The 114,397-nt window shown below is 71.8% G+C and carries 100 protein-coding genes, 1 tRNA gene and 5 pseudogenes (1 of these 106 cut by a window edge); 58 read left to right on the forward strand and 48 right to left on the reverse strand.

Annotated elements, in window-relative coordinates:
• Positions 1-374, reverse strand: a pseudogene (locus ACWD12_RS19235) (phospholipid carrier-dependent glycosyltransferase); the annotation flags it as partial.
• Between the two features lie 58 nt (positions 375-432).
• Here ACWD12_RS19235 and rsmI point away from each other — a divergent pair.
• The 8 genes from rsmI (at position 433) to ACWD12_RS19275 (ending at position 9,596) form a co-directional block, all read left to right on the forward strand.
• Positions 433-1,290, forward strand: coding sequence for a 16S rRNA (cytidine(1402)-2'-O)-methyltransferase (gene rsmI / locus ACWD12_RS19240; RefSeq protein ID WP_450100525.1), 858 nt, complete (start codon positions 433-435; stop codon positions 1,288-1,290).
• Between the two features lie 226 nt (positions 1,291-1,516).
• Positions 1,517-1,816: a hypothetical protein gene (locus ACWD12_RS19245; RefSeq protein WP_358355458.1), complete on the forward strand. Its 300-nt coding sequence runs from the start codon at positions 1,517-1,519 to the stop codon at positions 1,814-1,816.
• 103 nt (positions 1,817-1,919) lie between these two features.
• Positions 1,920-3,569, forward strand: a complete 1,650-nt coding sequence (gene metG, locus ACWD12_RS19250) for a methionine--tRNA ligase (RefSeq protein WP_450100526.1) — start codon at positions 1,920-1,922, stop codon at positions 3,567-3,569.
• 4 nt (positions 3,570-3,573) lie between these two features.
• Positions 3,574-4,470, forward strand: a complete 897-nt coding sequence (locus ACWD12_RS19255; protein ID WP_450100527.1) for a TatD family hydrolase — start codon at positions 3,574-3,576, stop codon at positions 4,468-4,470.
• Positions 4,471-4,686: 216 nt separating this feature from the next.
• On the forward strand, positions 4,687-5,763 hold the full coding sequence (locus ACWD12_RS19260; protein WP_450100528.1) for a ubiquitin-like domain-containing protein: 1,077 nt from the start codon (positions 4,687-4,689) through the stop codon (positions 5,761-5,763).
• Entirely contained in the window at positions 5,760-6,650 is an 891-nt protein-coding gene (gene rsmA / locus ACWD12_RS19265; RefSeq protein ID WP_450100529.1) for a 16S rRNA (adenine(1518)-N(6)/adenine(1519)-N(6))-dimethyltransferase RsmA, read from the forward strand. Before ACWD12_RS19260 ends, rsmA begins: the two co-directional genes overlap by 4 nt.
• Before the next feature lie 64 nt (positions 6,651-6,714).
• A complete protein-coding gene (locus tag ACWD12_RS19270; protein ID WP_450100530.1) occupies positions 6,715-7,656 on the forward strand; it encodes a 4-(cytidine 5'-diphospho)-2-C-methyl-D-erythritol kinase in 942 nt (313 codons plus the stop codon).
• A gap of 203 nt (positions 7,657-7,859) precedes the next feature.
• Positions 7,860-9,596 (forward strand): ABC-F family ATP-binding cassette domain-containing protein, encoded by a 1,737-nt coding sequence (locus tag ACWD12_RS19275; RefSeq protein WP_450100697.1) that lies wholly within the window; start codon positions 7,860-7,862, stop codon positions 9,594-9,596.
• 198 nt (positions 9,597-9,794) lie between these two features.
• On the opposite strand, the gene ACWD12_RS19280 is transcribed toward ACWD12_RS19275, so the two are convergent.
• Positions 9,795-10,106 carry a hypothetical protein gene (locus tag ACWD12_RS19280; RefSeq protein ID WP_450100531.1) on the reverse strand — a complete coding sequence of 104 codons (312 nt, stop codon included), beginning with the start codon at positions 10,104-10,106 and terminating at the stop codon, positions 9,795-9,797.
• A gap of 346 nt (positions 10,107-10,452) precedes the next feature.
• Here ACWD12_RS19280 and ACWD12_RS19285 point away from each other — a divergent pair, with 346 nt between their 5' ends.
• A complete protein-coding gene (locus ACWD12_RS19285; RefSeq protein WP_450100532.1) occupies positions 10,453-12,021 on the forward strand; it encodes a polysaccharide biosynthesis protein in 1,569 nt (522 codons plus the stop codon).
• A 149-nt stretch (positions 12,022-12,170) separates the two neighbouring features.
• Positions 12,171-13,091 (forward strand): class I SAM-dependent methyltransferase, encoded by a 921-nt coding sequence (locus ACWD12_RS19290; protein WP_450100533.1) that lies wholly within the window; start codon positions 12,171-12,173, stop codon positions 13,089-13,091.
• On the opposite strand, the gene ACWD12_RS19295 is transcribed toward ACWD12_RS19290, so the two are convergent.
• Positions 12,988-13,926, reverse strand: coding sequence for an FkbM family methyltransferase (locus ACWD12_RS19295; RefSeq protein ID WP_450100534.1), 939 nt, complete (start codon positions 13,924-13,926; stop codon positions 12,988-12,990). The genes ACWD12_RS19290 and ACWD12_RS19295 overlap by 104 nt on opposite strands.
• Positions 13,927-14,251: 325 nt before the next feature.
• Between ACWD12_RS19295 and ACWD12_RS19300 the strand changes: the two genes are divergently transcribed.
• Together ACWD12_RS19300 and ACWD12_RS19305 are read left to right on the forward strand one after the other, a co-directional pair.
• On the forward strand, positions 14,252-15,367 hold the full coding sequence (locus tag ACWD12_RS19300; protein ID WP_450100535.1) for a glycosyltransferase family 4 protein: 1,116 nt from the start codon (positions 14,252-14,254) through the stop codon (positions 15,365-15,367).
• 67 nt (positions 15,368-15,434) lie between these two features.
• Positions 15,435-16,067 (forward strand): alpha-ketoglutarate-dependent dioxygenase AlkB, encoded by a 633-nt coding sequence (locus ACWD12_RS19305; RefSeq protein WP_450100536.1) that lies wholly within the window; start codon positions 15,435-15,437, stop codon positions 16,065-16,067.
• Between the two features lie 102 nt (positions 16,068-16,169).
• On the opposite strand, the gene ACWD12_RS19310 is transcribed toward ACWD12_RS19305, so the two are convergent.
• The gene (locus tag ACWD12_RS19310; RefSeq protein WP_358355478.1) at positions 16,170-16,976 is read right to left on the reverse strand and encodes a glycosyltransferase family 2 protein; all 807 of its coding nucleotides are present in this window, start codon (positions 16,974-16,976) and stop codon (positions 16,170-16,172) included.
• A 453-nt stretch (positions 16,977-17,429) separates the two neighbouring features.
• On the opposite strand from ACWD12_RS19310, the gene ACWD12_RS19315 reads away from it, so the two are divergent.
• The gene (locus ACWD12_RS19315; RefSeq protein WP_358355480.1) at positions 17,430-17,873 is read left to right on the forward strand and encodes a pyridoxamine 5'-phosphate oxidase family protein; all 444 of its coding nucleotides are present in this window, start codon (positions 17,430-17,432) and stop codon (positions 17,871-17,873) included.
• Between the two features lie 151 nt (positions 17,874-18,024).
• Here ACWD12_RS19315 and ACWD12_RS19320 read toward each other — a convergent pair whose 3' ends face one another.
• Positions 18,025-18,771, reverse strand: a complete 747-nt coding sequence (locus ACWD12_RS19320; RefSeq protein WP_450100537.1) for a TetR/AcrR family transcriptional regulator — start codon at positions 18,769-18,771, stop codon at positions 18,025-18,027.
• 383 nt (positions 18,772-19,154) lie between these two features.
• Between ACWD12_RS19320 and ACWD12_RS19325 the strand changes: the two genes are divergently transcribed.
• From ACWD12_RS19325 to ACWD12_RS19370, 10 genes are all read left to right on the forward strand, one after another.
• Positions 19,155-20,771, forward strand: a complete 1,617-nt coding sequence (locus ACWD12_RS19325) for an APC family permease (RefSeq protein ID WP_450100538.1) — start codon at positions 19,155-19,157, stop codon at positions 20,769-20,771.
• Positions 20,772-20,838: 67 nt separating this feature from the next.
• Complete coding sequence (locus ACWD12_RS19330) at positions 20,839-22,479, forward strand: amidohydrolase (protein ID WP_450100539.1); 1,641 nt, start codon at positions 20,839-20,841, stop codon at positions 22,477-22,479.
• Positions 22,480-22,714: 235 nt separating this feature from the next.
• Positions 22,715-24,001: a phosphopyruvate hydratase gene (gene eno, locus ACWD12_RS19335; RefSeq protein WP_450100540.1), complete on the forward strand. Its 1,287-nt coding sequence runs from the start codon at positions 22,715-22,717 to the stop codon at positions 23,999-24,001.
• A gap of 60 nt (positions 24,002-24,061) precedes the next feature.
• Complete coding sequence (locus ACWD12_RS19340; RefSeq protein ID WP_450100541.1) at positions 24,062-24,823, forward strand: FtsB family cell division protein; 762 nt, start codon at positions 24,062-24,064, stop codon at positions 24,821-24,823.
• Between the two features lie 221 nt (positions 24,824-25,044).
• A complete protein-coding gene (locus ACWD12_RS19345; RefSeq protein ID WP_450100542.1) occupies positions 25,045-25,635 on the forward strand; it encodes a DUF501 domain-containing protein in 591 nt (196 codons plus the stop codon).
• Positions 25,632-26,594 (forward strand): Ppx/GppA phosphatase family protein, encoded by a 963-nt coding sequence (locus ACWD12_RS19350; protein ID WP_450100543.1) that lies wholly within the window; start codon positions 25,632-25,634, stop codon positions 26,592-26,594. Before ACWD12_RS19345 ends, ACWD12_RS19350 begins: the two co-directional genes overlap by 4 nt.
• Positions 26,595-26,993: 399 nt before the next feature.
• The gene (locus ACWD12_RS19355) at positions 26,994-28,352 is read left to right on the forward strand and encodes an NAD(P)/FAD-dependent oxidoreductase (protein WP_358355493.1); all 1,359 of its coding nucleotides are present in this window, start codon (positions 26,994-26,996) and stop codon (positions 28,350-28,352) included.
• A 300-nt stretch (positions 28,353-28,652) separates the two neighbouring features.
• Positions 28,653-29,915 (forward strand): cyclopropane-fatty-acyl-phospholipid synthase family protein, encoded by a 1,263-nt coding sequence (locus tag ACWD12_RS19360; RefSeq protein ID WP_358355544.1) that lies wholly within the window; start codon positions 28,653-28,655, stop codon positions 29,913-29,915.
• Between the two features lie 72 nt (positions 29,916-29,987).
• Positions 29,988-30,069, forward strand: a tRNA-Leu gene (locus tag ACWD12_RS19365).
• 391 nt (positions 30,070-30,460) lie between these two features.
• Positions 30,461-31,348 (forward strand): Bax inhibitor-1/YccA family membrane protein, encoded by an 888-nt coding sequence (locus ACWD12_RS19370; RefSeq protein WP_358355495.1) that lies wholly within the window; start codon positions 30,461-30,463, stop codon positions 31,346-31,348.
• Between the two features lie 220 nt (positions 31,349-31,568).
• Here the strand turns inward: ACWD12_RS19370 and ACWD12_RS19375 are convergent, their stop codons facing one another.
• Positions 31,569-31,802, reverse strand: a complete 234-nt coding sequence (locus ACWD12_RS19375; RefSeq protein WP_358355496.1) for a DUF4287 domain-containing protein — start codon at positions 31,800-31,802, stop codon at positions 31,569-31,571.
• Between the two features lie 109 nt (positions 31,803-31,911).
• Here ACWD12_RS19375 and ACWD12_RS19380 point away from each other — a divergent pair, with 109 nt between their 5' ends.
• Positions 31,912-32,349 carry a hypothetical protein gene (locus ACWD12_RS19380; RefSeq protein WP_450100544.1) on the forward strand — a complete coding sequence of 146 codons (438 nt, stop codon included), beginning with the start codon at positions 31,912-31,914 and terminating at the stop codon, positions 32,347-32,349.
• A gap of 19 nt (positions 32,350-32,368) precedes the next feature.
• On the opposite strand, the gene ACWD12_RS19385 is transcribed toward ACWD12_RS19380, so the two are convergent.
• From ACWD12_RS19385 to ACWD12_RS19395, 3 genes are all read right to left on the reverse strand, one after another.
• Positions 32,369-33,049: a hypothetical protein gene (locus ACWD12_RS19385; RefSeq protein ID WP_450100545.1), complete on the reverse strand. Its 681-nt coding sequence runs from the start codon at positions 33,047-33,049 to the stop codon at positions 32,369-32,371.
• A 312-nt stretch (positions 33,050-33,361) separates the two neighbouring features.
• The gene (locus ACWD12_RS19390; protein ID WP_358355502.1) at positions 33,362-34,582 is read right to left on the reverse strand and encodes an acetyl-CoA C-acetyltransferase; all 1,221 of its coding nucleotides are present in this window, start codon (positions 34,580-34,582) and stop codon (positions 33,362-33,364) included.
• Between the two features lie 142 nt (positions 34,583-34,724).
• On the reverse strand, positions 34,725-35,909 hold the full coding sequence (locus ACWD12_RS19395) for an SGNH/GDSL hydrolase family protein (RefSeq protein ID WP_450100546.1): 1,185 nt from the start codon (positions 35,907-35,909) through the stop codon (positions 34,725-34,727).
• Positions 35,910-36,137: 228 nt separating this feature from the next.
• Here ACWD12_RS19395 and ACWD12_RS19400 point away from each other — a divergent pair, with 228 nt between their 5' ends.
• From ACWD12_RS19400 to ACWD12_RS19415, 4 genes are all read left to right on the forward strand, one after another.
• The gene (locus ACWD12_RS19400; RefSeq protein WP_450100547.1) at positions 36,138-37,517 is read left to right on the forward strand and encodes a cystathionine beta-synthase; all 1,380 of its coding nucleotides are present in this window, start codon (positions 36,138-36,140) and stop codon (positions 37,515-37,517) included.
• A gap of 236 nt (positions 37,518-37,753) precedes the next feature.
• Positions 37,754-38,812 (forward strand): GNAT family N-acetyltransferase, encoded by a 1,059-nt coding sequence (locus tag ACWD12_RS19405; RefSeq protein ID WP_450100548.1) that lies wholly within the window; start codon positions 37,754-37,756, stop codon positions 38,810-38,812.
• A 179-nt stretch (positions 38,813-38,991) separates the two neighbouring features.
• Positions 38,992-39,312, forward strand: a complete 321-nt coding sequence (locus ACWD12_RS19410; RefSeq protein ID WP_358355507.1) for a hypothetical protein — start codon at positions 38,992-38,994, stop codon at positions 39,310-39,312.
• Between the two features lie 267 nt (positions 39,313-39,579).
• A complete protein-coding gene (locus ACWD12_RS19415) occupies positions 39,580-39,822 on the forward strand; it encodes a chaplin (protein ID WP_358355509.1) in 243 nt (80 codons plus the stop codon).
• Between the two features lie 167 nt (positions 39,823-39,989).
• Here the strand turns inward: ACWD12_RS19415 and ACWD12_RS19420 are convergent, their stop codons facing one another.
• Complete coding sequence (locus ACWD12_RS19420; RefSeq protein ID WP_358355510.1) at positions 39,990-40,763, reverse strand: SDR family NAD(P)-dependent oxidoreductase; 774 nt, start codon at positions 40,761-40,763, stop codon at positions 39,990-39,992.
• A 295-nt stretch (positions 40,764-41,058) separates the two neighbouring features.
• Between ACWD12_RS19420 and ACWD12_RS19425 the strand changes: the two genes are divergently transcribed.
• Positions 41,059-41,535, forward strand: a complete 477-nt coding sequence (locus ACWD12_RS19425; RefSeq protein WP_358355512.1) for an Asp23/Gls24 family envelope stress response protein — start codon at positions 41,059-41,061, stop codon at positions 41,533-41,535.
• Positions 41,536-41,647: 112 nt separating this feature from the next.
• Here the strand turns inward: ACWD12_RS19425 and ACWD12_RS19430 are convergent, their stop codons facing one another.
• Positions 41,648-42,124, reverse strand: coding sequence for a cupin domain-containing protein (locus tag ACWD12_RS19430; protein ID WP_450100549.1), 477 nt, complete (start codon positions 42,122-42,124; stop codon positions 41,648-41,650).
• A 208-nt stretch (positions 42,125-42,332) separates the two neighbouring features.
• Between ACWD12_RS19430 and ACWD12_RS19435 the strand changes: the two genes are divergently transcribed.
• From ACWD12_RS19435 to ACWD12_RS19445, 3 genes are all read left to right on the forward strand, one after another.
• Complete coding sequence (locus ACWD12_RS19435; RefSeq protein ID WP_450100550.1) at positions 42,333-42,623, forward strand: hypothetical protein; 291 nt, start codon at positions 42,333-42,335, stop codon at positions 42,621-42,623.
• A gap of 71 nt (positions 42,624-42,694) precedes the next feature.
• A complete protein-coding gene (locus ACWD12_RS19440) occupies positions 42,695-42,925 on the forward strand; it encodes a hypothetical protein (RefSeq protein WP_450100551.1) in 231 nt (76 codons plus the stop codon).
• A 174-nt stretch (positions 42,926-43,099) separates the two neighbouring features.
• Positions 43,100-43,618, forward strand: a complete 519-nt coding sequence (locus tag ACWD12_RS19445; RefSeq protein ID WP_450100552.1) for a hypothetical protein — start codon at positions 43,100-43,102, stop codon at positions 43,616-43,618.
• Between the two features lie 31 nt (positions 43,619-43,649).
• Here the strand turns inward: ACWD12_RS19445 and ACWD12_RS19450 are convergent, their stop codons facing one another.
• From ACWD12_RS19450 to msrA, 7 genes and pseudogenes are all read right to left on the reverse strand, one after another.
• Positions 43,650-44,378, reverse strand: a complete 729-nt coding sequence (locus tag ACWD12_RS19450) for a hypothetical protein (RefSeq protein ID WP_450100553.1) — start codon at positions 44,376-44,378, stop codon at positions 43,650-43,652.
• 64 nt (positions 44,379-44,442) lie between these two features.
• Positions 44,443-44,532: pseudogene (locus ACWD12_RS19455) on the reverse strand (peptide-methionine (S)-S-oxide reductase MsrA); the annotation flags it as partial.
• Between the two features lie 98 nt (positions 44,533-44,630).
• Positions 44,631-45,593: a WD40 repeat domain-containing protein gene (locus ACWD12_RS19460; protein ID WP_450100554.1), complete on the reverse strand. Its 963-nt coding sequence runs from the start codon at positions 45,591-45,593 to the stop codon at positions 44,631-44,633.
• Positions 45,586-45,693, reverse strand: a pseudogene (locus ACWD12_RS19465) (peptide-methionine (S)-S-oxide reductase MsrA); the annotation flags it as partial. The gene ACWD12_RS19460 and the pseudogene ACWD12_RS19465, both read right to left, overlap by 8 nt.
• The gene (locus tag ACWD12_RS19470; RefSeq protein WP_450100555.1) at positions 45,689-46,054 is read right to left on the reverse strand and encodes a hypothetical protein; all 366 of its coding nucleotides are present in this window, start codon (positions 46,052-46,054) and stop codon (positions 45,689-45,691) included. The pseudogene ACWD12_RS19465 and the gene ACWD12_RS19470, both read right to left, overlap by 5 nt.
• Before the next feature lie 187 nt (positions 46,055-46,241).
• Complete coding sequence (locus tag ACWD12_RS19475) at positions 46,242-46,403, reverse strand: hypothetical protein (RefSeq protein WP_450100556.1); 162 nt, start codon at positions 46,401-46,403, stop codon at positions 46,242-46,244.
• Positions 46,396-47,034 carry a peptide-methionine (S)-S-oxide reductase MsrA gene (msrA, locus tag ACWD12_RS19480; RefSeq protein WP_450100698.1) on the reverse strand — a complete coding sequence of 213 codons (639 nt, stop codon included), beginning with the start codon at positions 47,032-47,034 and terminating at the stop codon, positions 46,396-46,398. The genes ACWD12_RS19475 and msrA overlap by 8 nt, the downstream gene beginning before the upstream one ends.
• A gap of 152 nt (positions 47,035-47,186) precedes the next feature.
• Here msrA and ACWD12_RS19485 point away from each other — a divergent pair, with 152 nt between their 5' ends.
• Both ACWD12_RS19485 and ACWD12_RS19490 read left to right on the forward strand, forming a co-directional pair.
• Positions 47,187-48,008, forward strand: a complete 822-nt coding sequence (locus ACWD12_RS19485; protein ID WP_450100557.1) for a hypothetical protein — start codon at positions 47,187-47,189, stop codon at positions 48,006-48,008.
• Between the two features lie 72 nt (positions 48,009-48,080).
• Positions 48,081-49,271, forward strand: coding sequence for a cystathionine gamma-synthase (locus ACWD12_RS19490; protein ID WP_450100558.1), 1,191 nt, complete (start codon positions 48,081-48,083; stop codon positions 49,269-49,271).
• 134 nt (positions 49,272-49,405) lie between these two features.
• On the opposite strand, the gene ACWD12_RS19495 is transcribed toward ACWD12_RS19490, so the two are convergent.
• Both ACWD12_RS19495 and ACWD12_RS19500 read right to left on the reverse strand, forming a co-directional pair.
• Positions 49,406-50,107 carry a hypothetical protein gene (locus ACWD12_RS19495; RefSeq protein WP_450100559.1) on the reverse strand — a complete coding sequence of 234 codons (702 nt, stop codon included), beginning with the start codon at positions 50,105-50,107 and terminating at the stop codon, positions 49,406-49,408.
• Positions 50,108-50,423: 316 nt separating this feature from the next.
• Complete coding sequence (locus tag ACWD12_RS19500) at positions 50,424-51,272, reverse strand: hypothetical protein (protein WP_450100560.1); 849 nt, start codon at positions 51,270-51,272, stop codon at positions 50,424-50,426.
• 298 nt (positions 51,273-51,570) lie between these two features.
• Here ACWD12_RS19500 and ACWD12_RS19505 point away from each other — a divergent pair, with 298 nt between their 5' ends.
• The 7 genes from ACWD12_RS19505 (at position 51,571) to ACWD12_RS19535 (ending at position 58,841) form a co-directional block, all read left to right on the forward strand.
• Positions 51,571-52,071: a MarR family winged helix-turn-helix transcriptional regulator gene (locus tag ACWD12_RS19505; RefSeq protein WP_450100561.1), complete on the forward strand. Its 501-nt coding sequence runs from the start codon at positions 51,571-51,573 to the stop codon at positions 52,069-52,071.
• A 478-nt stretch (positions 52,072-52,549) separates the two neighbouring features.
• Positions 52,550-53,011, forward strand: coding sequence for a response regulator (locus ACWD12_RS19510; protein ID WP_450100562.1), 462 nt, complete (start codon positions 52,550-52,552; stop codon positions 53,009-53,011).
• Positions 53,008-54,750 (forward strand): sensor histidine kinase, encoded by a 1,743-nt coding sequence (locus ACWD12_RS19515; protein ID WP_450100563.1) that lies wholly within the window; start codon positions 53,008-53,010, stop codon positions 54,748-54,750. Before ACWD12_RS19510 ends, ACWD12_RS19515 begins: the two co-directional genes overlap by 4 nt.
• Positions 54,738-55,397: a response regulator transcription factor gene (locus ACWD12_RS19520; RefSeq protein ID WP_358355535.1), complete on the forward strand. Its 660-nt coding sequence runs from the start codon at positions 54,738-54,740 to the stop codon at positions 55,395-55,397. Before ACWD12_RS19515 ends, ACWD12_RS19520 begins: the two co-directional genes overlap by 13 nt.
• 12 nt (positions 55,398-55,409) lie before the next feature.
• The gene (gene ilvA, locus ACWD12_RS19525) at positions 55,410-56,648 is read left to right on the forward strand and encodes a threonine ammonia-lyase (RefSeq protein WP_358355536.1); all 1,239 of its coding nucleotides are present in this window, start codon (positions 55,410-55,412) and stop codon (positions 56,646-56,648) included.
• A 289-nt stretch (positions 56,649-56,937) separates the two neighbouring features.
• A complete protein-coding gene (locus ACWD12_RS19530; protein WP_450100564.1) occupies positions 56,938-57,978 on the forward strand; it encodes an ATP-binding cassette domain-containing protein in 1,041 nt (346 codons plus the stop codon).
• Positions 57,975-58,841, forward strand: coding sequence for an ABC transporter permease (locus tag ACWD12_RS19535; RefSeq protein ID WP_358355540.1), 867 nt, complete (start codon positions 57,975-57,977; stop codon positions 58,839-58,841). The genes ACWD12_RS19530 and ACWD12_RS19535 overlap by 4 nt, the downstream gene beginning before the upstream one ends.
• Positions 58,842-59,032: 191 nt before the next feature.
• Here the strand turns inward: ACWD12_RS19535 and greA are convergent, their stop codons facing one another.
• Complete coding sequence (gene greA, locus ACWD12_RS19540; protein WP_358363807.1) at positions 59,033-59,530, reverse strand: transcription elongation factor GreA; 498 nt, start codon at positions 59,528-59,530, stop codon at positions 59,033-59,035.
• A 148-nt stretch (positions 59,531-59,678) separates the two neighbouring features.
• Positions 59,679-60,098 (reverse strand): DUF4307 domain-containing protein, encoded by a 420-nt coding sequence (locus ACWD12_RS19545; protein WP_358363805.1) that lies wholly within the window; start codon positions 60,096-60,098, stop codon positions 59,679-59,681.
• Between the two features lie 143 nt (positions 60,099-60,241).
• On the opposite strand from ACWD12_RS19545, the gene mca reads away from it, so the two are divergent.
• The 4 genes from mca (at position 60,242) to ACWD12_RS19565 (ending at position 65,050) form a co-directional block, all read left to right on the forward strand.
• On the forward strand, positions 60,242-61,117 hold the full coding sequence (gene mca, locus ACWD12_RS19550) for a mycothiol conjugate amidase Mca (protein ID WP_358363803.1): 876 nt from the start codon (positions 60,242-60,244) through the stop codon (positions 61,115-61,117).
• Between the two features lie 138 nt (positions 61,118-61,255).
• Positions 61,256-61,543, forward strand: coding sequence for a hypothetical protein (locus ACWD12_RS19555; protein ID WP_358363802.1), 288 nt, complete (start codon positions 61,256-61,258; stop codon positions 61,541-61,543).
• A 29-nt stretch (positions 61,544-61,572) separates the two neighbouring features.
• The gene (locus ACWD12_RS19560) at positions 61,573-63,723 is read left to right on the forward strand and encodes a thioredoxin domain-containing protein (RefSeq protein WP_450100565.1); all 2,151 of its coding nucleotides are present in this window, start codon (positions 61,573-61,575) and stop codon (positions 63,721-63,723) included.
• Between the two features lie 97 nt (positions 63,724-63,820).
• Positions 63,821-65,050: a glycosyltransferase 87 family protein gene (locus ACWD12_RS19565; RefSeq protein ID WP_450100566.1), complete on the forward strand. Its 1,230-nt coding sequence runs from the start codon at positions 63,821-63,823 to the stop codon at positions 65,048-65,050.
• Between the two features lie 96 nt (positions 65,051-65,146).
• Here the strand turns inward: ACWD12_RS19565 and ACWD12_RS19570 are convergent, their stop codons facing one another.
• The 3 genes from ACWD12_RS19570 to trhA form a co-directional block, all read right to left on the reverse strand.
• Entirely contained in the window at positions 65,147-65,779 is a 633-nt protein-coding gene (locus ACWD12_RS19570; RefSeq protein ID WP_358363797.1) for an acyl-CoA-like ligand-binding transcription factor, read from the reverse strand.
• A gap of 62 nt (positions 65,780-65,841) precedes the next feature.
• Positions 65,842-67,419 carry an MFS transporter gene (locus tag ACWD12_RS19575; protein ID WP_450100567.1) on the reverse strand — a complete coding sequence of 526 codons (1,578 nt, stop codon included), beginning with the start codon at positions 67,417-67,419 and terminating at the stop codon, positions 65,842-65,844.
• A gap of 282 nt (positions 67,420-67,701) precedes the next feature.
• A complete protein-coding gene (gene trhA / locus ACWD12_RS19580) occupies positions 67,702-68,367 on the reverse strand; it encodes a PAQR family membrane homeostasis protein TrhA (RefSeq protein WP_358363795.1) in 666 nt (221 codons plus the stop codon).
• A gap of 240 nt (positions 68,368-68,607) precedes the next feature.
• Between trhA and ACWD12_RS19585 the strand changes: the two genes are divergently transcribed.
• From ACWD12_RS19585 to ACWD12_RS19600, 4 genes are all read left to right on the forward strand, one after another.
• Positions 68,608-70,431: a phosphoenolpyruvate carboxykinase (GTP) gene (locus ACWD12_RS19585; RefSeq protein WP_435839210.1), complete on the forward strand. Its 1,824-nt coding sequence runs from the start codon at positions 68,608-68,610 to the stop codon at positions 70,429-70,431.
• Between the two features lie 260 nt (positions 70,432-70,691).
• Positions 70,692-71,453, forward strand: a complete 762-nt coding sequence (locus ACWD12_RS19590; protein ID WP_358363791.1) for an isoprenyl transferase — start codon at positions 70,692-70,694, stop codon at positions 71,451-71,453.
• Between the two features lie 324 nt (positions 71,454-71,777).
• On the forward strand, positions 71,778-73,094 hold the full coding sequence (locus ACWD12_RS19595; protein WP_358363789.1) for a PhoH family protein: 1,317 nt from the start codon (positions 71,778-71,780) through the stop codon (positions 73,092-73,094).
• 584 nt (positions 73,095-73,678) lie between these two features.
• Complete coding sequence (locus ACWD12_RS19600) at positions 73,679-74,401, forward strand: aggregation-promoting factor C-terminal-like domain-containing protein (protein ID WP_450100568.1); 723 nt, start codon at positions 73,679-73,681, stop codon at positions 74,399-74,401.
• Positions 74,402-74,903: 502 nt separating this feature from the next.
• Here the strand turns inward: ACWD12_RS19600 and ACWD12_RS19605 are convergent.
• Positions 74,904-76,064, reverse strand: a complete 1,161-nt coding sequence (locus tag ACWD12_RS19605) for a steroid 3-ketoacyl-CoA thiolase (protein ID WP_450100569.1) — start codon at positions 76,062-76,064, stop codon at positions 74,904-74,906.
• Between the two features lie 219 nt (positions 76,065-76,283).
• Between ACWD12_RS19605 and ACWD12_RS19610 the strand changes: the two genes are divergently transcribed.
• Positions 76,284-77,594 carry a TetR/AcrR family transcriptional regulator gene (locus ACWD12_RS19610; RefSeq protein WP_450100570.1) on the forward strand — a complete coding sequence of 437 codons (1,311 nt, stop codon included), beginning with the start codon at positions 76,284-76,286 and terminating at the stop codon, positions 77,592-77,594.
• A 167-nt stretch (positions 77,595-77,761) separates the two neighbouring features.
• On the opposite strand, the gene ACWD12_RS19615 is transcribed toward ACWD12_RS19610, so the two are convergent.
• Entirely contained in the window at positions 77,762-78,292 is a 531-nt protein-coding gene (locus ACWD12_RS19615; protein ID WP_358353508.1) for a carboxymuconolactone decarboxylase family protein, read from the reverse strand.
• Positions 78,293-78,295: 3 nt separating this feature from the next.
• Positions 78,296-78,847, reverse strand: a complete 552-nt coding sequence (locus tag ACWD12_RS19620) for a peroxiredoxin (RefSeq protein WP_358353510.1) — start codon at positions 78,845-78,847, stop codon at positions 78,296-78,298.
• Positions 78,848-79,526: 679 nt separating this feature from the next.
• Between ACWD12_RS19620 and ACWD12_RS19625 the strand changes: the two genes are divergently transcribed.
• Positions 79,527-80,432: a hydrogen peroxide-inducible genes activator gene (locus ACWD12_RS19625; protein ID WP_450100571.1), complete on the forward strand. Its 906-nt coding sequence runs from the start codon at positions 79,527-79,529 to the stop codon at positions 80,430-80,432.
• 66 nt (positions 80,433-80,498) lie between these two features.
• On the opposite strand, the gene ACWD12_RS19630 is transcribed toward ACWD12_RS19625, so the two are convergent.
• The 12 genes and pseudogenes from ACWD12_RS19630 to ACWD12_RS19685 all read right to left on the reverse strand — a co-directional run bounded on the left by ACWD12_RS19630 (position 80,499) and on the right by ACWD12_RS19685 (position 92,569).
• Complete coding sequence (locus ACWD12_RS19630) at positions 80,499-81,494, reverse strand: hypothetical protein (RefSeq protein WP_450100572.1); 996 nt, start codon at positions 81,492-81,494, stop codon at positions 80,499-80,501.
• Positions 81,495-81,547: 53 nt separating this feature from the next.
• Positions 81,548-82,057 carry a SigE family RNA polymerase sigma factor gene (locus ACWD12_RS19635; protein ID WP_358353516.1) on the reverse strand — a complete coding sequence of 170 codons (510 nt, stop codon included), beginning with the start codon at positions 82,055-82,057 and terminating at the stop codon, positions 81,548-81,550.
• 139 nt (positions 82,058-82,196) lie between these two features.
• The gene (locus ACWD12_RS19640) at positions 82,197-83,366 is read right to left on the reverse strand and encodes a MalY/PatB family protein (protein ID WP_450100573.1); all 1,170 of its coding nucleotides are present in this window, start codon (positions 83,364-83,366) and stop codon (positions 82,197-82,199) included.
• A gap of 65 nt (positions 83,367-83,431) precedes the next feature.
• Positions 83,432-84,103 carry a DUF402 domain-containing protein gene (locus tag ACWD12_RS19645; RefSeq protein ID WP_358353520.1) on the reverse strand — a complete coding sequence of 224 codons (672 nt, stop codon included), beginning with the start codon at positions 84,101-84,103 and terminating at the stop codon, positions 83,432-83,434.
• Positions 84,104-84,200: 97 nt separating this feature from the next.
• Complete coding sequence (locus tag ACWD12_RS19650) at positions 84,201-84,683, reverse strand: sensor histidine kinase (protein ID WP_450100574.1); 483 nt, start codon at positions 84,681-84,683, stop codon at positions 84,201-84,203.
• 49 nt (positions 84,684-84,732) lie between these two features.
• Positions 84,733-85,176 (reverse strand): annotated as a pseudogene (locus tag ACWD12_RS19655) (histidine kinase dimerization/phospho-acceptor domain-containing protein); the annotation flags it as partial.
• A 163-nt stretch (positions 85,177-85,339) separates the two neighbouring features.
• Positions 85,340-86,173, reverse strand: coding sequence for a hypothetical protein (locus tag ACWD12_RS19660; RefSeq protein ID WP_450100575.1), 834 nt, complete (start codon positions 86,171-86,173; stop codon positions 85,340-85,342).
• A gap of 57 nt (positions 86,174-86,230) precedes the next feature.
• Positions 86,231-87,694: an ABC transporter permease gene (locus ACWD12_RS19665; RefSeq protein WP_450100576.1), complete on the reverse strand. Its 1,464-nt coding sequence runs from the start codon at positions 87,692-87,694 to the stop codon at positions 86,231-86,233.
• 133 nt (positions 87,695-87,827) lie between these two features.
• On the reverse strand, positions 87,828-89,252 hold the full coding sequence (locus tag ACWD12_RS19670; protein WP_450100577.1) for a class II fumarate hydratase: 1,425 nt from the start codon (positions 89,250-89,252) through the stop codon (positions 87,828-87,830).
• 133 nt (positions 89,253-89,385) lie between these two features.
• Complete coding sequence (locus ACWD12_RS19675; RefSeq protein WP_450100578.1) at positions 89,386-90,174, reverse strand: LutC/YkgG family protein; 789 nt, start codon at positions 90,172-90,174, stop codon at positions 89,386-89,388.
• A complete protein-coding gene (locus ACWD12_RS19680) occupies positions 90,171-91,709 on the reverse strand; it encodes a LutB/LldF family L-lactate oxidation iron-sulfur protein (RefSeq protein WP_450100579.1) in 1,539 nt (512 codons plus the stop codon). Before ACWD12_RS19680 ends, ACWD12_RS19675 begins: the two co-directional genes overlap by 4 nt.
• On the reverse strand, positions 91,706-92,569 hold the full coding sequence (locus ACWD12_RS19685; protein WP_450100580.1) for a (Fe-S)-binding protein: 864 nt from the start codon (positions 92,567-92,569) through the stop codon (positions 91,706-91,708). The genes ACWD12_RS19680 and ACWD12_RS19685 overlap by 4 nt, the downstream gene beginning before the upstream one ends.
• Before the next feature lie 115 nt (positions 92,570-92,684).
• Here ACWD12_RS19685 and ACWD12_RS19690 point away from each other — a divergent pair, with 115 nt between their 5' ends.
• The 4 genes from ACWD12_RS19690 to ACWD12_RS19705 all read left to right on the forward strand — a co-directional run bounded on the left by ACWD12_RS19690 (position 92,685) and on the right by ACWD12_RS19705 (position 99,893).
• Positions 92,685-95,507 carry an alpha/beta fold hydrolase gene (locus ACWD12_RS19690; protein ID WP_450100581.1) on the forward strand — a complete coding sequence of 941 codons (2,823 nt, stop codon included), beginning with the start codon at positions 92,685-92,687 and terminating at the stop codon, positions 95,505-95,507.
• Positions 95,504-96,391 carry an ABC transporter permease subunit gene (locus tag ACWD12_RS19695; protein ID WP_358353544.1) on the forward strand — a complete coding sequence of 296 codons (888 nt, stop codon included), beginning with the start codon at positions 95,504-95,506 and terminating at the stop codon, positions 96,389-96,391. Before ACWD12_RS19690 ends, ACWD12_RS19695 begins: the two co-directional genes overlap by 4 nt.
• Before the next feature lie 204 nt (positions 96,392-96,595).
• Positions 96,596-98,518, forward strand: coding sequence for a ricin-type beta-trefoil lectin domain protein (locus tag ACWD12_RS19700; protein ID WP_450100699.1), 1,923 nt, complete (start codon positions 96,596-96,598; stop codon positions 98,516-98,518).
• A 202-nt stretch (positions 98,519-98,720) separates the two neighbouring features.
• Complete coding sequence (locus ACWD12_RS19705; protein ID WP_450100582.1) at positions 98,721-99,893, forward strand: glutamate ABC transporter substrate-binding protein; 1,173 nt, start codon at positions 98,721-98,723, stop codon at positions 99,891-99,893.
• Between the two features lie 69 nt (positions 99,894-99,962).
• Here ACWD12_RS19705 and ACWD12_RS19710 read toward each other — a convergent pair whose 3' ends face one another.
• The 3 genes from ACWD12_RS19710 to ACWD12_RS19720 form a co-directional block, all read right to left on the reverse strand.
• Positions 99,963-101,621 carry a fumarate hydratase gene (locus ACWD12_RS19710; RefSeq protein WP_358353549.1) on the reverse strand — a complete coding sequence of 553 codons (1,659 nt, stop codon included), beginning with the start codon at positions 101,619-101,621 and terminating at the stop codon, positions 99,963-99,965.
• A gap of 215 nt (positions 101,622-101,836) precedes the next feature.
• The gene (locus ACWD12_RS19715) at positions 101,837-103,705 is read right to left on the reverse strand and encodes a sigma-70 family RNA polymerase sigma factor (protein ID WP_450100583.1); all 1,869 of its coding nucleotides are present in this window, start codon (positions 103,703-103,705) and stop codon (positions 101,837-101,839) included.
• A gap of 35 nt (positions 103,706-103,740) precedes the next feature.
• Positions 103,741-104,706 carry a DMT family transporter gene (locus ACWD12_RS19720; RefSeq protein ID WP_450100584.1) on the reverse strand — a complete coding sequence of 322 codons (966 nt, stop codon included), beginning with the start codon at positions 104,704-104,706 and terminating at the stop codon, positions 103,741-103,743.
• Between the two features lie 85 nt (positions 104,707-104,791).
• On the opposite strand from ACWD12_RS19720, the gene pdxR reads away from it, so the two are divergent.
• The 3 genes from pdxR to ACWD12_RS19735 all read left to right on the forward strand — a co-directional run bounded on the left by pdxR (position 104,792) and on the right by ACWD12_RS19735 (position 107,476).
• The gene (gene pdxR / locus ACWD12_RS19725; RefSeq protein ID WP_450100585.1) at positions 104,792-106,189 is read left to right on the forward strand and encodes a MocR-like pyridoxine biosynthesis transcription factor PdxR; all 1,398 of its coding nucleotides are present in this window, start codon (positions 104,792-104,794) and stop codon (positions 106,187-106,189) included.
• A gap of 42 nt (positions 106,190-106,231) precedes the next feature.
• A complete protein-coding gene (locus ACWD12_RS19730) occupies positions 106,232-106,996 on the forward strand; it encodes a DUF1707 SHOCT-like domain-containing protein (RefSeq protein WP_450100586.1) in 765 nt (254 codons plus the stop codon).
• 141 nt (positions 106,997-107,137) lie between these two features.
• Positions 107,138-107,476, forward strand: coding sequence for a WhiB family transcriptional regulator (locus ACWD12_RS19735; protein WP_450100587.1), 339 nt, complete (start codon positions 107,138-107,140; stop codon positions 107,474-107,476).
• A 12-nt stretch (positions 107,477-107,488) separates the two neighbouring features.
• On the opposite strand, the gene ACWD12_RS19740 is transcribed toward ACWD12_RS19735, so the two are convergent.
• From ACWD12_RS19740 to ACWD12_RS19760, 5 genes and pseudogenes are all read right to left on the reverse strand, one after another.
• Positions 107,489-109,528: a DHA2 family efflux MFS transporter permease subunit gene (locus ACWD12_RS19740; protein ID WP_450100588.1), complete on the reverse strand. Its 2,040-nt coding sequence runs from the start codon at positions 109,526-109,528 to the stop codon at positions 107,489-107,491.
• Positions 109,529-109,791: 263 nt separating this feature from the next.
• Positions 109,792-110,823, reverse strand: a complete 1,032-nt coding sequence (gene glpX / locus ACWD12_RS19745) for a class II fructose-bisphosphatase (protein WP_358353563.1) — start codon at positions 110,821-110,823, stop codon at positions 109,792-109,794.
• A 261-nt stretch (positions 110,824-111,084) separates the two neighbouring features.
• Positions 111,085-112,985 (reverse strand): annotated as a pseudogene (locus ACWD12_RS19750) (ABC transporter permease).
• A 185-nt stretch (positions 112,986-113,170) separates the two neighbouring features.
• Positions 113,171-114,013 (reverse strand): molybdate ABC transporter substrate-binding protein, encoded by an 843-nt coding sequence (modA, locus tag ACWD12_RS19755; RefSeq protein ID WP_450100589.1) that lies wholly within the window; start codon positions 114,011-114,013, stop codon positions 113,171-113,173.
• On the reverse strand, positions 114,010-114,397 hold the 3' portion of the coding sequence (locus tag ACWD12_RS19760) for a TOBE domain-containing protein (RefSeq protein WP_450100590.1). The gene runs 17 nt beyond the window's last position; only the last 388 of its 405 coding nucleotides appear in the window; its start codon lies off the right edge, out of view; the stop codon is at positions 114,010-114,012. The genes modA and ACWD12_RS19760 overlap by 4 nt, the downstream gene beginning before the upstream one ends.

Here is a 114,397-nt window from a genome sequence, read left to right on the forward strand (position 1 = left end):
TTGGCCTTGTCCTGCTCGCTCAGGTCACGCCAGGTGCCCTCGTACCCGTAGTGGATGAGCGACCAGCCGTCCTTGGCGTAGTACGTCTCGTCGAATATCACCGCGTCGGGCTGCCCGAGCTTCCAGAACCGCAGGAATCCGGCCATCAGGGTGATCAGAATGCACGGCAGCCAGCCACCGCCGGTGTACGGGGTGGAGTCGGTGAAGTTGGGGACGAGGCGTTCGCGCAGGGAGATGCGGGGCCGGGGGCGGAACGAGAAACGCGCGAGTGTGCGCGACCACGCGTCCGCCTCCGGCGGTGCGGGCGCGGCCCCGCCGCCCCCTTCCGGGGTGCGCTTGCGGGTGGGTTTGTCGGTCGCCACGTCGCTCGTCACGCGGTCATCGTATTGACCGCGAGGCGGTGCGGTGCCCACCACGGGGGAGGATGGTGCCGTGGAACATGAACCCAGCGGTGTCCTCGTGCTTGCCGGTACTCCGATCGGCGAGGTCGGCGACGCGCCTCCCCGGCTGTCCGCGGAGCTCGCCGCCGCCGATGTCGTCGCGGCCGAGGACACCCGCCGTCTGCGCAGGCTCACGAACGCGCTGGGCGTCGAGGTCCCCGGGCGGGTGGTCTCCTATTTCGAGGGCAACGAGTCGGCGCGTACGCCCGAATTGGTGCGCGATCTGCTCGGCGGCGCGCGTGTCCTGCTGGTCACCGACGCCGGGATGCCGTCGGTCTCCGACCCCGGCTACCGCCTCGTCGAGGCCGCCGTGGCGGAAGGTGTGCGGGTGACGGCCGTGCCCGGCCCGTCCGCCGTGCTGACCGCCCTGGCGCTGTCCGGCCTCCCGGTCGACCGGTTCTGCTTCGAGGGCTTCCTGCCCCGCAAACCGGGCGAGCGGGCCGGCCGTCTGCGCGACGTGGCCGCCGAGCCGCGCACGATGGTCTTCTTCGAGGCACCGCACCGCGTCGCCGACTCCCTCGCGGCGATGGCCGAGGCCTTCGGCGGCGAGCGGCGCGCTGCCGTCTGCCGCGAGCTGACCAAGACGTACGAGGAGGTACGCCGCGGCCCGCTCGCCGAACTCGCCGCCTGGGCCGCCGCCGGCGTACGCGGCGAGATCACCGTCGTCGTGGAGGGCGCGCCGCCCGCGAAGCCGTCCGATCTGGGCCCCGACGAGCTGGCCGCCCTCGTGGCCCGCCGGGAGGACGCCGGCCAGCACCGCAAGGAGGCGATCGCCGAGGTCGCCGCCGAACTCGGGCTGCCCAAGCGCGAGGTCTTCGACGCGGTGGTGGCCGCGAAGCGCAAGGGCTGAGCCCCGGCCGCCCGCTTGCGGGGACGCGCGTCAAGCGCGGGCAACGGGTCGGTAGCACAATGGGAGTGTTCGGCCCAAGCAGGCCCCAACTTCTTCATTCTCCTCACTAGAAGATGCCAAGGCCGCGTAACCACTGGTGCGCGGGGCCGCACCGGGGGCATTTCCTGGGAGTCCGGGCCGAGGAACCACCGAACCGTCGGTGGGAAGGCCGCGCGAGGAGGTCGCCATGAACCAATCGACCATCGTGCACGAGGCGTACTCGTTCGTGTGTCTTGGCTGCGGCCACGGCTGGGAGCGCGCGTACGAGATCCACCACGTCACCGACCTGCAGGGCAAGCAGGTCTGCCACTACTACCACGACGGCAACCGCGTACCGTCGCCGTTCAGTCGCCCCAGCTGCGAGCACTGCGAAGGCGCTCGCCTGCGGATCCTGCCCGCGGGCCGGGTCGCGTCCGCGGCGGCGCCCCCGCCTCGGCCGTCGTCCGGCCGACACCACTGGCATCTGCTGCGCCTGTCCCGCCGCTGAGCCACCGCCGACCTGCGGGGCGGCCCACCCCGGGACGGCCGGGTGGGCCGCCCCGCCGATACTCGGGGGCGACCCACCCGCCGCGGGCCGTAGGATTTCCGGCATGGCGGCCACTGGATCCACTGATCTCTCCACGACCCCGGGCGGACACGCGGGCGGCAAGGCGTTCTACGTCACCACCCCGATCTACTACGTCAACGACGCCCCGCACCTCGGCCACGCCTACACGACCGTCGCCGGCGACGTGCTCACCCGCTGGCACCGCCAGCGCGGCGAGAAGGTGTGGTACCTGACCGGCACCGACGAGCACGGCCAGAAGGTCATGCGCACCGCCCTGGCGAACGGCCTGACGCCGCAGGAGTGGTGCGACCGGCTCGTCGAGTCGGCGTGGAAGCCGCTGTGGAAGCACCTCGAGATCGCCAACGACGACTTCATCCGCACGACCGAGCCGCGGCACGCGCAGCGCGTGCAGGAGTTCTGGCAGAACCTGTACGACAACGGCGAGGTCTACAAGGGCTCGTACGAAGGCCCGTACTGCGTCGGCTGCGAGGAGTTCAAACTCCCCGGCGACCTCGTCGACGGCACCGGGGAGTACGAGGGCCAGAAGCTCTGCCCGATCCACGGCCGCCCGGTGGAGATGCTGTCGGAGGACAACTACTTCTTCCGGATGTCCGCGTACACCGACAAGCTCCTCGCGTTCTACGAGGCCAACCCGGACTTCATCCAGCCGGCCTCGGCGCGCAACGAGGTGCTGAAGTTCGTGCAGCAGGGCCTTCAGGACCTGTCGATCTCGCGTTCGACGTTCGACTGGGGCATCCCGATCCCGTGGGACTCCGGGCACGTCCTGTACGTCTGGATCGACGCCCTGCTCAACTACGCCTCCGCCGTCGGCTACGGCACCGACCAGGCCAAGTTCGGCGAGACGTGGCCCGCGGACGTGCACATCGTGGGCAAGGACATCCTGCGCTTCCACGCGGTCATCTGGCCCGCGATGCTGATGGCGGCCGGGCTGCCGCTGCCGCACAAGGTGTTCGCGCACGGCTGGCTGCTGGTCGGCGGCGAGAAGATGAGCAAGTCGAAGCTGACCGGCATCTCGCCGCAGCAGCTCACCGACCACTTCGGCGTCGACGCGTACCGGTACTACTTCATGCGCGCGATCCCGTTCGGCCAGGACGGGTCGTTCTCGTGGGAGGACTTCTCGGCGCGCTACACGTCCGAACTCGCCAACGACTTCGGCAACCTCGCATCGCGCGTCGCCGCGATGGTCGGCAAGTACTTCGGCGGCACGCTGCCCGCGGCAACCGCGGCCGGCGCACCGGAGAGCGCGCTGCACGAGGCGCTGGCGGAGACGGTGAAGACGTCGGACGCCAAGGTCGAGCAACTGGACTTCCAGGGCGCGCTGGACGACGTCTTCGCGTACGTCAAGCAGGTCAACGGCTACCTGACCGAGCAGGAGCCCTGGAAGGTCGCCAAGGACACCTCTCCCGAGGGCCAGGCCCGCCTGGCGACGATCCTCTACTCGGCGGCCGAGTCGCTGCGGGCGCTCGCCGTCCTGCTCAACCCGGTCATGCCGGCGACCGCCGAGAAGTTGTGGGTCTCGCTCGGTGCCGAGGCGCACCTCGGCGCGCTGGCCGACCAGAAGCTCCTGGACGCGGGCAACTGGGGCCTGCTGCCCGCCGGTGCCACGGTCACCAAGGGCGACATCCTCTTCCCGCGCCTGGAAGAGAAGCGCGACGAGCAGAAGGACAGCTGACCCGATGGGCAAGCGCACACGCCGCGACGGCGGGCCGGGGGACACCACCCCGCCCCCCGCACCCCCGTCGCTGCGGGTGCCCGTCTGGGACGCGCACACGCACCTGGACCTGCAAGAAGGCGACATCGGCTCGGCCCTCGCCGCGGCCGCCGCGGTCGGGATCTCGACGCTCGTCCAGGTGGGCATCGACGTGCCGTCGTCCAAGTGGGCGGCCGAGGCCGCGCTCGACAACCCGCGCGTGCACGCCACCGTCGCCCTTCATCCGAACGAGGCACCCCGGCTTGTGCACGGGGACCCGGACGGCTGGTCCGGGCAGCGCCGCGAGCCCGGCGGCATGGCGGCCCTCGACGCCGCGATCGCGGAAATCGACGAACTGGCCGCGCTGCCCCAGGTACGCGGCATCGGCGAGACCGGCCTCGACTACTTCCGCACCGGCCCCGAGGGCACCGAGGCGCAGCAGGAGTCCTTCCGCCGCCACATCGCGATCGCGAAGCGGCACGGCAAGGCCCTGGTCATCCACGACCGGGAGGCGCACGACGACGTCCTGCGCATCCTCGTGGAGGAAGGCGCCCCGGAGACCGTGGTGTTCCACTGCTTCTCGGGCGACGCCGAGATGGCCAAGACCTGCGCCGAGCGCGGCTACGTCATGTCCTTCGCCGGCAACGTGACCTACCCCAGTGCGCAACCCCTGCGCGACGCGGTGGCCGTGGCGCCGCTGGACCTGCTGCTGGTCGAGACGGACGCGCCCTTCCTCACCCCGGCCCCGCACCGCGGCCGACCGAACGCGCCGTACCTCGTCCCGGTGACGGTGCGCGCGATGGCCGAGGTCAAGGGCGTCGACGAGGACACGCTGTGCGCGGCCCTCGCCGCCAACGCCGAACGGGTTTTCGGCACGGGCTGACCGGTCGGGCCCGGTTCACCCGTACGCGGTGGAACGGCAGTTGGGCATCGGCAACCTGTTACAGTCCCTGCTCGGTCGACTGGCACCGGTCGACCTGCACCGGCCGCACGTCGGCCTGTGGGCCGACCGGCAGGTGAGGGAGCCACCCTTTTGAGTCGTTCCGCCGAGCGCGGGCGTAGGCGCGGGAAAGCGCCCCGCCGCGGGTTCTCGCCGCGCATGCTGGTGCCCCAACTGCTGGTCGTGGCCGTGCTGGTGGGCGGCACCACGGCATTCGTGCAGTACGACAAGACGGTCACGATCGTCGTCGACGGCGAGAAGCGCCGCGTGCACACGTTCGCCTCGAACGTCGGCCAGGTCCTCGACCGCGAGCAGATCGACATAGGGGAGCACGACGTCGTCGCACCCGGCCGCAACGCCGACCTCGACGACGGCGACCAGGTCGCGATCCGGTACGGCCGCCTGCTGAACCTGACTCTGGACGGCCGCCCGCAGCAGGTGTGGGTGACCGCCATGTCGGTCGCCGAGGCGATGGACCAGCTCAAGGTGCGCACCGACGGCGCGTACCTGTCGGTGCCGCATGACGCGCCCATCGGCCGCGAGGGCCTTGCCGTCGACGTGCGCACCGAGCGGGGCGTGACCTTCATGGTCGACGGCCGTCAGATCCCGGTGCGCACGAACGCCGCGTCCCTGGGTGAGGTGCTGCGGCAGGCCCAGATCGCCATAGGGCCGCAGGACCGCATAAGCGTTCCCACCGACACCTACCCCACCGAGGGCATGACGGTGTCGGTCCTGCGCGTCACCGGCACGACGGTCGTGAAGGACGAGCGCATCCCCTTCGAGACCAGGAAGCAGGACGACCCCACGCAGTTCAAGGGCAACGAGTCGGTCGAGACCAAGGGCGCCGCCGGCATCAAGAGGGTGACGTGGGCGTACGAGACCGTCGACGGCGTCAAGCAGAACCCGCGCAAGGTGTCGGAGGAGATCGTCAAGGCCCCGGTGCACCAGATCGTCAAGGTCGGCACCAAGCCGCTGCCCACCTCGGTGGCCGGCGCCGACGGACTCAACTGGACCGCGCTTGCGAAGTGCGAGGCGGGCGGCCGTCCGACGGCCGTCGACGCGTCCGGGACCTACCACGGGCTGTACCAGTTCGACGCGCGCACCTGGCAGTCGATGGGCGGGACGGGGGTCGCGAGCACGGCGCCCGCGGCGGAGCAGACGTACCGCGCCAAGCTGCTGTTCGTGAAGCGGGGCGCGAGTCCGTGGCCCGTCTGCGGCCGTAAGCTGTATACGTGAGTGATCGTCCCGCGGGACCCGGTCTCCTCGGTCCCGCGGACATCCGCGAGCTGGCCGGGGCACTGGGCGTCCGGCCCACCAAGCAGCTCGGCCAGAACTTCGTCATCGACGCCAACACCGTGCGGCGCATCGTCCGCACCGCCGAGGTGCGCCCCGACGACGTCGTGGTGGAGATCGGCCCCGGCCTCGGCTCGCTGACCCTGGCCCTGCTGGAGGCCGCGGACCGCGTCGTCGCGGTCGAGATCGACCCCGTGCTCGCCCGGCACCTGCCGACCACGGTCGAGGCGCGCATGCCCGAACGCGCCGACCGGTTCGCGCTCGTGCACGCCGACGCGATGACCGTCACGGAGCTGCCCGGCCCGCCGCCGACCGCACTCGTGGCGAACCTGCCCTACAACGTCTCCGTCCCCGTCCTGCTGCACATGCTCCAGACCTTCCCGAGCATCGAACGCACGCTGGTGATGGTGCAGTCCGAGGTCGCCGACCGCCTCGCCGCCCGCCCCGGCGGCAAGGTGTACGGCGTCCCGTCGGTCAAGGCCGCGTGGTACGCCGACGTCAAGCGCGCGGGCGCGATCGGCCGCAACGTCTTCTGGCCCGCCCCCAACGTCGACTCCGGCCTCGTCTCGCTGGTCCGCCGCGAACCGCCCGCGACCACCGCCACCCGCGAGGAGGTATTCGCCGTCGTGGACGCCGCGTTCGCGCAGCGCCGCAAGACGCTCCGCGCCGCACTCGCGGGCTGGGCGGGCTCGCCGGCCGCGGCCGAAGAGGCGCTGGTGGCCGCGGGGGTGGACCCCAAGGCGCGCGGCGAGGCGCTCGACGTCGGGCAGTTCACACGCATCGCGGAGGCGGGGACGCGGTCCCGGCCCGGCGGCCCACCCCCCGCGTAACCACCTCCTCACGGGCCGTACGATCGACGCGACCCGCATCCGAGAACGAGGGGCACCCGCACTCGTGGCTTCCGTGACCGTCCAGGTTCCCGCCAAAGTCAACCTCCAGCTCGCCGTGGGGGCGGTCCGGCCGGACGGGTACCACGAGCTGGTGTCGGTGTTCCACGCCGTGTCGCTCTTCGACGAGGTGACCGTCACCCGCGCCGACACCCTCACGGTGACCGTCGAGGGCGAGGGTACCGACGACGTCCCGCTGGACCGCACCAACCTCGCCGCGCGCGCCGTCGAACTGCTGGCCGACCGCCTCGGCACGTCCCCCGACCTGCACGTGCACATCCGCAAGGGCATCCCGGTCGCGGGCGGCATGGCCGGCGGCAGCGCCGACGCCGCCGCCACCCTGCTGGCCTGCGACACCCTGTGGCGCGGCAACACGCCCCGCGAGATGCTGCGCCGGCTCGGTGCGGAACTGGGCAGCGACGTGCCGTTCAGCGACCTCGGCGGCACCGCGATCGGCACCGGCCGGGGCGAGCGCCTGGCCGCGGTGCCCTCGGTCGGCCGCTTCCACTGGGTTTTCGCGCTCGCCGACGGCGGCCTGTCGACCCCGGCGGTCTACGGCGAGTGCGACCGGCTGCGGGCGGTCGCGGGGGCGGACGTACCGGATCCGGCGCCGCACGAGGGGCTGATCGCGGCGCTGCGCGCGGGCGATGCGGCCGCGCTGGGCGCGAGCATGGCGAACGACCTCCAGGAGGCCGCCCTGTCGCTGCGTCCGGCGCTGCGCGCGACGCTGGCGGCGGGCACCGCGGCCGGGGCGCTGGGTGCGCTGGTCTCCGGCTCCGGGCCCACCTGCGCGTTCCTCGCGGCCGACGAGGTCGGCGCACACGCGGTCGCCCGGGCGTTGGAGGCGTCGGGCACGTGCCGCACGACGAGAGTGGCGTACGGTCCGGTGGGCGGCGCCCGCGTCCTGCCGCGCCTGCGCAACGCGGAGAGCGCACCAGGCGTGCTCTGAGCGCATTGGGCGTGCTCTGTGCGTGCTTTGGCGTACCGGGCGTGGTCTGAGCGCACCCGGGCGTGCTCTGCGCGCACCGGCCGAACCCGCTGTCACCCGAACCGCTGTCACCCGACCCGTAGAATCGGGTGTTTCCCGTCCCCCCAGAAGGTCGTGCTGTGGCGAACCTGGTCAACCTCGAGTCCGTCAGCAAGGCGTACGTCATGCGTACGCTGCTCGACGGCGTCTCCCTCGGCGTCGGTGAGGGCGACCGCATCGGCGTGGTCGGCCGCAACGGCGACGGCAAGACGACGCTGATCAGGGCGATGGCCCAGAAGGAGCCCGTCGACTCCGGGCGCGTCACGCACATCACCGGTCTGAGCCTGGGGATCCTGAGCCAGCAGGACGACCTGGACCCCGGCGCGACCGTGCGGCACGAGATCGTCGGCGACCGGCCCGACCACGACTGGGCGGGCGACGCACGCATCCGCGACGTCATCACCGGCCTGTTCGGCGGCCTGGACATGCCGGGCTTCCCGCAGGGCATGGACACCGTGATCGGGCCGCTGTCGGGCGGCGAGCGCCGCCGCATCGCGCTGGCCAAGCTGCTGATCGGCGAGCACGACCTGATCATCCTGGACGAGCCCACCAACCACCTCGACATCGAGGGCATCTCGTGGCTGGCCGGGCACCTGAAGGCGCGGCGCTCGGCGCTGGTCGTCGTGACGCACGACCGCTGGTTCCTCGACGAGGTCTGCACGCGCACGTGGGACGTGCAGGCGGGGCGGGTGCACGACTACGAGGGCGGCTACTCGGCGTACGTCCTGGCGCGCGCAGAGCGCGAGCGGATCGCCGCGACCGAGGAAGTCAAGCGGCAGAACCTGATCCGCAAGGAACTGGCCTGGCTGCGCCGCGGCGCCCCGGCACGCACCAGCAAGCCCAAATTCCGCATCGAGGCCGCCAACGAGCTGATCGCCGACGAGCCGCCGCCGCGCGACCGCTCCGAGCTGATGCGGTTCGCGAACGCCCGGCTCGGCAAGACGGTGTTCGAGCTCAAGGACGTCACCGTGCAGGCCGGGCCCAAGACGCTGGTCGAGCACCTGACGTGGAACCTCGGCCCCGGCGACCGCATCGCCCTGGTCGGGGTCAACGGCGCGGGCAAGACGTCGCTCATGCGGGCGATGGCGGAGGCCGCATACGAGGAGAAGGAGCCCGCGGCCGGGCGGGTCGTGGTGGGCAAGACGGTGCGGCTGGCGTACCTGTCGCAGGAGGTCGCCGAACTCGACGCCACGTGGCGCGTGCTGGAGGCGGTGCAGCGCGTGCGCGAGCGCGTCGACCTCGGCAAGGGCCGCGAGTTGACCGCGGGCCAGCTGTGCGAGCAGTTCGGGTTCACCGGCGAGAAGCAGTGGACGCCGGTCGGCGACCTGTCCGGCGGCGAGCGCCGCCGGCTGCAACTGCTGCGCCTGCTCATGGACGAGCCGAACGTGCTGTTCATGGACGAGCCGACCAACGACCTCGACATCGAGACACTGACCCAACTCGAAGACGTGCTGGACGGTTGGCCCGGATCACTCGTCGTGGTCAGCCACGACCGGTACTTCGTCGAGCGCACCACCGACACCGTGTGGGCCCTCCTCGGCGACCGTACGCTCCGCATGCTGCCCGGGGGCGTCGACGAGTACCTGGCGCGCCGCCGGGCCGCGGTGGAGGCCGCGGTGCCGTCCGCCGCGGTGCGGCAGCGCACCGGCGACACCCGTGCGGCCAAGAAGGAACTCCAGAAGATCGACCGCCAGTTGGCCAAGCTCGGCGAGCGCGAGGAGAAGCTGCACGCCGCCATGGCCGAACACGCGACCGACTTCGGGAAGGTCGCCGACCTGGACGCCGAACTGCGCGCCGTCGCCGCCGAGCGCGACGATCTGGAGTCCCGGTGGCTTGAACTCGCCGAGGAGGCGGGGGAGTAGGCAGGTGTCGGTGCCGAGCGCGGCCCGCGCGGGTTGCTAGTGCTGTGACCGGAAAGGTTCACCGGTTCTCGCCGCCCAGCACGGCGCCTCGCGGCGTTGCGGACCCTCGCGAGTACGACCGAGTACGAGCTTCGGGCCCGCGCCTTGCGATGCACCGCACTGAACGACGAGAACCGGCAAACCTTCCCGGCCACAGCACTAGACGCGCTGTTGGACGTGGTGCCGGACGGTGCCGAGCGCGGTGCCGAGCGGGCTGTCGGACGTGGTGCCGAACATGGTGCCGAGCGCGCTGTTGGACGTGGTGCCGAGCGCCGTACCTAAAGTGGCGAGAGCGTGCGGTTGGACGCGGTGCCGGTCTGGTGCTGAACGTGCTGCTCGACGCGGTGTCGAACTGCTGCTGGACGTGGTGCGAACGGGCTGTCGGACGCGGGGCCGAACGGTGTCGAACCTACTGTTGGACGCGGGGCCGGACGCGTTGTCGGACGTGGTGCCGAGCTTGCTGTCGGACACGGTGCCGAAGGGGGCCGAGCGTGTTGTTCGACGCGGTGTCGAACGTCGTGGGGTCTTCGTCGGTTCGGGTGGTCGGCGGTGGCGGTTGGCACGTTGGGGTGGCGGCGAACGTTCCCGAGGTAAGGAAGGGTCGGGCGGGCGGAGCGGCGGTTGTCCCAAAGAATCGCCCCAATTCCCCACGGGCACCGCATCGCACCCGTAGTCTGAACGGCGGTACCGGTGGGCGTTCCCGCGCCTGCCGGGGTTGTGGGGGCGGGAGGGGCAGTCGCGGGGACGACGCCTGAGCGGGCTCGGTGGGTGCGGATGGGGATTTTCACCCGCGGGTTCGGTGGCGTCGACTCGGCACGTGACCGGAAGCGTTCTGCCGACGGTGACGATGCCCCTGACTTTGGGGGGCTTGATGGGGTTGGAGACCACGTCGGCAAATGCGCTGCGCGCGGGCCTGCGCACCCTGGTCGTGGGGGCCGGGTCGGCCGGTAGCGCGCTCGCGCGGGATCTGCTGCGCACACCCGAGTTCGGGTTGTGCCCGGTGGGATTCCTCGACGACGATCCGCACAAGAAGGAGGTCCGTGTCGCCGGACCGCCCTGGGAGGAGCCCGGCCTGCCGGAGACCCTCCCGGTGCTCGGCGGCCTGAACGAACTGGTGGGTGTCAGCCTCGAATTCGGTGTCGAAGTCGTGGTGCTCGCCATCCCCGGGCTGCCGCCCGAGGACTTCCGCAAGGTCGCGGCCGACGCCTCGGCCGTCGGCGCGAGCGTGCGCTACCTGCCGTCCTTCCTCGTCGCGCTGCGGCGCGACGTGGTCGGCTCGGACATGCGTACGCTCGACGTCAACCGGCTGATCGGCCGTCAGGAACTGCACGTCGTCTCGGCGTCGGTACGCGAGGTCATCGCGGGCCGCCGCGTCCTGGTGACCGGGGCCGGCGGCTCGATCGGCAGCGAACTGTGCCGCCAGGTGTACGGGTTCGGCCCCAGCAAGATGTACATGCTGGACCACGACGAGTCGAACCTGCACCGGCTGCAACTCGACGTGTGGGGCGAGGCCCTGCTCGACGACGACACGCTCGTGATCGCGGACATTCGGGACCGTCCGCGCATCGAGCAGCTCTTCCGCGACCTCAAGCCCGAGGTCGTGTTCCACGCCGCCGCGCACAAGCACCTGCCGCTGCTCGAACGGCACCCGTGCGAGGCGGTCAAGTCCAACGTGCTCGGCACCGAGAACCTGGTGCGCGCGGCGCTGGACATCGGCGTGGAGCGGTTCATCCTCATATCCACCGACAAGGCCGCCGACCCGGTCTCGGTCCTCGGCGCGACGAAGCGGCTCGCCGAGCTGATCGTGCAGGCCAACACGCAGGCCCCCGGGGTCTTCGCGGGCGTGCGGTTCGGAAACGTGCTGGGCAGCCGGGGCTCGCTCCTGTCGGTGCTCGCCGAACAGGTGCGCGGCGGCGGCCCGGTCACCGTGACGCACCCGGACGTCACCCGCTTCTTCATGACCATCGAGGAAGCGGTCGGCCTGGTCCTGGAGGCCGGGCGGATGGCCCAGGGCGGCGAGATCTTCGTACTCGACATGGGCGATCCGGTGCGGATCGTCGATCTCGTCCACAAGTTCGTGGAACAGGTGAACCAGCCGCAGGTGGAGATCCGCTTCACCGGCCTGCGGCCCGGCGAGAAGTTGCACGAGGCGCTGTTCTCCCAGGCCGAGGAACGCCTGCCGACCGAACACCCGCGTGTCTACGCGACGGTGCCGCCGGTGGACTCCCTCGGCGCGGTGGTGCGCCTGCCCGATTTGTACGGCGCGGCCGCGGGCAACGACAACGAAGCCGTCCGGGTGCTGCTGACGGAGCTGCTGCCCGGGTACGCTTCCGCACCGTCCGAGGGAGCCGCGGCTTTCGCGGCGCCCTACCCGGACGACTTCTGAGCGATCCCGCGCAGGCGCCGCCGGACGCCTGGCTCAGGGGCTGTCGGCCGCCCGCTCCGTGGCGCGGACGGCCGACAGCCTCTGAGCCGAACCGCCGAGTGCCGGGCCCTTCCCGTCACTCGGCGGACCGGGCCGTCGTTCTTCACGGCATGACGACGCCGATGACCCCGACGACGCCGACAACCGCGCAAGCCCCGCCGGCGAACGCCGCCGCATCAGCCGCATATGCCGCGCCCGCCGCGACCCCGCAGGCCCGCCTAGCGGCCGAGAACATCCCGTACCACTCTGGCGCCGACCGCATTCGGCGGCAACTGGCGCTGATCCGGCCCGTCGTCGAACACACCGTCAAGCCGCTCACCGTGCTCGACCTCGGCTGCGGCGACGGGTACGCGACCGCGCGCATCGCCCAACTGCCGGGCCTGGCCGCGAGCCCGAGCCACCGGGTGATCGGGGTCGACCGGTCCGAGGCCGCCCTCGAGCGCGCCCGGGAACGCGGCGTGCAAACCGTACGCTCGTCACTCGACGCGGGCCGGCTGCCCTTTGCGGACGGCGAGGCGGACATCGTCGTCATGAACGAGATCGTCCAGCACCTCGCCGACCCCGGGGCCGCGGTGGCCGAGGCGTACCGCGTCCTCCGTCCGGGCGGCCACCTGTTCGTGTCCACGCCGAACCTGGCCGCGTGGTTCAACCGACTGCGGCTCCTCGCGGGCGTGCAGCCGGCGTTCTCCGAGGTCGCGCCGTCCGGCGTGCCCGGGCCACCGGACGACAACGCAGTCGGCCGGCCGCGGCTGTTCACCCGCCGCGCGCTCGTGGAGCTGCTGACCTCGGGTGGGTTCCGTGCGGTCCGGGTGACCGGCGCCGCGTCCGACGCGGTTCCGGCCCCCGGGCGGCCGCTGGACCGCCTGCTCACCCGGGTGCCGTCCGCGGCCGCGATCCTGCTGGCGCACGCGCGTACGCCGGCCCGGTTCAGCCGGAGAACTCCAGAAGCAGCGGGTGGTGCACCGAACGCCGGTCGCAGGGGCCCTGGAACACCACCCGGAAGTCGCCGAACTGCCGCCGTACCAGCATGAGCAGTTCGGAGTGCGGGTAGACGCCGCGCGCGCCGGACACCTCGACGTACAGGTAGTGCACGGTCATGCCGCCGAGGCACTTGAGCACTTCGAGCTCGTAGCCCTCGACGTCGATCTTGACGAGGTCGTACTCCTGGTTGCCGGTCACGGTCGAGGGGTCGCTGACGCTGCGCACCGCGAGGCTGCGCGGCGTTCCGACGGAGTCGACCTGGTCGGCGAGGACCGAACCGGTCGCGGAGCGCCCGGGGTCGAAGAACATCTCGTCGACCGGGCGCGGCGAGAGCGCGTACGGCCAGATGCGAACTCCCTTGAGCGCGGCGGTGTTCGTCTCCAACTGCGGGAGGATCAGCCCGTTCGGTTCGAACACGTCGACCTCGGCCTCGGGGGCGAAGTGCCGGAGCGTGACCGCGAACTGCCCGAGATTGCCGCCCACATCGAGGGCGGTGCGGACCCGGAAGCCCGGCCGCAAGTTGCCCAGCAGGTCGCGGCTCACCTCGCGCGGACAGGTCTGGAGGTTGAGCGGCGTCGCGATGTCGTCGAACGCGAACTCCTGGTCGAGGTAGCGGACGGTACGCCCCCGCCCCCGCGCGCACCGCGTGTACGACGCGACCATGTCGCCGTAGTAGCGCAGCTTGGCGCCGGTCGCCAGCTCCGAGCCCCACCAGGCCCGATTGCGCTGCCACAGACGCAGGTTCGTGGCGTAGCGGCGGTAGCGGGTCTCCGGTGCGCGCTCGTTGGCGTCGCGCGTCGTGCCCTGGGACGGCACCCGAGCCGCCGATGGCGAACCACCGCCCTCGGACGCGACGGAGGTGGCAGGGTCGGTCGGCTGATCCACGGCTCTCCTCGGGGGACGGCGTCAAACACCCTTCGCAGGGCGGACATACGGGGTAGGGCGGTAGGGCGGTGAGTACGGCGAGCGGGCAAGCGGTCGACGAACAAACGATCGAGCAAACTGCCGAACGAGCTGCCGAACGAGTTGCCGAACGAGCAAACGGACGAACAGCGGAACGAACGGGCCTGCGCCGCGGACGAACGGGGGAACGCGAGGTCAACGAATCAGGGCACCAGGTGGTCACTTCGTCGCTCGATCAGGGGAACATCCGGTCGCGCCGGAACGCGTCGCGGCCTCAAGGCGATGCCGCGCTGGTACATCTGGGCCCGTGCGCGTCTGCCTGTTCAACTGGAAGGGCCCCGGCCACCCCGCGTCGGGCGGGGCCGAGGTCTACACCCGCGAAGTGCTGCGCCGGTGGGCCGCGCGCGGCCACCAGGTCACGTGGTTCAGTGCGGCGCTGCCCGGACGCGCGGCCGAGGAGACCGACGTCGACGGCGTACGCCTCGTCCGTGCGGGCGGGCCGCTGGGCGTCCACCGCGCCGCGCGTGTCTGGTACCGCGAAGCTCTTGCGCGCGGTGAGCGCTTCGACCTGCTGATCGACGAGGTCAACACTCGGCCGTTGGGCTGCGCGCGATGGAGCGGGGGAGTGCCGACGGTCGCGCTCGTGCACCAGGTCGCGCGGGAGACCTGGAACTGCGAACTCCCCTGGCCCGTGGCGATGGTGGGCCGCCACGTGCTCGAACCGCGTTGGCTGCGCGCGTTGGCGGACGTTCCGGTGCTGACCGTCTCGCCGTCGAGCCGCAGGTCGCTGCGGGCGTACGGGCTTCGGCGCATCGAGTTGGTGCCGGAAGGCGTCGACACGCGCAATCGGCCGTCCGTGCCGCGCGAGGTACGCCCCACGCTGGTCCACGTCGGTCGGCTGTCCGCGGTCAAGCAGATCGACCAGCTGTTCGACGCCTTCACGCTGCTGAAGCGTGAGATCCCGACCACCCGGCTGTGGCTGGTCGGAGACGGCCCGGAGTACGCGCGGCTGCGCAGGATCGCGCCGCAGGGCGTCAACTTCCACGGCCGGGTCCCGGGTGCGGTACGCGACCAGCTCGTCGCCCGCGCGCACGCCCTGGTGTGCACCTCGATCCGCGAAGGGTGGGGCCGCGTCGTCGACGAGGCCGCCGCGATGGGCACCCCCGCGATCGGGTACGCCAACCCGGGCCTGCTCGACTCGATTCCCGCCGCGGGCGGAGTCCTCGTCAGCCCCGACCCGCGCTCGCTCGCGGTCGGACTCGTCGAACACCTGCCCGCCTGGGCCGAGGCGCCGTCCCCGGAAGGCTGGCGCGGCGGGGCCGTCCCGTGGGACGACGTCGCCGACGCGGTCTGGTCGGCTTGCGAGTCGGCCCTTCCGGCCTCGGTCGAGGACACGGCGGACCGCCCCGAATATGCGACCTGACCCGGAGGCGTGGGCAACATCTACGTGCTCGAACAGGCATTCGAAAACGTGAGCTATTGTTGACCTTATGTCCGTCTATCTCCAGGCGTCGCTCTTCGGGCAGGGCGACGACGCCCGGCTCGGCCCGACGCGGGGGATGCGCCGTACCGCCCTCGGCGAGGGGGCGTGGATCGACCTGCTCCCCGGCTGGCTCCGGGGCGCCGACGCACTGTTCGCCCGCCTCGCGGGGGAGGTCCCGTGGCGGGCCGAGCGGCGGCAGATGTACGACCGCGTCGTGGACGTCCCGCGCCTGCTCGCGTACTACGGCGCCGCCGACGACCTGCCCGACGCCGCGCTCGCCACGGCACGCGAAGCGCTGTCCGCGCACTACGCATCCGAGCTTCGCGAGCCCTTCCGCACCGTCGGCCTGTGCTTCTACCGCGACGGCCGGGACAGCGTCGCCTGGCACGGCGACCGGATCGGCCGCGGTGCCACCGAGGACACGATGGTCGCGATCGTCTCGCTGGGCGCGCCGCGCGACCTGCTGCTCAGGCCGAGGGGCGGCGGTGCCGGCCGGACCGTCCGACGACGGCTCGGCCACGGCGACCTGCTGGTGATGGGCGGGTCGTGCCAGCGGACCTGGGAGCACGCCGTCCCCAAGACCGCCCGCCCCACCGGCCCGCGCATAAGCGTCCAGTTCCGACCCCAGGGCGTGGCCTGACCCGGCTCGGCCACGGCTCGGACCCGCTCGGCCCCCGTTCGGAATCGCCCCGGCCCGGCTGCGACGCGGCTGGGATTCGGCTCGGCCCGGCCGGGACGCGCCTCAGCTGCGGCGGGCCCGGCGTTCCTCGGCCATGCCGCACAGCATGCCGCCGACCTCGACCGCCTTGAGGAGGACGAGGCCGACGGTGAGGGCCGGCGCCTTGGCGAGGCGTGCCGGCGAACCGACGAGCGACGTGCGTCCGAGCGGACGCCGCTGCTGACGCGGGAGCATCGCGTAGTCGTAGAAGTTGCGGCCGTAGTAGCGCTTCTTCGCGAACGCCCGGCCCAGCGAGACGCGCCCCTCGTCGTGGCCGACGGCGGACTTGAGGCGGCCGATCGTCCAGCCGTCGGCGGCGACCCGTTCGGAGAACTCCCAGTCCTCGCCCGCGTAACCCGACTCCTCGTATCCGCCGGCCAGTTCGACCGCGTCCCGGCGGAAGAAGCGGGCGCCCTCGGTGTCGGGGCCGCCCGCGGACAGGCGCTTCTCGTGGGCGCGGCAGCGGGCGAAGAACCCGGCCCCGAACGCGTATTCGGGCACGATGAGGCCGCCGAGGCCCGGGTCCTCGCAGAAGGCCGCGGACGCCTCCGACGCGGCCCCGGCGTCCAGGACCATGTCGCTGTCGAGGAACGCCACGACGCGCGCCCGCGCGGCCTGCCACCCGGCGTTCCGCTGCGCGCTGCGCTCGGGGCCGTGGGTCAGGACGCGGTCGGCCCAGCGCGCGGCGATCTGCGGCGTCCCGTCGGTCGACGCGTTGTCGACGACGATCACCTCGACCGCGACCCCGACCTGTGCGCGCAGACTCCGCAGGCACGCCTCCAACGTGCGCCCCGAATTGCGCGTGGGCACGACGAATGAGACCTCGGGCACCGCAACCGCCTTCCGTGATGACCGGCCGCTGAGACCGGAGGACCGCACCGTGCGCCCCGACCTCGAGCCCCGCGACCTTGAGCCCGGCCGACGCACAGTCGACGTATCGGGTCAACGAACAGAGGTCACGGCGGACACTCCGGAATCACCCTTTGGTGGGAAGCGCGTGCCCGGAGGCCCGCAAGATCGTTGTCGGGCCGGCGGCGTTCGCCACCCGCCGTACGCGGGGCGGCCCCGACTTCGTCCGCCGCGGCGGCCCACGTGTCGCGGCCTGCACCTTCTCAGTCGACTTCGCAGTTGCGTCCGCAGGTTGCCTTCGCAAATGCCTTCGAATCCGTCTTCCCCGACCCCGCCGTGTGTCCCACGTCACTAGGCGAGGTACCGTGGCCGCGTCGAACAACCGTCGGACCGTACCCGCAACTGCGCGGGACGGCACACGAGAGGCGGACGAGGATGATCGACCCGGAGTTGAAGGACGCGCTCGACCACATGCTCGGTGACCCCGAGCACTGGGTGCACGTCGGCACCGTGACACCGACCGGTGAACCGCATGTGACCCCAGTGATGCTGGCGTACGACGACGATCACCTCTATCTGAGCCTGACCGGTCGCACCAAGAAGTCGAACCTCGAGAAGAACCCCAAGGTCTGCATCTCGATAGCCGAGGACGGCGACATCGCCCACGTGATCGTGTGGGGCGAGGTGGAACTGCGCGAGGACGCGTGGGCCCAGGAGCGCTGGGAGTTCGCGATGCGGCACATTCTGGGCGACGAGGGACTGACCCAGCAGCACCGGGCGCTCTCGCGGGAAGGCACCAGCCTCGGCGTGGTCACCCCGACCCGCTGGCGCATCTTCGGCCTCGACGGCGGGCCGGGCGGTCCCGGCTACTTCGTCTGACCGCCGCGCCCGCCCGCAGGCCGGGTCCCTCGAACAACCCGCAGTCCCACGGCTTTCGCTCCCGCAGCCCCTCGGTCCCCGCTCACTCCCTCAGGCGCTGCGCTCAACTCTTGAGCCTCTCAGCTCCGCAGCCTCTCAGCCGCGCAGGCGCTCAGCCCCGCGGTCCCGCGGCGTCTCGGTCCCCGAACCGCCCCGCCCGCACCTCGACCGCGTCCAGCAGCAGGTCCAGGGCAAGCTCGAAGTTCTCCTGCGGCCCGACCGTGGGCAGGTACGCCGACGCCGCGGCGATGCGCGGGTAGCGGTCGGCGGGCGCCCCGGCGTACTCGCGCGACCATGCGCCGTCGTCCCCCGACTGGGCCTCCTGATCCAGCGTCAGGAACGCGGCCTCCAGCCCGCTCCACGACAGGATGAAGTCGACGAGCACCCGGTAGTACCGGACCGCCTCCTCCGGCGGGAACCCCGCGTCCGCGAGCGCCCCGAGGATGATCTCCACGGCGGCCATCTCCGCGGGCCGCCGCGTCGTCCGGGCCACCGACAGCACGGCCGCCTCGGGGTGCGCGAGGTACACCTCGCGGCTGCGCACGAGCATGTCGCGCAGCGTCCCGCGCCAGTCGCCGGACGGTGCGAAGTCCTCCATGCTGCGCGCCAGCAGGCGGTCCGCGACGGCCAGCACAAGCTCGTCCTTGTCGCGGAAATGCCGGTAGAGCGCCGTCGGGTCCACCCCGAGGTACGCGCCGATCCGGCGGAACGTCAAGGCGTCCGCGCCCTGCTCGTCCAGCAGCGCGATGCAGCCGTCGACGATGCGTTCGGGGGACAGCCCGGGCCGTCCGCCCGCCCGGCCGGACGCCGCGCGCCGCCGGGTGCCGCGTACCCCGGCCCCTGATCCGGTGCCTGCCACGACGTACCCCTCCTTGCTCCGGCGGTCTTCCGGTGTTGTCCGGTGCCTTGCGGCGCCTTCCGATGCCTCTCGACACCTGGCGGCACCGCACGGCGCTTCCGCCGCCGCCCGGCGCATCCCGCCGCCTCCCGGACGCGCCGGGTCCCGCGAACACCGCTTCCTGCCGCCCCATCTTGCCGTGCCCGGTGCGGGAAAGGGCCCGCAGGTGTCGAGGGGAACACTTTTGTCAACGCCATTGACTTATCCGTTGACATCCGTGTTTCCTTACGACTGCCTGACACCCCCGGGACGCCGTGGCCGCCGACCGAGCCCAACCCGCGTCCCCCGAGGAGGCGTTACCCGAGCTCCGCCTGTTCCGCCATGCCCTGCCCTGGAGTGCCGATATGTCCGTTGACACCGACCGCCCCGCGGTCCCGGACGCCTCGTCCGCGGCGTCGTCCCCGACGCCCGGCGAGCCGCGCCTCGCCAAGACCCTCGGCGTACGCCAGGGCGTGGTGATCGCGCTCGCGAACATGAGCCCGACGGTCAGCATCGGCCTCGGCCTGGGCCTCATCGGCATGGAGGTCGGCACCAGCCTTCCGGCCACCTTCCTCATCGCGTGCCTGCCCATCCTGGGCATCGCCGTCGGCTATGCGCGTCTGTCCGCCCGCGACCCGAACGCGGGCACCACCTATATGTGGGTGCGCCGCGCGCTCGGGCCGTGGTTCGGCTTCATGGTCGGCTGGATCGGTGTCGCGAGCTCGATCCTGTTCCTCGCGTACGGCACACAACTCGCCGGGCAGTTCACCCTCGGCGTCGCCGCCGAACTCGGCGCCGACATCGACCCGCTCAACTCGATGAAACTGGCCACCGCCATCGGCGTCGCCTGGGCCGCGCTCATCACCTACACCGCGGTACGCGGCGTCGAGATGGCCGCGCGCGTGCAGGCCATCCTGTTCGGGTTCGCCGCCGTTGTGGTGATCGTCGTGTGCGTGGCGGCCTTCGGGGGCTGGGGCGACGCGGCGCCGGTGAGCGACTTCAGCGCCGGGTGGTTCAACCCCTTCGGGTTCGACGACACCACGATGCTCGCCACCGGCGTGCTGCTGGCGGCGTACAACTTCTGGGGCTGGGAGACGGCGTTCAGCATCTCCGAGGAGAACGTCGACCGCCGCGTCGCCGGCAAGGCGGGCCTGCTGTCGATCGTGCTCGCCGCGGGGCTGTTCGTGTTCGCCGCCGTGGCGTTCCAACGGGCGCTCAGCCGCGAGGAATTCGCCGAGTACGGTGCCAACGCGCTGCCCTACCTCACCGACAAGATGTTCGGCGGACAGGGCGCGCTCATCGCATACATCGCGATGCTGCTGTCGACCGTCGCGTGCCTCCAGTCGAGCGTGATCGGCGGCGCGCGCCTCACGATGGCGATGGGCCGCAACGGAGTCCTCGGCAAGAGCTGGGCGCGCCTGCACCCGGTGCACCGCACGCCCTCCGTCAGCACCTACCGCACCGTCGCGATCAGCCTTGTGCTGGCCGTCGCCGGGACCGCGCTGGGCAAGCTCACCGACGTCATCATGGCGACCGTGACCGCGGTCGGGATCCTGGTCTCGTTCGGCTACGGCATCACCGGGGTCGCCTGCGTGATGATCTTCCGGCGCGAACTGTTCGACTCGGTCCGCAACTTCGTGACCCTGGCGCTGCTCCCCGGGGTGGCCGGACTCGCACTTCTGCTGCTCGGCGGCTACATGGTGCACTCGAACTGGGCCGCCTCCGACACCCTCGCGTTCGACGCCGAGAACGGGCGCTTCCTCGTCGTGGTGCCGCTCACGATCATCGCGTTGGGCGTCCCCATCGCCGCGTGGAACCGCTACGTACGCAAGCCCGCCTACTTCAGCCTGCCGAAGTCCGTCGACCCGGACACCGCCGCGGCGACCGCCGAACCCGGCGGCCCCGCACCGCACCCCAAGCACCCCAAGCACCCCGAGCACCCCGAGCGCTCCGAGCACTCCGAGCCGCACCCGGCGCCGTAGTCCGCACCCGCGGCACCCCGGACCGCACCGAACACCGCAGCACACTCCCGAAAGGCCGCCGACACCCATGACGCACGCCGACCTCGTCCTGTTCAACGGTCCCGTCCTGACCGTCGACCCGGCCCGCCGCTGGGCCACCGCGGTCGCGGTACGCGGCGGCCGCATCGTCGCCGTGGGACACGACGAGGTGCGCGAACTCGTCGGCCCCCGCACCGAAACCGTCGACCTGGCCGGCCGCCTGCTGGTTCCGGGCTTCCAGGACGCGCACGTGCACCCGGTGTTCGCGGGCCTCACGATGAGCCGCTGCGACCTCTCGGACGCCGAGACGCAGGAGGACAGCATCGCGTCGGTGGCCGAGTACGCCGACGCGCACCCCGAGGTCGAGTGGATCCTCGGCGGCGGCTGGTCGTTCGAGGCGTTCCCCAGCGGTCTGGCGACCCGTCAGATGCTCGACGCGGTCGTCCCCGACCGGCCCGTCTACCTGCCCGTACGCGACGGCCACAGTGCGTGGTGCAACACCCGCGCGCTGGAGATCGCGGGCCTGGACAAGAACTCGCCCGACCCCGCCGACGGCCGCATCGAACGCGAGCCCGACGGCACCCCGAGCGGCATCCTGCACGAGGGCGCCATGGGCCTGGTCGGCCAGTACGCGCCGCAGCCGACGCGCCAGGACTACCTGAAGGGCCTGGCCGACGCGCAGGCGTACCTCCACTCGCTCGGCATCACCGCGTGGCAGGACGCCATCATCGGCGAATTCGGCGGCTGGAACGACCAGTTCGACGTGTACACCGAGGCGGCCGAGTCCGGCCTGCTGACCGCGCGAGTGCGCGGCGCGCTGTGGTGGGACCGCGAGAAGGGCGCCGAGCAGCTCGACTTCCTCCTGGACCGCCGGGCGCGCGGCACCGTGGGCCGCTTCAACGCCGGCACCGTCAAGCTGATGCAGGACGGCATACCCGAGAACTTCACCGCCGCGATCGGCGAGTCGTACCTCGACGCCTGCGGCTGCCAGACCGGCAACAAGGGCCTGTCGATGGTCGACCCGGAGCTGCTGCGCGACTACATCACGCTGCTCGACGCGCACGGCTTCCAGGTGCACTTCCACGCGATCGGCGACCGCGCGATCACCGAGGTGCTGGACGCCGTCGACGCCGCCCGCCAGGCAAACGGCTTCAACGACCTGCGGCACCACGTCGCGCACGTGCAGATCGTCGAGCCGGGCGACATCCCGCGCTTCCGCGAACTCGACGTCGCCGTCAACATGCAGCCGCTGTGGGCCGCGCACGAGAAGCAGATGGACGAGCTCTGCATCCCGTTCATCGGCACGGAGCGCAGCGCGTGGCAGTACCCGTTCCGCGCGTTCCAGCAGGCCGGCGCGGTCCTCGCGGCGGGCAGCGACTGGTCGGTCTCGACGCCCGACCCGATGGCCGGCATCCACGTGGCCGTCAACCGCCGCGTCCCCGGCTCCGACAGCCCGGTGTTCCTGCCCGAGCAGCGCCTCGACCTGGCCACCGCCATCGCCGCCTACACCGCGGGTTCGGCGTACGTGAACCACCTCGACGAGACCGGCTCCATCGAGGTCGGCAAGCTCGCCGACCTCACCGTCCTGGACCGCAACCCCTTCGCGGGTGCGCCCGAGGACATCCACGAGACGCGCACCGCCCTCACCTACGTCGAAGGTGCCCGCGTCCACGCCGCCGACAACGCCTGACCGCTCCGACGGCGGCCGGTCGCACCCTGCCGGGGCGACCGGCCGCCGCACCCGCCGAGCGTTCGACCGAGGGGTCCGGCGAACAGCCCGCCGAGCGGTCGACCGGGGGATCCGGCGAACGCCCCGCCGACCATGCGCGGAACGGATACCCGCGGCCACGGGGGAGGCCGCGGAGCGGGCAGGCACTAGGCTCGGCCGAGCAGACCCTCGTGCCCGGTAACACCAAGGAGATGCTGTGCCGTCCATCGACGTCGTCCACGCCCGCGAGATTCTCGACTCCCGCGGCAACCCCACGGTCGAGGTCGAGGTGGTCCTCGACGACGGCAGCCAGGGCCGTGCCGCCGTCCCGTCCGGCGCCTCCACCGGTGCCTTCGAGGCCATCGAACTGCGTGACGGCGACACGTCGCGCTACGGCGGCAAGGGTGTCGAGAAGGCCGTCCTCGCCGTCATCGAGCAGATCCAGCCCGAGATCGTCGGCATCGAGGCGGACGAGCAGCGCATCGTCGACCAGACGATGATCGACCTCGACGCCACCGCCGACAAGTCCAACCTGGGCGCCAACGCCATGCTGGGCGTCTCGCTGGCCGTCGCGCACGCCGCCGCGGAGGCCGCCGAACTGCCGTTGTTCCGCTACCTCGGCGGGCCGAACGCGCACGTGCTGCCGGTCCCGATGATGAACATCCTCAACGGCGGTGCCCACGCGGACACCAACGTCGACATCCAGGAGTTCATGATCGCGCCGATCGGCGCGGAGACCTTCGCCGACGCGGTGCGCTGGGGCACCGAGGTCTACCACGCGCTCAAGTCCGTCCTGAAGTCGCGCGGTCTGGCCACCGGCGTCGGCGACGAAGGCGGCTTCGCCCCCGACCTGCCGAGCAACCGCGACGCGCTGGACCTGATCGTCGAGGCGATCGGCAAGGCCGGGTTCGAGCCGGGCCGCGACGTCGCGCTCGCGCTGGACGTCGCCGCCACCGAGTTCTACAAGGACGGCGCGTACACCTTCGAGGGCAACGCGAAGTCGGCGGCCGACATGGCGGCGTACTACGCGGAGCTGGTCGCGGCGTACCCGCTCGTGTCGATCGAGGACCCGATGAACGAGGAGGACTGGGAGGGCTGGAAGCAGCTCACCGACACCCTCGGCGGCAAGGTCCAGCTCGTCGGCGACGACCTGTTCGTCACCAACCCCGAGCGGCTGCAGCGCGGCATCGACACCGCCACGGCCAACGCGCTGCTGGTGAAGGTCAACCAGATCGGCACGCTCACCGAGACCCTCGACGCCGTGTCGCTCGCCCACCGCAACGGTTACCGGTGCATGATGAGTCACCGTTCGGGCGAGACCGAGGACACCACGATCGCCGACCTGGCCGTCGCCACCGACTGCGGTCAGATCAAGACCGGTGCCCCGGCCCGCTCCGAGCGCGTGGCCAAGTACAACCAGCTGCTGCGCATCGAGGAGATCCTCGACGAGGCGGCGGTCTACGCCGGCCGCAGCGCGTTCCCGCGGTTCTCGGCCGAGGCCTGACGCATCGTCGGACCGGCCGCGCGGGTGACCGTGCGGCCGGCCCGACGGCAGGGAGGGCGCGTGTCCGACGCGGACGCACGCAAGGGGACCGAACCGGGCAAGGCGGGCAGGGGAGCGGTGGCCGGCGGTACGGGCGGGCGGAACGGCTCGGGCAGCGGCTCGGGCGCCGCCGCCCGGCGTACGGGCGGCGGGGCGGCCAGGCCGTCCAGGACCGCCAGACCGTCGTCGTCCGCCAGGCCCGCACGGCCGACCCGGCCCGCGAAGGCCGCCGCGCCGGCCCGCAAGGCCACCGCGAACCGGCAGGCCGCGCCCGGCAGTCCCGCGCCGAAGCCGGCCAAGCGCCGCCGCATCGTCATCACGTGGGGCGGCACCAAGGGACGGCCCAACCGGCTCACCGGCCGCGCGGGGGTGCTCGCCCTGGTCGTGTGCGTTCTGGCCATCGCCCTCGTGGTGCCCGTCCGGCAGTACATCAGCCAGCAGCGCGAACGCCAGGACCTGCGCGAGCAGACGCGCGACCACCGCGAGGAGGTCGAGCGCCTGCGCGAGGAACTCGAGCGGTGGAAGGACCCCGCGTACGTCCGCCAGCAGGCGCGCATGCAACTCCACTACGTCAACCCGGGCGACGTCGCCTATTCGGTCGTGCCGCCGCCCGCGCCGACCACCTCGCCGGACGACGCGGCCAAGCCGAAGGGCGACTGGCCGGACAGCTTGTGGACGACCGTGCGCGAGGCCGATGCCAAGCCCACGCCGTCGACGGCTCCCCAGGCACCGCCTCCCCCGCCCGACGAGACCATCACCGACCCGCGGAGCGGCGGCCGCTGACCACCCGCACCAGCACCCGCCCCCGCCGCGGCCCGCGCCGAGACCGTGTGCCCGGCTCGGGCTGCCCGTCGACCCATGCGGTACATCGTCCGCCCTCGGACCCGTTCGCCCGCCCCGTTCGCCCGCCCCGCCCGCCCCGTTCGCCCGCCCCGGCCCCCCGTCCGCCCGCCGCGCCGCCACCGCGCCCGGACCACCCCACCGAATCGGAAATACTGAACGGCATGGATCAGCAGGACGTCGCCTCCGTCACCGCCCAGCTCGGCCGCACACCGCGCGGCCTGCGCGGGGTCGCCCACCGTTGCCCGTGCGCGCTGCCCGACGTGGTCGAGACCGCGCCGCGCCTGGAGGACGGCAGCCCCTTCCCGACGATGTACTACCTGACCTGCCCGCGGGCCGCGTCGGCGATCGGGACGCTGGAGTCCGACGGGCTGATGCGCGAGATGAACGAGCGCCTCGCCGCGGACGCCGACCTGGCGGCCCGCTACCGCGCCGCGCACGAGGACTACATCCGGCGGCGCGACGCGATCGAGGTGCTGGCGGGCTTCCCGTCCGCGGGCGGTATGCCCGACCGGGTGAAGTGCCTGCACGTCCTGGTCGCGCACTCGCTCGCCGCCGGACCGGGCGTGAACCCGCTGGGCGACCAGGCGCTTGCGGCGCTCCCGGAGTGGTGGAAGAAGGGTCCGTGTGTGGCCCCAGACGGCAGCACCGCCGATTCCGCCCCCGCCACCGCCACACACTCCGACTCCGACGCGAACTCCGCCCCTGCCGCCCGGAACGGCGGCACCGGCACAGAAACCCGAGGGGACTCGTGACGACCGAACGCGTGGCCGCGATCGACTGCGGCACCAACTCGATCCGCCTCCTGGTCGCCGACCTGGACCCGGACACCGGAAGCCTGACCGACCTCGACCGCCGGATGCGCATCGTGCGGCTGGGGCAGGGCGTCGACACGACGGGTCGGCTCGCCCCCGAGGCGCTGGAGCGCACGTTCGCCGCCTGCCGCGACTACCGCGACGCCATCGACGCGCTGGGCGCCAAGCGGCTGCGCTTCGTGGCGACCAGCGCGAGCCGGGACGCCGAGAACCGCGAGGACTTCCGCACCGGCGTACGCGAGATCCTGGGTGTCGAGCCCGAGGTCGTCACGGGCGACGAAGAGGCCGCGCTGTCCTTCACCGGAGCCACCCGCGAACTCGCCGGCGCCTCGCCGGACGATCCGGGGTCCGCCGCGTCCGGCTTCGAACGCCCGTTCCTGGTCCTGGACATCGGCGGCGGCTCGACCGAGTTCGTGCTCGGCGGCGACCGGGTCGAGGCGGCCCGGTCGGTGAACATCGGCTGCGTCCGCATGACCGAGCGCCACCTGCGCTCCGACCCGCCCACCCCCGCGGAGATCGCCGCGGCCAAGGCCGACATCGAGGCCGCGATCGACCTGGCCGCCGAGTCGGTTCCGCTGGACCGTGCCAAGACCGTGGTGGGCCTGGCGGGTTCGGTCGCCACCGTGGCCGGCATCGCGCTCGACCTGCCGGAGTACGACCCGCGGCGCATCCACCACTCGCGCATCGCGGTGGACCGGGTCCGCGAGATCACCGAGAGCCTGCTCACCGGCACCCACGACCAGCGCGCCGCGATCCCGGTCATGCACCCGGGCCGCGTCGACGTGATCGGGGCGGGGGCGTTGGTCCTGCTGACCATCATGGAACGCGTCGGGGCCCGCGAGGTTGTGGTGTCGGAACACGACATTCTGGATGGAATCGCCTGGTCCGTGCTGGGCTGAACAGGCGGCCGTCCCACGCCTCGGGATAGTTGGCGACTTTGTTTGTGAAACTCTTCACATGGGTGGCGCCGATTCTTTTCGTCACCTTGGGGCTAAGTGGGGGCGTTCGCGGGCCGGCCCGTGCGGCGAGCGGGTTGGTTGCCCCTGTCGTGGGCTCGTTCCCAAGATCATGGCGGGGATCACACGGCCTGCGGGAGATCCCGGCCCTCGTGGATCGTTGCAGGTCACCGCCCTGTTCCGGGGGCCCGGTTGGGATACCAAGGCGTTCGGGGTCGACGGCCCGGACAACCGCAGGCGGGCGCCCCGGAAAACAAAACCGCGCAGGGTATCACGGGGATGCGGGCAGGCATCCAGCGGGCTCCCGACCGGACCCCCTCCAGCTCCGGGATACTTCCGTACATGAGCAGCAACAAGGACCGTCGCCACCGCATCCTCGTCGTCGGCGGCGGGTACGTCGGCCTGTACGCCGCACAGCGCATCCTCAAGAAGGCCAAGTACGGAGAGGTCTCCGTCACGGTCGTGGACCCGCGGTCGTACATGACGTACCAGCCCTTCCTGCCCGAGGCGGCCGCGGGAAGCCTCTCGCCGCGCCACGTCGTCGTCCCGCTGCGTCGCGCCCTTCCCAAGGCCGACGTCGTCACCGGCCGGGTCACGGTCATCGACCAGGACCGCAAGGTCGCCCGCATCGTCCCGCTCGTCGGCGAGGCGTACGACCACGAGTTCGACTACCTGGTCGTCGCCCTCGGCTCCATATCCCGCACGTTCCCGATCCCCGGTCTCGCGGAGAACGGCATCGGCTTCAAGACCATCGAAGAAGCCATCGCCCTCCGCAACCACGTGCTCGGCCAGCTCGACGTCGCCGACTCCACCACCGACCCGGAGATCCGCCGCAAGGCGCTGACCTTCGCGTTCGTCGGCGGCGGCTTCGCGGGCATCGAGGCCCTCGCGGAGATCGAGGACATGGCCCGCGACGCGGTGAAGTACTACAAGAACATCAGCCGCGACGACATGCGCTTCATCATGGTCGAGGCGATGCACCGCATCCTCCCCGAGGTCGGCGACGAACTCGGCAAGTGGACCTTGAAGAAGCTCAAGGAGCGCGGCATCGAGTTCTACCTCGAGACGTCGCTCCAGTCCTGCGTCGACAAGCACTGCGTGCTGTCGGACGGCACCGAGTTCGACGCGTCCACCATCGTGTGGACCGCGGGCGTCAAGCCCAACCCGGCGCTCGCCGACTTCGGCCTGCCGCTCGGCCCGCGCGGCCACGTCGACACCCGCCCGACGCTCCAGGTAACCGGCATGGACCACGTGTTCGCGGCCGGCGACAACGCGCAGGTGCCCGACCTCGCCGCCGGCGAGGGCGCCTGGTGCCCGCCGAACGCCCAGCACGCGGTACGCCAGGCCAAGCAGCTCGGCGACAACGTCATCAGCGTGATGCGCGACTTCCCCCCGGGGGAGTACAAGCACAAGAACCTCGGCGCGGTCGCCGGCCTCGGCCTGCACAAGGGCGTCGCGATCATGTTCGGCAAGTTCAAGCTCAAGGGCCTGCCGGCGTGGCTGTTCCACCGCACGTACCACATGTACGCGATGCCGACCTTCAACCGGAAGACGCGCATCGTCGCGGACTGGACGCTCGCGATGTTCTTCCGCCGCGAGATCGTCTCGCTCGGCTCCATGGAGCACCCGCGCGACGAGTTCGCGGAGGCGGCGCTGCCGCCCGCCCCGGCCCCCGAGGCCGCGGCGAGCAAGAGCGCCTGACCGCACGGCGGCCGCCGGCACGACGCGCGGACCGCACCTGATCGACCGTCAGGGCCCGTACCCCGGGAAGGGGTACGGGCCCTGACGCGTTGCCCGGGTACGACCCGGTTCCGCACCCACCGGTTGCGCGAAACCGGTTGCGTACGCCCGGCAAACGGACTAAATGGAGCGTCATTCACGCCGCTGCTGGGAAACGTAGGAAAGTCGACATGCAGCGGGAGTGAGGCGAGCGCAGTGAGCACGAGTACGACGAGCACCGGCAAGCCGAGCAGAGGTCCGGGCGGCGGTTCCGCACCCCGTCTGCGCACCGCGCCCGGCACCGCCGGAGCCGCGGCCGAACCGGGCAGCGCCCCGGACGCCGGACGCTGGCCCGGCCTCGCCGAGGTCCCGGACGTGCCCGCGCGCGCCCTGGTGGCCAAACGCATCTTCCTGGCCGCCGTGCGCGGTCTGCGGGTTCGCGTACACCTGCCCGGCGGGCGCGTGGTCGGCGGCGGCGGCTTCGGCGACCCGGTGATGCGCATCGTGCGGCCCGACGAGTTCTACCGCCGCATCGGCGCCGACGGCCTGATCGGGTTCGGCGAGGCGTGGATGACCGGCGCGTGGGACGCCGACGACCCGACGGGTGTGCTCACCGTGTTCGCGCGCCGCCTCGACCGCCTCGTCCCCAAGCCGCTGCAGAGGCTGCGCCGCTGGGCCGTCGCCGTGCGCCCGGTCGACGAGGAGAACACCCCCTCTGGAGCCCGCGGCAACATCAGCCGCCACTACGACCTCTCCAACGACCTGTTCGCGCTGTTCCTCGACGAGACGATGACCTACTCCTCGGCGCTCTTCGAGCCGGGCGACGAACTGGCCGACGCGCAGCGGCGGAAGATCGACGCCGTGCTCGACGCCGCGGCGGTCGGCGCGGGCACGCGCGTCCTGGAGATCGGCACCGGCTGGGGAGAACTCGCCCTGCGGGCCGCCGGCCGGGGCGCGGAGGTCGTCACCATCACGCTGTCCGAGGAGCAGCGCACGCTCGCCCGGCGCCGCTTCGAGGAGGCCGGGGTCGCCGACCGGGTCGACGTGCGGCTGTGCGACTACCGCGAAGTGTCGGGCACGTACGACGCGGTGGTCAGCGTCGAGATGATCGAGGCCGTCGGCGAGCGCTACTGGCCGGCCTACTTCGCCGCCATCGACCGGGCGCTCGCCCCCGGCGGCCGGGCGTGCGTGCAGTCCATCACCATGGCCGACGACCGTATGCGCGCGGCCCGCGACACCTGGACGTGGATGCACAAGTACGTCTTCCCCGGCGGTCTGATCCCCTCGACCGAGGCGATCGACGACGCGCTCGCCGAGCACACCCGGCTGCGCGTCGTCCAGCGCCGCGACTTCGGGCCGCACTACGCGGAGACGCTGCGCCTGTGGCGCGAGGGCTTCCTGGCGCGCGCGGAGGAGGTCGAGCGCCTCGGATTCGACGCGACGTTCCGACGCATGTGGGAGTTCTACCTCGCCTACTGCGAGGCCGGATTCCGGGCGGGATACCTCGGCGTCTCGCAACTCACGCTCGCGCGGCGTGTCCGGTGAGCGCGGGTCCGACGACCGAGTCGTGCGCGGGTGGTCAACAGGGTGCTTCGATGCCGCTACGCTCGGCATCGCGCCCGGATGGTGGAACGCAGACACGGCGAGCTTAAACCTCGCTGGCCGCACGGCCGTGCCGGTTCGAGTCCGGCTCCGGGCACCGGATGAAATGGCTCTGACCTGGGGAAACACCACCGACGCCGCCACGTCGGACCAGGCCGGGAGAGTTCGAGTCCGCACGGGAGGGATTCCCCGTGCGACGCCTCAACCCTCCGTACCGCACTCGTCACGCGCGGCAGAGCCCGGGAACGTTCCATAGAACTCCTGATGCCGGTGCCCCGGAGCGGCAATGACGGGTGTCCCTCACCACGCCGCTCCGGCATCGGGCACAATCACGGTCGCCCGCGCGTTCTCCATCCACAGGATGGGGAGATGAGTTCTCCGTCCTGCGGATGGGGTAGAGATCCTGCTCACGGGTAACACTAAGGCTTTACTGAACGATTACCCTTGAGCCAGACCCCGCACAGACGCAGGGGCATGGAGGAGTTGACATGAGGAGCAGCAACCCGGTCCTCTCGCGGCGGGGGGCCTTCGGAGCGCCGCAGGCCGGGCCGCAGCAGGCGCCGCAGTACGGCGCGCCTTACGGGCAGCAGCCGTCCGGCGGCGGCAACCCGTTCGGCGGGAACACCGCCCAGTACGGGCAGCAGCAGGCGCCGTACGGCCAGCAGATGACCCCCGACCAGCTGAACCAGATGTACCGGCAGCAGTCGGCCGGCCCGCTCCAGACGGGCCGCATGACCGTCGACGACGTCGTGGCCAAGACCGCCCTGACGCTGCTGACCGTCGTCGTCTTCGGCGCCGGCGCGTGGGCCCTGCTGCCCGCCGAGAACTACGCGTGGGCCTTCGCGTCCATGCTCGCGGCGTTCGGCCTCGGCATGTTCATCACGTTCCGGCGCACCATCCACCCGGCGCTGGTCATCGGGTACGCCGCACTGGAGGGCATCTTCCTCGGTGCCGCGAGCCACGCGTTCGAGAACGCGTACAGCGGCATCGTGGTGCAGGCGGTGCTCGGCACCGCGGCGATCTTCGTCGCGATGCTGTGGGCCTACAAGTCGGGCCGCATCCGGGTCACCGCGCGGTACGCCCGCATCGGTATCGCGATCGCCATCGCGTTCGTGCTGCTGATGATCGTGAACCTGATCTTCGTCGCCTTCGCGGGCGGCGACGGCGTGCGCGGCGGCGCGATGGGCATCGTGTTCGGTGTGATCGGCATCGCCCTCGGTGCGTTCTTCCTGTCGCTGGACTTCCACGAGGTCGAGCAGCTGGTGGCGGCGGGCGCCCCGGAGCGCGAGGCGTGGCGGGCCGCGTTCGGCCTGACCCTGTCGCTCGTCTGGATCTACCTGGAGCTGCTGCGCCTGCTCGCGATCTTCCGCGACTAGCGCGCCGGTTGCCGCCGGTTGCCGCGTGCGGCGTACCGGCTCAGAGCCGAGTCGCCGGCGCTCGGTCACCGGCGGAGTGGCAGGCGCGGTGAACAGCAGTAACAGCAGTAGGTGACAGCACAGTGGCGGTGGCCCTTCACAGGGTCACCGCCACAGGTGTTCTGCGCACTTCTCCACGAAGGTCTCGGTGGTCGAGATTCCTGAGGGGCTGTGTCCCGGGTCAGCGCATGCCGCGCGACATGCGGCGCCGGTCGTGTTCACGCATGATCGCGGTGGCGTGGCCGTGCGCGATGCTGTGTTCGTCCTGGAGCCAGTGGACCCGGTCCTCGAAGCGGGAGAAACAGGGGCCCTCGTCGATCTCCTTGAACCATTCGGGGAGTTCGCGGCCGGTGACGGAGGGAACCCGGGCGAGAAGGTTCCTGTGCGTCTCTTCGGAGAAGTGCGGCAAGGACATAAGCGCCTCCGGTGAGCGTTCCGTGACCCGAGCGTGCATGACGGGCGAACGGTTGGCAACTGGTCGAAGCGCATCAGTCGGTGCGATCGCCGAACGGTACGCTCCGGATATGTCCACCCTCCCCGCTGAAACGCCCCGGCAACCGTCCGGAGACGGGTCCGGTTCGGCGCCCTCCGAAGTGGCGGTGCTGGCCCGGGAGGTGCGCAGACTCGCCGAGCGCTTCCGGCATCTCTCCGAGTCCCGGCTGCGTGCGCGCGTCTCGCCTGACGACCCATCAGATTCGGGGCGTTCGCGCGCTCAGGCGGGCCTCGCGCTGGCCCGCAGGCTGGCCGCTCTCGGCGACGCCCCGGACGGCCGCGAGGTCCCGGACCTCGGGGTGTTCGCGGTCGGCGACCAGATCGCGGTGACGGGGCTCGACCTCGCGGCGCACCTCGGTGCGCGCGTGCGAGCGGCGGCCGGGTCGGACGACCGGGCCGCCGCCGCGATGTGTGTGGAGGTGTCGGAGACTGCGCTGCGCGAGGTGCGCGCGCTGGCCGCGCTCGTGTGAGCCGCCGCCGACGCGTGCGTCAGGCCGCGGGGCGGGCGTAGACGCGGTCGGCGAGGAAGAACGCCGTCGACTCGTGCACCTGGAAGGTCAGCGAGCGGCCGCCGCCGACCTCCGAGGTGCCGAGCAGGCGTACCTCTTGGCCCTCGGCGAGTGCGGCGCCGACGAGTTCGGCCACCTCGCGGTCGGACGGCATGACGACGATCGAACCGCCGTCGGCGAAGTCGAAGACGTCCAGTCCGCCCGCGGTGCCGGAGCGCAGTCCCGTGACGGCGGTGCCGCGGGCGGCGACGCCGAGCAGGTGCGCGCCGGTCAGATGGGCCGGGAGCATCGGGGGCAGGGCCTGCGACGGGTGCGGGGTGGTGAACCGCAGCGGCGGCAGGTCGGCGGCTCCGGCACCGGCCTCGGCGCCGCCGTCGGCCTCGGGGGCGGCGGGCGGCGGAGTGAGGACGGCCATCGCGGGGTCCTGGCGCGGTATGCGGGGCGCCGGGACCTCGGAAGGAGCCGCGGTGGCGCCCTCCGGGACGTCCTCGAAGGCGGGCTCGGGCGCGGCCTCGGCCTCGAACAGGGCCGCCATGAACTCCGCGTCCCAGAGCTCGTTCGTCCGGCGCTCGGCCCGGGAGCGCAGCGCGTGCTTTGCCGCGAACGCGACTCCGGCGGCGCAGGCGGCGGCGATGAGGGCGGGGACAACGTACGACGACATGGCGAACCTGGACCCTTCGCAAGCGTGGGTGGGGGGCTCCTCCAGGGGTTGTGCGGGTCTCCGGGGGAGTACGTCCAGGTTCGCCCGCGGCAGGGGGTCCGCGGCAGGGTGCGACGTCCTGACCTGCGGGGACCTTTGGCGTCAGCCGAACGGGTGACGGGGTGGCCGGGGTGCGGAAACTGCGGCGCCCACCTGAGAACGTGCAGGTCAGGTGGGCGCCGTGGGGATGCGTGAGATGTCCGTCTCAGGACTTTCGGCCGGAGCGGGAGCGCGAGCCCCAAGTCCGGAGTCCCAAGTGGGGCCGGAGCTGGGTCAGCTCAGGCGCTCCAGCACCATCGCCATGCCCATGCCGCCGCCGACGCACATGGTCTCCAGGCCGAACTGCTTGTCGTGCCACTGGAGCGAGTTGATCAGCGTGCTGGTGATGCGCGCGCCGGTCATGCCGAACGGGTGGCCGATCGCGATCGCGCCGCCGTTGACGTTGACCTTGTCCACCTCGAAGCCCAGGTCGCGGTAGGACGGGATGACCTGCGCCGCGAACGCCTCGTTGATCTCGACCAGGTCGATGTCCGCGGTGGTCAGGCCGGCGCGCTTGAGGGCGAGGCGCGAGGCCTCGACCGGGCCGTACCCCATGATCTCCGGCGAGAGGCCGGTGACCGCGGTGGACACGATGCGGGCCAGCGGGGTCAGGCCCAGCTCGCGCGCCTTGGTGTCGGACATGACCACGACCGCGGCGGCGCCGTCGTTGAGGGGGCACGCGTTGCCGGCCGTGACCGTGCCGTCGGGGCGGAAGACCGGCTTGAGCTGCGAGACGCCTTCGAGGGTGGTGCCCGCACGCGGGCCGTCGTCCTTGGTGACCACGGTGCCGTCGGCCAGCGTGACCGGCGTGATGTCCTTGGCCCAGAAGCCGTCCGCGATGGCCTTCTCGGTCAGGTTCTGCGAGCGGACCGCGAACTCGTCCTGGTCCTCGCGCGTGACGCCCTTGGCCTGTGCCAGGTTCTCGGCGGTGAAGCCCATGCCGATGTAGACGTCCGGCAGCAGCCCCGACTCACGCGGGTCGACCCACGTGTCGCCGTTCTCGACCGCGGCGGCGGTACGCGCGGCGGCGTCCGCGAACAGCGGGTTCTTGGTGTCCGGGATCGAGTCGCTGGAGCCCTTGGTACGGGTCGAGCTGACCATCTCCACACCCGCCGAGATGAACACGTCGCCCTCGCCCGCCTTGATGGCGTGCAGCGCCATGCGGGTCGTCTGGAGCGACGACGAGCAGTAGCGGGTGATCGTGGTGCCGGGCAGGTGGTCGAAGCCGAGCATCACGGCCACGTTGCGGCCCATGTTGAAGCCCTGCTCGCCGCCGGGGAGGCCACAGCCGAGCATCAGGTCGTCGATGTCGCGCGGGTCCAGCGAGGGGACCTTGTCGAGCGCGGCCTTGACCATCAGCGCGGTCAGGTCGTCGGGACGCACGTCCTTGAGCGAGCCCTTGAAGGCGCGGCCGATCGGCGAACGCGCGGTGGCGACAATGACTGCTTCGGGCATGGGACTACTCCTTGGCCGTCTCGGTACGAGGACAGGGGTGGTCTCTCGTCTGGAGCTGAAGCTACTTCCTGGTAGTCGAGGTGGCGAGGGGGTCGGCGCGCATTCGCCGTGCGATCTGCCCCACGTCCGACCTGACGGCCAGTCAGATCAGGCTACTCGACGGCGCGTCGGTACCCTCCGCCGCGTCCCGGCCGCCCGGTCCGGTGCCGGTCGCGCCCTTGCGCTCCTTGCCGTCGCCCGCCTGCCCCTCGGCCTGCCCTTCCGTCTTCCCGGCCGCCTGCCCGCCGGCCTGGTCCTCGATCTGCCCCTCGGCCTGCCCGTCGGCCTGCTCGTCGGACTGTGTGGGCGCCGGGATGCGCCGGCGGCGGCGGTGCCGCAGCAGGGCCCAGCGGCCGCGGGGGCCGCGCTCGTTCCCGGCGACCTGGGTGCCGGCGACCTCGGTGCCGCCCTCCTCGACGGCCTCCACCGCCGCGACCGCGATCGGCAGCACGCCCTCGCCGCGGAAGCTGTCCGGACGCTCCTCATCCAGCGGCCACAGGTCGAGCGCGGCGCACACGGACGGCAGGATCGCCATCGCCGCGGTCGAGTAGCCCTCCGCGGACGGGTGGAACCGGTCCGGGCCGAACAGGTCGCCGGGCCGCGCGGCGAACTCCGGGCCCAGCAGCGCCCCGATGGACACCGTGCGCCCGCCCGCCTCGACCACCGCGATGGTCTGCGCGGCGGCCAGGCTGCGGCTCCACTGCCGGGCCAGGTAGCGCAGCGGCTGCGCGATCGGCTCGATGGTGCCCAGGTCGGGGCAGGTGCCGACGACGACCTCGGTGCCGGCCGCGAGCAGGCGGCGCGTGGCCTGCTCCAGGCGGCGTACCGAGTCGGCGGGGCGTACCTGGTGGGTCACGTCGTTGGCGCCCACCATGATCATCGCGACCTCGGGCTCGGCCTCCAGCGCCAGCGTGACCTGGCGTTCCAGGTCCGACGACTGCGCACCGGACTTCGCCACGTTGACCAGCTGTACGGGCCGCTCCGCGACCGCCGCGAGCCCGCACGCCAGCAGCGCGCCGGGGGTGTGCAACGGGTTGTCGACGCCGAGCCCGGCCGCCGAGGAGTCGCCGAGCACCGCGAGGCGGATCGGCGGGCCGTCGAACTCCGGGAACTCGCCGTACACGCCGTCCGCGGTGGGCGGTTGGCCGACCGGTACGCCGACGGTACGCCGGGCGATCTTGGCCTCGGTATACAGCACCGCGACCATCGCACCGGTCAGGATGCCGACGCCGCCGCCGCCGAACGCGGCGGCCGCGGCGATCCGGCGCGCGGTCCTGGTCCGGATCATCGCGGCGGTCCGGAAGTGGTCGGGGTGTTCATCGGCCGGACTCCTCCCGTCGCGCGCTTCGGCAAGCCGTGCGACGACCCTAACCGACGGTCACGACGCGCCATTCCCCGCAAGGCCGGTGGAGAGAGCCACGCGGGGTATCACCCGGGATATTTCGTCCTAAGGTGTCCGTTGACCGGTCACCCCGGTCACCCTGGCGGACCAGGGAAGGACGCGAAGAGGAGCCCTGTGCGCTACGTCGACTCGATGCTCGACCTGATCGGCAACACCCCCCTGGTCAGGCTCAACAGCGTCACGCAAGGACTGCAGGCGACCGTGCTGGCCAAGGTCGAGTACCTCAACCCCGGCGGCTCGGTGAAGGACCGCATCGCGGTGCGCATGATCGACGCCGCCGAGGCGTCGGGGCAGCTCCAGCCGGGCGGCGTGATCGTCGAGCCGACGTCCGGGAACACCGGCGTGGGCCTCGCGATGGTCGCCCAGCAGCGCGGCTACCGCTGCATCTTCGTGTGCCCCGACAAGGTGAGCACCGACAAGATCAACGTGCTGCGGGCGTACGGCGCCGACGTGGTGGTCTGCCCGACCGCCGTCGACCCGGCGCACCCGGACTCGTACTACAACGTGTCCGACCGCCTGGTGCGCGAGACGCCGGGGGCATGGAAGCCGGACCAGTACTCCAACCCGCAGAACCCGGAGTCGCACTACGTCGCCACCGGCCCGGAGATCTGGGAGCAGACGGAAGGGCGCGTCACCGCGTTCGTCGCGGGCGTGGGCACCGGCGGGACCATCAGCGGCACCGGGCGCTTCCTCAAGGAGGTCTCCGGCGGCGCGGTGCGCGTGATCGGGGCGGACCCGGAGGGGTCGGTGTACTCGGGCGGCAGCGGTCGGCCGTATCTCGTGGAGGGCGTCGGCGAGGACTTCTGGCCGACGGCGTACGACCGCACCGTCGCGGACGAGATCATCGCGGTGTCGGACCGCGACTCGTTCCTGATGACCCGTCGGCTCGCGCGCGAGGAAGGCCTGTTGGTCGGCGGCTCGTGCGGCATGGCGGTGGTCGCGGCGCTGCGCGCGGCGGAGGGCCTCGGCCCGGACGACGTCGTGGTGGTCCTGCTGCCCGACTCCGGGCGCGGCTACCTGTCGAAGATCTTCAACGACGAGTGGATGGCCGACCACGGCTTCCTGGAGGCGGCACCGGGCGAGGCCAAGGTCGCCGACGTCCTGTCGCGCAAGCAGGGCGACCTGCCGGCCCTCGTGCACGTGCACCCGGACGAGAGCGTCGGCGAGGCGATCGGCATCCTGCGGGAGTTCGGCGTGAGCCAGATGCCGGTGGTGAAGCCGGGCGCGGGGCACCCGGACGTGATGGCCGCCGAGGTGGTCGGCAAGATCGCCGAGCGCGACCTGCTCGACGCGCTGGTCGCCGGCCGCGCGGGGTCGGACGACCCGCTGGAGAAGCACATGTCGTCGCCGATGCCGGTGGTGGGTTCCGGCGAGTCGGTCTCCCGGCTCGCCGCCGTACTCGAATCGGCGGATGCCGCCCTCGTGCTCGTCGACGGCAAGCCGCAGGGCGTCGTCACGCGCCAGGACCTGCTGGGACACCTCGCCGGGACGTGACACGCGGGGTACGCGGGGGTGGTGCGCTGCATCGCCCCCGCGTCCTCGCCGCCCCGCGTCCTTGTCGCATCCGAGTCCTCGTCGCATCCGTGTCCTCGTTGCCCCGCTCCCGCCGAGACGGGGTTCTTACACGATTGGCCATGTCCGAATCGTCTGGTCATGTCCGCGTAGCCGTCCCGTAACACGGCCGGGTGAGGGTTGCTCACGTGCCCATCCACGCACGGAGGTGATCAACCATGGCGCTGTGGCGAGTTCGCGCACAGGTCGACGACGATCCGGGACGCCTGGCCCGGCTGACGGCAGTACTCGCCGCCCAGGACGCCAATGTGCTGGCCCTCAACGTCCAGGCCTGCGAAGGCGGTCCGGTCGACGAGTTCTTCGTGCACACCCCCGCCCGGGTCAAGGACTGCGACCTGCGCGACGGCCTGGTCGCCGCCGGCGGGCGCGGCGTGGTCGTGGTGCCCGCCGACGCGCACGAGCTGGTCGACGGCCCCACCAAGGCCCTCGTGTTGGCCGCGCACCTGCGCGACCACCCGGACGCGCTGCCGCAGTCCCTCGCCGAGTTGCTCGGTGCCACCGACGCCGTGTGGATCGACCCGGACGCGTCCCTCGGCGGTGTCTACACCGGCGACCCGGAGGTGCTGTACGTCCCGGTGCCGGACGGGCGGGCGGTGCGGGTCACGCGTACCGGCATGCCCTTCACGATGACCGAGGCGGCCCGTGCCGCCGCGCTCGCGCGCATCCCGTCCGAGGCGCCCATGCCGCCGTCCGCGTCGACGGGGACGTGGCTGCTGCTCACCGACGGCACGGAGGTGCTGGTGCGCCCGGGTCGGGTCGACGACGTGGCGGGCGTACAGCTGATGCACGACCGCTGCTCGCCGGAGAGCCGTCGGCTGCGCTACTTCACCTCGATCCCGAACCTCCCGCGCAACGCACTGGAGCGGCTGCTCGTGCCGCGTGCCGGCATCACGCTGGTCGCGGTACGCCCCGACGGCGGCATCGCCGCGGTCGGCTCGCTCCTGCACACCCGCGAACCCGGCAGTGGCGAGATCGCCCTGCTCGTCGAGGACGCCTGGCAGGGCCGCGGACTCGGCACCGCCCTGCTGCGGCGCCTTGGTTCGCTCGCGCAGTCCCGCGGCATGGCCGAGATCCGCGCCCACGTGCTGCCGGGGAACCGCCGCATGCTCGGGGTGTTCGACCGGGCGGGGCTCACCGGGCAGCGCACCTTCGAGGAGGGGGTCGTGCTGCTCAGCATGCCGGTGGTGCCGAGCGCGCTGCCGGGGCGCTGCGCCTGACTTGGTGCCGTGGGTGCCGCGGTGCCGCGGTGCCGCCCCGCGCCTGCGCGCTCGGCCGGTGCTCCCGCTGGTGCTTCGGTCGGCGCGATCCGGCGGCGCGGGGCCGTGCGGGCCCGTGCCGGAAAGCGGACGGCGCGTCACCCGGAAGGTCCCGCGCTCCGCGCCACTAGGCTCCTGCCATGGACACCGCACCTGTATCCGACAACCCCCAGTTCATCCGGCTGAGCCTGGACATCGTCCTCGAGGTCACCGATGAAGGGGCCCTGCGCGCCGCGGCCTTGGAGGCCGTCAAGGGCGACGAGGACCTGACCGCCGAGGAGCGCTCCGACGCCCTCGCGGCGATCGACGCCGACCTGGCCGAGTCGGTCTCGTACCTGATCGACCCGTTCAGCCTGGTCGCCGATGTGCCCGGCACCGAACTGAGCGAGGCGGGCTGGCAGTCGGAGGGCGCCGAGTACGCCCCCGACGACGAGGACGAGGTCGACGAGGACGAAGCCTGACACGTCCCGGACGAGTTCCGGACCTTTCCTTTTCCCGCGTATTCACCGCGTTTTCCCCGCGTCTTGCGACCGCGCGGGCGGCCCGTCCCGACCGGGGTGCGGACGCCGTACGACCGGTCGTGCCGCGCCGGGACGAGCCGACGTCCCCCGGGTAACGGTGTCGGCTCCCAACGGGTGAATCCCGCTCGGGGGCGTTGCCCGCTCCCGAGCTCCTTCGTTGTCCCGGATGCCGCGCCGGTTCGCGCGGCACTGTGACATGGAGGATCAATGAACACGGTCAAGAAGGCGGTCTTCGTTTCCGCCGCCGCCGGCGGTCTCCTGGCCGCGGGCATGGGCGCCGCCTACGCCAGCTCGGACGCCGACGGCGCGACCACGGGTTCGCCCGGCGTCGCCTCGGGCAACCAGATCCAGGTTCCCGTGCACGTTCCGGTCAACGTGTGCGGCAACACGGTCAACGTCATCGGTCTGCTGAACCCCGCGTTCGGCAACACCTGCGTGAACTACGGCTGACCTGGCGTCAGGCGCGGCGAAGGCCGCAAACGTGCGGCGGGCGCCGGACGGGACCACCAGTCCCTGTCCGGCGCCCGCCGTCGTCGTGCCGGGGGGCGCGTCGAACCGTGCGTACCGCGCGCGTCAGGCGTGCGTGCGCCGCGCGTCAGGCGTGCGTGCGCCGCGCGTCAGGCGTGCGTGCCGCCGTCGATGCGCAGCGTCGTACCGGTGACGAACTTGCCGTCCTCCGAGGCCAGCGCGGCGATCATGCCCGCGATGACGTCCGGGTGCGCCATGCCCTCGCCGATGAGCGGCATGAGCTTGCCGAACAGCTCCCATTCGGCGTCGGCCGGCACCTGGTTGGGGGTGTCGTCGACGATGCCGCTGGAGATGCTGCCGGGCGCGACGCACAGCGCGCGCAGGCCCTGGCGGCTGTACTCGAGCGCGATGGCGTGCGTGAAGGCGTCGATGCCGCCCTTGGACGCGGCGTACGCGGCCATGTAGGGGTGCGCGAACGCCGCCGACGTGGAGCTGAAGTTGACGATGACCGCGCCCTCGCCGGTCTCCAGCAGTGCGGGCAGCGCGGCACGGGTCATCAGGAACGTGCCGGTCAGGTTGATGTTGATGACCTGGTTCCACACGTCCAGCGAAAAGTTGTGGGTGTGGCCCGCGCGCAGGATGCCCGCGGCGTTGACCAGCACGTCCAGGCCGCCGAGGCGCTCCACCGTCTCGCCGACGCCCTCCGCGACCGCCGCCTCGTTCGAGACGTCGAGCACCGCCGTCGACAGCTTCGCGTCGACCCCGGCCTCCTTGGCCATCGCGCGCGTCTTCTCCAGCCCGTCCGCGTTGACGTCGACCGCGTGCACGGTGCCCGCCTCGCGCAGCAGGCGCAGGACGGTCGCCTGGCCGATACCCGACCCGCCGCCCGTGACGATGATGCGCCGATCCTGGAACCTCTCCACTGCTTTCCTCCTCGCATGGGCGACCGGTGGCCCGCCCGGGGTCGTCTGACCCCATCAGATGCGCAAGACGCCGCCGGTTCAAGTGCTTCGGTCGGCGAATTGAAACACGTTGCAGTGGCGGGTAGGCCCCCGAGCTTCACCCATGCGCGTGATTGATGTGATTTGCCGGGGAATGCCGGGAATGAATCCGGGGAATGTCTGGGACTTGTACGCAGGACCGCGCACCGTCCGCGGACGACAAAGCGCGACCGACCAACCGCGAACGACCAATCGCGCACGATGAAAGAGGTTCCCCATGGCAGAGCGCCCGATCAAGGCGGCCGAGGCCGGAAACGCACCGTCCGGCTCCTCGTCCGGCCACTCGATCCAGGTGTCGGCGCTCGAGTCCGACAAGGGGCGTACCGCGATCGCCGACTCCGTGGTCGCCAAGATCTCCGGCATCGCGGCCCGCGAGATCTCCGGCGTGCACGACCTCGGCAAGGGTGTTTCGCGGGCGTTCGCGTCGGTGCGCCAGCGCGTCCCGGGCGGCAAGCCCAACGTCGCGCAGGGCGTGAGCGTCGAGGTCGGCGAGCGGCAGTGCGCGGTGGACCTGACGATCATCGTCGAATACGGCGTCGCCATCTCGGAGGTCGCGCACGCGGTCCGGGAGAACATCATCGAGGCCGTGGAGCGCATGACCGGCCTTGAGGTCGTCGAGGTCAACCTGTCTGTCGACGACATCTACATCGACATGGGCGACGACGACAGCTCGTCGGGCCGGTCGCTGCAGTAGTCCCGCGGAAACCCGCGCAGCAGCCCGTACACGGGGGATCCCTGGAACGGCCTCTTCTGGCGGGAGGCCGGGGGTACGGCGGTCGCAGAGGGGCGGCCGCCGTACCCCCGTTTCACTTCCCGGGCGGGAACGGCGACGGACCCAGCACCTCGTAGCCGGCCCGGTGCGCGGCCTCGGCGACCGCCGGCAGATTCGCGTCCGACAGCTCGGTGTCCGCCATCTCGGCGGCGAACTCCTCGAATCCGGACGGCTGCGTCAGGTGCAGCGTCACCGCCTCGTCCGACACCACCCGGAACGCGTGCGGCACGCTGTGCGGCAGGAACACGAACGCGCCGGTCTCGGCCCGCCAGCGCGCGTCGCCGCACGCGACCTCCAGTTCGCCGGACAGCACGTAGAACGCCTCGTCCTCGATGTGGTGCACATGCCACGGGGTACTGAACGCACGTTCGGCCCGCCGCTCGAACACGGTGATCTCGTCACCCGTCTCGCGCCCGGTCGCCAGCATCCGCAACGGCTGTCCGAGGAACGTGCGCGAGCCGCCGAGGCCCTCCCCGGCCTTCAGCATGTACCGCCTGTCTCCGCTGGTCATGACGCCTCCTGAACCCCCGGAGGACCTGCGTTGTCCTGCCCTCCCAGTATCCGCGCGTGACCACCCGGACGCCCACAGCAGTACCGTGCCGCGCTCTTGCCCCGCACACCGCGGCGGAGAGACCCTGGAACCACGCGCGACCGGGTACGCCCGAAGCGCCGCCTCCCACGACGCCGTGCGCGGTCCGCGCCGAAACCAGGTGAACGTCATGCGCGTGCTGCTGACCGGACGTATGGACAACGACGCGGCCAACCAGGCAATTGCCGACGGCACGATGCCGAAACTGCTGCAATCCCTCGTCGAGCAGATCAAGCCCGAGGCGGCCTACTTCACCACCACGAACGGGCAACGCACCTGCTTCTTCGTGTTCGACATGCAGGACTCCTCGCAGATGCCGGCCATCGGCGAACGCCTGTTCGCCAGCGGCATGTCGGTCGCGATACGTCCCGTCATGAACCTCGAAGACCTGCAGAAGGGCCTCGCCGCGATAGACCGCTGACCCGCGACCCACTCGGTTGGGCCCGCTCGGCACCGGGCATCAGGACGAGACGTACGCCGATCGGAGCAGCCATGGTCACCATCGCCCTGTTCGCCGCCGTCCTGGCAGCGGCGCTCATCGCCCTGACCATCCTGGTCACCCGCCGCAGCCCGTCCCGCACCACGACCGTGGAAGGCATCGCCACGGAGCGGGCCCACACCACCACCGCCCGCGCCGTGGGCGGCCTCTGGGGCGTCCACGGCGCCGGCACCGAAGCCACCGCCGGCCTCACCGCCCCCGAGTCCACCAAGTCCTTCCACTGACCCCGCCGCCGAAGGGACCCGGCAGAGTTGGCCCTGAACTCGGCAGAATCCGGCCGTGCAGGTTGCCGGGACCGGGCATGACGGCCGGTCTGCGCCGCCGCGTACCGTCGCCGACCGGGGATCGGCGAGGGGGCGATGGTGGCAACCGGCGCGGCACAGGACGGACTCTTTCTGATGGCCTGGGGGATCGGAGCCACGGCCCTCGGCGTCGTCATCGCGACGGACTTCCGTGGCGCCGCCCGGCGCGTCTACGGGTTGGCCGCGCGAAGTGTGTGGTCCGCCGCGCACCGAGACCCGAGCCGACGAGCCGTCGCGTTCCTTCGCGCGGGAGCCGGCCTCTTCGCGCTGGCGGGGCCGATCGCCTTGGCGTGGGGCGTGTTCGAGCTGTCCCGACGGCGGCAGGGGCCCGGATTCCCGGAGCGATTCCCCACTCCGGTCATCGTGATGTGGTTTCTGATTGCCGCGGTCGGACTGCTGCAACTGTGGACGAGATCCGGGTGGCTCCGCCGCGCGTGCGCCAAGGGCGGCACCCTTCGCCGCGCCGCCGCGGCGGTACTCACCGCAGCCATGGTCGGCTCTGTGGCCGCGGGTTCCTTCGGCCAACCGGTGACCATGTTGTGCTGCTGGCTGGTCGGCATGTCGGCGGCCCTGACGCTGCTCCTTACCGGCAAGGAGCTACCCGCGAACCCATGACTGGCGTGGTCCGTGACTTGTCATGGGTCGGTCAGGGGGCCCAGGGCAGGCGCAGGGCCTCGATCTCGGTGTCGTTCAGCAGCGCGTCGACGAGATCCGGGTGCCCGGCGACCTTGGTCGCCCACAGGTCGTAGTCGGTGCACAGGATCCAAGAGCGGTCCTCGGCCCAGAGATTGGACGGGCTTAAGTCGACCCCAGGATGGTCGTACAAGACCTCGGCGTCACCGAGGCGGCCGGAGCGTACGAGGAGGTTGTCGAAGTCGGCGACCCCGAGCAACAGCGGGCTGTAGTAGGCCATACATGGCGTGTCCGGTCCGGCAGGACTGCACTCGGTGAGGATGCCGATAAGCCGGTTCCAGGTCTCACGGTCCAGGCTGCCCTCGGTAGGCAGAGCGATGTCCGGCAGCCGACTGCCCTCCGTCGGGGGGAAGGTGAGGCACCGATAGCAGGGCAGCAGGCCCTCGGGCACCACGGGGTTCCCGGTCCGCCGGGCCAGTTCCGCCCAGCGCAGCCGCCGCCAACCAGGACCGGGATTCTCGGCACGTCCCAAGCCACCACCCGGGGCCGTACCGCCAATGTCGAGAGCGATCCCGGGCGCGTGTTCGCGCTCGTACATGGCGTTGAGCACCCAGGCGGAATCGGGCATCGCAGGCGGCATGAACCCGGTCACCCCGTCGCCGCACAGCTCCAGCAACCACGCCGTCGCACCGGGCGGCGCCACCGACCACAGGTCAGACAGCCGACGCAATTCCTCTCGCATCCGCCCATGATCCCGACACACCCCCCAGGCCCCGTCGCCGGTCACCAGGTCAGCCGAGGCTGCCTCAGCCGTTGGCTTTGGCGACGCCGATGGGGCACGTGACTCCGGTGCCGCAGTAGCCGGTGGGGTTCTTGCCGAGGTACTGCCGGTGCCAGTGTCTGCGACTGCATCGCCTGAGAAGAGTCTTCAAAGACCCGGCTCACAGCACTAGGTTCGGGCGCCGTTGGGCCGGGGCTTGGAGGGGTTGCTTGGTCATGCGGACGGTGTTGGTCTCACGCGTACGTTGCCGCTGTGGTCGCAACTCGCCATCATGCTGCCGTCGCGGTTGAACGCGACGGTGTAGAGGGTATTGCCCCAAATTCGTGGAGTGCCGTCCTCGTAGACGGTCGGGTTGTTGTGCGCGTTGTAGGGGTCGCCGAAAGGTTGGCGTGTGTGGGCGTCCCAGAGGCGGACGGTGCCGTCGTCACCCGCAGTGGCGAGCAGTCGGCCATCGGGGTGGAACGCCAGTGAGAAGACCGACCCTTTGTGCCCGATCAGAGGGTCGCCGATCGGGCTGCGGGTCTGTGTGTCCCACATTCGTACGGTGCCGTCTTGGCCGCCGGTGGCGAAGAGGTGGCCGCCAGGGTGGAACGCGACACTGAACACCCAGTCTTGGCGCGTGGCCAGGGGGGCGCCGACTGGACGGCGGGCCTCGGTGTCCCACAGACGTACAGTGCAGTCCTCCCCGCCGCTGGCGAGGAGTCGGCCATCGGGGTGGAACGTCATCGTCCACACCGGCTTGTCGTGCCCGGTGAGGGCATCGCCGACCGGACAGCGCCTCGCGGGGTCCCACAGCCGCACTGTGGCCTCTGACCCGGCTGAGGCAAGGAGGCTCCCATCGGGGCGGAATGCCATTGTCTTCACTTCACCGGTGTATCCCTCGAGGGGTACACCGGTTTCTTGCTGGGTGTCGCTGTCCCACAGGCGTATGACAACGCCCGCAGTGGCGAGCAGTCGGCCGTCGGGCTGAAACGCCATGGCCCTCATGCCACCGTGATCGATGAGAAGTTCGCCAACCGTCTCCCGCGCGTGGATGTCCCACAGCTGAGTCCAGTAGTAGCCAGTAGTGACGGCAAGACGACGACCGTCGGGGTGGAAAGTTACCGTCTCCATGGGCTCGTCTGCGGTGGTCAGGACGTACCCGTCCAGCGGCCCCGAACCCGTCTCCTCAGCCATCTGCCTTGGTTACGCCTATGGGGCAGGAGACGCCGGTGCCGCCCAGGCCGCAGTAGCCGTTGGGGTTCTTGTCGAGGTACTGCTGGTGGTACGGGTCAGCTGTCATGAGTTGTGTCACTTGGGTTGAGGGGTGCGCTCGCGGGCTCGGGGAGGTTGGTGCGCCGAGGTGGGGGTCTCCAGATGAACGTCTCCGCTATCTCGTGGCTGAGGGGTTTTCCCTGCCACTGATCGGTGATGTCCAGCCATCGTTCGATGACGGCGGTGCGCTCGGTCCTGACGTCCTCGCGGTTGTAGCGCAGGTCGAAGGAGTAGACCCGCCCGCCGTCCGACACGACGGTGCCGTACTCGCTGTCGGCCCCGTCGGGGAAGAGAAAGACAAGAACCGTGTCAGCCGGGACCAGGCCGTGCTGGTTGAGCAGTTCCCGCAGTCGCGTCCACAAGGCGTGTCGGCCCGTTCGCATCAACCGGGTGCAGGTCACGTACATCGTGGCCGTCGGCCAACAAGCACGCGCCTCAGACGTCAGCACCAGTTCCCGGTCCCCCCACTCTGGGAGGCTGCCGCCGGGCTCGGCGCCGCGATACCGCGACGTTTGCTTCCTCGACAGACGACCGCGCCGAGAAGTCTCCGGTACGAACCGGTGAAGGGGCCTACGAGGCATAGGCCTTTCGGATCGAAATCATGTCCACATCATGCCAGCCGTCGGCATCGTCGAAGACCGCCTCGACCACGTACGGGTAGCCGTCAGTGTCGACCCACCGCGTTGCGGCGGCGCGCAGCAGCGCGGTGGGCGGTGTCACGTCGTCAGCCAACTGCCTTGGCTACGCCGATGGGGCAAGAGACGCCAGTGCCGCCCAAACCGCAGTAGCCGTTCGGGTTTTTACTGTCGGAGAGGTACTGCTGGTGGTATGTCTCGGCGAAGTAGAAGGTGTCCGCCGGGAGGATCTCGGTGGTGATGTCGTCGTGCAGGGCCTTGGTTAGGACCTGCTGGTAGGCGTCGCGCGAGGACTTTGCGGCGGCTTCCTGGTCGGGGGAGTGGGTGTAGATCGCGGAGCGGTACTGGGTGCCTTCGTCGTTGCCCTGGCGGTAGCCCTGAGTGGGGTCGTGGGCTTCCCAGAAGACCTTGAGGAGGGCTTCGTACGAGACCTGGGCGGGGTCGAAGACGACGCGGACGGCCTCGGTGTGGCCGGTGCGGCCGCTGCAGACCTCTTCGTACGTCGGGTTCGGCGTGGTGCCGCCCTGATAGCCGACGGCGGTCGTCCACACGCCGGGGGTCTGCCAGAACTTGCGCTCCGCACCCCAGAAACAGCCCAGGCCGAAGTCCGCGACCTCAAGGCCCTCGGGGTACGGACCCTCCAGCGGGTTGCCGAGCACCGTGTGCCGGTCCGGAATCGAGAAGGGGCGTCCCGCCCGGCCCTTCAGGACTTCGTCGGGGTCGGGCATGCGCGGGGTGAAATCCCTGCGGTCGAAGAGCACGGCGTCCTCCGTCGTCGGGTACCGGGTGTGCCGACATGCCGCGAATACGCAGTGTGCTTGGATGTCGCTCCGCGGCGTCGACACAGTACGCCCAACAACCTGCATACGGAGGGGATTCCATGGCGCGCCGGGGGGCGTGGCGGTGGGGGCTCGTGGCGGTCGCGCTGTTGCTGACAGTGACGGGCTGCCGGGTGGCGCCGGGGGTCCAGGGCACGGCTCGGGACGTCCGCGACGCGGGGGTCTTCGAGGTTCTCGGCGAAAACGACCACCCCCCGGACTCGACCGACCTCGAGGCCGTCGAACGGGTGCTCGGCATCCTCCTGCTGTCCCGCGACTGGGGCAAGGACTTCGTCATGTTCGACGTCGTCGACTTCAGCCTGTGGGCGACGCCCTCGGTCGACGAGGACTGTCGGATCTCCGCATCGGCCCTGCCCGAAGGCACGCCTGCCGGGGGTGCTGCAGCGGCCTATCTGCCGCGGCCGGAGCATCTGCGCGACTGGGCGTCGAACGAGGACAAGATCCTGGAGTCGTACCGGTTCTTCGCGCAGTCGTCGGTTGCGATCCACAAGGGGCCGCTGGTCGCGGGAGTCGAGATCGACACCTTCCGGGACACCGGGCGGCGTTGCGGCAAGCAGTTCAACGGCGACGTCACGTACCACGACGTGCGCGCAGTCGTCCTCGACAAGGTCGCGGGATATGACGAGGTGGTCGCGGACGGCGGCTACGTCGTGGCGGCCGGCTTCGGGCCGCCGGACGGCTGGCGGTTCGTCGACGCCGTCGCCCGCAAGGGCAACGTCGTCGTCAGGGTGTACCTCGACGCCCCCGCCGACTCCGAGGCCGAGGCCCGCGAGGTCGGCAGCCCGCTCGACCTGGATTTGCGGGAGCGGGTCTCGGCCGCGCTCGCGATGATGTCGGAACGTCTGCTCGTCAAGGCCGAGTGACACGCCGCGCGATCGGGACTCGCGATGCGCGACGGCGCGGGGGAGGTGGGCGGGACCCATTAGCGTTGCGTCATGAGCGCTGCGAATTCCGGCAATCCCGGCACCACCGGTACCCCCCACACCCCGCACGGCTTCGAGACGCTGGCCATCCACGCCGGCCAGGAGCCCGACCCGCTCACCGGCGCGGTCGTTCCGCCGATCTACCAGGTGTCGACGTACAAGCAGGACGGCGTCGGCGGCCTGCGCGGCGGCTACGAGTACAGCCGCTCGGCCAACCCCACGCGGACCGCGCTGGAGGAGTGCGTCGCCGCGCTGGAGGCCGGCGCGCGGGGCCTCGCCTTCGCGTCGGGGCTCGCCGCCGAGGACTGCCTGCTGCGTACCGTGTGCAAGCCCGGCGACCACGTGGTGATCCCGAACGACGCGTACGGCGGCACGTTCCGCCTGTTCGCCAAGGTCCTCGACCGCTGGGGCCTGGACTGGACCCCGGCGCCCTCCGGCGACGCGGACGCGGTGCGCGAGGCGATCCGCCCCGGCGTCACCAAGGTCATCTGGTGCGAGACGCCCAGCAACCCGCTCCTCGGCGTCGCGGACATCGCGCAACTCGCGGACATCGCGCTGGAGTCGGGGGCGCTGCTGGTGGTCGACAACACGTTCGCGTCGCCGTATCTGCAGCAGCCGCTGACGCTCGGTGCGGACGTCGTCGTGCACTCGACCACGAAGTACATGGGCGGCCACTCGGACGTCGTCGGCGGGGCACTCGTCGCGGCGGACGCGGAGCTCGGCGAGCGGCTGGCGTACCACCAGAACGCGATGGGTGCGGTGGCCGGGCCGTTCGACGCGTGGCTGACGCTGCGCGGGATCCGGACCCTGGGCGTACGCATGGACCGGCACTGCGCCAACGCCGAGCGCGTCGTCGAACTGCTGAGCGGGCACTCGGCCGTCGCCGAGGTGCTGTACCCGGGCCTGCCCGGCCACCCGGGCCACGACGTCGCGGTCAAGCAGATGAAGGCCTTCGGCGGCATGGTGTCGTTCCGGGTGACCGGCGGCGAGCAGCGCGCCGTCGACGTCTGCAACCACGCCCAGTTGTTCACGCTCGGCGAGTCGCTGGGCGGCGTCGAGTCGCTGATCGAGCACCCGGGGCGCATGACACACGCGTCGGCGGCCGGTTCGGCGCTGGAGGTCCCGGCGGATCTGGTACGCCTGTCCGTCGGCATCGAGTCCGCCGACGACCTGCTGGCCGACCTGGAGCAGGCACTGCGCTGACGCCGACATCAGGCACCCGACACCTCACACCTGACACCTGACATTCGGCACGGGCAAGCGGGGCCGGGGCTTGCCTCGAGGGCGAGTCCCGGCCCCGGCTCGTCGGCCCGTCCGGGTCGGCCCGGTCCGACGGGTCAGGTGGCGATGCGCCCCGCCGCCATGCAGTCGTTGCACGACGCGAACGACGAGCCGTCCGGCTCCAGAACCTCCACCGACACCGCCCCGGTACGGCTGAACCCCCAGAGGAACATGACGCCGGGCAGCCCCGGCACCCGGTCGGTCGCCATGTCGCCGGAACCGGCGGCGTCGGTGAGGCGCCCCCGCAGCGACGCGGGAGGCGCGGTCGGACCGATCGCCACGGCGACGACCAGCGAGTATCCGGCGGGCGCGTACTCGCCGGGGTTCAGGACCGCCACGTCGAGGCCGCCCGGGCGCGGCAGGAACCGGCACGAGTTCACGACCCCGGTCGACTGGTCCGCCGCCAGGTCGCCGATGCACCAACCCTGGGCGTGCACCCATGCGTTCGCGCCCAGTCCGACCGCCGTACGCGGGATGGGGCGACTCGGGTTGCTGGGCTCCGGACCGGGCGGCGACGGTACGGGCGCAGGCCCCGCCTGCCGCTCCGTCGGCGCCGGTACGGTGACCGCCGCCACCGCGGCGAGCCCCGCGCCGGCCGCGACGGCGGCGATCAGCCGGGTGAACCGCAGCCGGGCGGCGGTACGCCGCGCGCGCCGCGAACCACCCGCAGGCAGCGGGCGCATCGGGTAGTCGGGCGGCGTCCCCACGGGCTGGTCGGGCGGGAGCGCGGCAGGCGTCGGTTCGATGGTGATGCTCATGCCACCGCCTCCACCATCGCCCCCAGGCCGACCCCTGTTCTCGCTCCTGCATCGGACCGTGGTCCGGACCGTGCGGCCGCGGTGGCGAGGCGCGTGCCCCTACCGGCTCGGTCGCAGCGCTCGCTCATCGGCCCTCCTCGGACCGGACAGCCGGGATACACACGGCTGTTGGCGCCGTTTCCGGCGCCGCATCGAGTTTGTCGGCCACTTCTTACGCGATGCCCGGCGCGGAGTCCGGGAAACGCTCCTTGGCCCCGGTGGGCCCGGCGTGTCCGCGCGCCGCGGCCGCACCGCGTCGGCGCCGCCAACTACCGTGCTACACATGTGGTTTCGTGCCACCACTCGGGTGCATGCGACCCACCTCCCCCGAAGAGGCAGATGTGGTGGATGCGGCTGACGAGCCGAACGTGTCGACCGAGCCGACCGAGCCGACCGAGCCGAACGTGTCGAACTCGGCAGCCGCACCGGCCGCGACCGACGAGGCCGCGGAGTCCGGAGCGCCCGGCGCGGGCGTCTGCCCGTGGGTGACGCCGACGCCCGCGGTCCACGTGATCGTTTCCCTCGACCGCCGCCGGTCCGCGCCGCCGGGCTGCGCGGCGGTGCCCACACCCGCGGCCGCGGCCAGGCGGGCCGCGGCCCGTCCGTACGCCGAGCGCACCGTCGCTTCGCGCACCGCCAGCGCTTCGGCGGTGTCGAACTCGTCGAGCCGCGCGTACGCCCGCAGCACCGTGACCGCACGCTCCAACCGCGTCAGCCCGTCCAGCCCCCGCAGCACCTCGTCGCGAGCCCGTTCCGCCTCGGCGTCCGTGCACGAGCCCGGTTCGCCGGCCCCGACCGCGGCGCCGACTCCGGCCCCGGGTGCGACTCCCGCCCAGACCTCCGCGGAGCCGGCCGCCCACCCTCGGCCCGGCCCCCGCGTCGGCTGCGGCCGCCACGGCAACGGCCGCCACGGGTCCAGGTAACCGGCCACCAGTGCCCGGTGCGCGATGCGCGTCGGATCCGACTCCGCCGAGTGCCGCCACTTGAGATAGGTGCGGGCCAGTGCCCTGTCGACCCGCCGCTCCGCACGTACCGGGTCGCCGGTCAGGAGTTCGGCGGTATGCAGCAGCCGGTCCCCCACGGCGCGGACGAACGCGTCGAACTCACGTTGATCGCGGCGATGCACGACACCTCCCGGCGGTGCGGCTTGTGATGTGCACTTGTTCCACCAGGGGAGCGAATGGATTCCCTTGACCGGAATATCACGCGTAGGCGCATATCTGGACCGGTTTCACGAGGATTCCTCCTCGCGAAGATCATTCGATCGATCCCGGAACGTCCGTTTCACGCTGCCCGGTTGCGCGGGCCGCACGCCCGTCTCCGCGGGCGACATGCGCGGGATGCGGTGAGCGGACATCCGGTACGCCGTGCCGGTCGGGGCCCTATCCTTCGTGCCACCACATCCCCACGACGAGTGAGCCGCAATGACACCCGACCTGGCGCCCGACGACGCGCTGTACGACCGGATGCAGCACGAGGTCGCGCTGTTCGCGCGGCGTGCCGAGCAGACCCGCCTGGGTGCGGCCGGCGAATTGCGCTACACCATGGACCGCGCGGCGTACCTGCTGCTCGGCCGCCTCGAAGTCGACGGCCCCATGGGCGTGAAGGCACTCGCACAAGCCATGTCGATCGACTCGTCGACCGTGACGCGGCAGGTGACGCCGCTGGTCGAGCAGGGGTACGTCGACCGCGTGCCCAACCCCGACGACGGCCGCGCGGTCCTGCTGCGGCTGTCCGAGATGGGCCTGGACCGGCTGCACCAGGTCCGCCGGGCGCGGATCCAGCTGATGGCCGAGATGTGCGACGACTGGGCGGCGGAGGACCGCGAGCGGTTCACCGAGCTGCTGGCCCGGTTCAACCAGGCGATGGTGCGGCGCCAGGCGGCGCGTGCGGGGGCCGAGGGGCAGCCCGCGGCCGAAGGGTGACTCGCGTCCGAGGACTGAGCGCGTCCTGAGGACCGCGCGCGGCGACTGACGGCTCGTCAGCCCCGCCGCGCGCAAAGGCCCGTGCCGACTCACGCTGTCCGACTCAGGCTGTCCGACTCGGGCTTTCGGCTTCAGGTTGGTCCGATTCAGGGTTGTCCCCGAGGCGCACCGCGGGCCGTCCGGGCCACCATGAACCCACCGATCGCCGCGGCGTTCCGGTGGCGGCAAGTACGGGACCCCGCCCGTACGCCGAACGCCACCGCCGCGCGGTGAGGCCCCGGGGGGAGGTCTCACCGCGCGGGGCTCCGCACCAATACGTTCGGCCCGCATCGACCCGGGCCGCACGTGGGGGGTCCAGGGGGACACCCGGTGCAAGGCGGAGCCGAAGAACCCGCGGCGATCGGCCCACCCGGCCCGCCGACAGTCGCTCTGCCGCGCTCCGCGGTTCGACGGCCCAGCGGCGGAGGAGGATGTCCCGGTGGCTGCAACCGGATCACCGCTGACCGTCGTCCTCGTCGACGACCACGAGGGTTTCCGCAGGCTGGCGACCCGGCTGCTGACCTCGTGGGGGTACCGGGTCGTGGGGGAGGCGGCCGACGGCCCCGGGGGCGTCGAGGCGGCCCGGCGGCTGCGTCCCGACCTGGTGCTGCTCGATGTGCAGCTTCCGGGGTACGACGGCTTCACGGCGGCCGACCGGATCCGGGCGGACGACGCGGGGGTGGGGATCGTGCTGATATCCGGGCGGGCGCGCGACGACTACGGCGACCGCATCGCGGGGGCGCACGCCGACGGCTACATCTCGAAGGAAGAGCTGTCGCCGCAGAGCCTGGCCGCGACCCTGCGCGCTTCGGCCGCACGGAGCCCGGCCGCGCCGACTCCGACCACGCAGCGCCAGACCGCGCAGCGCCCGGGTGACCCGCCCATCGCGGACGACCGGTGAACCGCAGCACGCGCGTCACCCGGACCATCATCGCGGGCCAGGCCGCCGCCACCCTCCTCGCGATCGTCGCCGTCCGCTACGGCGGCTACCACCTCACGTGGTCCGAGACCATCAGCCACACGGTTCTGCCCCTGCTCGCCGGATGGGCGTTCACCTGGTGCGCCGTCGTCGCCGCGGAACGCCGCCGCCCGGGCGAGACGATCTGGCCGATGCTGCTCGCCGCCGTGATGTGCACGCTGATCCTGTTCGGCGGGGTGCACCACAAAGTCGCCTTCCTCGTCGGCTTCTTCGCCGACTGGCTGGTCATGGGCGTGATCGCGCACGTCATGACCGACTTCGCGCGGGGCAAGGCGTACCCGCGGCTGCGGCGTGCGCTGCTGGTGGCCGCGTACGTCACCACCGGCCCGTGCGTGGTCGTGTGGTTCTGGCTCGGCGGCGGCTGGGACGTCCGGCCGCGCGACCTGCTCGCCGAGACCGACGTCGCCAACATCTCGCCGCGCCGCGCCGACATCGTGTTCTCGATGCTGCCGACCATCGTGTACCTCGTCGCGCTCAGCCTCTTCTGCGTCCGCTGGTGGACCGCGAGCCGGCTGCTGCGCCGCGGCTGGACCCCGGTGCTGCTCGGCAACATCGGCATGACCGGTGTGTACGTCTACACGGGACTGATGGTCATGGTCCCCGCGCTGCGGTCGACGTACGGCACCGGCATCGCCGCCGCCCGCGTCTCGCTCGCCGTGTGGCCGCTGTTCCTGCTGGCCGGCATGATCCGGGCCCGCGCGGGGCGTTCGGTGGCCGCCGACCTGGCCGCCGAACTCGGCCATTCGCCCCCGCCGCCCGGCCGCCTGCAAGGTGCCCTGGCCCGCTCGCTGCGCGACCCGAGCCTGCGGCTGATCTACTACCGCCCCGGGTACGACGACTACGTCGACCCCGACGGCCGGCCGCGCCCGCTCCCGGAGCCCGGGCCGGGCCGCGCAGTCATCGCGCTTCCCGGCGTCGGCGCCATCGCATACGACCCCGCACTCGACGAATCCCCGGACCTCATCTGGGCGGTGGCCGCCACCGCGCGGCTGCTGATGGAGAACGAGCGCCTGCACGCCGAGGTCCGGGCCCAGCTGGCCGAGGTCCGCGCGTCGCGCACGCGCATCGTCGAGGCGGGCCTCGCCGCACGGCGCCGGATCGAACGCGACCTGCACGACGGAGCGCAGCAGCGGCTGGTGACGCTGGCGCTGATGCTGCGGGTCGCGCGTACCCAGGTGCCGGGCGGCGACGAGGCACTCGCGGCAAGCCTCGACGAGTGTGCCGGGGAGCTCAAGCTCGCCATCGCCGAACTGCGCGAGCTGGCCCGCGGCATCCACCCGGCGGTGCTGACCGAGGCCGGGCTCGGTGCCGCGCTCGTGTCGCTCGCCGAGCGGTCGCCGGTGCCGGCCGAGGTGGTCGCCGTGCCCGAGGACCGGTTCCCGCCGGGCCTGGAGGAAGCGGTGTACTTCGTGGTCAGCGAGTCGCTGGCCAACGCCGCGAAGCACGCCGGCGCCGCCCGCGTGACGATCGCGGTCCATCAAGGGGAAGGGGCGATGACGGTGGAGATAGCCGACGACGGGGCGGGCGGCGCGGATCCGTGCGGTGGCTCGGGCCTGCGCGGACTCGCGGACCGCGTCGAGGCGTTGGACGGCGTGCTGACCGTGCACAGCCCCGAGGGCCACGGCACCCGGGTCGTCGCGGAGCTGCCGTGCGCGTCGTGATCGCGGACGACGCCCTGCTGTTCCGCGAGGGCGTCGCGCGCCTGCTGGCCGAGGCCGGCTTCACCGTGGTCGGACAGGCCGGCGACCCGGACGGGCTGGTCGCGCTGGTCCGCACCGAGCACCCCGACGTCGCGATCGTCGACATCCGCATGCCGCCGACGCACACGACCGAGGGGCTGGACGCCGCCGTCACCCTCGACTCGGTACGCCCCGGTATCGGCGTGCTGGTCCTGTCCCAGTACGTCGAAGGCCACCACGCGGTACGCCTCCTCGGCGGCGACGCGCCCGGCCGCGGCTACCTGCTCAAGGAGAGCGTCACCGACCTCGACCGGTTCGCCGCCGCGATCCGCACGGTCGCGGACGGCGGCGTCGTCGTCGACCCGGAGGTGGTCGCCGGCATGCTCGGCCGCCGACGTACCGGCGGGGCCCTGGCGGGGCTGTCGGACCGTGAGGCCGAGGTGTTGTCGCTGATGGCGCAGGGACGTTCCAACCAGGCCATCTGCGCCGAGCTGTTCCTCAGCCCGAAAACGGTCGAGACCCACGTGCGCAACATCTTCGGCAAGCTCGAACTCCCGCAGGGCGCGGACGGGAACCGGCGGGTACTCGCGGTCCTGACCTTCCTCCGCGAGGGGAAGATCGGCCGGTGACACACTGAGGGCATGAGTTCGCCCTCACCCCAGTCGGTCTCACTGGACGACATCCGCGTCGCGCACAAACTGCTCGACGGCGTCGCCCGCACCACGCCCCTCGCGGGCTGCCGTGCGCTGACCGAGCGCATCGGCGGTCCCGTCTACCTCAAGTGCGAGAACCTCCAGCGCACCGGCTCGTTCAAGATCCGCGGCGCGTACGTGCGCATCGCGGGCCTCACCGAGGACGAGCGGGCGCGCGGCGTCGTCGCGGCCAGTGCCGGCAACCACGCCCAGGGCGTCGCGCTCGCCGCGCAGCTGCTCGGCGTACGGTCCACCGTCTTCATGCCGGCCGGGGCGCCGCTGCCCAAGATCGCCGCGACCCGCGGCTACGGCGCCGAAGTGCTCCTGGAAGGCACCACCGTCGAGCACTGCCTGGTCGCCGCCAAGGAGTACGCCGACGCGACCGGCGCGGTGTTCATCCACCCCTTCGACCACGAGGACATCGTCGCGGGCCAGGGCACGGTCGGCCTGGAGATCCTGGAGCAGTGCCCGGAGGTGCGCACGATCCTCGTCGGCACCGGCGGCGGCGGTCTGCTCGCGGGCGTCGCGGTCGCGGTCAAGGCGCTGCGCCCGGACATCAAGGTGATCGGCGTGCAGGCGGCCTCCGCGGCCGCGTACCCGCCGTCGCTGGCGGCGGGCCGCCCGGTCGCGCTGCCGTCGGTGACGACGATGGCCGACGGCATCGCGGTGGGCTGCCCCGGCGAGGTGCCGTTCTCGCTGATCAGCGAGCTGGTCGACGGGGTGCGCACGGTCGGCGAGGAATCGCTGTCGCAGGCACTGCTGCTGTGCATGGAGCGGGCCAAGCTGGTCGTCGAACCGGCCGGCGCGGCGTCGGTCGCGGCGCTGCTGGAGGCGGGCGGCTCGCAGTCGTACGTCACCATCGAGCCACCCGTGGTCGCGATCCTGTCCGGCGGCAACGTCGACCCGCTGCTGATGCTGCGCGTGCTGCGGCACGGCCTCGCGGCCGCCGGGCGCTACCTGTCGCTGCGGGTACGCATCCCCGACCGCCCCGGCGCGCTGGCCACGCTGCTCGCCGAACTGGCCGCGACGGACGCGAACGTGGGGAACGTGACGCACGTGCGTACCGACGCCTCGCTGCAACTGGGCGAGGTGGAGGTCGAACTCCAGTTGGAGACCAAGGGCGTCGAGCACTGCCGCGAGGTGATCGCGGCGATGACCGAGGCGGGGTACCCGGTCACGGAGGCGTGAGCGGTCGGTCGGGCGACACACGCGCGCAGCACGTACACGCGGACCTTCTCGCGACACGCGCGGACCTTCCGCGGCCGGATCTTGCCCTCACGCTGTGTCAGTGCGCTGTGCTTGGCTGGTGACGACCTGTGGCCGGGGGAAAACCGGTCGCGCCGGTTCGGGTCGCGCGGCAGGGTGGAAAGCGACACGCACAAGATCGGATACCCGTCCGGTCGCGACGGCCGCCGACCCGGCCACGCGCCGCCATCACGACTGACGCGGAACACCGCCCGAGGAGTGATCCAACAACATGCAGGATGCGATCGTCGCCGAAGGTCTGGTCAAGACTTTCGGCGAAGTACGGGCGCTCGACGGCGTCGACCTCAATGTGCCGACGGGGACCGTCCTCGGCCTGCTCGGGCCGAACGGGGCCGGGAAGACCACGACCGTGCGGGTCCTCACCACCTTGCTCACCCCCGATTCCGGACACGCCACGGTGGCCGGGTTCGACGTCGTCAAGCAGCCGAACCAGGTCCGCCGCTCGATCGGGCTGTCCGGCCAATTCGCCGCCGTGGACGAGTACCTGACGGGGCGTGAGAACCTCCAGATGGTCGGCGAGCTCTACCAGATGAGCGCGAAGGACTCGAAAGCCCGCGCCGTCGACCTGCTCGAATGGTTCAACCTCGCGGATGCGGCCGACCGGCCGGCCAAGACGTACTCGGGCGGTATGCGCCGCCGGCTGGACCTGGCCGCCGCCCTGGTGGTCCGGCCTCCGGTGATGTTCATGGACGAGCCGACCACCGGCCTCGACCCGCGCAACCGCCTCGCCCTGTGGGAGGTCATCCAGGACCTCGTCGCGGACGGCACCACGCTGCTGCTGACCACGCAGTATCTGGAGGAGGCCGATCACCTCGCGCACGACATCATGGTCGTCGACCACGGCAAGGTGATCGCGCGCGGCACCGCCGACCAGCTCAAGGCCCAGACGGGTGGCGAGCGCGTCGAGGTGGTCGTCCACGACCGCGAACTGATCGGCACCGCGACCGAGGTCCTGCGCGGTTTCAGCCGCGACGACGTGGCCATCGACCAGCACACCCGCCGCCTGACCATCCCGGTGCAGGGCGGCGCCAAGCTGCTCGCCGAGGTCATCCGCGAACTCGACCAGCGCGGCGTCGAGATCGACGACATCGGGCTGCGCCGCCCGACCCTCGACGACGTGTTCATCTCGCTCACCGGCCATCACGCCGAGGACGCCGACGACAACGGCGACGGCGGTGACGACGAAGGCGGGGACGCCGGACGCCGTACCGCCGACAAGGCCGCACAAACCCGGAAGGACGCCGCCCGATGACGACCGACACCGTGGCGAAGGGCTCGATCTCGCCCACCTCTCTCGCGCCGAAGCCGCGCGGGGGGCTGGTGCAGTCGTTCCACGACTCGATCGTCATCGCCAAGCGCAACCTGATCCGCATGACCCGGATCCCGGAGATCGTCGTCTTCGGCATGATCCAGCCGGTCATGTTCGTGCTGCTGTTCGCGTACGTCTTCGGCGGCTCGATCAACGTCGACGGGTCGACCGACCCGAAGATGTTCCGCGAGTTCCTGATGGCCGGCATCTTCGCCCAGACGGTCACCTTCGCCACCGCCGGTTCGAGCGCGGGCATCGCGGAGGACATGACCAAGGGGCTCATCGACCGCTTCCGCTCGCTGCCGATGGCGCGCGGCGCGGTGCTCACCGGGCGGACCATCGCCGACCTCGTGCAGACGGCGCTCACCATGGTCGTGCTGATCGTGGTGGCGCTCCTGGTGGGCTGGCGGGTCCACGAGGGCATTCCGAAGGCGCTGGGCGCGATCGCGCTCATGCTCCTGCTCGGCTACTCGTTCACCTGGATCGGCGCGCTGATCGGGCTGTCGGTGCGTACTCCGGAGGCGGCGACCTCGGCCGGCCTGATCTGGCTGTTCCCGCTGACGTTCGTGTCCAACGCGTTCGTGCCGACGGCCGGCATGCCCACCTGGCTCCAGCACATCGCGGACTGGAACCCGTTCAGCGCGACCGTGCAGGCGGGCCGCGTGCTCTTCGGGAACCCGGGCGTGTCCGAGTCGAACGCCTGGCCGATGCAGCACCCGGTGTGGGCGTCGCTGCTGTGGTCCCTGCTGATCATCGCGGTGTTCCGCACCCTCGCGGTCCGCAAGTACCGCTCCGCGACCGCCTGATCGGCAACGCCGCCCGACGGGCGGCAGCGGAAACCGAGCACCGACGACGCGGAAGGGCCCCGGCCACGGCCGGGGCCCTTCCGCGTCGCGCGTCGCTCTCGTCCTTGCTCCCGTCCGTGCCGCCGTCCTCCCGCCGCACCGCTGTTGTGCGGCGGGGGACCGGCCGGTCGGGGCCGGCCGGGTGCCCGGGGTCAGCCGGTGTAGGGCTTGACCTCGATGATCTCGACGTTCATCGACTTGCCGTTGGGCAGCTCGTAGCTGCCGCTGTCGCCGATCTTCTTCCCGTTGATCGCGGTGCCGAGCGGCGACGCGGGCGAGTAGACCTCGACGTCGTTGCCGACGTCCTCGCGCGAGCCGAACAGGAACGTCATGGTGTCGTCCTTGTCGCCGTCGAACGCGACCGTGACGATCATGCCCTGGCTCACCACACCGGTGTCCGCGGGTGCCTCGCCGACCTTCGCGTTGTCCAGGAGGCCCTTGAGCTGGCGGATGCGCAGCTCCTGCTTGCCCTGCTCCTCCTTGGCCGCGTGGTAGCCGGCGTTCTCCTTGAGGTCGCCCTCCTGCCGGGCTTCCTCGATCTTGGCGGCCAGCTCGGTACGGCCGGGACCCGACAGGTGCTCCAGCTCGGCGGTGAGCCGGTCGTACGCCTCCTGGGTGAGCCAGGTGACGTTTTCGCTGGTCTGGGTCACGGATGCTCCTCGTCGGTCATGGAACGTGTTCTCGCCCCGGATAAATCAGCGCCCCTTCACCATCCGGGGCCAGGTGCGCCGCCGGCGATGAAGGGACGAAACCCCGAGACTAACAATTTCCCAGGCGGACCGGCACTCATGCGTCCGCTCAGACGATGCGGCAGCCGTCCAGCTCCGCGGTGTTGGGCCGGTCCGTGGTCTGCAGCACCTCGGTGAGCGTCGTGTTCGACACTCCGGCCGGGACGCGGACCTCCTTGCGCCCCACCTCGGCCCCGTCGCCGCCGCGCGAACGCAGCACGCAGACGGCCTCCTTGCCCTTGTCCTTGCGCACCTCGACCTGCACCTCCACGGACCGCTCCGACGTCACCCGATAACTCGGAATACTCGCCGTGACATCGCGGTTGGCCTGGTCGAGACCGATCCATACGGTCCCGGAGACCAGCAGCACCAAGAAGACGACAAAGGCGATCCGCAGCTTGCGGTCCTTGCCCCGCACGGGGGCGCGGCGGCCGTAGCGGTCGCGGGAGAGCGCGGCATCTGAACCGGCCGAACCGGCGGTCTGGGTCACTGGTCCACTCCCGTGCCTCGGTCCGCGGACCGGCGGGTTTCGCCCGGGCCCACTGCTTCGGCCACTATATGACGGGTCTCCGGAGCACAAGGGGGCCGCCTCCGCAGAACCCGGGGGCGCTATCAGGAGGAGCGACTTTTCCCGTGAGTGAGCGGCTGAGGCTGATGGCGGTGCACGCGCACCCCGACGACGAGTCCAGCAAGGGCGCGGCCACCATGGCGCGGTACGTCCGCGAGGGTGCGGAGGTCCTCGTCGTCACCTGTACCGGGGGCGAGCGCGGATCCGTCCTCAACCCCAAGCTCCAGGGCGACCCGGAGATCGAGGCGAACATCGACGAGATCCGCCGCAAGGAGATGGACGCGGCGCGCGAGATCCTGGGCGTCGAGCAGGCGTGGCTGGGCTTCGTCGACTCGGGCCTGCCCGAGGGCGACCCGCTGCCGCCGCTGCCGGACGGCTGCTTCGCCCTGCAGCCGGTCGAGAAGGCCGCGGAACCGCTGGTACGCCTGATGCGCGAGTTCCGCCCGCACGTCGTGACCACGTACGACGAGAACGGCGGCTACCCGCACCCCGACCACATCCAGACCCACAAGGTGAGCGTCGCGGCGTTCGACGCCGCGGGGGACCCGGACGCGTACCGCGAGGCCGGCGAGCCGTGGCAGCCGCTCAAGCTCTACTACAACCAGGGCATTTCGCGGGCCCGCGTGCAGGCCCTGCACGAGGCGATGGTGGCGCGCGGCCTGGAGTCGCCGTACGGCGAATGGCTGGAGCGCTGGGGCGACCGCGACGAGCGCGACATCACGACGCGCGTGCCGTGCGCCGACTACTTCGGGCTGCGCGACCAGGCGCTGATCGCGCACGCGACCCAGGTGGACCCGGACGGCTTCTGGTTCCGGGTGCCGCTGGAGGTCCAGCGGGAGGTCTGGCCCACCGAGGACTACGAGCTGGTGCGTTCGCTGGTCGACACCGACCTGCCCGAGGACGACCTGTTCGCCGGGATCCGGGCCGCCGCGAACGTCTGAGCGACCCGGCGCGGCGCGCCGTCCCCCATACGAGCGACCTGACGGCCGCCCCTCTTTTCTCATGCGCACAAGCGCGTGCGACCCTTGAGGGGCGGCCGTCCGCGTTCGCCCGCCGCATCCGTCGACTGGAGGAACCCCATGACCGACCTCGCCCTGCAGCTTGCCGCGCTGGAGGAGGACAAGGTCACCCCCGGCCTGTTGGGGTTCACCGTCGTCGCGGTCCTGGCGGCGGCGACCTGGCTGCTGCTCCGCTCCATGAACAAGCAGATCCGCCGCGTCAATTTCGAGGAGGCGCCGATCCAACGCGACCTCCCCGTCCAGCGCACCTCCGCCTCCGACGAAACCCCCGACGCCGCCACCCCCGACCCCGAAAACCCCGCCGACGCCGCAGACAACCGCAAGACACAGGACAACGGCGCCAAGTAGGCGGGTGGTCGTCCTGCGAGGATGGCGGTATGAGCAACCGCCTTGCGGGATCGACCTCGCCGTATCTGCTGCAGCACGCGGACAACCCTGTCGACTGGTGGCCTTGGGGGGAGGCGGCGTTCGCGGAGGCGCGGCGGCGGGATGTGCCGATTCTGCTGAGTGTCGGGTACGCGGCGTGCCACTGGTGTCATGTGATGGCGCACGAATCGTTCGAGGACGCGGAGCTTGCGGCGTACCTGAACGAGCACTTCGTGGCCGTCAAGGTCGACCGTGAGGAACGCCCCGACGTCGACGCGGTCTACATGGAGGCCACCACCCGCATGACCGGCCAGGGCGGGTGGCCGATGACGGTGTTCTGCACACCGGACGGCGAGCCGTTCTACTGCGGGACGTACTACCCGCCCGCGCCCCGGCACGGCATGCCGAGTTTTCGGCAGTTGCTGGAGGCCGTCGGCGACGCGTGGCGGGAGCGCCGCGACGACGTGGTGGCGAGCGGTGCCAAGGTGGCGCAGGAGCTGGCCGCCCCGCGCGGCGGGCTGGTGGGGGCGCAGCCCCCGGGCGTCGAGGACCTGGACGCCGCGCTGCGGGCGAGCCTCCGCGACTACGACGAGGCGCGCGGCGGGTTCGGCGGGGCCCCGAAGTTTCCGCCGTCGATGCTGTTGGAGTTCCTGCTGCGGCACCACGCGCGCACCGGTGAGCGGGCCGCGCTCGACATGGTCGAGCACTCCTGCTCGGCGATGGCGCGCGGCGGTATGTACGACCAACTCGGCGGCGGCTTCGCCCGGTACTCCGTCGATGCGGAATGGATCGTTCCGCACTTCGAGAAGATGCTGTACGACAACGCGCTGCTGATCCGCGTCTACACGCACCTGTGGCGCACCACCGGCTCGGCCTTCGCCCGCCGGATCGCCCTGGAGAGCGCCGACTTCCTGGTCCGCGAACTGCGCACGCCGGAGGGCGGGTTCGCGTCCGCGCTGGACGCCGACAGCCTCGACGCGGCCGGCAAGTCCACGGAGGGCGCCTTCTACGCCTGGACGCCCGACCAACTCGCCGAGGTGCTCGGGCCGGACGACGGGGCCTGGGCGGCACAACTGTTCGAGGTCACCGAGGCCGGTACCTTCGAGCACGGCATGTCGGTCCTGCAGTTGCTCGCCGACCCCGACGACCCGGCCCGCTACGAGTCGGTACGCGAGCGGTTGTTCCGCGCCCGCGCCGAACGCAGTCGGCCGGCGCGCGACGACAAGGTGGTGGCGGCCTGGAACGGCCTGGCCATCGCCGCACTGGCCGAGGCCGGCGCGCTGTTCGACCGGCCGGACCTGGTCGAGGCCGCGATCGCGGCGGGCGATCTGCTGGTCAGCGTGCACCTGGGTGCCCCCGGGGCGGCACCCGTGGACACCGCCGCCGAGCACGGCGACGAACACCGGGGCGAACTCCGGGACGAACTCCGGGACGGAGACAGCGACGACCACGGCCAGGACTGGGGCGATCGGCTGGCGCGTACCTCGCGTGACGGCCGCGCCGGGCCGAACGCGGGTGTCCTGGAGGACTACGCGGACACCGCCGAGGGCTTCCTCGCGCTGTACGCGGTCACCTCGGACGACGTGTGGCTGACCTTCGCGGGTGTCCTGCTCGACGTGGTCCTGGGCCATTTCACCGGCGAGAACGGGGAGTTCTTCGACACCGCGGACGACGCCGAGCAGTTGTTCCGGCGCCCGCAGGACCCGACGGACAACGCGACGCCGTCCGGCTGGACCGCGGCGGCGGGCGCGCTGCTTTCGTACGCGGCGTACACCGGCTCCGCCGAGCACCGCGACGCCGCCGGGGTCGCCCTCGGCCTGGTGAGCCCGCTCGGCCGGCAGGCGCCGCGCGCGATCGGCTGGGGTCTCGCGGTGGCCGAGGCGTGGCTCGACGGCCCCCGCGAGATCGCGGTGGTGGGCCCGTTCGACGACGCGGCGACGCGTGTACTGCGCCGTGTCGCTCTGATGGCGACGGCCCCGGGGGCGGTGGTCGCGGTGGGTGAGCCCGCGGAGGACGGCGGCGGCCCGGTGGCGCTGCTGCGCGACCGTCCGCTGCAGGACGGGCACCCGGCCGCGTACGTGTGCAGGCACTTCGTGTGCCGGGCGCCGACCGGCGACGCGGCGGAACTCGCCGCTCAGGTCGGCAGTCGCGACGCTGGGTAACGCTATGGTTTCGTGACGTAACACCAGAATTCGCATGGCATACATGCATACTGAGTATGCTCTCTCCTGCAGAACCAGCTCTGGGGGACGTCGGCTCATGCGCGGATTCGTGGTGTTCCGGGAAAAGTTGTCACTCGCCCGCAAGGGCACGCCGCCCGCTTGGGCGCTGCTCGCCTTGGCCGCGTCGGTCGTCGTCTACCTCGGGGTGCGGGGCCTGACCAAGCCGTCGATGGTCGACCTGGTGGTCTACCGCGCCGAAGGTGCCGCGGTCGCGGCCGGCGTCGACCTGTACGGCCCGCTGGCCACGCCGCACAACCTGCCCGCGACCTATCCGCCGTTCGCCGCACTGCTGTTCACCGTGCTGATCCTGCCGCCGTACGAGGCCCTCCGGCTCACCGTGATCGGCCTCAACATCGCGCTGCTGCTCGTGGTGGCCCTGCTCTCCTGCCGCCTAGCCGGCATCGACGGCCGCCGCCGCACCACCGTCGCCGTGGTCGTCACCGCCGTCGGCATGTGGGCCGAACCGGTCTTCACCACCTTCCGCTACGGCCAGATCAACCTGCTCCTGCTCGCGCTGGTCCTCGCCGACTTCACCCGCCCCGCCACCGCCCGCACGCGCGGATTCGCGCTGGGCATCGCCGCCGGAATGAAGGTGACACCCGGCATCTTCGTGCTCTACCTGCTGCTGACCCGCAGGTTCCGCGAAGCCGCCGTCGCCACCGTCACGTTCGCCGCCACGGTCCTGGTCGGCGTACTGGCCCTGCCCGACGCGAGTCGCCGCTTCTGGGGCGAACTGGTCTGGGACGCCGACCGCGTGGGCCGCCTGGAGAACGCGGCCAACCAGTCGATCCGCGGCTTGGTCGTGCGTATCACGCACACCCGCGAGCCCGACAAGGCGTGGCTCCTGCTGGTCGCCGTCGTCGCGGTGGCCGGGCTGGCGTGCGCGGTCTTCGCCCATCGCCGGCTGGGGGACCGGTGGGGCCTGCCGGTGTGCGCGATGACCGGTCTGCTGATGGCCCCTATCGCGTGGACCCACCACTGGGTGTGGTGCGTACCGATCGCCGTACTGCTGTGGGCCGATGCCCGTCGTGCCCTGGCCGCCGTCGCGGTCTTCTGGACCTTCGCGGTCTGGGCGGTACCGCATGTGCCTTACGTGGAACTGGACTTCGCGCCCTGGCAGACCGCGCTCTCGGCCTGGTACATCCTGTTCGGTCTCGGCTTCCTGGCGTTCGCCGCGTGGCAGGCGCGGCGGGCGGCCCGGCCGGCCGCCGCGGTCCTTGTGCCACGGCGGTCGGCCGCGCCGGTGAGCGGCAGCCGCGCGCCCTGACCGCCGCCGCGCACCGCGGTTGTGTGTGCCCGGACCGCCGCGTACCACGGCCGCATGCGGCCATGGCCGTCGCCGCACCCCGCGGCGGCCCGTCCGCTACATCGTGTGCAGGCCCGACGCGAGGAAGCGGAGCGCCTCGTCGACCACCTCGACCGGGTCGCGGACGAAGCCGTTTTCCGCCCACAGCAGCATCGACTCGTTGAGCACCCCGACGACCGTCGCCGCCGCGTACCGCGGCTGCGGGTCGTCGGGGTCCCGTCCGGAACGCTCCGCGAACACCTCGGCCATCATCCGCATCGTCTCGCGCTGCTGGTGGTACGAGCGGGCCTGCACGGCCGGCTCGGCCACCGCGAGGCGCATCCGGATCTCCATCTCCGCGCGGCCGTCGTCCATCATCGCCCGCAGCGGTCCCAGAACGGCCTGCCGAACCGTTTCGACAATCGGCGTGCCGGGCGCCACCGCGCGCAGCGCCTGCATGATCGCCGGGTCGTACTCGTCCGTCAGCACGACGTCTTCCTTGGTCGGGAAGTACCGGAAGAACGTGCTGGGCGACACCTCGGCCGCGTCGGCGATCTGATCGACCGTGGTCGCGTCGTACCCCTGCTCGCGGAAGAGCCGGTACGCCTCGCGCCGGATCGCCTCGCGGGTCCGCCGCTTCTTGCGCTCGCGCAGGCCGAGCGGGGGTTCCGGGAGTACGGAGGACTGTGGCGGGCCGGCCTTCGAGGTCATGGACGCCATTGTCGGGCAGCGCCCCAGCCGCCCGGAACACGAGCGGGGGCGCACCTCCCATGTCATGCCGATGCCACAGGCGCCGGATCCGCCGCACCGCCCGCGGCACCGTCGGCCGCACGGTCCGGCCGCGCCCCCCGCGCCGCTTCCCCTGTCTCTTCCCCCGTCGCGACCGCGGCCCGGCGGCCCGGCAGGAACGCCGCGACCAGCAGCGCGACCACGACCGACACTCCGCCGCACACCAGCAGGACCAGGTCCATGCCGTGCACGAACGCGGACTGCGCGTCCGCGAGCAGCGCGGTGTCGCCGGTGCGCGACGCGACCTGCGCGGCCGCGGCCACCGAGTCGTCCGCCGGACCGACCGCGTCGAGCCGGTCGCTGTACGCGGCGGCGAGCAGGCTGCCGAGCAGCGCGATGCCCAGCGCGCCGCCGACCTGCCGCATGCTCTGCAGCAGGGCCGACCCGACCCCGGCACGCTCCGGCGCGATGGTCGCCATCACCGCGTCCGTGGCCGGCACCAGTGACAGGCCGAGTCCGAATCCGGCGAGCGTCAGCCACAGGGCGATCAGGCCGTATCCGTCGGACGCGCTGCCCGTCGAGCCCAGCAGCACGGCACCGCCGAGCAGCAGCAGGCCGACCGGGATGACCACCCGGAACCCGAGGTGGGGGACGAGTCGGTCGCTGAGCACCGCGGCGACCAGCAGCCCGCCCATCAACGGGACGAGGCGGACGCCGGTGCCCAGCGCGTCGAACCCGTCGACGGACGCGAACCGCTGCGGCAGCACGAACAACACGCCGCCCATCACGAACGACGGGACCACCGCGGCCGTCGAGCCCCACAGGAAGTGCCGGTCGCGGAAGAGCCCGAAGTCGATCATCGGTGTCCGCGAGCGCGTCTCGCGCAGGACCAGGGCCGCGAGCAGCAGGACCCCGGACGCCGCGAGCACCAGGACGACGGGGTCGACCCAGCCGCGGCGCGGTGCCTCGATGACACCGAAGACCAGCGCCGCGAGCCCGACGGCACCGAACACCGAGGCCGGGACGTCGATGCGTCCGGCGTGCGGGTCGCGCGACTCCGGCAGCAGCAGCGCGCACGCGATGCCCGCGAGGACCACGAACGGCACGTTGAGCAGGAACACCGAGCCCCACCAGAAGTGCTGGAGCAGCAGGCCGCCGAGGATCGGCCCGAGCGGCATGCCGAGTGCCATGCCCGCCGCCCACAGCGAGATCGCCCGCGAGCGCTCCTCGGCCGGGAACAGGCTCGGCAGGATCGACATCGACAGGGGCATGATCAGCGCCCCGCCGATCCCCATGAGCGCCCGCGCCGCGACGACCATGCCCACCGAGTCGGCGAACGTGCCCAACAGCGAGGCCGCCCCGAAGAGGCCCAGCCCGACCAGGATCAGCTTCTTGCGCCCGAACCGGTCGCCGAGCAGGCCCGCGGGCAGCAGCAGCGCCGCGAAGACGATCGTGTACGCGTCCACGATCCACTGCAGGTCGCCGGTGTCCGCCCCCAGCTCCGTCGCCATCGTCGGCAGCGCGACGTTGAGGATCGTCATGTCGAAGCCGAGCACCAGTACGCCCATGACCAGCGCGCCGAGGGCCCACCACCGGCGGGGGTCCGCCGTCGTCGTGTCCATGTCCACCCCTTGGTAGTAGCTGTTAAATGACAGTAGCTATCAAAAGATTTCAACTGTCAAGAGGGTGCTACTGTCATAAAGTGCCTCGGCCTGCTCTCCGGGCAGGGGCCGGGCGCGCAAAAACGGCCGAGGCCCGCATCCCTGGGGATGCGGGCCTCGGCCCGAAGCGTGTCCGGTGTGTCAGGAGGTGTGGCGAAAGTACATCCGTCGGGTGGGGGTTCGCCTGCCGGTTGCCGGTTGCCGGTTGCGGGCCTGCGGGCCTGCGGGCCTGCGGGGCAGTGCCTACTGGGTGTACGCCACCAGCGAGACGCCCACGTAGTGGGCGGTGAACGCCGCGAGCGTGAACGCGTGGAAGACCTCGTGGAAGCCGAACCAGTGCGGCGAGGGGTCCGGGCGCTTGAGCCCGTACACGACGGCGCCGAGGCTGTAGAGCAGGCCGCCCGTCACCACCAGCACCAGGACCGCGACCCCGCCCTCGCGCAGGAAGTCGGGGATGTAGAAGACGGCGGCCCATCCGAGCGCGACGTACACGGGTGTGTAGAGCCAGCGTGGTGCGCCGATCCAGAAGACCCGAAAGCAGATGCCCGCGAGGGCACCGCCCCAGACCACGAACAGCAGCGGCGAGTCGACGCCGAAGAGCAGGATCGAGAAGGGCGTGTAGGTGCCCGCGATGATCAGGAAGATGTTGGCGTGGTCGAGGCGCCGCAGCACGGCCTCGCCGCGCGGGCCCCAGTTGCCCCGGTGGTACAGACCCGAGGTGCCGAAGAGCATCGCGGCGGTCAGTGCGAACACCGCGCACGCCAGCCTGGCCTTCGTGGTGTCGGCCACGGCCACCAGCACGATCCCGCCGGCCACGGCCAGCGGGAAGGTCCCCAGGTGAAGCCAACCGCGTAGTTTGGGTTTGACGGCGGGGCCGTCGGGCGCGAGGGCGTGTACGTCCACACTCATGCGGGAAGTGTACTTACGGGGACGTAGGTTACCTGTTGGTAGGACGTGAAACTCATCACGGAATATCCGCGCCGAACCGGGGTTCTCGCGCCGATCTTTGGGTCATCCGCCCGTTTTGGGGGCACAACTTCCCGGCCGGGGCCCTCCCGCCCGATCCCCCGTGTGGGTGACCGCGTTAAAATCCCCGCAACCCTCAACCCCGACGCCGGGGGCTCGCCGTCCCCGGCGCGAAATGGAGCGATCGTGGCGTACGAGGCCCTTGGCCTGGACAAGGCCCCGACGAAACACAGTCAGCTGATCGAATGGGTGCGCGAGATCGCCGAGCTCACCCAGCCGGACCGGATCGAATGGTGCGACGGTTCCGAGGCGGAGTACCAGCGCCTCGCGGACCTGCTCGTCGAAAAGGGCACGTTCAAGAAGCTCGACGATGTGAAGCGTCCCAACAGCTACTACGCCGCGTCCGACCCTCGGGACGTAGCGCGCGTGGAGGACCGCACCTACATCTGCTCGGAGAAGCAGGAGGACGCCGGTCCCACGAACAACTGGGTCGCCCCGGCCGAGATGCGCGCCAAGTTCGGCGGGCTGTTCAAGGGCTCCATGAAGGGCCGCACGATGTACGTCGTGCCGTTCTGCATGGGCCCCCTCGGCTCGCCGCTCGCCGCCTACGGCGTCGAGATCACCGACTCGGCGTACGTCGCCGTCTCCATGCGCACCATGACCCGCATGGGTCAGCCGGTGCTCGACATCCTCGGTACCGACGGCGACTTCGTGAAGGCGGTGCACACCCTCGGTGCCCCGCTGGAGCCGGGTCAGGCGGACGTCCCGTGGCCGTGCAACGAGACCAAGTACATCTCGCACTTCCCCGAGGACCGGGAGATCTGGTCCTACGGCTCCGGCTACGGCGGCAACGCCCTGCTGGGCAAGAAGTGCTACGCGCTCCGCATCGCCTCGGTCATGGCCCGCGACGAGGGCTGGATGGCCGAGCACATGCTCATCCTCAAGCTCACGCCGCCGTCCGGCGCCGAGCCGAAGTACGTCGCCGCGGCCTTCCCGTCCGCATGCGGCAAGACCAACCTCGCGATGCTCCAGCCCACGGTCCCGGGCTGGAAGGTCGAGACGATCGGCGACGACATCGCGTGGATGCGCTTCGGCGCGGACGGCCGCCTGTACGCGATCAACCCGGAGGCCGGCTTCTTCGGTGTCGCACCCGGCACCGGCGAGGAGACCAACGCCAACGCGATCAAGACCCTGTGGGGCAACTCGGTCTTCACCAACGTCGCGCTCACCGACGACGGCGACGTGTGGTGGGAGGGCATGACCGACGAGGCGCCCGCACACCTGACCGACTGGAAGGGCAACGACTGGACGCCGGACTCGGAGACGCCGGCGGCGCACCCGAACGCCCGCTTCACCGTCCCCGCGTCGCAGTGCCCGACCATCGCCCCCGAGTGGGAGGACCCGGCGGGTGTGCCGATCTCGGCCATCCTTTTCGGCGGCCGCCGCGCGAGCGCGGTCCCGCTGGTCACCGAGTCCTTCGACTGGCAGCACGGCGTCTTCCTCGGGGCCAACGTGGCCTCCGAGAAGACCGCCGCGGCCGAGGGCACCGTCGGCGAGCTGCGCCGCGACCCGTTCGCGATGCTGCCGTTCTGCGGCTACAACATGGGCGACTACATGGCCCACTGGCTGGAGATCGGCAAGGCGACCGACGCGTCGAAGCTGCCGAAGATCTACTACGTGAACTGGTTCCGCAAGGACTCGGACGGCAAGTTCGTCTGGCCGGGCTTCGGCGAGAACAGCCGGGTGCTCAAGTGGATCGTCGAGCGCCTCGAGGGCATCGCGGACGGCGTCGAGACGCCGATCGGCGTCCTGCCCACCCAGGACTCCCTGGACCTCAAGGGCCTGGAGCTGACCGACGCCGAGCTCGAACTGCTGCTCACCGTCGACCGCGAGATCTGGAAGCAGGAGGCCGCGCTGGTCCCCGAGCACCTGGAGAAGTTCGGCGAGCACACGCCGCAGGAGCTGTGGGACGAGTACAACGCGCTGGTCTCGCGCCTGGAGGCGTGACGTACCCCTCGCGGCGTACGGCCTCCGGGTCCGTGTGAGGTACGCGCCCTGAGCGCGCCCGGGAAGCCGGGTGCGCGAGGGGCCGGATGTGTGAGACGGCTCCGCCGGAATACCCGGCGGGGCCGTTTCGCTTGCATGACACGCGGAGTCTTCACCGACTCTTCACGCCGCTCGGCGTTCGGGTGATTCCCGCTGGTCCGGTTGCGGGAGTAGGGTTTCCGGCGCGGGTGATCCACAGGACGGAGGAGCGGCAGGTGGACATGAGCCTGCGGGACCTCGTCTACGGCGCCTACGGGCGGCGCATCGAGACCTCGCTCGACCCCACCGACGTACCGCGCCACGTGGGCGTGATCCTGGACGGCAACCGGCGTTGGGCCAAGGCGTACGGCGAGCAGCCGGCCGAGGGCCACCGCAAGGGCGCCGACAAGATCCACGAGCTGCTCGGCTGGTGCGAGGAGGTCGGTGTCGAGGTCGTCACGCTGTGGCTGCTGTCCACCGACAACCTCAACCGGCCGCCGGAAGAGCTCGCCGATCTCATGGAGATCATCGAGAACGCGGTGCGCGACCTGGCCGCGACCCGCCGCTGGCGCGTGCACCCGGTGGGCGCCCTCGACCTGCTGCCCGAGCACACCGCGACGGTCCTCAAGGAGTCCGAGGCGGCGACGTCCGACATCAAGGGCGTGCTGGTCAACGTCGCGGTCGGGTACGGCGGACGCCGCGAGATCGCCGACGCCGTCCGCTCGCTGCTTCAGGAGCACGCCGAGCGCGGCACCTCGATCGCGGAACTGGCCGAGGTGCTCGACGTCGAGCACATCTCCGAACACATGTACACGCGCGGGCAGCCGGATCCCGACCTGGTGATCCGCACATCGGGTGAACAACGGCTGTCCGGATTCCTCCTGTGGCAGAGCGCGCACTCGGAGTTCTACTTCTGCGAAGCGTTCTGGCCGGACTTCCGCAAGGTCGACTTCCTGCGCGCACTGCGCGACTACGCGGCGCGCCACCGCCGTTACGGTGCCTGAACTTTCCCGGCGGCCAAACGTTACGGCAGCAAATTCGGTGGCTGATACCCCGTCTGTTGCGAACATGAACGCGCGGCAAATGATCGCCCAGATTGTGTTGCGACGCATCCAGTAGGGAATAACCTCGCCAGACCTGGCGGCCACCCGCCGGGTGTCGCAACACAGGTGACCCCCCGTCACCTGCCAGGGAGGCCCTTCCGTGCGGATACTGCACCACTGTCCACGGCGACAGGAGGGCCAGGCACCCGGCCCTCGGGCCCGGTCCTGGACTCCGAGCGATCAGGGCGTACGGTGCGCGCGCCCTGAAAGGGGGCGAGGCATTCCGTGGCCACGAACCAACGCCGTGCTCCGCAGCGCCGCACGTACGTCCTTGACACCAGCGTGCTGCTTGCGGACCCCGCCGCATTCCTGCGGTTCGACGAGCACGAAGTGGTCCTGCCCGTCATTGTGATCACCGAGCTCGAAGCCAAAAGGCATCACCCCGAGCTCGGCTATTTCGCCCGTCACGCATTGCGCAGTCTGGATGAACTGCGCACGAGGCACGGCCGCCTCGACGCGCCGATCCCCATCGGGGAAGCCGGCGGAACGCTGCGGGTGGAGTTGAATCACATCGACGCGACCGTCCTTCCGCCCGGATTCCGGCTGGGCGACAACGATTCGCGGATTCTGGCGGTGTCCCGGCACCTCCAGGCGGAAGGCCACGACGTCACGCTCGTGTCCAAGGATGTGCCCATGCGGGTGAAGGCATCGGCGATGGGTCTCAACGCCGAGGAGTACCTCGCCGAGCTGGTCAGCACGTCCGGGTGGACCGGCATGGCCGAACTCCAGGTAGCCGCCCAGGACATCGACGATCTGTTCGAGCACGAGCGCGTGCAGATCGAGGAAGCGGCCGATCTGCCGTGCCACACCGGCCTGGTGCTGGTCAGCGAGCGCGGCAAGGCGCTCGGGCGGGTCACCGCCGACAAGCAGGTGCGCCTGGTACGCGGCGACCGCGAGGTGTTCGGCCTGCACGGCCGCAGCGCCGAACAGCGCATCGCCCTGGACCTGTTGCTCGACCCGGAGATCGGCATCGTCTCGCTGGGCGGCCGGGCCGGCACCGGCAAGTCGGCACTGGCGATGTGCGCGGGGCTCGAAGCCGTGCTCGAACGCCGCCAGCACCGCAAGGTGATGGTCTTCCGCCCGCTGTACGCGGTGGGCGGCCAGGAGCTCGGCTACCTGCCCGGCACCGAGAACGAGAAGATGAGCCCCTGGGCGCAGGCGGTGTTCGACACGCTGTCCGCCGTCACCACCGCCGACGTCATCGAGGAGGTCGTCGGGCGCGGCATGTTGGAGGTCCTGCCGCTCACCCACATCCGCGGCCGTTCGCTGCACGACGCGTTCGTCATCGTCGACGAGGCGCAGTCGCTGGAGCGCAACGTCCTGCTGACGGTGCTCTCGCGGGTCGGCAGCAACTCGCGCGTGGTGCTGACACACGACGTGGCGCAGCGCGACAACCTGCGCGTGGGGCGGCACGACGGCGTGGTCGCGGTGGTGGAAAAGCTCAAGGGGCACCCGCTGTTCGCGCACGTGACCCTGAGCCGCTCGGAGCGCTCGCCGATCGCGGCGCTGGTCACCGAGATGCTGGAGGACCTGCCCGCCTAGTCCCGCCCAACTGGTGACGCGGCGCGCCGCCGCTCGTTTGTCCACAGGTCCGGGGACACCCGTCGAGGGTGTCCCCGGACCTGTGCGCACGTCCTCGGCGGAACAGGGCGAAAGTCCCGGTTCGCTATGACGTATGCCTTGTTGGGGAGTTGACGGCGCCTTTATCCGCGTCCGTGCAACGCTGTCCGCGCCGCTTCGCGAGGGGCCGAAACGAATGAGCGTAATCCGCGCCGGAAGTCCCGTGCGACGGAACCGATTTGTTGCCCCGCTCGTGGCCGGTGTGACTTTCGACACGTGCACGAAAATTGCCTTCGCGCGTCGCCCTGAGGCAGGCTCGTTGACTTGTAGGACCCCGCGTACGGCTGGGTGGGTCTCCCGACAGGGCGACGCACCGGCGAGATTTCGCCGCAAAGCTCACGCAAGCGAGTAGTCCGGCGCCGTACGCCGCCCGCAACAACGGGCCGCCCCTCACCGGGTGGACCCGGGCCAGTGCCTCCCGTGACCAGCACGAACGGGGAGGCCAGCGACAGGGGTGAGGCACGTCTGCCGCCGTCAGGCTGCGGACGACTGCGGAAGGAAATTGTGTGAGCCGGGTTTCGGTCCGGGGGATAGCCGTGGCCTCTGCCACGGCCGTGACGGCGGTCGGCGCTGTCGTCGGTATCACGGGTACCGGTGCGTCCACCTCCAACGCCCAGACGGTCGACACCGCGAGCAGCACGACGAAGCTGCTTGACGTGCCGGGCACCGCCCAGGCGCAGCAGGTCAGCACCGGTGTTCTTCAGCAGGCGGACGCACAGACCGCCGCATACGACGAGGCCCAGCGCTTCCAGGCGGCCGAGGCCGCCCGCATCCAGGCCGAGCAGAAGGCCGCCGCCGACAAGGCTGCTGCCGACAAGGCCGCCGCGGAGAAGGCTGCCGCGGAAAAGGCCGCCGCCGCGAAGGCAGCGGCCGACAAGAAGGCTGCCGAAGAGCGCGCAGAAGAGGCCGCGAGCCGTTCCGAGACCCGCACGCCGGTCACCACGGGTGACCCGAAGGCGATCGCGCGGTCGATGATGAACGCGACGCAGTTCCAGTGCTTCAGCAACATCGTGCAGAAGGAGAGCGGCTGGCGCGTCACCGCGACCAACCCGTCCTCCGGCGCGTACGGCCTGGTCCAGGCCCTGCCCGGGTCCAAGATGGCCTCGGCCGGCGCGGACTGGCGCACCAACCCCGCGACCCAGATCAAGTGGGGCCTGAACTACATGAACAGCCGCTACGGCAGCCCCTGTGGCGCCTGGTCGTTCTGGCAGTCGCACCACTGGTACTGAGCCGACCGGGGCCGACCGCGGCCCCCGGAAGCCACGAAGAGCCCCGCCCGCGCCTCTCTGAGGCCCGGGCGGGGCTCTTCGCACATCCGACCTTGGGGAGCGCTTGTCGGCGCGTCTGCGCGCGCTCGTACGTGTGCCTCGGCGCTTCACAGCGCCGGAGATCCGCCTGATGCTTCTTCGGTTCTACTTCGCTGGTCCGGGGGTGGTGACCAGCGCACCGCCCGGACCGGGTGAGGCGTACGCGCCGGGGAAGGACCCGAGGCGCACGAAAGCCTTGATACCCGGACGGTTCGGTACAAAACGTGGCCAATCCCCCGGCATCCGCCCGGTGCCCCCGGCCCCCCCCCGGGGCCCGGGGGCATCCTATGGCACCCCGGGGGCCCCGCCCGGGTGTCTCTGCCTGCCGTACGGTCCGCCGAACGCTCGCCGGACGGGCGCCCGGCGCCGGTCAGCTGCGCTCGGTCAGCTGCGCTCGGTCAGCTGCGCACCAGATCCGCAGCGGTCAGATGCGCTCGATGATCGTGCCGGACGCATTGGCGCCGCCCGCGCACATGGTCACGAGCGCGGTGCTGCCGCCGGTGCGCTCCAGCTCGTGCAGCGCGGTGGTCAGCAGCCGGGCGCCGGTCGAGCCGACCGGGTGGCCGAGGGCGATGGCGCCGCCGTTGACGTTGAGCCGGTCCGGGTCCGCGCCCTGCACCTGCGCCCAGGACAGGACGACGGACGCGAAGGCCTCGTTGACCTCGTAGAGGTCGATGTCGGACAGCTTCATGCCGGACCGCTTGAGCAGGCGCTCGGTGGCGTCGTTCGGGCCGTCCAGGTGGAAGTACGGGTCGGAGCCGACCAGGCACTGCGCGACGATCCGGGCGCGCGGGCGCAGGCCCAGCTCGCGGGCCTTGTCCTCGTCCATGAGCATGACCGCGGCGGCGCCGTCGGAGATCTGCGACGAGTTGCCCGCGGTGTGGATGCCGTCCGGGACCACCGGCTTGAGGTTCGCCAGCTTCTCGACGGTGGTCTCGCGCAGGCCCTGGTCGGTGGTGACGGTGCGGGTCTCGCCGGTCGGCTTGCCCTCCTCGTCCAGCACCGGCGCCTCGACCGCGACGACCTGCGAGTCGAAGCGGCCCTCGTCCCACGCGCGCTTGGCGTTGGCCTGCGAGCGGGCGCCCAGCGCGTCGACGTCGGCGCGCGTGATGCCGCGGTTCTTGGCGATGCGCTCGGCGGCGGTGAACTGGTCGGGCAGGTCGATCGCCCAGTCGTCGGGCTTCGACTTCTGGCCCGGCTTCTGGGTGTGGCCGAGCGGGTTGCGGCTCATCGACTCGATGCCGCACGCGACGCCGACCTCGATGGCACCGGCCGCGATCAGGCCCGCGACCAGGTGGACCGACTGCTGCGCCGAGCCGCACTGGCAGTCGATGGTGGTGCCGCCGGTGCGCTGGGGGAGGCCCGCGTAAAGCCACGCGTGGCGCACGATGTCGCCGGACTGCTCGCCGGCCTGCGTGACACAGCCGCCGATCGCCTGGTCGACGAGCTGGGGGTCGATGCCGGACCGCTCGACGACCGCGAGCTGCGCCTTGCTCAGCAGCTGGAGCGGGTGCAGCCCGGCGAGATGGCCGTTGCGCTTGCCGATGGGGGTGCGTACGGCCTCGACGATGACGGGGTTGCCCACGCTGCGCTCCTTCGCGTTGTCGCCAGGTCTTCGGTGCCATGACCGGGGTTCTATGACTTGGTCAAGGATATGCCAGCTCACGGTACGGCGAGCGGGCCGCCTGGACAAGCCCCATGGATGTAACTCTTGGTGTTCGTGTGATACGCGGTGACCAGTGTTGATGGAACTGACCGTGGGTCACGAGTGGCGTATGTCCGCTCTGCGATTACGCTTCGTAGCGTGAACGACGACGGGGCTCGCGGGGGGTCGCAGGCGCATTCCAGGCCCGCGGACCGCCGTTCGCAAATCCTGCGGCACGCGTGCGCGCTGTTCGCCCGCCAGGGGTACGGCGCCACGACGGTCCGTCAGATCGCGGACGCCGCACAGCTGTTGTCGGGAAGCCTGTACCACCACTTTCCGTCCAAAGAGGCGATGCTGCTCGACATCCTCGAGGACTTCTTCGCCGGCGCGCTGCAGCGGCATCGCGCGACACTGGCCGCGACCGATGATCCGATCGTCGCTCTGCGTGGCCTGATCCGCGGCAGCCTGACGGTCGTCGCGGAGCACCCCGAGGCGTCGATCGTGGTGGTGGCCGAGTGCCGTCGGCTGGCCCAGACGGAACGCTTCCGCTGGCTGTCCGAGCGCACCGCGCAGACAAGCGCGATGTGGCGGTCGGTGATGGCGGACGGGGTACGCGCGGGTGTGCTGCGCCCGGACCTGCGCCCGGAGGTCACCGCACACCTCGTGCAGACCGGCGTGTGGGCGATGGCGCAGTGGTACCGCGGCGGCGGGCGGTACGACCCGGACGAGGCGTCCGGCCTGCTGGTCGACCTCTTCGTCCGCGGCATCGCCAAGCCCGGCGCCTATCGGTCGCGCCCGCTCGGGCCGATCCTCGGCAACACCCGCCCGGCGACCCCGGCGGTCGGCATCGGCCCGGACGACAACGAGGCACCGCGCGCCCGGCTGGCGCGGCTGCTCCCGGAGGGCGCCGGCGCACGCATGCGCATCGGCTATGCGGCCGGGCTGCTCTTCGCGCAGCAGGGCTACACGGTCACCACCACGCGGCAGATCGCGGATCTCGCCGGAGTGCCGGTGGGCAGCCTCGCGCACCACATCGGCAGCAAGGAACGCCTGCTCGCGCACATGCTGACCGGCTTCTTCCAGGAACTGCTGGCGGCCTTCGACAAGGACGCCGTCGCCCGGCCGGCGCCGACCCGGCGGCTCGAGGGGCTGGTCGCCCGGACCGTGGAGGCGCTGGCCGGGCACGGGGTCGCCTCGGTGATCCTGCTCAACGAGCGCGGGACCGAGGAGGTGCCGCAGTCGGAGCTGTACCGGCTGCTGGGCGCGGTCGAGGGCGTGTGGACGCGGGCGCTGGTGGACGGGATGCGCTCGGCGGAGTTCCGGACAGACCTCGACCCGGGGTTCGTGCAGCGGGTGGTGCGTACCGCGATCTCGACGAGCAGCGGGGCGTACCGCGGACTCGGCGTGCACGACGTGGCGGGGCTGTACCAGGAGATCGTGCTCGGCGGCATGGGCGCCCGGCGCGCCTGACCGGCGTCCTCGCCGACCGGCTGACCGGCTGACCGGCTGACCGGCTGACGGGCCGCGCGTGCGCGGGAATGCGAACGGGCGGTACGCACGGCCGGGTTCGGCCGTGCGTACCGCCCGTCGGCGGTCATCCGATGCTGTGTGCGACGTCGCGTGCGACGCGGCACGTGTCAGCCGAGCTGTGCCTCGGACTCCAGGGTGACGCCCACCGCGTTGAGCACCGCGGCGATCTTGATCGCCTCCTGGACCGTCTCGCGCGGCACGCCCTCCTTGCGGAGCACCTGCTCGTGCGACTCCAGGCACCGGCCGCAGCCGTTGATCGCGGAGACCGCGAGCGACCACAGCTCGAAGTCGGTCTTCGGCGCGCCCGGGTTGGCCATGACGTTCATGCGGAGGCCGGCACGGAGGTTGCCGTACTCGGGGTCCCCGATGAGGTGCATGGACCGGTAGTACACGTTGTTCATCGCCATGATGGCCGCGGCGGCCTTGGCGGCGTTGAACGCCTCCTCGGAGAGGTGGCTCTTCGCCTCCGGCTCCAGCTCACGCAGCACCTTCGGGCTGCGCGAGGCGATCGCGCAGGCCAGCACGGTGCCCCAGAGCGTCTGCTCGGGAAGCTTGGAGTTGCCGACGACCGAGCCCAGGTTGAGCTTCAGGTCCTTGGCGAACTCCGGCAGTTCGGCCTTCAGGACGTCCAGACCCATGGGTCAGCCCGCCATCAGCGCGGCGGCGTCGAGCGTCTCGCCGCCCTTCTGCCAGTTGCAGGGGCACAGCTCGTCGGTCTGCAGCGCGTCGAGGACCCGCAGGACCTCGTCGGGGTTGCGGCCCACGGAACCCGCGGTGACCATCACGAACTGGATCTCGTTGTTCGGGTCCACGATGAAGACCGCGCGGTCCGCGACACCGTCGGCGTTCAGCACGCCGCAGGCCTCGGCCAGCTCGCGCTTGAGGTCGCTCAGCATCGGGAACGGCAGGTCGGTCAGGTCCGGGTGGTCCTTGCGCCAGGCCAGGTGGACGAACTCCGAGTCGGTGGAGACGCCGAGGACCTGCGCGTCGCGGTCCGCGAACTCCTCGTTGAGACGGCCGAACGCGGCGATCTCGGTCGGACAGACGAAGGTGAAGTCCTTCGGCCAGAAGAACACGACCCGCCACTTGCCGTCGTACGACTTGTGCGTGATCTGCTCGAACGCCTTGTCCGCATCGATCGACACGACGCCGGTCAGGTCGTACTCGGGGAACTGGTTACCGACAGTAAGCACTGGGTCTCCTCCGCGATGGTGCCCGGGGCAGCCGTGCGGGCCCCGGTCGGACGTACTCGATCAAGGTGCCACACGCGGCATTGATCAGGGAAATAGCCAAGTCAACAACCGTTGATAGCCAACCCTTATCAGTGAGCGGCTCGTCGGGCCGGCGCCGACCGCGCGGCCTCGTGCCCCGAGGGCCCGCCGCACCGGCCGTCGAGAGTACGCCTGGGCGCGGCGGTTGCATACTCGTCGTGGTGAGGCCGGCCGGGGAGAGGGCGTCAATGCGCCCCGAATTCAACCGGTGGCCGGATCTGGAGTCCGCAATCACAAAATTCCCCGAAGGTGTTGGAAGGTCGGCGGTGGACGAGGCGGATCCGGAATTGCCGCGCCCCGCGTTGAGCGCCCTCGGTCCGGCACGTCGGAGAGGCTGTGTGCGAGCTGTTCCGGGCGCCCAGCGGGGCCGCAACACCGAGGTCAGCAGCGGGATGGCACGAAGTCCGCCCGGTCGGTCGGTGAATCCGGCAGGCCGTTGCGGCCGTAAGGTTGACGGGGAAGTCATATCGGCAGCGACTAATCGTCCGCAAAATCCCGACAAATAACCGGGCTGCCGCTCGGCCCGGCTCCCCGTGTTGGGTGTCATAAACTGTTGCCGATCATTTGCCAAGGAGTAGTCATCAGTACGCGCACCCCCACAGTGGCCCAGCTCAGGGCCTTCGCGGCGGTCGCCGACACGCTGCACTTCCGCGACGCGGCGGTGGTGGTCGGGACCAGCCAGCCGGCTCTGTCCAGCGCGGTGGCCGCGCTCGAGGAGACGCTCGGGGCGCAGCTCGTGGAACGCACCACGCGGCGCGTCCTGCTGACCTCGGCCGGCGAGAGGGTCGCCCGGCATGCACGGAGAGTGCTCGACGCGCTGGACGACCTGGTCGACGAGGCGGAGTCCGCACGGCGTCCGTTCACCGGGCCGCTGCACCTCGGGGTGATCCCGACGGTGGCCCCGTACACGCTGCCGACACTGCTGCGCCTGGTGCGCGACGACTACCCCGAACTCGATCTGTACGTGCACGAGGAGCAGACCCACTCGCTCCTCGACGGCCTCGCCTCCGGACGCCTGGACCTGCTTCTGCTCGCGCTCCCCGCGGGGGCCTCCGGCGTCGACGAGATTCCGCTGTACGAGGAGGACTTCACCCTCGTCGTCCCCGAGGGCAACGCGCTGGCCGGACGCTCCGACGTGCCGCGCTCGGCCCTGCGCGACCTCGACATGCTGCTCCTCGACGAAGGCCACTGCCTGCGCGACCAGGCGCTCGACGTGTGCCGCGAGGTCGGCGCAGCGGAGGCGGGTGCGACGCGTGCCACGAGCCTGCCCACGCTCGTGCAGCTCGTCGCGGGCGGGCTGGGCGTCACGCTCCTGCCGGAGACGGCGATCACCGTGGAGACGCGCCCCGGCTCGCAGTTGGCCGTCGCCCACTTTGCGGCGCCCGCCCCCTCCCGCCGCGTCGGACTGGTGATGCGCGCGAGCACCGGACGGGCGGCGGAGTTCGGGCAGTTGGCGGAGTCGCTGCGCGGGGCGCTGGCCCGACTGCCGGTCCGCATCGTCGGGTGAGCCTCCGGGCACAGGACGCCGAACGGGCCGCTCCGCGGTGGGAACGGCCCGTTCGTACGGGTGGCGCTACCGCTTGTCGGCGCCGGAGGTGACGACGAACCAGACGGGCGAATCGGAGACGTGCACCGTGGCGTCGGCGGCGTTCGGGCTCGGGGACGCGGCGGCCGGGGTGAGCGTGACGTTCACGGCGGTGTCGGGGTAGCCGTCGTGCATGAGACGCGGGTACCTCGCCCAGAAGTCGGCGAGCCGGACCACGTCGGCGTTCTTCGCGATGTCCAGCACCTGCGTGGCCGTGGGCACGGTCGGGGCGGGTCGGACGCGGTCGGGTTCGACGTCGAGCGAGAAGACGAAGTCGCCGCGCACGAATTGCGCCGAGAAGTGCGGCGGCCCGGTCGGCGCGCCGGCCTCGTCGTACCCGCCCGACCTGCGTACGAGGACACCCGTGCCGTCGGCAAGCGTCGTGGAAAGGCAGTCGCCCTCACGGACCTTGACGCCGTCGGGCGGCGGGCACGTCGTCGGGTACGACGCCTCCCGGTCGACCCCCGGCGGGATCGGCGTGCCCATGAACGTGAGCCGGAGCACTCCCTGCGGCGTCGTGAGCGCGTAGCCGTTGAGGGACCGGTCGGTCAGTGCGATGTCGCCCCAACCGGCGGGCAACAGGGACGTGAAGATCTCCGCGGCCTTCTGCTTGAACGCGTACTGGACCTGGCGCTGGTCGTCGTCGAGCTCCGGCTCGCCTTCGACGGGGTCGCCCGCCACGACGGGGAACGCCGCCGTCGGCGCCTCCAGCGGCGAGTCCGCGGGCCAGGCCCGCGGGTGCAGGGGCATCGACGCCTGGTACGTCGCGGCCGCCCCCGTTGCGTCGTTCCGCCACGGCGCCACCACGACGGCGGGTGTGAGCACGGCCGCGGCGGCGACGACCGAGATCGCGCCGGTACGCACACGTGCCAGTGCCAGGGAGCGCCTGCCCGCCTTGAGCGCGTGCGGGGTGAGGTCGGGCGTGGGACCGAGGTCGTCGACGGCCTCGGTGAGGAGAAGTCGGATTTGTTCGTCCTGCTGCATGGTGGTCCTCCGCATCCGGGCGCGGCGGGGCCCGGGAACCGGTTGACGGAACGTCAGAAGTCGTGCGGGGACGGCTCGGTGGCCGCCAGCATGTGTTCGGGCAGGAGTTCGCGCAGCCGCGCGAGCGCGCGCGACGACTGGCTCTTGACGTTGCCTTCGCTGCAACCGAGCAGCTCGGCCGTCGTCTCGATGCTCAGGTCCTCCCAGTAGCGCAGCACCACGACGGCACGGGCCTTCGGGGCGAGTTGCGCCAGTGCGTCGAGGATGGTGAGCCGCACCTCCGGGCGGTCCGGCGGGGTCGGCGGGTCGATGCGTTCGTGCAGTTCGCGCTCGTGGCGCGAACGGCGTTGCTCGTTCAGATGGATGCGGACCATCACGGCCCGGGCGTAGGCGTCGACGCTGTCCGCGCGCTGCGCGTGCCGCCAGTGCCGGAACAGCCGGGCCAGTGTCGACTGCGCGAGGTCCTGGGCCCGGTCGCGGTCGCCGCACAGCAGGTACGCGGTGCGGAAGAGGCGGTCCTGTCTTGCGTGGACGTACTCGGTGAAGTCCCGCTGTCGGTCCATGCGTCCCCCTGTCTGCTCTCACCCGGGTAGGAGCCGACAAGTCGGGGGAAGGTTGCAGTCCGCGCCGAGGCCGTCCGGCCCGTGCGGCCTGGCCGATGCGGCCGGCCGAGGCGGCGCGGCAGGCGGACTCCGCCCGGGATCAGCGCCGCGTCGCGGCGTCCAGCGCGCCCGCCATCCGGCCGGTGATCTCGTCGAGGATGCCGCGCGACGTCGCGATGTTGAGCCGCACGAACCCCTCGCCCACGTCGCCGAACCGCCGCCCGTCGTACAGCGCGACGCGGCCCTTCTCCAGGAAGAACGAGGCGGGGTCGGCCAGTCCGAGGGCACGGCAGTCCAGCCACGCGAGGTACGTGCCCTCCGGCATGCGGTGCGTGAGCTGCGGCATGCGCGTGGCGACCGCGTCGGCCAGCGCCCGGCGGTTGGCGTCCAGGTAGGAGATGGTGTCCGCGAGCCACGGGCCGCCGTGGTCGTACGCCGCGATCTGCGCCGCGATCCCGAGCGTCGTCACCCCGCTGCGCGCGATGAACGGCAGCGCCCACCACGTGGCGGCCGTCCCCGCGTCGCCGAGCACCACCTGCGCGCACTTGAGCCCGGCGAGGTTCCACGCCTTCGACGCCGAGGTCACGGTGACGCTGTGCGCGGCGGCGGACGGGTGGATGGAGGCGTACGGGATGTGCGTCTCGCCCGGCATCACCAGCGGGGCGTGGATCTCGTCGGAGATCACCCGCGCGCCGTGGAAGTCCACGATCCCGGCCAGCTCCAGCAGCTCCGGACGGGTGAACACGCGGCCCACCGGGTTGTACGGGTTGCACAGCAGCACCGTGCGCGCTCCGCCCGCGAGCGCCCGCCCGATGGCGTCGATGTCCAGGATCGGCCGGTCGCCCGGCACCTCGGCGGTGGTCAGCGGCACCGGCACGAGCGGCCGTCCGGAGCGCTCGACGATCTCGAAGAACGGCGGGTACGCCGGGACCGGGACCACCACGCCCGTGCCGCTCGACGAGAACGCCTCCAGGGCCAGTTCGATGCCGCGCACGACGTCGGGCACCAAGCCGACGCGGGAGGGGTCGACGTGCCAGCCCCACATGCGGGCCGCGAAGGCCGCGAACGCCTCCGGCAGCCCGGTCCCCGCGTCGTCGTCCGGGTAGCCGAAGTCCTCGCGGCCGACCGCGTCGAGCAGGGCCTCGCGGATCGGGGCGGCCACCGCGAAGTCCATCTCGGCCACCCAGGCGGCCAGCACGTCGTCCTCGACGGCCCGCCACTTGACCGTCCGGCGGCGCCTCAGCGCGGATATGTCCACATCGTCGTGCATAGGCATAGTCTGCATGCCGCGGGTCGCCCGGGTCGCGGCCGGTGGGCCGGAAAGCGCCCTTTCGGTCAGGCCGTCCTCGGCAGCAGGTCCCAGCCGTCCGGCAGGTCGGGCAGCGGCCATGCGGGGTCCGGGCGGAAGTCCTCCCAGCCGTCGCAGAACGGCGGGCCCCAGGCCTTGACCACGTCGACGGCTCGGCGGCCGCTCGCGTAGATGGCGTCCACATCGGCGTCGGTGAAGCGCCCGGCCTCGCGGGACGCGGCCAACTCGTCCTCGTCCTTGTAGTGCCAGCGGCGGTCCGGTGTCACCCACACGTCGAGGACCAGGTCCTCGGTGTCCACCCCGCCGGACCAGCGCTCGCGGGGGCGTTCGAGGTTGACGTACCAGCCGTTCAGACGCCGGTCCTGGCCCCAGAACAGCCACACCGACCACGGTTCGTCGGGCCGGGCGAGCATGAGCACGCCGCCGCCGAACCACTCCTGGACGGCCGGCACGAGGCCGAGCCGGAAGCGGTTGCCGAGCGGGGCGGTGCGCACGTCCGAGCCGTCCGGGAGCACCGGCTTGACGCGCCGGGTGCCGCCGGCGAGCCAGACCGCGAGCTGGTCGGGGTCGTCTCGTACGACTGTCACCGGGCGGCAGTCGAGGACCCGCCCGTTCCTGAGATAGCGCCAGAGGATCTGGTCGCCGGGGGCCCACGCCGCCGACGCCGGACCGCGCTGCGCGTCGTCGGCCTCCGTCATGCCCGGATGTTACGGCGTGCGCGGGCGGGTCGGAGCCGTTCCGCCAACCGTTCACTTTGGGTTTTGCCTGCCTTTGAGTCTTTGCCGGGCGGAAAATTCACCCGGGTGTGCGCGTGGGCGACGCGGCCGGGTCGGGCGCGGGGGCGGGAAGGAGGACGCGGAAGGCCGCCCCGGGGCCGGAATCGGCGGTGACGGTGCCGTCGTGCGCCTGGACGAGCGCGGCGACGATGGCGAGGCCGAGCCCGGAGCCGCCGCCGTTGCCCCGGCTGCGCGAGGAGTCCACCCGGTAGAAGCGCTCGAAGACGCGCTTGGCGTCCGTTTCCGACAGGCCGTCGCCGTGGTCGCGGACCTCGAACAGCGCGGTCCCGTCGGGCAGCAGGCCCACGGTGAGGTCGACGGCCGTGCCGTCGGGGGTGTGGCGCAGGGCGTTGGCCACGAGGTTGGCGACGACCTGCCGCAGGCGCGGCTCGTCGCCGAGGACCTCGGTCGGCCGGGCGGGCCGGCCGTCCGGCCCGGTGAGCGACACCGGCCGGTCCGGGGCCAGGCTGCGGATGTCGTCGAGTGCGTCGGCGGCGAGCATGCGCAGGTCGACCGGATCGCGGCGGAGCGGGGGTTTGCTCGTCCAGGCGGGCCAACTGGAGGAGGTCCTCGACGAGGCCGCCCATGCGGGCCGCCTCGTCCTCGATCCGGCGCATCATGCGGGCGACTTCGTGCGGTTCGCGGAGGCCGCCGAGCCGGTGGAGTTCGGCGAACCCGCGCACGCTGGACAGCGGGGTGCGCAGTTCGTGGCCCGCATCGGCGACGAACCGCAACATGCGGGCCTCCGACCGGGCCCGCGCCTCGAACGCGGTCTCGATCTGCGTCAGCATGCCGTTCAGGGCGGCGGACAAGCGTCCGATCTCCGTGCCGGGCGCGGCCGCCGGCACGCGGTGCGACAGGTCGCCCGCGGCAATGGCCGCCGCAGTCAGCTCGATCCGACGCAGCGGACGCAGCCCGGCGCGCACCGCGAACCACCCGGCGGACGCGAGCACGACGAGGCAGCCGGCTCCCAGCCCCAGGCAGACGTTGCGCATGCGCCGCACCGCGGCGTCCACGTCGCGCAGCGTCTGCGCCGCGACCACCGTTCCGGTGCCGTCGTCCAGCGGTACGGCGACCACCCGGTACCGGCCGTCGCCGCCCGGTGCCGCCCCGGTGGTGAACGCCTTGCGGTCCCGGGCGGCCTTCCGGGCACCACCGTCAGCCCCGTCCGATCGCCCCGGCGCCCGGAGCGCCCGCGGTCCCGGACCCCTCGACGACCGTGGTGGCGGACAGGAGCCCGTCGTCGCCGGTCGTGCCGCGGACCACGACGGCGTCACCCGGGTGCAGGTCGGCGGGGGCACCCTGCTCGCTGACCGTGATGGCGGTCGTCTGATCGGTCTTCACCTTGACGACCTTGCCGGACGAATCTGAGAGGTAGATGAATTCGCCGTCGACCAGCTTGACGGTGCCAACGGCTGTGCCGGCCCCGGCGGCGGCGCCCTGCTGTCCGGCCTGCCCCTGCTGCGCTCCGGGGGCCTGCTGTCCGCCCGGTGCCTGCTGGCCCTGCTGAGCCTGCTGCCCGGCCTGCCCTTGCTGCCCTTGCCCTTGGCGTCCGCCTGCCGCGCCCGCGGCGGCCGCGCCCGCACCCGCGGCGCCGGTACGTGCGCCCGGTGCCGCGGCGCTGCCCCCGTCGTCGTCCCGCTCCTGCTGGACCTTGACCCCGGCCGCGAACCCGGCCGTCAGCAGCAGCGCACCGGCCAGCGCCAGCGACAGCACCGGCAGCCTGGCCCGCGGCGGCGCGGTGAGTTCGTCGTCGACCGAATGCGCGCCGAGCGGTTCCGCGAGCACGGCCTCGGCGTCGGTACGGACCGCGGGGATCTCGCGGGTGTTGTCGTCCGCGGACACGCCGTTATGGCCGCTCCCGACGCCGTCCTGGATGCCGTTCTGGATGTCGTTCTCGATGCCGCTCCGGATGGCGTCGTCGCCACCACCGTCGGCGGCCCCGTGCCTGCCCCGCGCGACGCGGGCCGATGCTTCGTGTGTGCTGTCCATGCCGGTTCGAACCTCCTCGGTTGCCGGCCGCCCGCGCCCGGACCGGACGCAGGCGACTCACTCGTGCCGGAGCGCCTCGATCGGGCGCAGGGACGCGGCCCGCGCCGCGGGGTAACCGCCGAAGAAGAGCCCCAGGACCACCGACACCCCGAAGGCCGCGAAGACCGACGACGGCACGACGGCCGGCTCGATGCCGACGACCGTGAACCGCGCCGAGAACAGCCCCGCGGCCCCGCCGAGCGCGCCGCCGAGGACGGACAGGAGGGTCGACTCGGCGAGGAACTGCCCGAGGATCGCGCCGCGCGGGGCGCCGATGGCCTTGCGGATGCCGATCTCGCGCGTCCGCTCGGCGACGGTCACGAGCATGATGTTCGTGATGCCGATGCCGCCGACCAGCAGCGAGATCGCCGCGACGGCCCCCAGCAGCACAGTGAAGGTGCGGTTCGTCTCGTCGTTGGCGCTCAGCAGCGACGCCTGGTTCACGAGGCGGTAGTCGGTCTGTGCCGAACTGGTGATCTTGTGGCGGGCGTCCAGGATCGCGGTGATCTCCGCCTCGGCCTCGTCGGTGGCCCCGGACGAGGTGGCCTGCACGGTGATCTGGCTGAGCGATCCGTAGCCGGCCAGGCTCGCCCGCAACGTGCTGACCGGCAGCACGATCGTGTCGTCGGTGTCCTGGCCGGCCCCGCCCTTGGTGGCGAGCACGCCGACCACCCGGAACGGGATGCCGGAGAGCAGCACGTCCTTGCCGACCGGGTCCTCCGGGCCGAACACGTTCTCGACGATGGTGCCGCCGAGCACCACGACCTTGCGGGAGTTGTCGACGTCCGCGGCGGTGAGCGCGGTCCCGCGCGCGACCTCGTGGTTCGTCGTGGCGAACCAGTCGGGCGTGGTGCCCACGACGGAGTTGACCGTGGTCGACTGCCCGGCGTACACCACCGACCCCGTCGTGTTCTGCACCGGCGCCGCGGACTTCACATGCGGAGCCCGTACGGCGTCCACCAGCGCCCTGGCGTCGTCCAGCGTGAGGTCCTTGAGCTCGCTGCCGCGCCCGGCCGCGCCGAAGCGGCCGCCTCCGGCGGTGTGGCTCACGGTGATCAGGTTCGTGCCCAGGCTCTCGATCGACGCCTGCACCGATTTGGACGAGCCGTTGCCGACCGCGACGAGCAGGATCACCGCGCCGACGCCGATGAGCCGCGCTTCGGTTTCCCCACCGCGCGACCGACCGACGGACCGAGCGGCAGGCCGACCGACAGGCCGTCCGGGCGTCCTTCGGGAGCGCCCGGCGACCGGGCCAACCCGCGTGCCACCGACCCCGCATGGCAGAAGGCCGAGCAGGCATGCGCCGCACTGCGCCCGAGCCGCGCACCGGGCGAAGGCGGCCCGAACAGCGGCGGTCCTGGCGAACCCGGTTCGTCCGACGCACCGAACGCGGGCGGTACGCCGGGCGCCGCGGCCCCGAGCGCCGCCGCGGAGGCGTCCGTCTCGGCCGCACAGGTCTTCACCGGCTGCATGAAGGACCACAACGTGGAGGTCCCGGCTGGGGGAGTCACCGCCCTCGACCGTACGAAGCCGGAGGTCGCCGCGGCACTGACGGTGTGTGAGGCGCTGCTGCCGACGGGCGGATGAGGGCCCGCCGTGGTCCCGCGGAGCAGCCCTACGGCCGCGTCATGCGCAGCACGTCCAGCGCCTCGTCGAGCTGCGCCTCGGTGAGCCGCCCGGCCTCCACGTGCCCGCGTTCGACGACGACCTGCCGGATCGTCTTCCGCTCGGCCAGCGACTGCTTGGCGATCCGGGCCGCCTCCTCGTACCCGAGGTACTTGTTGAGCGGCGTCACCACCGACGGCGAACTCTCCGCGTACTCGCGCAGGCGCTCGACGTCGGCGGTGATGCCGTCCACCGTGCGGTCCGCGAGCACCCGCGAGACCGACGCGATCAGACGGATGGACTCCAGCACGTTGCGGCCGATGACCGGCAGCATGACGTTGAGCTCGAAGTTGCCCGCGGCGCCGCCGAACGCCACCGCGGCGTCGTTGCCGATCACCTGCGCGACGACCTGGCCGACCGCCTCCGGGACCACGGGGTTGACCTTGCCGGGCATGATCGAGCTGCCGGGCTGCAGGTCCGGCAGGCTGATCTCGGCGAGTCCGGTACGCGGCCCCGAGCCCATCCAGCGCAGGTCGTTCGCGATCTTGTTGAGTCCGACCGCGATGGTCCGCAGCTGGCCGGACAGTTCGACCAGCGCGTCACGCGCCCCCTGCGCCTCGAAGTGGTCCCGGGCCTCGGTGAACGTCAGGCCCGTGTCCGACGCGAGCGCCTGGATCACCCGGGCGGAGAAACCGCGCGGGGTGTTGATGCCGGTGCCCACGGCCGTTCCGCCGAGCGGGAGTTCGGCGACGCGCGGCAGGGTCGACTCCAGGCGCTCGACGCCGTAGCGCACCTGCGCCGCGTACCCGCCGAACTCCTGGCCCAGCGTGACCGGGGTGGCGTCCATCAGGTGCGTGCGGCCGGACTTCACCACGTCGGCGAACTCGGCGGCCTTGCGGCCCAGTGCGCTCGACAGGTGCACCAGCGCGGGGACCAGGTCGTGCGTCACCGCCGCGGTCGCCGCCACGTGGATGGACGACGGGAAGACGTCGTTCGACGACTGCGACGCGTTCACGTGGTCGTTGGGGTGCACGTCGCGGCCGAGGCGTTCGGCGGCGAGCGTGGCCAGCACCTCGTTCATGTTCATGTTCGAGGACGTGCCCGAGCCCGTCTGGAACACGTCGACCGGGAACTGGTCGTCCCAGCGCCCGGCGACGACCTCGGCCGCGGCCTCCTCGATCGCCGCCGCGATGTCCTTGTCGAGTACGCCGAGTTCCGCGTTCACCCGGGCGGCCGCCGACTTGATGCGCGCGAGGGCCGCGACGTGCGCGTGTTCGAGGGTGCCGCCGGAGATCGGGAAGTTCTCGACCGCCCGCTGCGTCTGGGCCCGCCACTTGGCGTGCGCGGGTACGCGTACCTCGCCCATCGAGTCGTGCTCGACGCGGAAGCCGTCGCCCGGCCCCTCGCCCTGGTCGGCGCCCTGGCCCTTGCTCATCGTCGTGCCTCCCAAGTGCGGTCCCTACCCGCGGCAACTCCCGACGGGACCGGGCTGTTCCCGGCTGCCGCTGCCGCTGCCGCTGCCGCTGCCGCTGCCGGTGCCGCTGCCGGGCTGTCGCTGCCCGGGCCGGTCAGGACAGGAGCAGGATGTGCAGTGTGCGCGGACCGTGCACGCCCTCGACGCGGTTCAGCTCGATGTCGCTGGTCGCCGACGGGCCGCTGATCCAGGTCTGCGGGCGGTGCGGGTCGAGCCGGGCGATCGCCTCGGGCACGGTGCCGACGATCTGGTCCGCGCGCACCACGCACAGGTGGTAGTCGGGCAGCAGCGTCAGTACGCGTCGGCCCTGGTCCGGCCCGGCGTCCAGGACGATCGTGCCGGTCTCGGCGATCGCGAGTGCGCACCCGGTGGCCACACCCGCCTCCGCGTCGAGCTGATCGGTCGTCAGCGGCGGGTCGTCGTAGACCAGTTCCACCCCGGTCGCGGCGAGCCAGCCCAGCCGCTTGCCGGGCGGCACCACGAGCCGTGCCACCCCCGCCTCGGTCAGCAGCGACACCGCCGTGTCGACCAGCGTGCGGGCGTTTGCGCGCACCACGTGCGCCCGGTAGTCGCCGGCGCGCTCGGCGAACAGCCCGACGAGGTCGGTGCCTTCGTCGCGCGTACGGCGGTACGTGCGGTCCACCACGGCCCGCGGCGGCCGCCCGTCGCCCGACAACGATCCGCGGATCCGCGCCAGGATCTCGGCCTTGGCCTCGGACGGCAGCCCGGGGTAGGTGTGCGGCAGCCCCGGGTGCGCCAGGTCGGTGTGCGGCAGTCCGGGCGGGTCAGTGAGGTCCACGTGCTGCAATGCGGTGTGCGACAGGAGCGTCGCGGGATCGTCCGCCGCGGGGTCCGGCCGCGCGGGATCGGTCGGTGCCGTCATTGCTCCTCCAGCAGGGCTTCGGGCGGGCCGGCCGAGGCCGGGTCGCCCTCGGTCAGGCCGCCGTCCGTGCGCTTGAACCACGAACGGAACGACTCGGGCGGCGCGGCGGGGGCGTCGCGGCTCGCCGTCCAGCCGGCCAGCGGTCCGGCCAGCAGCCGGGGTACCTTGCCGATGTGCCCTTTCCGGCCGATGAAGTGCCTGCTGAACGACGCCGCGTGCTGGGCCAGTCCGAGCCGCCAAGGCTGCCCGAAGACCCACTCCGCGGCCTTCATCGCGGCCTTCTCGCCGCGCTGCGCGGGGGCGCGTCCCAGGTCGGTCAGCTGCGCCCGCTGGCGTGTCAGGATCGCCGGGATGTCGATGCGTACCGGGCACGCCTCGAAGCACGCGCCGCACAGCGTCGAGGCGTACGGCAGCGACGCGGTCTGCTCGTCCACCTCGTGCTGGTTGATCCCGCGCAACTGCGGGGTGAGGATCGCGCCGATCGGGCCGGGGTAGACCGAGCCGTACGCGTGCCCGCCCACCCGCTCGTAGACCGGGCACACGTTGAGGCACGCCGAGCAGCGGATGCAGCGCAGCGCCTGCCGCCCCTCCGGGTCGGCCAGGACGTCGGTGCGCCCGTTGTCGAGCAGGATCAGGTGGAACACGCGCGGCCCGTCGCCCTCGGTGACGCCGGTCCACATCGACGTGTACGGGTTCATACGCTCGCCGGTCGACGAACGCGGCAGCAACTGGAGGAACACCTCCATGTCCTGCCACGTCGGCAGCAGCTTCTCGATGCCCATCACCGTCACCAGTACGTCGGGCAGCGTCAGGCACATGCGGCCGTTGCCCTCCGACTCGACCACGCACACCGTGCCCGTCTCGGCCACCGCGAAGTTGGCCCCGCTGACCGCGACCTTCGCCCGCAGGAACTTCTCGCGCAGATGCCGCCGCGAGGCCTCGGCGAGATCCGCCGGGCGGTCGGACAGGTTCTCCGGAGCCGGCCGTCCCGCGTTCCCCATCTCGTCGCGGAAGATGTCGCGGATCTCGCGGCGGTTGCGGTGGATCGCCGGGACCAGGATGTGCGACGGCAGGTCATGGCCCAACTGCACGATCAGCTCGGCGAGATCGGTCTCCCACGCGTGGATCCCGGCGGCGGCGAGGGCGTTGTTGAGGCCGATCTCCTGGGTCGCCATCGACTTGATCTTCACGACCTCGTCGGTGCCGTGGCCGCGGGCGATGTCCACGACGATCGCGTTCGCCTCCGCGGCGTCGCGGGCCCAGTGCACGGTGCCGCCCGCGGCGGTGACGGCCGCCTCCAACTGCTCCAGGTAGCGCGGGAGATGGGCCAGCACGTCGTCCTTGATCGCGGCGCCCGCCAAACGCAGTTTCTCCCAGTCGGGAACCTCGTCGACCACCGCGGCACGCCGCGCTCGGATGGTGTGCGTGGCATTGCGCATGTTGGCACGCAGTTGGGGGTTCGCGAGGGCGGCGTGCGCGGCCTCGGGGAAGGGCGGCATGCCGAGGAAGGTCGGCTCGGGGCGTACCGTCGTCATCGCGGGGCACCTTCCGCGGGTGCGTCGGCCTCGAAGAGGCCCGTGGTCGGATGCACCGGGTCGAGGGACGGCAGCGTCGGGTACGCCAAGTCGCCCGAGGGGAACGCCTCCAGGTCCGGGTGCGGACCGGTCGACGCGAGGATGTCCGCGAGGTGCATCACCTTCACACCGGTGTGCTGACGCGACATCACCCCGCCGATGTGCATGAGGCACGAGTTGTCGCCCGCGCACAGGACCTGCGCCCCGGTCTCCATGACCGCGGTCACCTTGTCGCGGCCCATGGCCGTGGACGTCTCGGCGTTCTTCAGTGCGAACGTGCCGCCGAAGCCGCAGCATTCGTCGGAGCGCGGCAGTTCGGCCAGCCGCAGTCCGCGGACCTTGCGCAGCAGCCGGAGCGGCCGGTCACCGACGCCGATCATGCGCGCCGAGTGGCAGGTCGGGTGGTAGGTGACGCTGTGCGGGAAGTACGCGCCGACGTCCTCGACACCGAGCACGTCGACCAGGAACTCGGTGAACTCGTACACGCGCGGGGCGACCGCGGCCACCCGCGTACGGAACGCCTCGGTGTCCTTGCCTCGGGCGCCCTCCGCGAGCACGGGGTGGTAGTCGCGCACCATCGCGGCGCACGAGCCCGACGGGGTGACCACCGCGTCGTACGGCTCGAACGTCTCGGCGAACGAGCGGGCGAGCGCCCGGGCGTCGCGCCGGTAGCCGGAGTTGAAGTGCATCTGGCCGCAACACGTTTGGGCGTACGGGAACTCCACCTCGTGGCCGAGCCGGCGCAGCAGCCGCACAACGGACTTCCCGGTCTCCGGAAAGGCCGTGTCGTTGACGCAGGTGATGAAAAGGGCGATCCGCACGAGTCACCTCCTTGATCGACTCTAAGGGCGGTCGCGGCGCCTCGCCCGGTCATCGCCGCCCGGTCATCGTGACCGGATGCCCGTTCGACGCCGTTCCACGCCGTAGGGTCTGGCCATGACGTGGAGGACGGCGCTCACCCGCCGCATGCCCGCGACCCGGCGGGCCCGGGTCCTGACCGCCGTAGGGCTGGTGCTCGTCGTCCTGGCGCTCGCTGCGATCGTGACGACGTCGGGCGGCGGCGGGGCCGCGCCCGTGCGCAGCGGCCAGCAACGGGTCGAGGTCGCCGCGGGCCCCGGGTCGCCGGACCGCATAGGCCTGGACACGACCGTGTACTACCCCGATACGGGTGCACCCGCGCCCGCCGTGCTGCTCGGCCACGGGTTCGGCGGCAACAAGTCCACCGTGCGCGCCGAGGCCGAGGGCCTGGCGCGGCGCGGGTACGTGGTCATGACGTGGTCCGCGCGGGGCTTCGGGGCGTCCGGCGGCCGTATCGCGCTCGACCAGCCGGACTACGAGGTGGCGGACGCGCGGGCGCTGGTCGACTGGCTGGCGGGACGTCCCGAGGTGCTGCTCGACCGACCGGGTGACCCGCGGGTCGGTGCGGCGGGCGTGTCGTACGGGGGAGCGCTGGCGCTGCTGCTCGCGGCGTACGACCCGCGCGTGGACGCCGTCGCGCCGCAGTGGACCTGGAACGACCTGGGCGAGTCGCTGCTCCCGAACGCCGCCGGCACGGGGCCCGCGACCGGCGTCTTCAAGAAGATGTGGGCCGGGGTCTTCTTCTCCTCGGGGGCGTCCGCGGCCGGCGGGCTGGGCACCGACGGGTCGGGCGCGCCCGGGGGACAGCCGCCCGGCGCCCCCGCCGACCCGGCCGACGCCGCGGAGTCGGTGTGCGGGCGCTTCACCGCCGAGGTGTGCGCGGTGTACGAGGAGGTCGCGCGCACCGGACGCCCCAGCGACCGAGCCGTGGAACTGCTGCGGCGGGCCAGTCCGGCGAGCGTCGCGGACCGGCTTCGGGTGCCCACTCTGCTGATCCAGGGCCAGAACGACTCGCTCTTCCCGCTCGCCGAGGCCGACCGGACCGCCCGCGCGGTGTCGGCCAACGGGTTCCCGGTGGAGGTCGTGTGGACGGCGGGCGGCCACGACGGCGGTCCGCAGCAGAGCGTGCTGGTCCGCGACAAGACGGTCGCGTGGTTCGACAAGTGGCTCGCCTCCGACGAGGGCGCGCGGGCCACCGAGGCGCGGCGGCAGGGCGGCGGGGGAGCGCCGGTGCCGGCGGGGCCGTTCTCGGTCACCCGGCTGGGCGGCGTCGACACCTCGACGCGCGAGCAGGTCATCCGGGTCGCCGAGGGCCCGCGCTATCCCGGTACGGACGGCAGCACCCGCCTGGCGCTGCCGCTGGCGGGGCCGGAGCAGACCGTCGTCAACCCGCCCGGCGGATCGCCGCCGTCGATGTCGACGCTGCCCGGTCTCGGACTCCTCGGTGCGTTGGGCCAGTCGGGTGACGCCTCGGCGCTGGGGCAGCTCTCGCTCGACATGCCGGGGCAGAGCGCGTTCTTCATGACCCAGCCGCTGGACCGCACGCTGCGGATCACCGGCGGGTCGACGGTGCGCGTGCGGGTCTCGGGAGCGGCCGACATCGTGCTGTTCGCCAAGCTCTACGACGTGGACCCGGGCGGCGGCGCGGTGCTGCCGTACCAACTCGCGGCGCCGGTGCGGGTCGTCGGGGCGGCGGACGGGCGCGAGGTGGAGATCCGGCTGCCGGAGGTCGACCGCGAGATCGACGCCGGGCACCGGCTGCGGCTGGTGCTCACCACCACCGACCTGGGGTACGCGACGCCGGCCGAGCCCGCCGCGTACCGGATCGCCGTCGTCGGCCCGCTGACCGTTCCCTCGGTGCCGGGCATCAAGCTCCCGCCGCCGGGCTACCCGTGGTGGACGTGGGGCCTGCCGGCCGTCGCCGCGGCACTCGCCGTGGTGCTGGTGGTGACCGGGAAGCGCCGTCTCAAGGAACGTGCCCCGATCGTCGCGCTCGCCGAAGTGCCGCTGCGGATACAGGGCCTGACGAAGCGTTACAAGGGCGGCAAGCTCGCCGTCGACGGCCTCTCCTGCACCGTCGAGCGCGGCCAGGTGCTGGGCCTGCTCGGGCCGAACGGCGCGGGGAAGACCACGGCGCTGCGCATGCTCATGGGGCTGATCCACCCGGACGACGGCGAGATCCGCATCTTCGGGCACATCGTGACGCCGGGGGCGCCGGTGCTGTCCCGGCTCGGGTCGTTCGTCGAGGGGCCCGGTTTCCTGCCGCACCTGTCCGGCCGCGACAACCTGTCGCTGTACTGGAAGGCGACCGGACGCCCGGCGCAGGACGCGCACTTCGAGGAGGCTCTCGAGATCGCGGGGCTGGGGGAGGCGCTGGACCGCAAGGTCCGCACGTACTCGCAGGGCATGCGGCAGCGTCTCGCCATCGCGCAGGCCATGCTCGGCCTGCCGGACCTGCTGGTGCTCGACGAGCCGACCAACGGGCTCGACCCGCCGCAGATCCGCGCGATGCGCGACGTGCTGATCAGGTACGCCGCGAACGGCCGCACGGTCGTGGTCTCCAGCCACCTGCTCGCCGAGGTCGAGCAGACCTGCACGCATGTGGTCGTGATGCACCGCGGCCGGCTCGTCGCGTCGGGCCCGGTGGAGGAGATCACGGGGGACGGGAACACGCTCGCGGTCGGGACGCCCGTACCGGACCGCGCGGTCGAGGTGCTCTCGGGGATGTCCGGGGTGGCCTCCGCGGTGCCGGAGGGCGAGGGCGTGCTCGTGCACCTCGCGGGCGCCGAGCCGTCGGCGGTCGTCGCCGAACTGGTGGGCGCCGGGGTCGCGGTGGACCGGGTGACCGCGAAACGCCGCCTGGAGGACGCGTTCCTCACGCTGATCGGAGAACAGCAGTGACCGCCGAGACCACGCCGGTTCCCCGGGGAACCGAGGACGCCGCGCCGTCCCGGGCGCACGGCTACCGGCCGCGGCACACCCTGCCGTTTCGGGTCGAGGCGCTGCGGCAGTTGCGGCGGCGGCGCACGCTGGTGATGCTCGGCCTGCTGGCGCTGCTGCCGTGGATCCTGGTCATCGCGTTCAAGGTGGGCGGTGATCCCGAGCGGGACACCGTGCCGACGCTGGTCGACGTGGCGACGCGCAGCGCGCTCAATCTGACGGCGTTCGCGCTGTTCGTGTCGACGGGCTTCCTGCTGGTGGTCGCGGTGGCGCTGTTCTGCGGCGACACCGTTGCCAGTGAGGCGAGTTGGTCGTCGCTGCGCTATCTGCTCGCGGCACCGGTGCCGAGGGCGCGGCTGCTGCGGGTGAAGCTCGCGGTGTCGCTGGCGTACAGCGGGCTCGCGCTGTTGCTGCTGCCGGCCATGGCATTGCTGGCCGGTGTGGTGGCGTTCGGGTGGGGGCCGCTGGAGATCCCGATCGGCGGTTCGTTGTCCGGCGGCGAGGCGATGCGGCGCATGGCGGTGGTCGTCGCGTACGGCATGGTGTCGCAACTCGTCGTCGCCGCTGTCGCGTTCTGGCTGTCGACGGTGACCGACGCTCCGTTGGGCGCGGTGGGCGGCGCGGTCGGCCTGGTGGTCGTCTCGAACATTGTGGACGCCGTGACCGCACTCGGCGCGTGGCGCGAAATCCTGCCCACACACTGGCAGTTCGCGTGGGTTGATGCCCTCCAGGCGGACATGGAGTGGGAGGGCATGATCAAGGGGTCGGCGGTTTCGGTCGGCTATGCCCTGGTCTTCATTGCGCTGGCTTTCCGCCATTTCGAGCGCAAAGACATCGTTTCCTAGGATTCCCGGGATTTGCCGGTCGGGATTTCGCCTGGTTCGGACCTGTTCAGATCTTGCCTACCAGCAGGTAGGTTTCCTCCGCACGTGTTCCTGTTACCCCTGGTACATCCCATCAAGGTGTGACGAAGGCGAGGGAACGTGTACTTGTCCGGAAATTCTCGGCGCAGATCCGTGCGGCGCGCCGCGGTGGGAGCCGCCACCGCGATGCTCGTGGCGATCGGCGGACTCGGCGTCCTGACCGGCTCCCCGGCCGGCGCCGCGACCACGCCGACACCGCTGCGCGCCGACCTGGAGGCGATCCGGGCCGCGGAGGCGCAGCAGTTGTACGGCAGTCCGGCGATCCGACCGGTCGACCAGCGCAAGACGTCGCTGATCTCCATCGGCGACAGCGAGATCTCCGGCGAGGGCGTCGGGACGTACGAGGCGCCCACCGACGGCCCGACGAACTGGTGCCACCGCTCGCCGCAGGCGGCCATCCACCGCACGGGCATCGCGGCGGACGTGACGTACAACGTGGCCTGCTCGGGGGCGTCGAGCCAGAACATCCGCATCGGTGGCACGAAGCAGTACGCCGACGAACTCGTGCAGTCCGACAGCCTCGCGATCAAGGCGCGCAACACCCGGCTGAAGCTGGTTCTGCTGGTCGTCGGGGGCAACGACGACCTCCAGTTCGGCCCGACGATGACCGACTGCGTCACGCGCCGGGTGTTCTTCCAGGGCGAGTGCCACGGCACCTACCAGCCGCAGTGGAAGGCCCGCGTCGAGGCGCTGCGGCCCAAGGTCGAGCAGGACGTGCGCGACCTGCGCACCGTCATGACCGACGCGGGATACGTCAGTTCCGAGTACAAGCTGGTGGTCATGGGCTACCCGTCGCCGATGAGCCCCGACGTCGAGGACAACCCGAACTTCCCCGGCTGGTACGCCGGCGGCTGCCTCGGCTACCTGCGCGACCAGGCGTGGGGCCGCAACGAGGCGGTGCCGATGTTCGCCGAGGCGTCGCGGCAGGCCGCCGCGAACACCGGGGCGATCTACCTCGACAACAGCCGCCTGTTCCACGGCCATGAGGTGTGCACCGACAACACGTGGGTGCGAGGGCTGTGGTTCGCCAACCTGGACCTGTTCGACGAGAACACCACCCGGCAGTCCTTCCACCCCAACGAGCGCGGCCACATCGCGTTCGCATCCTGCCTGACACAGCTGTACAACTCGGGTTACCAGACCGCGAGTTGCGTGGACCCGGCGAGCACCGGCAACACCGTGCTCACCGAGGGGGTCAAGGACTTCCGGCAGTTGCGGAACGAGGGCACGGGGCTGTGCGCCGACTCGTACGGCTACTCGTCGCGCAACTACACGCCGCTGCAACTGTGGCCGTGCCAGAGCGGTCGCAACCAGGGCTTCTGGTACGACGCGGCGAACCAGTCCGTGCATGTCGAACTGAGCCACGACCGCTGCCTCGACCCGGAAGGCGGTGCCCGGGCCGGCGGTACGCCGGTGGTCCTGTGGAACTGCAACGGCGGCCAGAACCAGCGCTTCGTGCAGACCGGCGGCACCCTGCGACCGGCCGACGCCCAGACGCTGTGCGTCACTCCGGCGGGCACCGACCCCACCCTGGGGGCCCGGCTCGTGCTCGCGGCCTGCAACGGCTCGGCGGCACAGCGGTTCGCCGCCGAGCCGCACCAGGCCGCGGTGTTCACCGAACTCAAGGCGGGCAACACCGGCAAGTGCCTTGATGTGGACGGCGGTTCGATGAGCAACGGAACGGGCGTCCTGGCCTGGGACTGCACGGGCAGCGCCAACCAGAAGTGGTTCGTGAACGCCGCGAGCGGCCAGGTCCACAGCCTCAAAGATCCCGCCTACTGCCTCGACAACCGCGGGACCACCGCGGCCGGTTCGGGGATCGGCATCTGGTCCTGCAAGGACGGCGTCGGCGCGTACCGCGACAACCTGCGGTTCGACTCCGTCTCCGGGCAACTCGCCGGCCGCGTCTCGGGATTGCGGATCACCGCCCCGACCGGCGGCAACGGGCCGGTGACGCAGACGGCGTCGAACGGATCGGCGGCGCAGACCTGGAACGCGGGGGCGGCGGCGCCGCTGGGATACAGCTCCATCCCGTACGACGCCTACTGACGGTCGCGGGCGCAACCGACCCGATCGCGCGGGCCTCCGCTCCGGTGTGGCAGCCGGAGCGGAGGCCCGCTGGCACGATGGGCAGTGCTCGGCCGCCGAACGTGCCGAGCCGCCGAACGTGCCGAGCCGCCAAAAGTGCTGAGCCGTCGAAAGTGCTGAGCCGTCGAAATCGCTGAGCCGTAGAACTCGTCCTGGGGGACCTGTGTCCGATACACCGCAGCACGGAGGCCCGGACGACCTGGGGCCGGCCGTACCGCCTTCGTCCGCGGTCCCGCCGCCGCCGAAACCTGGATACGCCCCGAGCGCGCAGCCGCCGGGCGCGCCGCCGTCGGCACCGTCTCCGGTCGGCGGCCGCTCCAACACGATGCTCTTCGTCGGGACCGCGGCCGGGCTCGTCATCGCCATCGTGATGACCCTCGTCGTCCTGCTCGGCGACGACGAGGACTCGTCGTCCGACAGCGCCGGTTCGGCGAGCTCCAGCGCGCCGGCGAAGCCTTCGGCGTCACCCGGTGACTCTCCAACCGCGACCTCGTCACCCTCCCGCACCCCCACCGCGACCCCGTCGGCCACTGCCACCGACGGCCCCACCGCGTCCGTCCCGCCGACCGGCGGGTTCCAAAACTCGCCCGTCCTGGCGGCCGCCCGGGTGCGCGGCCGCCTGATCGTCGGCACGAAGGGCGACACCCCCGGCCTCTCCTTCCAGGACCCGGCGACCGGGCGGCACTCGGGCTTCGAGATCGAACTCGCCCTGGCCGTCGCCGAGGACCTCGGGTTCGACGAGGACGGCGTGGAGTTCCGCAACGTCCCGTCGGCGGCGCGCGAAGCCGCCCTCGCGAGCGGCGGCATCGACCTCTACATCGGCACGTACTCGATCACCGCCCTGCGCAAGCAGACCGTGGCCTTCGCCGGTCCGTACTACGTGGCCGGGCTCACCGCCCTCGTCCGTGCGGGCGAGCCGACGATCACCGGCATGGACAGCTCCCTCGCCGGACGCACCGTGTGCTCCGTCACCGGCTCCACGCCGCTCCAGGTCGTCCAGACGAACGTGCCGCAGGCCCAGGTGTCCGGGCGTACGAGCTACGCCCAGTGCCTCGAGGACCTCCAGGCGTCACGCGTCGACGCGGTCGTCACCGACGACGCGATCCTGCGCGGCTACGCCGCTATGCGGCCGTCCGAACTCAAAGTCGTGGGAACCCCGTTCGGCGTCGAGAAGTACGGCATCGGGATGAACCACGACGATGCCGCCCTCCGCTCGGCGGTCAACGACGCGCTGGAGAAGGCCGCCACCGACGGCACCTGGTCCGCCGCCTACACCGAACACCTCGACCCCACCCGGACCAGCTTCCCGGCCCCGCCGCCGCTGGACCGCTACTGACCGCCGCACCCGGGACGCGCGACGCCCCCGCCCGGAGAGGGCGGGGGCGTCGTGCGAAGCGGTGGGAGATCAGGACCGGCGGACCGGGATGTTGGTGATCACCGCCGAAGTCACGTCCGCGAAGAAGTCGTTGCCCTTGTCGTCGACGACGATGAAGGCGGGGAAGTCCTCGACCTCGATCTTCCAGACGGCTTCCATGCCCAGTTCCGGGTATTCGATGACCTCGACGGACTTGATGCAGTCCTGGGCGAGGCGCGCGGCGGGGCCGCCGATGGAACCGAGGTAGAAGCCCCCGTGCTTGCCGCAGGCGTCGGTGACCTGCTGGGAGCGGTTGCCCTTGGCGAGCATGACGAACGAGCCGCCCGCGGCCTGGAACTGCTCGACGTAGGAGTCCATGCGGCCGGCGGTGGTGGGGCCGAAGGAGCCGGACGCGTAGCCCTCGGGGGTCTTGGCGGGGCCCGCGTAGTAGACGGCGTGGTCACGCAGGTACTGCGGCATCGGCTCGCCGGCGTCCAGGCGCTCCTTGATCTTGGCGTGCGCGATGTCGCGGGCCACGACGACCGGGCCGGACAGCGAAAGGCGGGTCTTGACCGGGTACTTCGACAGCTCGGCGCGGATGTCGCTCATCGGCCGGTTGAGGTCGATGTGGACCACGTCGTCGGAGAGGTCCTCGTGCGTGGTGTCCGGCAGGTACTTGGCCGGGTCGTTCTCCAACTGCTCCAGGAAGACGCCCTCGGCGGTGATCTTGGCGAGCGCCTGGCGGTCGGCGCTGCACGAGACGGCGATGGCGACCGGCAGCGAGGCGCCGTGGCGGGGCAGGCGGATGACGCGCACGTCGTGGCAGAAGTACTTGCCGCCGAACTGCGCGCCGATGCCCATGTCCTGGGTCAGCTTGAGGATCTCCGCCTCCAGCTCGACGTCGCGGAACCCGTTGCCGAGCGGGGAGCCGGTCGTGGGCAGCGTGTCGAGGTAGCGGGCCGACGCGTACTTCGCGGTCTTGAGGGCGAACTCGGCGCTGGTGCCGCCGATGACGACCGCGAGGTGGTACGGCGGGCAGGCCGCGGTGCCCAGCGAGCGGATCTTGCCGTCCAGGAATTTCAGCATCGCGGCCGGGTTCAGGATGGCCTTGGTCTCCTGGTACAGGTACGACTTGTTGGCGCTGCCGCCGCCCTTGGCCATGAACAGGAACTTGTACGCCTCGCCCGCGGTCGCGTACAGCTCCACTTGCGCCGGCAGGTTGTTGCCGGTGTTCTTCTCGTCCCACATCGTCAGCGGGGCCATCTGCGAGTAGCGCAGGTTGAGCTCGGTGTACGCGTTGCGGATGCCGAGCGACAGGTGCTCCTCGTCACGGCCGTCCGTCAGCACGTGCTGGCCGCGCTTGCCCATCACGATCGCGGTGCCGGTGTCCTGGCACATCGGCAGGACGCCGCCCGCCGCGATGTTGGCGTTCTTGAGCAGGTCGAGGGCCACGAAGCGGTCGTTGGGGGAGGCCTCGGGGTCGTCCAGGATCCGGGCGACCTGGGCCAGGTGCCCCGGCCGCAGCAGGTGGGCGATGTCCCGCATCGCCTCGCGGGCGAGGAGCGTCATCGCCTCCGGCTCGACCTGCAGGAAGCGGCGCCCGCCGGCTTCGAACGTCGAGACACCCTCGCTGGTCACCAGCCGGTACGGCGTGGTGTCCTCGCCCAACGGGAGCAGGTCCGTGTACTCGTTACTGTCGGCGGGGGGCATGGCCATCCTCGGTCGGCGGTGTCGGGGCGTCCTCCAGCGTAGAACGCCGGGGCACCCCCGACGGATGTGAGGTCGCGCTCACTCCCCGCCCACGCCTCCGAGAGGGTGGCACGTCGGCCACCACGACGCGGCGCGCTCGTGGAAGAGCTGCGGCCTGACAGTCGCGGACGGGCCCTTGTTCTGAGGCGTGGCCCGAGGGGGCGGGGGCCGGTTGCTCAGGGGCGGCCGTCGGGGACGACGGTTATGCGGATTGTTGCTGTGGCGTATTGGCCCTGGCTGTCGCGGATCGTGTAGCGGAATACGTCGGTGCCGGTGAGCAACGGGGTCCACGTTGTGTACGTGCACGCTCCCGAGACCCGGTCGCAGGTGATCCGGCCGTACAGGCCCCAGGCGACCGGCGAACCGATGATGCGCAGGTCGTCGCCGCGGTCGTTGGCCAGCAGGTTCAGCGACACGCTGCCGCCTGCCCGGGCCGTCGCGCTGTCGTCGACGGCCATCGCGGCGACCGGTCCCGGCGGTGTCGTCGGTCCCGTGGGCTGCGTCGGGAGCCGAGTGGTCGGCTGCGCGGTCGACCCGGTGGTCAGGGTCGGGCTCGGCGGTGCCGTTGTCGCGGGGGCCGGCGACGTGGCCGGCGCGGTCGCGGGAGCGCCGGTCGCCGGTCCCTCGGTCGTGGGCGTAGTGGACGGCGCGGTGTCGCCCGGGGGCGGTAGGGCAGGCGGGGTCGCGGCGCCGGGCCGGGTGGGGTCGGGGCGGCCGGAGGACGCGGGGTCGGGCGGCTGCTTCGGCGGCGCGCCCGGGGCTGCGACCGTCGTCGTGGCGTTCGGCGGGGACTGCGCCGCGGGCTGTGTCGGCCCGGGCGGCGGCACCGGTACGGCGGGTTCGGCGATCAGGTCGGCCCGCTTCTCCGGAGTCTTCGCGGGCCCGGAGCCGTCGGGCACGATGGCCGCGACGGCGATCACCGCGGCGGCGGCCGCGGCGACCATGCTGCCGAATACCGCCTTGCGGGCCACCGATGTCCCGGCCTTGCCGAGGGCCTTGGGGAGGCCCGTCCCGGCCGGCGGGCCGCCCGGAGCCGGGGCCGCGGGTGCCGGGCCGAGCCCGGGCCCGGCCGAGGCCCCGACCGAGCTACCGGCCGGTCCCGCGCCCGCCGGTCCCGCGCCGATAGTTCCCGAGCCGGCTGCCGTCCCCTTGCCGACGGCCCCTGCTCCGGCAGTCCCCGCGCCCGTCGATCCCGCACCGGCCGCCGACGCCGTACCGGCGACGGCGGCTCCGCCCGCGAGTGCCTCCGCCGACAGCGCGGTGGCCGCCGTACCGCCGAGGATCGCGGGGAGCAGCAGCACCCGCAGGTGCGCGTTGGTGGCGGCCAGTTCCGCGCACAGGCGCGTACAGGTCGGGCAGTCGGCCAGGTGGTCGTCGACCGCGCGCCGGTCGCGGATGCGCAGGGTGCCGCGCACGTATCCGCCGAGGCGTTCGCCGTGGGTCCGGCAGCGCTCCGGCAGGCGGCCTATGTGCGCCTTCAGGAAAGCCTCGCTCAGCCCCTCGCGCGCCCGGACCGCGAGCTGCGAGACCGCGTTGGGCGTCATGCCGAGCAGCCGGGCTATGTGCCGCGGCTTCTCGCCCTCGACCTCGGTGTGCCACAGGATCGCCTGCCAGCGGTCCGGCAGCGAGCCGAACGCCTGCTTGACCATGAGCAGGTCGGGGAGCGCGTCCTCGGTCCGCGGCGCGGACCCGCCCAGGGTGTCGAGCGTCGCCTCGTCGGTCGGCACCACCGTGCGCCGGGCCTGGGTCCGGTCCGCGTGGCTGTGGCGCATCGTCGTGCACAAGTACGCCCGGAAGGACTCGCGCGGCCCGCCGCCGCGCCGCAACTGCGCCAGCACCTCGACGAATGCGTCGGACACCAGGTCCTCGGCGGCGTCGGCGTCCGGTTCGAGCCGCCGTGCGTGGCGCAGGGCCGCGCCGTGGTGCCGGTTGTGCAGGACCGCGAACGCGGCGTCCGCATCCGGCCCGCCGGCGCGGGCACGCTGCGCCAGTTCGGCGTCGGACGCCGGGTGCTCGGCCGCCGTGCGGTTCGTCTCCCCGTCCATGCCGCGACAGCTTGCCATGGACGCGAACAGCTGTACTACGGTGCGGCGGTTCCGGTTTTCACCGGTGCCGCGACCTCTGCCGCGCGCACCGGTTCCGGGGCGATCTCCGGTGCCGGGGAAGGCTGTTCGCGCGTCATCCGCATGCCGAGGACGACACCCGCCCCGACCAGCGCACTACCCGCCAATTGCGCGGGGCGTACCTCGCCGGTGCCGAGCACCAGCGCCGACAGCGCCGCGGAGACCGGCACCAGGCCGGAGAACAGTCCGGCCCGCTCGGCACCGAGCGTTCCGAGCGCGGTGTACCAGAGCAGGAACGCCGCGACGGTCGCGATCAGCCCGATGAACACCAGCGCGGAGGCCTCGGCGAGGGTCGGCACGCGCAGCATTCCGGTGCCGTCCGAGAACCAGCCGATCGCGAACGACTGGGGCACCGCGAGCGCGGTCGAGTACGCCGCCACCCGCAGCGCCCCGAGCCGCGGCAGCAGCGGAACCGCGAGCAGCGAGAAGGCGATCTCGCAGACCAGCACGCCGAGCGCCATGAGCAGTCCGGTGGCCGAGGCGTCGCCGAAGCCCTCGACGGCGACCGCGCCCGCGACCACGAGGACCGATCCGGCCACGATGCGCGCGCCGGGCCGGCGCCGGGCCATCAGCGGCGCGATCACCGCGAGTGCGATCGGGGAGCAGCCCAGGATGCTGCCGACCGTCGCGGGGTCGGCGTGCTCCAGCGAGCCGATCAGCAGCTGGTTGAACAGGGTCTGGCCGAGCAGGGCGAGCAGGAACAGGAGGAGCCATGCGCGCGCCCCGACGCGCACGCGTGGCGGCTTGCGGAGCCGGAGGACGGCGTACATCGCGACGGCGGCGAGGGCGTACCGCAGGCCCTGGCCGCCGCCGACCGGGTAGGCGACCAGGGCGGCCGAGACGCCGGCCGCCGTGCCGACGAGGACCTGGGAGAGAGCTGCGAAAGATGCGCCGACGGACGGCGCCTGAGCGGATGGCCTCATGAGCCGCTACGTTAGGAGCCAGGTGGATCGGAAGGCAGAACCACCGATGTGCCCTGGGAGGGGACCACTTAGAGGGGACACGCTCATGGGAGACCTGCTGGTCGGGATCGACCGGGCCCGGGGTGCGGTCGGCGCGCAGATCACCGCGGGCCTGCGCGACGCGGTGCGCACCGGGCGTCTGGCGCCGGGCGACCGGCTGCCGTCGAGCCGCGCGCTCGCCACCGATCTCGGGGTGTCGCGCGGCATGGTCGTGGAGGCCTACGAACAACTTGTCGCCGAGGGCTATCTGACGAGCCGTCACGGCTCCGGCACGCGCGTCGCCGACATCCCCGAGAGCCGCGCACCGGGCGGCCCCGACGAGCCGCGCGACGCCAACGACATCTCCGTGCTGCCCTACGACCTGAAGCCCGGCACCTCGGACATGTCCGCCTTCCCGCGCGCGGCGTGGCTCGCCGCGACCCGGCATGCGCTCGCGACCGTGCCGCACAGCAGGCTGTCGTACGGCGACCCGGGCGGCGTCCCCGAACTGCGCACCGCGCTCGCCGCGTACCTCGGCCGGGTGCGCGCCGCCAACGCCGCGCCGGACCGCATCGTCGTGGTCGGCGGGGTCGCGCAGGGCATCGCCCTCATGGTCCAGGCCCTCGCGGCGCGCGGCCACACGCTGCTGGCCGTCGAGGACCCGTCCAGCGCGACCCAGCGCGGCCTGCTGCGCAGCAACGGCCTGCCCATCGTCGGCGTGCCGGTGGACGCTGAGGGCATCGACGTGGCGGCACTCGCACGTACCGGCGCCCGGGCCGTGCTGGTCACGCCCGCGCACCAGTACCCCACCGGTGTGGTGCTCTCCCCGGAACGCCGCGCCCAGCTCACCGGCTGGGCACGCGACGTCGACGGCCTCATCGTCGAGGACGACTACGACGCCGAGTTCCGCTACGACCGCGACCCGGTCGGCTGCCTCCAAGGTCTCGACCCGGACCGCGTCGTCCACCTCGGCTCGACCAGCAAGGCCCTCGCCCCCGGCATGCGGCTCGGCTGGGCGGTGGTGCCGCACACCTGGCTGGAACAGGTGCGTGAACTCAAGCAGTACGCCGACCTGGGCTCCGCGGTGATCAACCAGTTCGCCTTCGTTCAGCTGCTGGAGAGCGGCGGCTACGACCGGCACCTGCGCGCGATGCGGCTGCGCTACCGGGGCCGCCGCGACGCGGTGGCCGACGCGTTCGCCGAGTTCCTGCCGAAGGCGCAGGTCAACGGCATCCGGGCGGGCCTGCACCTGTACGTCGAACTGCCGCCCGGCAGCCGCGAGGACGCCGTGGTCGCCGCTGCCGCGGCCCGCGGCGTGCGCGTCGAACCGGTCGGCCCGATGCGCGAACCCGGCCCCGACGCACCCCCCGCGCTGGTCCTCGGATACGCGTCGCTCGGCGAGGACCGCCTGCGTGAAGCGGTGTCGCGGCTCGCGGACGCCTGCCGGGAGGCATCGGGCGACTGATGGGGGCGTGCCTGGCGCGGCCCTCGCGGCTAAGGTCGTGCCGTGGATCAGCCTCCGGAGAATGCCGAGTCCGTCGCACCCCCGCAGCCGGCGGGGCCGCCGCCCATGCCCCCGGCACCGAGAGCACCTTCGTCGCTGCCCACCGCGCCGGTCTCGGCCGCCGACATCCGTGCGTCGGACGCCGACCGCGACCGGGTCGCACAGGTGCTGCGCACCGCCTTCGAAGAGGGCCGCCTCACGATCGAGGAGCACTCCGAGCGCATCGAGGCGCTGTACGGCGCCAAGACCATGGGCGAGTTGGAGCCGCTGACCTTCGACCTGCCGACCGGTGCCGCGCGCCCGAACCTCGGCAAGGCGTCCTCGTCGTCACCCGGCCGCCCCGCCCCGGTGTCCTACCGGCCCGCCCAGGTCGGCTCCGCCCCCGCGGAATCGCCTTCGCTGGTCGCGGTGTTCGGCAGCGCGGAGCGCAGGGGGCCGGGGCGCATCGGCGCCCGCCTGCGGGCCGCGGCGGTGTTCGGCGGCGTGGAGATCGACCTGTCGGAGGCGACGTTCGAGACCCCGGTGCTGGTGATCAACGTGGCGACGGTTTTCGGCGGCATCGACGTACGCGTGCCCGAAGGCGTCAGTGTACGCGGCCACGGCGCGGGCATCTTCGGCGGATTCTCCGTGCAGCAGCAGGTGGCCGAGGACCCGGACGCACCCGTCGTCATCGTGCGCGGGGCGGCGATCTTCGGCGGCGTCGACGTCCGGCCGAAGAAGGCCAAGAGGCGCCCGCTTGACCGGAAACGTCACGAGGACGACGACTGACGGCGGAATCCCGCCATTTCGTAGACGTTTCAAGGGTGTTGCTTTCCCGTCAGTTGTCGTGATGCGCGGCATGTACCGGGATTTGGACGGGTAGGCGCATGGTGGGACGTACGACACGCCTACCCTGCGAGGAGATCAAACGTGCCCGAACCGAGCGATCTGACCTCCAGCCTCCAGGACGTCGCCGCACCTGCCGAGCGCTCGTCCACCTGGATCCCTCCGGCGACCGGTGCGTGCCGGTCCGAGCTCCAACTGTTCGTCGACATATCCGAAGAACCCGCCGTCGCACGGATCGCGCGGGAAGAGGACGCCAAGCGCATATGCGCGCGTTGTGCGGTCCTCATCGAGTGCCGTGCCGAGGCACTCGCCGCGAGTGACGCCGAACCCGCAGGAGTGCGCGGCGGGTTGACCCTGGAAGAACGCCAGGCCATCGCGCGCCGCCGACGCCGCAGAGGCGGCCGGCGAGCCACCGGCCGCTGACCGCCCGCCGCGTCAAGGTCCGCGTCGCGCGGTCTCCCGCTTCGCCGCCTCGCCCACCAGATGGTCGTGCGGAGTGTCCGTCGTCAGCCGGGCCAGCCGCTGCAACAGCTCGGTCAACTCCGCGTTCTGCTCGGGGGAAAGGTCCGCGATCACATCACCGAGCAATTCGCGGCGCGCATCCACGAGCCGCTCGACCACCGCGCCGCCGTCCGGGGTGAGTTCGAGGCGTCCTTGTACGTCGGTACGCGCCTGCCCCGCGGCGATCAGCTCCGCTGCGTACTTGCGCACCGAGTCGAGCGGCTCGTGGATCTTCCTGGCCAACTCCGTGTCGAGCACCGGCCCGAAGCGGTCGAGCTGCACGAGGCCGAACGCGCACGGCACCGAGACGTCCACGCCGGCCCGGTCGATCATGCGCTCGTACCGCGTCCAGCCGTTCTCGCGGTGCACCAGCTGCGTCATCGCGCGCTCGACCTCCTCGACCGACGTTCGCGCGGTCGGCCGGTAGGGGTCGAGCGCGTCGGTCCCCTCGGTGGTCCTGCGCAGCGGGATCTCCTTGAGCATCAGGCTCAGCAGGAACGCCAGGATCACCACGACGGAGGCGATCAGGAACACGTCCTGGAGCGCGTTCGCGTACGCGTGCACGAACCCCTGGTGCGTCGCGGGCGGGAGCGCCTTGAGGGCGTCCGGGCTCGATCCGACCGTCTCGGGATCGACACCCGGCGGCAACTGCAACCCGGTCGCGTCGGCCAGGTTGTCGGTGAGCCGCGAGTTGAAGACCGACCCGAAGATCGCCACCCCGAAGGACCCGCCGATGGACCGGAAGAACGTCGCCCCCGACGTCGCCACCCCGAGGTCCTTGTAGTCCACCGAGTTCTGCACCGCGAGCACGATCACCTGCATGACCAGGCCGAGTCCCAGGCCGAACACCAGCATGTAGAGGCTGGACGCGGCCGTCGTGGTGTACTCGTCCATGCGCGACAGCAGGAACATGCCCACCGCCATCACCGCGGTCCCCACGATGGGGAAGATCTTGTAGTGCCCCCAGCGGGTGATCAGCTGCCCGCTGCCGATCGAGGTGACCAGCAGGCCGAGCATCATGGGCAGCAGCCGCAGACCCGACTCGGTGGCCGACGTACCGTTGACCACCTGCATGAACAGCGGCAGGAAGCTCAGCGCGCCCATCATGGCGAAGCCGACCACGAAGCCGATCGCCGACGTCGTGCTGAAGATCGGCTGCCGGAACAGGTGCAGCGGCAACACCGGTTCGGCGGCCTTGCGTTCCACCATGATGAACGCGCCCAGCAGCACCACGGCCGCCGCACCGAGCCCGAAGATCTCCGCCGACACCCACGGGTATATCGAGCCGCCGAAGGTGCTGAGCAGAACCAGGCAGGTCGTCGCGCCGGCGAGCAGCACGATGCCCCAGTAGTCGATCGTGGGCCGCTTGCGCACCTCGTGCGTGTGCAGCGCGAACGCGACGACCACCAGCGCGATCGCGCCGATGGGCAGGTTGATGTAGAAGACCCAGCGCCACGACAGGTTGTCCACGAAGAACCCGCCGAGCAGCGGCCCGGCCACACTCGTCACGCCGAACACCGCGCCGAACAACCCGGTGTACCGCCCGCGTTCGCGCGGCGGCACGACGTCGCCGATGATCGCCTGCGACAGCACCATGAGCCCGCCGCCGCCGAGGCCCTGGATCCCGCGGAACGCGATCAGCTCGGGCATGTTCTGCGCGATGCCGCACAGCGCCGACCCGATCAGGAAGATCACGATCGACGCCTGGAACAACCGCTTGCGTCCGACCAGGTCGCCGAGCTTGCCCCACAACGGCGTACTCACCGTCGAGGCGAGCAGATAGGCGGTCACCACCCACGACAGATGGTCGAGCCCGCCCAGGTCCCCGACGATCGTGGGCAGCGCCGTCGACACGATCGTCTGGTCCAGCGCGGCCACCAACATGCCGAGCATCAGCCCGGTGAAGATCAGCCAGAGCTTCTGCTCCTGCGGCGCGGACGCGGGAGCGTCAGCGGTCTTCACGGGCGCGCTCATCCGCGGCTCCTCGGGTGATCGACTCGGGTGATCGACGACGCTGCCGCAGGCCTATACCCCGAAAAGCCAGAAAAACCGATGAGCATCCCCAAATCGCCTCACCCGAACGGCCCCGAACCCACTCGACGAGCAAAAAGGTCGGTCCGCCCCCGACTCCGCGGGGACGGACCGACCCGTGTACTTACCGGCTACCTGCCGACCGCCTACCTGCCGACTGCCTACCGGCTACCTGTCGACTGCGTGCCGACCAACTGCCCGCCGACCTACCGCGCCCGGTCGAAGTCGATCGCGCTGTAGGCGCGCAGCTTCGCCAGCCGGTGCTGGCTGTCGATGTTCCGGATCGTGCCGCTCTTCGAGCGCATCACCAGCGACGAGGTCAGCGCCGTGCTCGACCGGTACCGCACGCCGCGCAGCAGCTCGCCGTCCGTGATGCCGGTGGCCACGAAGAAGACGTTGTCGCCCGACACCAGGTCGTCCGTCAGCAGCACACGGTCCAGGTCGTGTCCCGCGTCGAGCGCCTTCTGGCGCTCCGCCTCGTCCTTCGGCCACAGGCGTCCCTGGATCACACCGCCCATGCACTTTATGGCGGCCGCGGCGATGATGCCCTCGGGCGTCCCGCCGATGCCCAGCAGCAGGTCGACGCCCGTGCCGTCCTTCGCCGCCATGATGGCGCCGGCGACGTCGCCGTCGGTGATGAACTTGATGCGCGCGCCGGCCTCGCGGATCTCCTTGACGATCGACTCGTGGCGCGGCCGGTCGAGGATGCAGACCGTGACGTCCTCGGGCGCCGAGTTCTTCGCCTTCGCCACGCGGCGGATGTTCTCGCCGACCGGTGCCGTGAGGTCGACGACGTCCGCCGCCTCCGGGCCGGTGACGAGCTTCTCCATGTAGAACACGGCCGAGGGGTCGTACATCGAGCCGCGCTCCGCGACCGCCATGACGGCGACCGCGTTGTTCATGCCCTTGGCGGTGAGGGTCGTGCCGTCGACCGGGTCGACGGCGACATCGCACTCGGGGCCCGAGCCGTCGCCGACCCGCTCCCCGTTGAAGAGCATCGGCGCGTCGTCCTTCTCGCCTTCGCCGATCACCACGACGCCGTTCATCGACACCGTGCCGATGAGCGTGCGCATGGCCTTGACCGCGGCACCGTCGGCGCCGTTCTTGTCACCTCGTCCCACCCAGCGCCCGGCGGCCATCGCGGCGGCCTCGGTGACACGGACGAGTTCGAGTGCGAGGTTCCGGTCGGGAGCCTCCGGGTCGACCACGAGCTGCGGCGGTACGGACTGGTCCGTCATATTGGCGGGCCTTTCCTGTCGGGGAATCTCGCTCCGAGACCACGAGGGGTGCCCTGATCCCCGGTGGCCGTGCTCGTCCTCCTGGATGCGGGCTGCAACTGCAACAAGGAAGACGCGGCCCCGGGCCCGGACGGATTCCAACGGGATTGCCCCGATGTTATCGGCCCGACCGTGTATCGGTGCAGGTAGGCCGTGGATACCGTCCCGGTCCCGCGGTCCCGGCACCGCAATCCGACCCTCGCCGGCGAGGGTCCTCGCGCATCAGAGCCCCGTCATCACGACGCCGGTGGCCTTCACCCCGACCCACACCGACAGGCCCTCGCCGACCCCCAGCTCCGCGGCCGCCCGCGCGGTCACCTCCGCCACCACGTCCGGGCCGTTCGTGCCGCGCACCGTCACCCGCAACCGCGTCCCGGTGCCCGTCACTTCCGAGACGACCCCGTGCCACCGATTGCGTGCGCTGCCGCCCGGCGGGTCGCGGTACAGCGTCACGTGGTCGGGATGCACGGTCACCAGGACCGGGCCGGTCGGCACCGGGTCGGCGCCGACCAGCGTGTGACCGCCGGGGAGGAGCACCCCCTCCGGACGGCCGTCCCCCTCGTACGCGTTCAGCCCCAGCATCCGGGCGACCCACGCGGACCTCGGCGCGCGCGTCACCTCCACCGCCGCCGCGTCCTGGACCACCGAACCCGCCTCCACGACGAGCATGCGGTCGGCGAGGCTCAGCGCGTCGACGGGGTCGTGCGTCACGATCAGGCACGCGCCGTCGTACGGCCCCAAGTGCCCTCGCAGTGTGTGGCGCACCGACGCCCTCGTCTCCACGTCCAACGCGGCCAGCGGCTCGTCCAGCAGCAACAGGCGCGGCTCGGGGGCGAGCGCCCGGGCGAGTGCGACGCGTTGCTGCTGCCCGCCGGACATCTGCCCCGGCCGCCGGGCCGCGAGATCACCGAGGCCCAACCGCTCGAGCCAGTCGTGCGCGGTGTCCCGCATCTGATGGCGGCTCAGGCCGCGCCCGCGCAGACCGTACGCCACGTTCCGCGCCGCGCTGAGATGCGGGAACAGCGCGCCGTCCTGCGGCACATAGCCGATCCGCCGCCGGTGCGGCGGGAGCCCGCCCACGTCCGCGCCGTCGATCGCGACCGCGGCACGCGCCGGGCCGGGCAGGCCGGCCAGCGCCCGCAGCAGGGTGGACTTCCCCGCGCCGTTCGGCCCGACGACCGCCACGACCTCGCCTGCCGCGACGGTGAGTTCCGCGGCGATCAGCCCGTCCGTGCGCGCCGTCAGCGCGGCCGTCGCCACGGACTCGGTCGCGTCGGGCGTCCCGCCCTTCCGAGGTGTACCCGCACTCACGCCCGCCCCCCCTTCCGTCCGCGAGACGGCGACAACCACCGGCCGCGCAGCGCGACGAGGACGACGACCGACACCACGAGCAGGAGCAGGCTGACCGCGACCGCGGTGTCCGGGTCGTCCTGGAGCATCAGGTAGACCGCCAGCGGGAGCGTCTGGGTCTCGCCGGGCAGGTTGCCCGCGAAGGTGATCGTCGCGCCGAACTCCCCGAGAGCGCGCGCCCAGGCGAGGGCCGCGCCCGCGGCGAGCCCCGGGGCGATCAACGGCAGGGTCACCGTCGCGAACACGCGCAGCGGGCCCGCCCCCAACGTCGCGGCCGTCTCCTCGTACCGCCGGTCGAGCCCGGCGATCGCCCCCTCGACCGACAGCACCAGGAAAGGCAGCGCGACGAACGCGCCCGCGAGCATCGCCCCGGTCATCGAGAAGGTGAGCTGTACGCCCATCGACTCCAGCCACGGACCGAGCAGTCCCCGGCGTCCGAAGGCGAGCAGCAGCGCGACGCCGCCCACGACCGGCGGCAGTACGAGCGGCAGGAGCACCAGCGCCCGCAGCAGCGACTTGCCCGGGAAGTCGACGCGCGCGAACAGCCAGGCGAGCGGTACGCCGAGCACCAGGCTGATCCCCAGCGCGCCGAACGAGCACTGCAACGAGAGGCGCAGCGCCGTGCGTACCGCGGGATCACCGAGCCGTTCCGGCACCGACTGCCACGGCGCGCGCCAGAGCAGGCCGACCAACGGAAGCACCACGAAAGCGAGTCCGGCGGCCGCCGGGACCCACAACAGCAGAGGTACGCGAGTCCGCGGCGTCCGCGGCACCGGCCCGGAAGCCGAGCCGTCTCGCGAACCCCGCCCGTCCCGCGGTTTCGGCCCGTCCCGCACTACCGGCCCGGCTCCGGCCTTCGCCGCCTCACCCGGCCGCCCGGACCTCGCAGGCCCGGCAAGCGGGTCCGCGTCGAACCCGCTTGCCGAACCCCGCCCGGCGGTGCCCCGTCGTCTGCGGATCACGGGGCCGCGAAACCGTACTTCTTCAGGATCTCCCGGGCCTCCGGCGTCAGGAGCCACTGCGTGAACGCCGCGGCCGGGCCCTGCTGCCTGCTGTCCTTGATCACAGCGACAGGGTAGGCCGCGACCACGTTGAACTCGTCCGGGATGTCGACCGACGCGACCGCGTCGCCCGCGGACTTCACGTCCGTCGTGTAGACGATGCCGGCGTCGGCCTCGCCCATCCGCACCCGGGTCAGCACCGCCTTGACGTCCGTCTCCTCGGACTTCGGCTTGACCGTGACACCCGCCTTGCCCAGCGACTCGCGCGCATAGCGGCCGACCGGCACCGTCGGGCCCGCCAGGACGACCGTCAGATCGGTCCGCGCGAGGTCGGCGAGCGTCTTGATGTTCTTCGGGTTGCCCGGCGCGACCACGATCGTCAGCTTGTTCTTCGCGAACAGCGTCGGGCTGTTCACCTCGCCGGCGAGCCCGTCCATCGTCTTCGTGTCCGCGGTCGCGACGACGTCCGCCGGCGCGCCCTGCTTCACCTGGGCCGCGAGCTCCTGCGATCCCGCGAACGAGAACTTGACGTCCTGGTCTTTGTTGTCCTTGGTGTACGCCTCTTTCGCCTCGTTGAACGCACCGGTCAAGGACGCGGCCGCGAGCACCGTGATGCTCGACGGCGGCTTCGCGGAACCGGGGCTGCCGGGCGCCTGCGGCCCGCCGGACGTACCGTCTCCGTTGCCTTGGCCGGCCTTGTCGTCCTGGTCGTCCTTGTCGTCGCTGCCGCAGCCCGCCAGCAGCAGCACTGTCGTGGCCGCGACGGCTATCGGTGCGGATGCGCGGCGAAGGGTTCTCACGTCGTCAACTCCACGGTCACGTTGGTCGATTTGACCGAGGCGACGGCCTCCACGCCGGGCGCGAGGCCCAGCTCTTCGACGGCTTCCCTGGTCAGCAGGGAGACCACCCGGTGCGGTCCCGCCTGGATCTCCACCTGCGCCGCGACGTCGCCGAGGATGACCTTGGTGACGATGCCGGGAAAGGAATTGCGGGCCGAAGAGGCACGCGGATGCTCGTTGGCACCCGGGGACGACTCCTCGGCGAGGGCGACCGCGAACGCGGCGAGTGCCGCGCCTTCGACGACCCGGTGGCCGTGCTCGTCGCGGGACGTCGACAGACGTCCCGCGTCGGCCCAGCGGCGGGCGGTGTCCGGGCTCACGCCGAGAAGCTGCGCGACCCGGCCC

It is taken from the genome of Streptodolium elevatio, assembly GCF_053592165.1.

What these genes read in the sequence shown, in the direction of transcription:
- ACWD12_RS19245 (WP_358355458.1), top strand. Translation starts at nt 1,517, where the DNA reads ATGAACCAATCGACCATCGTGCACGAGGCGTACTCGTTCGTGTGTCTT.
- metG (WP_450100526.1), top strand. Translation starts at nt 1,920, where the DNA reads ATGGCGGCCACTGGATCCACTGATCTCTCCACGACCCCGGGCGGACAC.
- ACWD12_RS19255 (WP_450100527.1), top strand. Translation starts at nt 3,574, where the DNA reads ATGGGCAAGCGCACACGCCGCGACGGCGGGCCGGGGGACACCACCCCG.
- ACWD12_RS19260 (WP_450100528.1), top strand. Translation starts at nt 4,687, where the DNA reads ATGCTGGTGCCCCAACTGCTGGTCGTGGCCGTGCTGGTGGGCGGCACC.
- ACWD12_RS19275 (WP_450100697.1), top strand. Translation starts at nt 7,860, where the DNA reads ATGCGTACGCTGCTCGACGGCGTCTCCCTCGGCGTCGGTGAGGGCGAC.
- ACWD12_RS19290 (WP_450100533.1), top strand. Translation starts at nt 12,171, where the DNA reads ATGACGACGCCGATGACCCCGACGACGCCGACAACCGCGCAAGCCCCG.
- ACWD12_RS19305 (WP_450100536.1), top strand. Translation starts at nt 15,435, where the DNA reads ATGTCCGTCTATCTCCAGGCGTCGCTCTTCGGGCAGGGCGACGACGCC.
- ACWD12_RS19315 (WP_358355480.1), top strand. Translation starts at nt 17,430, where the DNA reads ATGATCGACCCGGAGTTGAAGGACGCGCTCGACCACATGCTCGGTGAC.
- ACWD12_RS19325 (WP_450100538.1), top strand. Translation starts at nt 19,155, where the DNA reads ATGTCCGTTGACACCGACCGCCCCGCGGTCCCGGACGCCTCGTCCGCG.
- ACWD12_RS19330 (WP_450100539.1), top strand. Translation starts at nt 20,839, where the DNA reads ATGACGCACGCCGACCTCGTCCTGTTCAACGGTCCCGTCCTGACCGTC.
- ACWD12_RS19345 (WP_450100542.1), top strand. Translation starts at nt 25,045, where the DNA reads ATGGATCAGCAGGACGTCGCCTCCGTCACCGCCCAGCTCGGCCGCACA.
- ACWD12_RS19355 (WP_358355493.1), top strand. Translation starts at nt 26,994, where the DNA reads ATGAGCAGCAACAAGGACCGTCGCCACCGCATCCTCGTCGTCGGCGGC.
- ACWD12_RS19370 (WP_358355495.1), top strand. Translation starts at nt 30,461, where the DNA reads ATGAGGAGCAGCAACCCGGTCCTCTCGCGGCGGGGGGCCTTCGGAGCG.
- ACWD12_RS19375 (WP_358355496.1), bottom strand. Translation starts at nt 31,802, where the DNA reads ATGTCCTTGCCGCACTTCTCCGAAGAGACGCACAGGAACCTTCTCGCC.
- ACWD12_RS19380 (WP_450100544.1), top strand. Translation starts at nt 31,912, where the DNA reads ATGTCCACCCTCCCCGCTGAAACGCCCCGGCAACCGTCCGGAGACGGG.
- ACWD12_RS19385 (WP_450100545.1), bottom strand. Translation starts at nt 33,049, where the DNA reads ATGTCGTCGTACGTTGTCCCCGCCCTCATCGCCGCCGCCTGCGCCGCC.
- ACWD12_RS19390 (WP_358355502.1), bottom strand. Translation starts at nt 34,582, where the DNA reads ATGCCCGAAGCAGTCATTGTCGCCACCGCGCGTTCGCCGATCGGCCGC.
- ACWD12_RS19395 (WP_450100546.1), bottom strand. Translation starts at nt 35,909, where the DNA reads ATGATCCGGACCAGGACCGCGCGCCGGATCGCCGCGGCCGCCGCGTTC.
- ACWD12_RS19405 (WP_450100548.1), top strand. Translation starts at nt 37,754, where the DNA reads ATGGCGCTGTGGCGAGTTCGCGCACAGGTCGACGACGATCCGGGACGC.
- ACWD12_RS19410 (WP_358355507.1), top strand. Translation starts at nt 38,992, where the DNA reads ATGGACACCGCACCTGTATCCGACAACCCCCAGTTCATCCGGCTGAGC.
- ACWD12_RS19415 (WP_358355509.1), top strand. Translation starts at nt 39,580, where the DNA reads ATGAACACGGTCAAGAAGGCGGTCTTCGTTTCCGCCGCCGCCGGCGGT.
- ACWD12_RS19425 (WP_358355512.1), top strand. Translation starts at nt 41,059, where the DNA reads ATGGCAGAGCGCCCGATCAAGGCGGCCGAGGCCGGAAACGCACCGTCC.
- ACWD12_RS19430 (WP_450100549.1), bottom strand. Translation starts at nt 42,124, where the DNA reads ATGACCAGCGGAGACAGGCGGTACATGCTGAAGGCCGGGGAGGGCCTC.
- ACWD12_RS19435 (WP_450100550.1), top strand. Translation starts at nt 42,333, where the DNA reads ATGCGCGTGCTGCTGACCGGACGTATGGACAACGACGCGGCCAACCAG.
- ACWD12_RS19440 (WP_450100551.1), top strand. Translation starts at nt 42,695, where the DNA reads ATGGTCACCATCGCCCTGTTCGCCGCCGTCCTGGCAGCGGCGCTCATC.
- ACWD12_RS19445 (WP_450100552.1), top strand. Translation starts at nt 43,100, where the DNA reads ATGGCCTGGGGGATCGGAGCCACGGCCCTCGGCGTCGTCATCGCGACG.
- ACWD12_RS19450 (WP_450100553.1), bottom strand. Translation starts at nt 44,378, where the DNA reads ATGCGAGAGGAATTGCGTCGGCTGTCTGACCTGTGGTCGGTGGCGCCG.
- ACWD12_RS19460 (WP_450100554.1), bottom strand. Translation starts at nt 45,593, where the DNA reads ATGGCTGAGGAGACGGGTTCGGGGCCGCTGGACGGGTACGTCCTGACC.
- ACWD12_RS19470 (WP_450100555.1), bottom strand. Translation starts at nt 46,054, where the DNA reads ATGCGAACGGGCCGACACGCCTTGTGGACGCGACTGCGGGAACTGCTC.
- msrA (WP_450100698.1), bottom strand. Translation starts at nt 47,034, where the DNA reads ATGCCCGACCCCGACGAAGTCCTGAAGGGCCGGGCGGGACGCCCCTTC.
- ACWD12_RS19485 (WP_450100557.1), top strand. Translation starts at nt 47,187, where the DNA reads ATGGCGCGCCGGGGGGCGTGGCGGTGGGGGCTCGTGGCGGTCGCGCTG.
- ACWD12_RS19490 (WP_450100558.1), top strand. Translation starts at nt 48,081, where the DNA reads ATGAGCGCTGCGAATTCCGGCAATCCCGGCACCACCGGTACCCCCCAC.
- ACWD12_RS19495 (WP_450100559.1), bottom strand. Translation starts at nt 50,107, where the DNA reads ATGAGCATCACCATCGAACCGACGCCTGCCGCGCTCCCGCCCGACCAG.
- ACWD12_RS19505 (WP_450100561.1), top strand. Translation starts at nt 51,571, where the DNA reads ATGACACCCGACCTGGCGCCCGACGACGCGCTGTACGACCGGATGCAG.
- ilvA (WP_358355536.1), top strand. Translation starts at nt 55,410, where the DNA reads ATGAGTTCGCCCTCACCCCAGTCGGTCTCACTGGACGACATCCGCGTC.
- ACWD12_RS19530 (WP_450100564.1), top strand. Translation starts at nt 56,938, where the DNA reads ATGCAGGATGCGATCGTCGCCGAAGGTCTGGTCAAGACTTTCGGCGAA.
- ACWD12_RS19535 (WP_358355540.1), top strand. Translation starts at nt 57,975, where the DNA reads ATGACGACCGACACCGTGGCGAAGGGCTCGATCTCGCCCACCTCTCTC.
- ACWD12_RS19555 (WP_358363802.1), top strand. Translation starts at nt 61,256, where the DNA reads ATGACCGACCTCGCCCTGCAGCTTGCCGCGCTGGAGGAGGACAAGGTC.
- ACWD12_RS19560 (WP_450100565.1), top strand. Translation starts at nt 61,573, where the DNA reads ATGAGCAACCGCCTTGCGGGATCGACCTCGCCGTATCTGCTGCAGCAC.
- ACWD12_RS19565 (WP_450100566.1), top strand. Translation starts at nt 63,821, where the DNA reads ATGCGCGGATTCGTGGTGTTCCGGGAAAAGTTGTCACTCGCCCGCAAG.
- ACWD12_RS19570 (WP_358363797.1), bottom strand. Translation starts at nt 65,779, where the DNA reads ATGACCTCGAAGGCCGGCCCGCCACAGTCCTCCGTACTCCCGGAACCC.
- ACWD12_RS19575 (WP_450100567.1), bottom strand. Translation starts at nt 67,419, where the DNA reads ATGGACACGACGACGGCGGACCCCCGCCGGTGGTGGGCCCTCGGCGCG.
- trhA (WP_358363795.1), bottom strand. Translation starts at nt 68,367, where the DNA reads ATGAGTGTGGACGTACACGCCCTCGCGCCCGACGGCCCCGCCGTCAAA.
- ACWD12_RS19590 (WP_358363791.1), top strand. Translation starts at nt 70,692, where the DNA reads ATGAGCCTGCGGGACCTCGTCTACGGCGCCTACGGGCGGCGCATCGAG.
- ACWD12_RS19615 (WP_358353508.1), bottom strand. Translation starts at nt 78,292, where the DNA reads ATGGGTCTGGACGTCCTGAAGGCCGAACTGCCGGAGTTCGCCAAGGAC.
- ACWD12_RS19630 (WP_450100572.1), bottom strand. Translation starts at nt 81,494, where the DNA reads ATGCAGCAGGACGAACAAATCCGACTTCTCCTCACCGAGGCCGTCGAC.
- ACWD12_RS19635 (WP_358353516.1), bottom strand. Translation starts at nt 82,057, where the DNA reads ATGGACCGACAGCGGGACTTCACCGAGTACGTCCACGCAAGACAGGAC.
- ACWD12_RS19640 (WP_450100573.1), bottom strand. Translation starts at nt 83,366, where the DNA reads ATGCACGACGATGTGGACATATCCGCGCTGAGGCGCCGCCGGACGGTC.
- ACWD12_RS19645 (WP_358353520.1), bottom strand. Translation starts at nt 84,103, where the DNA reads ATGACGGAGGCCGACGACGCGCAGCGCGGTCCGGCGTCGGCGGCGTGG.
- ACWD12_RS19650 (WP_450100574.1), bottom strand. Translation starts at nt 84,683, where the DNA reads ATGCTCGCCGCCGACGCACTCGACGACATCCGCAGCCTGGCCCCGGAC.
- ACWD12_RS19660 (WP_450100575.1), bottom strand. Translation starts at nt 86,173, where the DNA reads ATGGACAGCACACACGAAGCATCGGCCCGCGTCGCGCGGGGCAGGCAC.
- ACWD12_RS19670 (WP_450100577.1), bottom strand. Translation starts at nt 89,252, where the DNA reads ATGAGCAAGGGCCAGGGCGCCGACCAGGGCGAGGGGCCGGGCGACGGC.
- ACWD12_RS19675 (WP_450100578.1), bottom strand. Translation starts at nt 90,174, where the DNA reads ATGACGGCACCGACCGATCCCGCGCGGCCGGACCCCGCGGCGGACGAT.
- ACWD12_RS19680 (WP_450100579.1), bottom strand. Translation starts at nt 91,709, where the DNA reads ATGACGACGGTACGCCCCGAGCCGACCTTCCTCGGCATGCCGCCCTTC.
- ACWD12_RS19690 (WP_450100581.1), top strand. Translation starts at nt 92,685, where the DNA reads ATGACGTGGAGGACGGCGCTCACCCGCCGCATGCCCGCGACCCGGCGG.
- ACWD12_RS19700 (WP_450100699.1), top strand. Translation starts at nt 96,596, where the DNA reads ATGCTCGTGGCGATCGGCGGACTCGGCGTCCTGACCGGCTCCCCGGCC.
- ACWD12_RS19710 (WP_358353549.1), bottom strand. Translation starts at nt 101,621, where the DNA reads ATGCCCCCCGCCGACAGTAACGAGTACACGGACCTGCTCCCGTTGGGC.
- ACWD12_RS19715 (WP_450100583.1), bottom strand. Translation starts at nt 103,705, where the DNA reads ATGGACGGGGAGACGAACCGCACGGCGGCCGAGCACCCGGCGTCCGAC.
- ACWD12_RS19720 (WP_450100584.1), bottom strand. Translation starts at nt 104,706, where the DNA reads ATGAGGCCATCCGCTCAGGCGCCGTCCGTCGGCGCATCTTTCGCAGCT.
- pdxR (WP_450100585.1), top strand. Translation starts at nt 104,792, where the DNA reads ATGGGAGACCTGCTGGTCGGGATCGACCGGGCCCGGGGTGCGGTCGGC.
- ACWD12_RS19740 (WP_450100588.1), bottom strand. Translation starts at nt 109,528, where the DNA reads ATGAGCGCGCCCGTGAAGACCGCTGACGCTCCCGCGTCCGCGCCGCAG.
- glpX (WP_358353563.1), bottom strand. Translation starts at nt 110,823, where the DNA reads ATGACGGACCAGTCCGTACCGCCGCAGCTCGTGGTCGACCCGGAGGCT.